This is a genomic window from Marinobacter sp. 1_MG-2023 (assembly GCF_030549045.1).
In the GTDB taxonomy this organism is placed as follows: Bacteria; Pseudomonadota; Gammaproteobacteria; order Pseudomonadales; family Oleiphilaceae; genus Marinobacter.
In genome coordinates, this window is the sequence record NZ_JAUOST010000005.1 from 114125 (window position 1) to 229467 (window position 115343).

92 protein-coding genes and 1 tRNA gene (2 of these 93 running past the window's edge) are annotated in these 115343 nt (G+C 55.3%); 47 read left to right on the forward strand and 46 right to left on the reverse strand.

Features of this window, described 5'->3' with window-relative positions:
* Positions 1 to 2021, forward strand: the 3' portion of a protein-coding gene (locus Q4606_RS13390; RefSeq protein WP_303607834.1) for a fatty acid cis/trans isomerase. 334 nt of this gene lie to the left of the window's left edge; 2021 of the gene's 2355 nt are visible here — the last part of the coding sequence; its start codon lies off the left edge, out of view; the stop codon is at positions 2019 to 2021.
* Positions 2022 to 2052: 31 nt separating this feature from the next.
* Here the strand turns inward: Q4606_RS13390 and Q4606_RS13395 are convergent, their stop codons facing one another.
* Positions 2053 to 2874, reverse strand: a complete 822-nt coding sequence (locus tag Q4606_RS13395) for a RimK family alpha-L-glutamate ligase (RefSeq protein WP_303607835.1) — start codon at positions 2872 to 2874, stop codon at positions 2053 to 2055.
* Between the two features lie 157 nt (positions 2875 to 3031).
* Between Q4606_RS13395 and Q4606_RS13400 the strand changes: the two genes are divergently transcribed.
* A complete protein-coding gene (locus tag Q4606_RS13400) occupies positions 3032 to 3400 on the forward strand; it encodes a DUF6746 family protein (protein WP_303607836.1) in 369 nt (122 codons plus the stop codon).
* On the opposite strand, the gene hrpB is transcribed toward Q4606_RS13400, so the two are convergent.
* The 7 genes from hrpB to Q4606_RS13435 form a co-directional block, all read right to left on the reverse strand.
* Positions 3401 to 5899, reverse strand: coding sequence for an ATP-dependent helicase HrpB (gene hrpB, locus Q4606_RS13405; protein ID WP_303607837.1), 2499 nt, complete (start codon positions 5897 to 5899; stop codon positions 3401 to 3403).
* A 145-nt stretch (positions 5900 to 6044) separates the two neighbouring features.
* Entirely contained in the window at positions 6045 to 7256 is a 1212-nt protein-coding gene (locus tag Q4606_RS13410) for a BamA/TamA family outer membrane protein (protein ID WP_303607838.1), read from the reverse strand.
* 73 nt (positions 7257 to 7329) lie between these two features.
* Positions 7330 to 7995: an SCO family protein gene (locus tag Q4606_RS13415; RefSeq protein WP_303595293.1), complete on the reverse strand. Its 666-nt coding sequence runs from the start codon at positions 7993 to 7995 to the stop codon at positions 7330 to 7332.
* A gap of 141 nt (positions 7996 to 8136) precedes the next feature.
* On the reverse strand, positions 8137 to 9057 hold the full coding sequence (gene cyoE, locus Q4606_RS13420; protein ID WP_303595291.1) for a heme o synthase: 921 nt from the start codon (positions 9055 to 9057) through the stop codon (positions 8137 to 8139).
* Positions 9054 to 10148, reverse strand: coding sequence for a heme A synthase (locus tag Q4606_RS13425; protein ID WP_303607918.1), 1095 nt, complete (start codon positions 10146 to 10148; stop codon positions 9054 to 9056). Before Q4606_RS13425 ends, cyoE begins: the two co-directional genes overlap by 4 nt.
* A 63-nt stretch (positions 10149 to 10211) precedes the next feature.
* Positions 10212 to 10856, reverse strand: coding sequence for a hypothetical protein (locus tag Q4606_RS13430; protein ID WP_303607919.1), 645 nt, complete (start codon positions 10854 to 10856; stop codon positions 10212 to 10214).
* Complete coding sequence (locus Q4606_RS13435) at positions 10843 to 11580, reverse strand: SURF1 family protein (RefSeq protein ID WP_303595289.1); 738 nt, start codon at positions 11578 to 11580, stop codon at positions 10843 to 10845. Before Q4606_RS13435 ends, Q4606_RS13430 begins: the two co-directional genes overlap by 14 nt.
* A 53-nt stretch (positions 11581 to 11633) precedes the next feature.
* On the opposite strand from Q4606_RS13435, the gene Q4606_RS13440 reads away from it, so the two are divergent.
* Positions 11634 to 11837 (forward strand): twin transmembrane helix small protein, encoded by a 204-nt coding sequence (locus tag Q4606_RS13440; protein ID WP_303595288.1) that lies wholly within the window; start codon positions 11634 to 11636, stop codon positions 11835 to 11837.
* An 18-nt stretch (positions 11838 to 11855) separates the two neighbouring features.
* Here Q4606_RS13440 and Q4606_RS13445 read toward each other — a convergent pair whose 3' ends face one another.
* From Q4606_RS13445 to coxB, 4 genes are read right to left on the reverse strand one after another with little or no spacing between them, the layout of a single operon-like run.
* Positions 11856 to 12743: a cytochrome c oxidase subunit 3 gene (locus tag Q4606_RS13445; RefSeq protein WP_303595286.1), complete on the reverse strand. Its 888-nt coding sequence runs from the start codon at positions 12741 to 12743 to the stop codon at positions 11856 to 11858.
* Positions 12744 to 12759: 16 nt separating this feature from the next.
* Positions 12760 to 13350: a cytochrome c oxidase assembly protein gene (locus Q4606_RS13450; protein ID WP_303595284.1), complete on the reverse strand. Its 591-nt coding sequence runs from the start codon at positions 13348 to 13350 to the stop codon at positions 12760 to 12762.
* A 12-nt stretch (positions 13351 to 13362) separates the two neighbouring features.
* A complete protein-coding gene (gene ctaD / locus Q4606_RS13455; protein ID WP_303595283.1) occupies positions 13363 to 14946 on the reverse strand; it encodes a cytochrome c oxidase subunit I in 1584 nt (527 codons plus the stop codon).
* Between the two features lie 57 nt (positions 14947 to 15003).
* Complete coding sequence (coxB, locus tag Q4606_RS13460) at positions 15004 to 16128, reverse strand: cytochrome c oxidase subunit II (protein ID WP_303607839.1); 1125 nt, start codon at positions 16126 to 16128, stop codon at positions 15004 to 15006.
* 206 nt (positions 16129 to 16334) lie between these two features.
* Between coxB and Q4606_RS13465 the strand changes: the two genes are divergently transcribed.
* The 8 genes from Q4606_RS13465 (at position 16335) to Q4606_RS13500 (ending at position 24666) form a co-directional block, all read left to right on the forward strand.
* The gene (locus Q4606_RS13465; RefSeq protein WP_303595279.1) at positions 16335 to 17663 is read left to right on the forward strand and encodes an MATE family efflux transporter; all 1329 of its coding nucleotides are present in this window, start codon (positions 16335 to 16337) and stop codon (positions 17661 to 17663) included.
* A gap of 190 nt (positions 17664 to 17853) precedes the next feature.
* Positions 17854 to 18504, forward strand: a complete 651-nt coding sequence (locus Q4606_RS13470; protein ID WP_303607920.1) for a hypothetical protein — start codon at positions 17854 to 17856, stop codon at positions 18502 to 18504.
* A gap of 50 nt (positions 18505 to 18554) precedes the next feature.
* Positions 18555 to 19220, forward strand: coding sequence for a methylamine utilization protein (locus Q4606_RS13475; RefSeq protein WP_303607840.1), 666 nt, complete (start codon positions 18555 to 18557; stop codon positions 19218 to 19220).
* On the forward strand, positions 19220 to 21580 hold the full coding sequence (locus Q4606_RS13480; protein WP_303607841.1) for a bifunctional diguanylate cyclase/phosphodiesterase: 2361 nt from the start codon (positions 19220 to 19222) through the stop codon (positions 21578 to 21580). The genes Q4606_RS13475 and Q4606_RS13480 overlap by 1 nt, the downstream gene beginning before the upstream one ends.
* Positions 21581 to 21627: 47 nt before the next feature.
* On the forward strand, positions 21628 to 22479 hold the full coding sequence (locus tag Q4606_RS13485; protein ID WP_303607921.1) for a DUF3034 family protein: 852 nt from the start codon (positions 21628 to 21630) through the stop codon (positions 22477 to 22479).
* Between the two features lie 2 nt (positions 22480 to 22481).
* Positions 22482 to 22931, forward strand: a complete 450-nt coding sequence (locus Q4606_RS13490) for a group 1 truncated hemoglobin (protein WP_303595274.1) — start codon at positions 22482 to 22484, stop codon at positions 22929 to 22931.
* Between the two features lie 67 nt (positions 22932 to 22998).
* Entirely contained in the window at positions 22999 to 23229 is a 231-nt protein-coding gene (locus Q4606_RS13495) for a DUF1653 domain-containing protein (RefSeq protein ID WP_303595272.1), read from the forward strand.
* A gap of 114 nt (positions 23230 to 23343) precedes the next feature.
* Positions 23344 to 24666 (forward strand): Na+/H+ antiporter family protein, encoded by a 1323-nt coding sequence (locus tag Q4606_RS13500; protein WP_303607842.1) that lies wholly within the window; start codon positions 23344 to 23346, stop codon positions 24664 to 24666.
* Between the two features lie 426 nt (positions 24667 to 25092).
* Here Q4606_RS13500 and Q4606_RS13505 read toward each other — a convergent pair whose 3' ends face one another.
* Positions 25093 to 25347, reverse strand: coding sequence for a YheV family putative zinc ribbon protein (locus Q4606_RS13505; protein WP_303607843.1), 255 nt, complete (start codon positions 25345 to 25347; stop codon positions 25093 to 25095).
* 57 nt (positions 25348 to 25404) lie between these two features.
* Entirely contained in the window at positions 25405 to 27450 is a 2046-nt protein-coding gene (gene prlC / locus Q4606_RS13510) for an oligopeptidase A (protein ID WP_303607844.1), read from the reverse strand.
* Positions 27451 to 27672: 222 nt separating this feature from the next.
* Between prlC and Q4606_RS13515 the strand changes: the two genes are divergently transcribed.
* Positions 27673 to 28209: a gamma carbonic anhydrase family protein gene (locus tag Q4606_RS13515; protein WP_303595496.1), complete on the forward strand. Its 537-nt coding sequence runs from the start codon at positions 27673 to 27675 to the stop codon at positions 28207 to 28209.
* Positions 28210 to 28294: 85 nt separating this feature from the next.
* Positions 28295 to 29842 (forward strand): sulfatase, encoded by a 1548-nt coding sequence (locus Q4606_RS13520; RefSeq protein ID WP_303607922.1) that lies wholly within the window; start codon positions 28295 to 28297, stop codon positions 29840 to 29842.
* Between the two features lie 8 nt (positions 29843 to 29850).
* Here Q4606_RS13520 and Q4606_RS13525 read toward each other — a convergent pair whose 3' ends face one another.
* From Q4606_RS13525 to Q4606_RS13560, 8 genes are all read right to left on the reverse strand, one after another.
* Positions 29851 to 30150 carry a PA4642 family protein gene (locus Q4606_RS13525; RefSeq protein ID WP_303595266.1) on the reverse strand — a complete coding sequence of 100 codons (300 nt, stop codon included), beginning with the start codon at positions 30148 to 30150 and terminating at the stop codon, positions 29851 to 29853.
* A 32-nt stretch (positions 30151 to 30182) separates the two neighbouring features.
* Positions 30183 to 31016 carry a flagellar motor protein MotB gene (locus Q4606_RS13530; protein WP_303595265.1) on the reverse strand — a complete coding sequence of 278 codons (834 nt, stop codon included), beginning with the start codon at positions 31014 to 31016 and terminating at the stop codon, positions 30183 to 30185.
* A gap of 4 nt (positions 31017 to 31020) precedes the next feature.
* Positions 31021 to 31794, reverse strand: a complete 774-nt coding sequence (locus Q4606_RS13535; RefSeq protein WP_303595264.1) for a MotA/TolQ/ExbB proton channel family protein — start codon at positions 31792 to 31794, stop codon at positions 31021 to 31023.
* Positions 31795 to 31849: 55 nt separating this feature from the next.
* Complete coding sequence (gene aroE / locus Q4606_RS13540; RefSeq protein WP_303607845.1) at positions 31850 to 32677, reverse strand: shikimate dehydrogenase; 828 nt, start codon at positions 32675 to 32677, stop codon at positions 31850 to 31852.
* Positions 32678 to 32680: 3 nt separating this feature from the next.
* Positions 32681 to 33616, reverse strand: a complete 936-nt coding sequence (gene hemF, locus Q4606_RS13545) for an oxygen-dependent coproporphyrinogen oxidase (RefSeq protein ID WP_303607846.1) — start codon at positions 33614 to 33616, stop codon at positions 32681 to 32683.
* Positions 33617 to 33624: 8 nt separating this feature from the next.
* Entirely contained in the window at positions 33625 to 34197 is a 573-nt protein-coding gene (locus Q4606_RS13550) for an L-threonylcarbamoyladenylate synthase (protein WP_303607847.1), read from the reverse strand.
* A gap of 44 nt (positions 34198 to 34241) precedes the next feature.
* Positions 34242 to 35396, reverse strand: coding sequence for a DNA-processing protein DprA (gene dprA / locus Q4606_RS13555; protein ID WP_303595257.1), 1155 nt, complete (start codon positions 35394 to 35396; stop codon positions 34242 to 34244).
* A gap of 67 nt (positions 35397 to 35463) precedes the next feature.
* Positions 35464 to 36483 carry a LysM peptidoglycan-binding domain-containing protein gene (locus Q4606_RS13560; protein ID WP_303607848.1) on the reverse strand — a complete coding sequence of 340 codons (1020 nt, stop codon included), beginning with the start codon at positions 36481 to 36483 and terminating at the stop codon, positions 35464 to 35466.
* A 408-nt stretch (positions 36484 to 36891) separates the two neighbouring features.
* Here Q4606_RS13560 and def point away from each other — a divergent pair, with 408 nt between their 5' ends.
* The 8 genes from def to Q4606_RS13600 all read left to right on the forward strand — a co-directional run bounded on the left by def (position 36892) and on the right by Q4606_RS13600 (position 45098).
* Positions 36892 to 37395 carry a peptide deformylase gene (def, locus tag Q4606_RS13565; protein ID WP_303595253.1) on the forward strand — a complete coding sequence of 168 codons (504 nt, stop codon included), beginning with the start codon at positions 36892 to 36894 and terminating at the stop codon, positions 37393 to 37395.
* Between the two features lie 95 nt (positions 37396 to 37490).
* Positions 37491 to 38426, forward strand: coding sequence for a methionyl-tRNA formyltransferase (gene fmt, locus Q4606_RS13570; protein WP_303595251.1), 936 nt, complete (start codon positions 37491 to 37493; stop codon positions 38424 to 38426).
* A 1-nt stretch (position 38427) separates the two neighbouring features.
* Complete coding sequence (gene rsmB, locus Q4606_RS13575) at positions 38428 to 39738, forward strand: 16S rRNA (cytosine(967)-C(5))-methyltransferase RsmB (RefSeq protein ID WP_303607849.1); 1311 nt, start codon at positions 38428 to 38430, stop codon at positions 39736 to 39738.
* Complete coding sequence (gene trkA / locus Q4606_RS13580) at positions 39735 to 41111, forward strand: Trk system potassium transporter TrkA (protein WP_303595247.1); 1377 nt, start codon at positions 39735 to 39737, stop codon at positions 41109 to 41111. The genes rsmB and trkA overlap by 4 nt, the downstream gene beginning before the upstream one ends.
* A gap of 224 nt (positions 41112 to 41335) precedes the next feature.
* A complete protein-coding gene (gene glyQ / locus Q4606_RS13585) occupies positions 41336 to 42340 on the forward strand; it encodes a glycine--tRNA ligase subunit alpha (RefSeq protein ID WP_303607923.1) in 1005 nt (334 codons plus the stop codon).
* Positions 42341 to 42342: 2 nt separating this feature from the next.
* On the forward strand, positions 42343 to 44424 hold the full coding sequence (glyS, locus tag Q4606_RS13590; RefSeq protein WP_303595246.1) for a glycine--tRNA ligase subunit beta: 2082 nt from the start codon (positions 42343 to 42345) through the stop codon (positions 44422 to 44424).
* 3 nt (positions 44425 to 44427) lie between these two features.
* The gene (gmhB, locus tag Q4606_RS13595; protein ID WP_303607850.1) at positions 44428 to 44997 is read left to right on the forward strand and encodes a D-glycero-beta-D-manno-heptose 1,7-bisphosphate 7-phosphatase; all 570 of its coding nucleotides are present in this window, start codon (positions 44428 to 44430) and stop codon (positions 44995 to 44997) included.
* Between the two features lie 24 nt (positions 44998 to 45021).
* A tRNA-Pro gene (locus tag Q4606_RS13600) sits at positions 45022 to 45098 on the forward strand.
* A gap of 38 nt (positions 45099 to 45136) precedes the next feature.
* Here Q4606_RS13600 and Q4606_RS13605 read toward each other — a convergent pair.
* Positions 45137 to 46501 (reverse strand): OmpP1/FadL family transporter, encoded by a 1365-nt coding sequence (locus Q4606_RS13605; RefSeq protein ID WP_303607851.1) that lies wholly within the window; start codon positions 46499 to 46501, stop codon positions 45137 to 45139.
* 127 nt (positions 46502 to 46628) lie between these two features.
* Between Q4606_RS13605 and Q4606_RS13610 the strand changes: the two genes are divergently transcribed.
* The gene (locus tag Q4606_RS13610; protein ID WP_303607852.1) at positions 46629 to 49010 is read left to right on the forward strand and encodes a 7TM diverse intracellular signaling domain-containing protein; all 2382 of its coding nucleotides are present in this window, start codon (positions 46629 to 46631) and stop codon (positions 49008 to 49010) included.
* 114 nt (positions 49011 to 49124) lie between these two features.
* Entirely contained in the window at positions 49125 to 49472 is a 348-nt protein-coding gene (locus tag Q4606_RS13615) for a RidA family protein (RefSeq protein WP_303595239.1), read from the forward strand.
* Here the strand turns inward: Q4606_RS13615 and Q4606_RS13620 are convergent.
* The 4 genes from Q4606_RS13620 to Q4606_RS13635 form a co-directional block, all read right to left on the reverse strand.
* On the reverse strand, positions 49469 to 50587 hold the full coding sequence (locus tag Q4606_RS13620; RefSeq protein ID WP_303607924.1) for an ABC transporter permease: 1119 nt from the start codon (positions 50585 to 50587) through the stop codon (positions 49469 to 49471). The genes Q4606_RS13615 and Q4606_RS13620 overlap by 4 nt on opposite strands.
* Before the next feature lie 2 nt (positions 50588 to 50589).
* Positions 50590 to 53331, reverse strand: a complete 2742-nt coding sequence (gene rbbA, locus Q4606_RS13625) for a ribosome-associated ATPase/putative transporter RbbA (RefSeq protein WP_303607925.1) — start codon at positions 53329 to 53331, stop codon at positions 50590 to 50592.
* Positions 53332 to 53347: 16 nt separating this feature from the next.
* On the reverse strand, positions 53348 to 54346 hold the full coding sequence (locus tag Q4606_RS13630) for an HlyD family secretion protein (RefSeq protein WP_303607853.1): 999 nt from the start codon (positions 54344 to 54346) through the stop codon (positions 53348 to 53350).
* Between the two features lie 109 nt (positions 54347 to 54455).
* A complete protein-coding gene (locus tag Q4606_RS13635) occupies positions 54456 to 55943 on the reverse strand; it encodes a phospholipase D family protein (protein WP_303607854.1) in 1488 nt (495 codons plus the stop codon).
* Positions 55944 to 56191: 248 nt separating this feature from the next.
* Between Q4606_RS13635 and Q4606_RS13640 the strand changes: the two genes are divergently transcribed.
* The 3 genes from Q4606_RS13640 (at position 56192) to Q4606_RS13650 (ending at position 59017) form a co-directional block, all read left to right on the forward strand.
* Complete coding sequence (locus tag Q4606_RS13640) at positions 56192 to 56737, forward strand: rhodanese-like domain-containing protein (protein WP_303595232.1); 546 nt, start codon at positions 56192 to 56194, stop codon at positions 56735 to 56737.
* 61 nt (positions 56738 to 56798) lie between these two features.
* Positions 56799 to 58409, forward strand: a complete 1611-nt coding sequence (locus Q4606_RS13645) for a tetrathionate reductase family octaheme c-type cytochrome (protein WP_303607855.1) — start codon at positions 56799 to 56801, stop codon at positions 58407 to 58409.
* Entirely contained in the window at positions 58406 to 59017 is a 612-nt protein-coding gene (locus tag Q4606_RS13650) for a cytochrome b/b6 domain-containing protein (protein ID WP_303595228.1), read from the forward strand. Before Q4606_RS13645 ends, Q4606_RS13650 begins: the two co-directional genes overlap by 4 nt.
* Before the next feature lie 84 nt (positions 59018 to 59101).
* Here the strand turns inward: Q4606_RS13650 and Q4606_RS13655 are convergent, their stop codons facing one another.
* The gene (locus tag Q4606_RS13655; protein WP_303607856.1) at positions 59102 to 59542 is read right to left on the reverse strand and encodes a hypothetical protein; all 441 of its coding nucleotides are present in this window, start codon (positions 59540 to 59542) and stop codon (positions 59102 to 59104) included.
* A gap of 249 nt (positions 59543 to 59791) precedes the next feature.
* Here Q4606_RS13655 and Q4606_RS13660 point away from each other — a divergent pair, with 249 nt between their 5' ends.
* The 3 genes from Q4606_RS13660 (at position 59792) to Q4606_RS13670 (ending at position 64052) form a co-directional block, all read left to right on the forward strand.
* Complete coding sequence (locus Q4606_RS13660) at positions 59792 to 61054, forward strand: FAD/NAD(P)-binding oxidoreductase (RefSeq protein WP_303607857.1); 1263 nt, start codon at positions 59792 to 59794, stop codon at positions 61052 to 61054.
* Positions 61055 to 61276: 222 nt separating this feature from the next.
* On the forward strand, positions 61277 to 63637 hold the full coding sequence (locus tag Q4606_RS13665) for a GGDEF and EAL domain-containing protein (protein ID WP_303607858.1): 2361 nt from the start codon (positions 61277 to 61279) through the stop codon (positions 63635 to 63637).
* Between the two features lie 43 nt (positions 63638 to 63680).
* Positions 63681 to 64052, forward strand: a complete 372-nt coding sequence (locus Q4606_RS13670; RefSeq protein WP_303607859.1) for a VOC family protein — start codon at positions 63681 to 63683, stop codon at positions 64050 to 64052.
* A gap of 28 nt (positions 64053 to 64080) precedes the next feature.
* Here the strand turns inward: Q4606_RS13670 and Q4606_RS13675 are convergent, their stop codons facing one another.
* The 8 genes from Q4606_RS13675 to Q4606_RS13710 all read right to left on the reverse strand — a co-directional run bounded on the left by Q4606_RS13675 (position 64081) and on the right by Q4606_RS13710 (position 74128).
* Positions 64081 to 66345 carry an ATP-dependent DNA helicase gene (locus Q4606_RS13675; protein ID WP_303607860.1) on the reverse strand — a complete coding sequence of 755 codons (2265 nt, stop codon included), beginning with the start codon at positions 66343 to 66345 and terminating at the stop codon, positions 64081 to 64083.
* The gene (locus tag Q4606_RS13680) at positions 66342 to 68054 is read right to left on the reverse strand and encodes a VRR-NUC domain-containing protein (protein ID WP_368502316.1); all 1713 of its coding nucleotides are present in this window, start codon (positions 68052 to 68054) and stop codon (positions 66342 to 66344) included. Before Q4606_RS13680 ends, Q4606_RS13675 begins: the two co-directional genes overlap by 4 nt.
* 66 nt (positions 68055 to 68120) lie before the next feature.
* Positions 68121 to 68852, reverse strand: a complete 732-nt coding sequence (locus tag Q4606_RS13685) for a sulfite exporter TauE/SafE family protein (protein WP_303607861.1) — start codon at positions 68850 to 68852, stop codon at positions 68121 to 68123.
* Positions 68845 to 69681, reverse strand: coding sequence for an SDR family oxidoreductase (locus tag Q4606_RS13690; RefSeq protein ID WP_303607862.1), 837 nt, complete (start codon positions 69679 to 69681; stop codon positions 68845 to 68847). The genes Q4606_RS13685 and Q4606_RS13690 overlap by 8 nt, the downstream gene beginning before the upstream one ends.
* Complete coding sequence (locus Q4606_RS13695; RefSeq protein ID WP_303607863.1) at positions 69678 to 70646, reverse strand: SDR family oxidoreductase; 969 nt, start codon at positions 70644 to 70646, stop codon at positions 69678 to 69680. The genes Q4606_RS13690 and Q4606_RS13695 overlap by 4 nt, the downstream gene beginning before the upstream one ends.
* The gene (locus Q4606_RS13700; protein ID WP_303595211.1) at positions 70624 to 71538 is read right to left on the reverse strand and encodes a bile acid:sodium symporter family protein; all 915 of its coding nucleotides are present in this window, start codon (positions 71536 to 71538) and stop codon (positions 70624 to 70626) included. The genes Q4606_RS13695 and Q4606_RS13700 overlap by 23 nt, the downstream gene beginning before the upstream one ends.
* Positions 71539 to 71544: 6 nt before the next feature.
* Positions 71545 to 72846: an NAD(P)/FAD-dependent oxidoreductase gene (locus Q4606_RS13705; RefSeq protein WP_303607864.1), complete on the reverse strand. Its 1302-nt coding sequence runs from the start codon at positions 72844 to 72846 to the stop codon at positions 71545 to 71547.
* A gap of 274 nt (positions 72847 to 73120) precedes the next feature.
* Positions 73121 to 74128: an AraC family transcriptional regulator gene (locus Q4606_RS13710; RefSeq protein WP_303607865.1), complete on the reverse strand. Its 1008-nt coding sequence runs from the start codon at positions 74126 to 74128 to the stop codon at positions 73121 to 73123.
* A 137-nt stretch (positions 74129 to 74265) separates the two neighbouring features.
* Here Q4606_RS13710 and Q4606_RS13715 point away from each other — a divergent pair, with 137 nt between their 5' ends.
* From Q4606_RS13715 to recD, 6 genes are all read left to right on the forward strand, one after another.
* Positions 74266 to 76014 (forward strand): thiamine pyrophosphate-binding protein, encoded by a 1749-nt coding sequence (locus Q4606_RS13715; RefSeq protein ID WP_303607866.1) that lies wholly within the window; start codon positions 74266 to 74268, stop codon positions 76012 to 76014.
* 84 nt (positions 76015 to 76098) lie between these two features.
* Positions 76099 to 77988: a DUF1302 domain-containing protein gene (locus tag Q4606_RS13720; RefSeq protein WP_303595205.1), complete on the forward strand. Its 1890-nt coding sequence runs from the start codon at positions 76099 to 76101 to the stop codon at positions 77986 to 77988.
* 34 nt (positions 77989 to 78022) lie between these two features.
* Entirely contained in the window at positions 78023 to 79384 is a 1362-nt protein-coding gene (locus tag Q4606_RS13725; RefSeq protein WP_303607867.1) for a DUF1329 domain-containing protein, read from the forward strand.
* Between the two features lie 277 nt (positions 79385 to 79661).
* Positions 79662 to 83222: an exodeoxyribonuclease V subunit gamma gene (gene recC / locus Q4606_RS13730; RefSeq protein ID WP_303607868.1), complete on the forward strand. Its 3561-nt coding sequence runs from the start codon at positions 79662 to 79664 to the stop codon at positions 83220 to 83222.
* Positions 83219 to 86947 (forward strand): exodeoxyribonuclease V subunit beta, encoded by a 3729-nt coding sequence (gene recB, locus Q4606_RS13735; RefSeq protein WP_303607869.1) that lies wholly within the window; start codon positions 83219 to 83221, stop codon positions 86945 to 86947. The genes recC and recB overlap by 4 nt, the downstream gene beginning before the upstream one ends.
* A complete protein-coding gene (recD, locus tag Q4606_RS13740; protein ID WP_303607870.1) occupies positions 86944 to 89280 on the forward strand; it encodes an exodeoxyribonuclease V subunit alpha in 2337 nt (778 codons plus the stop codon). Before recB ends, recD begins: the two co-directional genes overlap by 4 nt.
* Here the strand turns inward: recD and Q4606_RS13745 are convergent.
* Together Q4606_RS13745 and Q4606_RS13750 are read right to left on the reverse strand one after the other, a co-directional pair.
* Positions 89234 to 90391, reverse strand: a complete 1158-nt coding sequence (locus Q4606_RS13745) for a phage tail sheath subtilisin-like domain-containing protein (protein WP_303607871.1) — start codon at positions 90389 to 90391, stop codon at positions 89234 to 89236. The genes recD and Q4606_RS13745 overlap by 47 nt on opposite strands.
* A gap of 75 nt (positions 90392 to 90466) precedes the next feature.
* Positions 90467 to 92269, reverse strand: a complete 1803-nt coding sequence (locus Q4606_RS13750; RefSeq protein WP_303607872.1) for an ABC transporter ATP-binding protein/permease — start codon at positions 92267 to 92269, stop codon at positions 90467 to 90469.
* Between the two features lie 162 nt (positions 92270 to 92431).
* Here Q4606_RS13750 and Q4606_RS13755 point away from each other — a divergent pair, with 162 nt between their 5' ends.
* The gene (locus Q4606_RS13755) at positions 92432 to 94168 is read left to right on the forward strand and encodes an ABC transporter transmembrane domain-containing protein (protein WP_303607927.1); all 1737 of its coding nucleotides are present in this window, start codon (positions 92432 to 92434) and stop codon (positions 94166 to 94168) included.
* A 6-nt stretch (positions 94169 to 94174) separates the two neighbouring features.
* Here Q4606_RS13755 and Q4606_RS13760 read toward each other — a convergent pair whose 3' ends face one another.
* From Q4606_RS13760 to Q4606_RS13770, 3 genes are read right to left on the reverse strand one after another with little or no spacing between them, the layout of a single operon-like run.
* The gene (locus tag Q4606_RS13760) at positions 94175 to 95422 is read right to left on the reverse strand and encodes a hypothetical protein (protein WP_303607873.1); all 1248 of its coding nucleotides are present in this window, start codon (positions 95420 to 95422) and stop codon (positions 94175 to 94177) included.
* Positions 95419 to 96564 (reverse strand): methanobactin export MATE transporter MbnM, encoded by a 1146-nt coding sequence (locus Q4606_RS13765; RefSeq protein ID WP_303595190.1) that lies wholly within the window; start codon positions 96562 to 96564, stop codon positions 95419 to 95421. Before Q4606_RS13765 ends, Q4606_RS13760 begins: the two co-directional genes overlap by 4 nt.
* A 53-nt stretch (positions 96565 to 96617) precedes the next feature.
* Positions 96618 to 97592: an MbnP family copper-binding protein gene (locus tag Q4606_RS13770; RefSeq protein WP_303595189.1), complete on the reverse strand. Its 975-nt coding sequence runs from the start codon at positions 97590 to 97592 to the stop codon at positions 96618 to 96620.
* Between the two features lie 227 nt (positions 97593 to 97819).
* On the opposite strand from Q4606_RS13770, the gene gabT reads away from it, so the two are divergent.
* Positions 97820 to 99097, forward strand: a complete 1278-nt coding sequence (gabT, locus tag Q4606_RS13775; protein ID WP_303607874.1) for a 4-aminobutyrate--2-oxoglutarate transaminase — start codon at positions 97820 to 97822, stop codon at positions 99095 to 99097.
* 99 nt (positions 99098 to 99196) lie between these two features.
* On the forward strand, positions 99197 to 99934 hold the full coding sequence (locus Q4606_RS13780; protein ID WP_303595185.1) for a VC0807 family protein: 738 nt from the start codon (positions 99197 to 99199) through the stop codon (positions 99932 to 99934).
* 120 nt (positions 99935 to 100054) lie between these two features.
* Here Q4606_RS13780 and gyrB read toward each other — a convergent pair whose 3' ends face one another.
* From gyrB to dnaA, 5 genes are all read right to left on the reverse strand, one after another.
* On the reverse strand, positions 100055 to 102469 hold the full coding sequence (gene gyrB, locus Q4606_RS13785; RefSeq protein WP_303595183.1) for a DNA topoisomerase (ATP-hydrolyzing) subunit B: 2415 nt from the start codon (positions 102467 to 102469) through the stop codon (positions 100055 to 100057).
* A 48-nt stretch (positions 102470 to 102517) separates the two neighbouring features.
* Positions 102518 to 103651: a DNA replication/repair protein RecF gene (gene recF, locus Q4606_RS13790; RefSeq protein ID WP_303607875.1), complete on the reverse strand. Its 1134-nt coding sequence runs from the start codon at positions 103649 to 103651 to the stop codon at positions 102518 to 102520.
* A gap of 121 nt (positions 103652 to 103772) precedes the next feature.
* Positions 103773 to 105044, reverse strand: coding sequence for an AarF/ABC1/UbiB kinase family protein (locus tag Q4606_RS13795; protein ID WP_303607876.1), 1272 nt, complete (start codon positions 105042 to 105044; stop codon positions 103773 to 103775).
* Positions 105045 to 105054: 10 nt separating this feature from the next.
* Entirely contained in the window at positions 105055 to 106158 is a 1104-nt protein-coding gene (dnaN, locus tag Q4606_RS13800) for a DNA polymerase III subunit beta (RefSeq protein WP_303595177.1), read from the reverse strand.
* 40 nt (positions 106159 to 106198) lie between these two features.
* Positions 106199 to 107665 carry a chromosomal replication initiator protein DnaA gene (gene dnaA / locus Q4606_RS13805; protein WP_303595176.1) on the reverse strand — a complete coding sequence of 489 codons (1467 nt, stop codon included), beginning with the start codon at positions 107663 to 107665 and terminating at the stop codon, positions 106199 to 106201.
* A 677-nt stretch (positions 107666 to 108342) separates the two neighbouring features.
* On the opposite strand from dnaA, the gene rpmH reads away from it, so the two are divergent.
* The 9 genes from rpmH to sodC all read left to right on the forward strand — a co-directional run.
* Positions 108343 to 108477 carry a 50S ribosomal protein L34 gene (gene rpmH, locus Q4606_RS13810; RefSeq protein WP_008172542.1) on the forward strand — a complete coding sequence of 45 codons (135 nt, stop codon included), beginning with the start codon at positions 108343 to 108345 and terminating at the stop codon, positions 108475 to 108477.
* Between the two features lie 15 nt (positions 108478 to 108492).
* Complete coding sequence (gene rnpA / locus Q4606_RS13815; protein ID WP_303595174.1) at positions 108493 to 108900, forward strand: ribonuclease P protein component; 408 nt, start codon at positions 108493 to 108495, stop codon at positions 108898 to 108900.
* Positions 108900 to 109193, forward strand: coding sequence for a membrane protein insertion efficiency factor YidD (gene yidD / locus Q4606_RS13820; RefSeq protein ID WP_303595173.1), 294 nt, complete (start codon positions 108900 to 108902; stop codon positions 109191 to 109193). Before rnpA ends, yidD begins: the two co-directional genes overlap by 1 nt.
* A 4-nt stretch (positions 109194 to 109197) precedes the next feature.
* Positions 109198 to 110925, forward strand: coding sequence for a membrane protein insertase YidC (yidC, locus tag Q4606_RS13825; RefSeq protein ID WP_303607877.1), 1728 nt, complete (start codon positions 109198 to 109200; stop codon positions 110923 to 110925).
* A 119-nt stretch (positions 110926 to 111044) separates the two neighbouring features.
* Positions 111045 to 112415, forward strand: a complete 1371-nt coding sequence (mnmE, locus tag Q4606_RS13830) for a tRNA uridine-5-carboxymethylaminomethyl(34) synthesis GTPase MnmE (RefSeq protein WP_303607928.1) — start codon at positions 111045 to 111047, stop codon at positions 112413 to 112415.
* Positions 112416 to 112687: 272 nt separating this feature from the next.
* Positions 112688 to 113230, forward strand: a complete 543-nt coding sequence (locus tag Q4606_RS13835) for a type 1 glutamine amidotransferase domain-containing protein (protein WP_303607878.1) — start codon at positions 112688 to 112690, stop codon at positions 113228 to 113230.
* Between the two features lie 121 nt (positions 113231 to 113351).
* Positions 113352 to 114230, forward strand: coding sequence for an SDR family oxidoreductase (locus Q4606_RS13840; protein ID WP_303607879.1), 879 nt, complete (start codon positions 113352 to 113354; stop codon positions 114228 to 114230).
* Positions 114231 to 114298: 68 nt separating this feature from the next.
* Positions 114299 to 114724, forward strand: a complete 426-nt coding sequence (locus tag Q4606_RS13845) for an EF-hand domain-containing protein (RefSeq protein ID WP_303607880.1) — start codon at positions 114299 to 114301, stop codon at positions 114722 to 114724.
* A gap of 150 nt (positions 114725 to 114874) precedes the next feature.
* Positions 114875 to 115343: the 5' portion of a superoxide dismutase [Cu-Zn] SodC gene (gene sodC / locus Q4606_RS13850; RefSeq protein ID WP_303607929.1), read on the forward strand. It continues 32 nt past the right edge of the window; only the first 469 of its 501 coding nucleotides appear in the window; it begins with the start codon at positions 114875 to 114877; its stop codon lies beyond the right edge, outside the window.

Sequence of the window (115343 nt, forward strand, 5' to 3'; positions counted from 1 at the left end):
TCTACTCCGTACTCGCCCGTGGTGACCAGACCCGCAGCCTTTTCGAAAACATGATCCGCCTGGGCAAAGAATATGAATTTGCACCCAACAGCAAACTGCCCGAAGACATAGAGCTCGGGCTGTCACGCGCCAATCAATGTGTCAGCAATGCCGACTTCTCAGACTACGCCAGTGACCACCCCTATGAGGGTATGCCTTTAGCCGTTACCGGCCTGACTGACGACGAATATGCCACGCTAACTGGCTGGCTCAACCAGGGCGGCGCTATCAGCCCGTTAGTGACCCGGGTTAACGAAGCCGAGCGAAATCACATCCAGCGCTGGGAGACCTGGCTCAACGACGGCAGCCTACGACAGCAACTGGTCAGTCGCTGGGTCTATGAACACCTTTATCTTGCACACTTGTACTTCGAAGACGAGGGTGCAGAAACCCGTTTCTTTGAGGTTGTACGCTCCCGCACAGCGCCGGGCACACCCATCGACATGATTGCAACCCGCCGCCCCAACGATGACCCGAAATCTCAGGTGTATTACCGCCTGCGCCCGGTCGCCGGCAGCATCGTACACAAACGTCATATCACCTTTGCTTTTGGCGAAGAAAAGTTTGAGCGTACCCGGGAATTGTTCGAAGCAGGTGACTGGCAGGTGGAAACCGTGCCCGACTACAGCCGGGAAAGCCGCGCCAACCCCTTCGCCACGTTTGCCGATATTCCGGCAAAGGCCCGTTACCAGTTCATGCTGGATAACGCAGAGTACTTTACCCGCACATTCATTCGCGGGCCGGTTTGCCGTGGTCAGATTGCCACCGATGTGATCCGTGACCATTTCTGGGTGACTTACCATGACCCGGAGAATGATCTTTACATAACCAATGCGGAGTACCGCGACAAAGTAACACCACTACTGGCACTGCCCGGGCAAGACAACGCACTGCTGGATCTGGGCGAGAACTGGAGCGAATATAAAGGCAAGCGCAACCGCTACCATGAACTGCGAAACAGCGCCTACCGTGAGGCCTACCCTAAAGGAGCCTCACTCGACTACATCTGGGATGGCGACGGTGACAATACGAACGCCTTGCTGACTGTTTTCCGCCATCACGACAATGCCTCTGTCCAGCGTGGGCTGATCGGGCAGGTACCACTTACCAGCTGGTGGATGGATTACCCTCTGTTTGAGCGCACCTACTACGAACTCGTGGTGAATTTCGATGTATTTGGCAATGTGGCTCATCAGGCCCAGACGCGCCTCTATTTCGATCTGATCCGCAATGGTGGTGAGCAGGACTATTTGCGCCTTGTGCCACCTGGGGAGCGCAATCGGGTTTTGCGCAATTGGTACCAGGGTGCTGGTGAGCTGAAACTCGATTACAGCTATGCCAGCATGGACGAAACCGCCCCCTCCCAGGTGCGGTATGCAACGTCTGCTTTCAACGAAGAGCTGGGAGCGCGCCTGCTACTTAACTTCAGTGAATTGAACGCAGAGTCGGATGACCCGATAAACCGTTGCGGGGGCAGTGATTGTGGCCGTGAAGACGAACCGGAATGGGTCCGTAATGCAGATACGATGCTGTCAGAGCTGGCCGCAACCCGAGCCGAATTCCTGCCAGCTATCACCTATCTGCCCGACGTTACTTTCATTCGGGTCTATAACGAGGAAGGCGAGCGCACGGTGTACACCGTCATTCGCGACCGAGCCCACAGCAACGTCGCCTTTCTGCTGGGAGAGGACCTACGTTACCAGCCGGAGAACGATAAACTGACCATCTACCCGGGCATCATCGGCAGTTACCCGAACTTTATGTTCGACATTCCGGCATCACAACTGGGGCTGTTCAAAGACCGGATGAAAGGCCTGAAAGCCGAGGAGCCGAAAAGCTTCGAAGCCCTGGTTGGCGTCTGGGGTGTGCGCCGCACTCACAGACAGTTCTGGGAGATTCTTCACGATATCACTGCCTGGCAGTTAGAGCATCAGCCCTTGCAGGCGGGCATTTTCGATATCAACCGCTACAAGAATCTGTAGCCGGGGCGAAGCGACTGCAGTCCCCTGACACTCATACCGCTATTAGTGGTTGAAGTGGCTCGGGAGCATTGGAGCCACCTGGGTCCCGAGGTTCGCTCTGTTGCTGAAGATATGCCAGGATGGCGTCCTTAAGGTCGCTACCCTGGCCGAGGCCCTGGTTACCGAACAAGCGGTTGAACTCCAGTACGTACGGATGGCCCTCCACCAGCGCAATATCAAAACCGGCGTGATTCACTTCCAGATCACGTGCAAGCCGGAGCGCAAGATCAGTCATTACAGCAGGTACAGGGCTGTTGTCTATCCTGCCGCCCTTTGACACGTTGTTGTAAAAACCCTGATCAGCCTGAGTTCGCCAGTAGGCAGTTACGACTTTCTCGCCCACCACCACAACGCGCGCGTCGCGATCCAGCGGCAAATACTCCTGAACGTACAAAACCTCTGTGCGGTCGCAATATTCGCGCCAGTCAGCAAGGGTTTCAATCAACCAAACGCCTTCGCCCATGCTGGCCTTCGGCAACTTCGCCACAAAGGGCAGCGCCATAACACTCCAGATATGCTCGCGCTCCTGGGGGCCGTTGGCCTCGATGATTGTCCAGGGAATATGCTCCGGCGCGACCGCCTCAAAAGCCCGGGTCATTTCAACTTTGTCATGCCCGATACGATAGCTTGCAACGCTCGGAAAAACCCGACACTTCAAGCCATGAACCAGAGCATTGAGCTGCCAGTATTCGGGAAACAACACCCAATCAGCCTCCCGTAGTAGTTCCTTGTGGCGCAGGAAATGTTCTGGCTTGAGTATGGTCGTGTCAGGAAAGCCGAGGGTACGGAAAATGTTAAACGATACGGACTTCATGGGCGGTGTTCGCGCTGACCAAAGTGCGCAAATTTTATGCAGTTTCAGTTTGAGCGCAAGCATTATATCGGCAACTTGATAAGGGTCATGGTTATCACGAACTTAATTGATAACAATTCGCATTACATTAACGCTTAACTGATTCCGGAGACATTCCATGACAATCCTTCGAAACATTTCTGTAATCACCGCCTCGCTGCTGATTGCCTTACCCGCACTTGCAAGCGACACAGATCACTTCAAAGGCAAAGCTGCAAACACCCTTGAACAGGCAGTGAGCAACTTTTCAGAATACAATCAAAAGTTGGAAGAAGTTCTGGCTGGCGACCTCTCTCCGGAAGCCATGCACGAAGTGCATCAGCTTACCTATACTCTGGAAAACGCCCTGCAGAAACTCGATGACGAAATCGACGAGCTTGAGGAAACACTGGAGAAAGTCCACAAGGCCTCAGAACACGCCGATCCGGATACCGTGCGTTCCGCCGGCAAAGAGTACCTGGTCAATAGCCGGAAAATCGTAAAGTAATCAATCTGGCCGCTTTCTTTTGACGCCCTGCTGAGCCAGGGCGGTAAGCGGGTCTTCTGGCCAGGGGTGTTTGGGATAGCGACCCCGGGTGTCTTTTCGCACCTGTGGATAGACGTTTGACCAGAAACTGGCCAGATCCGCTGTTACCGCCAGCGGTCGTTGGGCCGGCGAAAGCAGGTGAACCAACACAGGCACTTTACCACCGGCCACTTCCGGCGTTTTTGTCCAGCCGAACAATGCCTGTAGTTTCGCTGCCAGAACCGGGCCGTTTTCAGCGGTGTAATCCAGGCTGACGGAGCTTCCGGTAGGAATAGTCAGTGCGGTTGGAGCAAGTTCTGCCAGTTGTTGCTGTTGCGGATATTCCAGCAAACTGTTCAGAGCGTGCTGCAGATTGAGCCGGGACAGTTCAGACCAACGGCGGAAGCCTGTCAGGAAAGGTGCAAGCCATTGTTCCATCGACTCTGTCAGCACCTGATCGCTGACGTCCGGCCATTGGCCGGGGAAGTGTTTGGCCAGCAAAGCAACTCGTGCCTGCCACTGCCTGGCTTCGGAAGTCCAGGGCAGGCTATCCAACCCTTTCCGCCGTATTGCATTGAGAATGCCCTGCTGAATCAGCTCGGGGGAGACTTTATCCAGGAGTTTCTCTGCAAGAAGCAATGAGCCCAGCCGACGGGTTCTGCGGGCAACCACCGTGCCGCGCTTATCATCCCATTCCGCCTCATCTTTTACTCGTATGTGAGCCGCCAGATCCTTTTCCAGAACCGGCAGATCTACCGGCGCCGCCAGGTAAATGGTTGCCTCTTTGGCTTTACCATCCAGGTCAGCTGCCACCAGCCACTCGTGTCGTGCCAGCCCATCGTCATCCCGCAACAGAGCGCCTTTGCCATTGCTGAGTTGATATCGTGGCGTACCACCCGGCCGCCGTTTGCCAACTCGATCAGGGTAAGCGAGCGCTAACAAGCGCCCGACATCTGTGGCCGCCGGAATCTCTTCCTCTGAATTTTTTCCACCAGTTTCCGGGACTGTCAGACGCTTTGCCTGTTGGTTCAGTGCCTGCAACCGACGCGTATCTATACGCTGGGAGCCACGTTCACCGCGAAGTACGCGAATGCGTTCATGCATATCGGCACCTGCACCCGGGCCCAACAGGTCCCGATCTTCCAGCAAAGCGGCCAACTCAGCCGCCAGCCTGCCCAACCCCAGCGATCGCCCCAGTATGACCATATGCGCCAGCCTGGGGTGAATGCTCAGGGCGCGAGCTACTTTACCGTGCTCGGTAATTGCGCCTTCCTCATCCAGCATATCCAGCCACTGCAACAATTCCACGGCCTGTTGCCAATGGGAGAGGGGTGGAGGGTCGATCCACTCCAGCTTGTCAGGTGTTCGGGCACCCCATTGAGCCAGGCCCAGTACCAGCGGGGCCAGATCTGCCTCACGAATCTCCGGGGGCGTAAACTCCGACAGCCCGAACTGCTCGGATTCGCTCCATAACCGGTAACACACCCCCGGTTCCACTCGCCCGGCGCGCCCTTTGCGCTGTTCTGCCGAAGCTTTTGAAACCCGGCCGGTGATCAGCCGGGTCATGCCGCTGTTGGGGTCAAACAATGCGCGGCGCTGCTGGCCACTGTCCACCACAACGCGCACGCCTTCAATGGTCAGGCTGGTTTCAGCAATAGCGGTGGCCAGCACCACTTTGCGAATGCCTTCGGCCGCCGGCGCAATGGCCAGATCCTGTTCAGCGGCTTTGAGGTTGCCATACAAGGGCGTAACCATTACGTTCGAGGCTAACTGCCCGGCCAGCGCCTGAGCCACCCGCTGAATCTCCCCTGCACCCGGAAGGAACACCAGCACCGAACCTGGTTGCTGTGTCAGGGCATCGGTAATCACCGCCACCACCTGATCCACCAGCCGTGGACTTCGACGTGTAGTGGGCGCGGGCCGATACAATACGTCAACCGGAAACGCCCGGCCCTCGCTGCTTAATATGGGCACATCTCCCAGCAGGCGGGCAATGGGCGCAGTGTCCAGTGTGGCGGACATGACCAGTACACGCAGATCGTCCCGCAAGGCTTCTTGTGTTTCCCGCACCAAGGCTAAACCAAGATCTGCCTGCAAGGAGCGCTCATGAAACTCGTCGAACAGCACAGCGGCGTATTGTTCCAGCATGGGATCGTTCTGGATCAGCCGGGTCAGGATCCCTTCGGTGACAACTTCTATACGCGTCGCGCCGGATACTTGGGTATCCAGCCGCGTCCGATAGCCAACGGTCTGTCCGGGCTTCTCGCCCAGTTGCGTCGCCATGAATCTGGCCGCTGAGCGAGCTGCCAGCCGCCTCGGCTCAAGCATCAGGATTTTACGGCCCTGCAGCCAGGGTGCATCCAGCAGTGCCAGGGGTACCCTGGTAGTCTTACCAGCACCCGGAGGCGCCTGCAGAAGGGCGGTGGTGGACTGCTCCAGAGCTTGCTTAAGCTCTGGGAGTATGTCGTTTATCGGGAGCATTTTTTAAGCAGTGTGGACCCATGCGGAAGCTATTTCAGACTGATTAGACTACAGCCATGGCCTATGGAAATCACCAAACACGACAAACAGATCATCAGTCTCACAGAGGAAGTGCTTGCAAGAGGGCTGCCATCCAGCGAACGGATTACCAGGATGCGCCGGCCTGAATATAGAAAGCCGTATCTTCCGGTCCCCTGGCAATATCTGCCCCCATACGTAGACCATACCTGCGGGCAATAAGGTAACGAAACCCAAGACCGACGCTGTTGGCCAGCTCCGCATCGTCATGCAGGTCGCCAAAACTGTCAGCTGCTCGTCCTCCTCCGGTGAACACGTTAGTGCTCCAGCGTGGGGTAAATCGCCAGGTCAGTTCAACTTCGGCTACGGCGACGGCTCGTCCCTGATAGCGATTCATCGGCACCCCACGCAAATCGATAGAAGGTGCCACATAGGACGGCAACACTTCGCCCTCATCCGCAGACACTCCGTCATATTGCAGGCGCACACCCAGATTAAACGTGTCTGACAGGCTCCAGTAATTCAGACCAACCCACTGATAACTATCGTAATCTACGTCACTACCGATAACGTAATCAAAGGTAATGTAGTGAAATTGGTGGTTGTAACCTGACCGGGGATCAAGCGGATTATCCCGGGAGTCATATTCAGCCAGCAGCCCCAGCCCGGAGGTTACGGACTCCCGGCCTAGCTGGTTCTGGAGGAAGGCGTTCACTCTGTCGCTGAACTCCTGATTCGGCAGCGTGATCTGACTTTCTAGAGTGGTTTCGACCTTACGGTAAACCTGCCGGCCACCCAAAAACCAGTCACTGCCCCAGAGCCGGGTTTTAAGCTCCTGAATCACTGCAGGGCCTTTGATGTTCAGCTCAACAGGGCGGTTGAGCTGCTGTTCCGCCAGCGAATAAAAATCCAGATTTGCATCGCCATATAACACGAAGCCCCGGTAACGCAGACTATCGTCGAACCAAAATCCCATATGGCCCAGCCCTGCACCCTTGGTCCCATTGCGGGTACCACCGACGCCCACAACTGAAATATTTTCGGGCAACACCGGGTGGCCTCCGCTCGCTTTGCTTGCAGATTGTTCACTCGATTCGTGGAAGAAAACTCCGGCTAACCCGAGGCCCATGCCAACAGCAGGTTCTGTAATCAAAACGGGCACTGGCAGGAACCCGCCAGGAACCTCTGAAAGATAGCGGCTGCCGTCCAGCATACCGTCCTGCGGGTCGATCATGTATTCCTCAAAGAACGAGGCTGAGGCCACGCCCGGGCTCATGACGCCAGCCACCAGACATAACAGACCTGCCCAGCGCCCCTTTGAACTCAATGCCCCGTCCATGATGCCCCCTTGAATTCACATCCTTGAAATAGATGAGCACCTATCTTCGTGTTAGCGGCTCTTGAGAGCCGCTTCAGGAGCGGGCGTCTTCACGATTGGCCTGAGCCCACTGATAGATGCGCTCGAAGGCTTCCGCCAGCTGTTCCGGCTGGTGAGGCGGCTGAATAAGGGCCGCCAGCTCACCATCCGGATTTATCAGGGCGAAATGCCCGCTGTGATCTACCAACAATTCACCATCAACCTGCCGGTGCACAAACACGGCGCTCAAGCTCGTGGCCAAAGCCCGCAACGTCTCCAGGTCACCGGTCAGACCATGGAAATTTTCACCAAAGAAACCCGTATAGGCTTTCAGCTGCTCAGGCGTATCGTGTTCCGGATCCGCGCTGACGAGGAGATAATCTGGCTGAGGCAACTCATCTGACAACAGTTTTTCGGTACGCCGCAGATTCGCCATGGCTGCCGGGCAGATATCAGGGCAGTTAGTGTAACCCACGAACGCAAACGTCCACCGCCCCCGCAGGCTCTCCCGGGTTACGGTTTCTCCGTTTTCATTGATGAGCGTGAACTCCGCCAGAGGCCGAGCTTGGTCATAAACGTAGGTGTTCATCTCGGCAAGATCTGGAGCCGGGGTTGGTTCTCCAGTATCTGCCAAAAACACCTGCCGCCCCACCACCAGGCCAAAAACCAGAACAACGATAAGCAGTAAAGCAAATAAGGTAAATTTCAGGGAACGACTCATTATTACTCCAGACAGCAGTCTCCGCTGTGACGCAGCGACAGTAGGAGGGGTGCCTTTTCCGCCGGGAAAAAATGTCTGAGCGCAGCGAGTTGTTTTTCCCAGAGGAAAAGGCACCCCTCCTGCTGGCGCGTATGCACCAAGTCAGAAAAACACAAAGTGATCTACAAGAAGTACCACAAACAGGGCCATCAGGTAAGTGATGGAGTACTTGAAAGTGTTGAGTGCAACCCGCCGATCATCACCTTTGAGCAAACGTACTGCGTAATGGAGGAAGCGCAGGCCAAGGGCCAGGGCGCCAGCCAGGTAAATCCAGCCAGACATGCCTGTGACAAAAGGTAGCAGGCTGACAGCCAGTAACATCAGGGTATAAAGCAAGATGTGCAGTTCAGTAAATTTATTTCCGTGGGTAACAGGCAGCATGGGGATGCCGGCTTTCGCATATTCTTCTTTACGGTGAATAGCCAACGCCCAGAAATGCGGTGGCGTCCAGGCGAAGATAATCAGAACCAGCAGGAGTGCATGGCCTTCTACCTGCCCGGTTACGGCGGTCCAGCCCAGCAACGGCGGCATGGCCCCGGCGAGACCACCAATAGTGATGTTCTGGGGTGTAGCCCGCTTGAGGAACAAGGTGTATACGCCGGCATAACCAACAAGCGAGGCCAGGGTGAGCCATGCGGTCAGGTGATTCACCTGCCACATCAGGACCACCATGCCAACACTGGCTAGCAGGGCTGCAAACACGACCGCTTCCACCGGGGAAATTTTTCCGGTCGCCACCGGGCGCTTGCGGGTACGAGCCATTACTGTGTCTATCTTCTGATCAACTATGTGGTTGACCACGGCGGCGGCACCGGCCAGGAAAGCGATACCGAGGTTACCCCAGATCAGCACGCTCAGGCCGGGTAAACCGGGTGTCGCCAGTAGCATGCCAATGGCCGATGTCAGGATCATCAAGGCCACGACGTTGGGTTTGGTCAGCTCCAGATAATCCCGCCAGGAAATAGTCCGTGCGGGCTGGATGGTCATGCTCTGGGCCGGCAGTACGTCCACTTGCTCACTCATGCCGTCATCTCCTGATGAATTATTGTTGTAGGTGTGGCTGTTTGTACCTGTGCCTGCAGCGGCAGTTGATAGTGTTTCCAGATCAGATAAATCACCGAGAGCAGAAGCCCGGCGCCCATGGCGTTGTGAGCAACTGCAATTGGCAGAGGGATGTAGAACAGAACGTTGGCAAGGCCGAGCGTAATCTGAGCCGTAAGCGCAGCGGCAACCAGTCCCACCGGGCCGTGAAGTTGTCGTTTATCGTCCCGCCGCCAGATGAGAGCCAGCATAACTGCAAAGTAACCCAGTACCACCAGAGCACCGGCCCGGTGGGTTACATGAATTGCCACTCGCCCGTCTGCCGTTAACTGCCCCCCCAGATAGTTAGGGCCAACGTGTTGGGTAATATCAAAGCCGTGCTGGAAATCCATGCCCTCTGGCCACCATTGGCCCTGGCAGGTTGGTAAGTCTGTGCAGGCAACAGCCGCGTAATTTGCAGCCGTCCAGGCGCCCAGTGCGATTTGCATGATGATCAGAAACAAGCCACCAAAGAGCCAGGGGCGAAAGCTGACCAGGTTACCAGCCGATACCGGAGCCTTAAGCGGTGCCAGGTGGTCTGTTTCCGGAGGCTCTGCCTGAGCGGCTGAAAATTTGCGCAGACGAAACACCAGCAGCGTGAGCAGGCTCAACGTGGTGAAGCCCCCGAGAAGGTGTAGAGCAACAACCTGAGGCCAGAGCTTCAGAGTGACCGTCCACATACCGAAGGCCCCCTGCAAAAGGATGAACGCCGCAATAAACAAGGGTAATTTGAAAGGCGCGCCACTCCGGCGCTGACGCACCGCGCTCACCGCCAGGCCAAATACCACCAACCCCAGCGTGCCGGCAGCGTAGCGGTGGATCATTTCCGGCCAGCCTTTGGCGACATCGACCGGCGTGTCGGGAAACCGGGCGTTGGCAATTGCGATGTGCGACTCGCTCTGGGGCACGGTCAGAAAGCCATAACAACCTGGCCAATCAGGGCACCCCAGCCCCGCATCAACCAGGCGTGTCCAGGCGCCCAGCATGATCACCACAACAGCGAGAAGCACTGAAAATGTAGCCCAGTTCACCATGGCTTTGGCTTTTGGCGGGCGGTCTGTGGATAACAAGCTCAAAACGACTCCTCCGGATCAGCCTCAGCCGACCTGTGACAGTTTGAGCAGGTGCTTCAGATCCTTGAGCATGTCCTTGCCAGAATTTTCCGGGCCATAGTGCATCATCACGTTCCCAAACGGATCAATCAGCATAATACGCGGCTCTGTTTCGGGGTTGATTCCTGCCGGCCAGGCCGGTGTTGTGCCGGGCACGGGTCTCAAACGTTCCATCAACCGGTATTCGGTAGGCCAGCGTGCTGCGAGATCCCCTGAAATACCGCCCAGTGCTGCTGCTCTGGAAACACGGTTGGCATTTTTACCCAACGCAATATTTGCTTGCCGGGCCAGGTAGAGTAACTCCTCACAGCGGCTGTCGCACTCGCCGGCGGCCACCACGAGCAACCATTGGGGCTCCGTCTGGCCTGCGCTGAATCGCTTGGCCAGCGGCTCACCCGAAAGTGTCTCAAGGTTGAGGTCCGCCACAGGTACAGTTGGGCTGATCAATGCGCCCTGATTGGTATGCCCGGCCGGGTTCAGCCAGCCGGTATAGAACATGACTGTGGCCAGAATCATCGGGCCGAAGCCAAGGGCAAATAGCAGAATCGCGGTGCGTCGCCCTCTGCGGACCTGCTCGGGCGTAGGACCTTCTGACTCTTGCTGTTGGGGAATCCGGTTAGCCATTGTCATTGTCATTATTGGCTCCTGTTTTTCGATAACTCGCTACTACACTCAATATAGCCAGCACGAGGGCGAGCGTAAACCACTGTGCTGCATATCCGTAATGAGTTTGGGGGCCCATCAGATCCGGTTCCCAGTCAGCACGGTATGCCCCGGGCTGCTCTTTGTCCTGCAACCGGATAATCGCCTCAGGCAGCTCCGCGATTTCAGCTATCGCAGCTGGCCGGGGAAGCGTTTGCACCCGGCGGGGCCAGCTTGCTGCCTGCACGGATTTGCTGGACAGAACCGGCGGCTCCGGGTATTGGCTGATCCGGCCGACCAGGCTGAATATGCCATCTGGGGGACTTACATCCGGTAATTCGTTTCGCGTTCTCGGGGCCGACACCCAACCTCTGTTTATGATAACGGGCGGCCCCTGAAGCGGGTAAAACGCCGTCAGTACCTCGTAACCGGCAATCCCATCGCGGGTACGGTTGTCCAGTAACCAGCTGCGCTCTCCAAACAACCCGGTAACCGTAACCGGCCGGCCGACCTCCAGCCCACTGATCACCAGCTCGGGCCAATCAAGGTTCTGAGCTTCCTGCTGCCACTGTTCAAGTAAGATCTGTTTTTCTTCCGCCCGGCTCAGTTGCCAGATACCCAGGCCGATCAGCAGCGGTAAAAATGCGCCCGTGAAGAGCATTAGCCGCCAATCCAGGTGCCACTGACGAGGATTATTCTTTGCCTCAGTCATGGTCTGCTATAGTGAATCTGCCAGTAAACAGAATAAAAATCAGAGATACGTTTATGCTCAAAGGCCTAATTATCTTTCTCATGCTCGCCGTCATGGTCAGCCTTTTCAGTGGACTGTTTTTTCTGATCAGGGATGGCGGCAAAACCAATCGGGTTGTTAACTCTCTCGCGGTGCGGGTCGGGCTGAGCGTGCTGCTGCTCGCCGTTATTCTTCTATCGCTATGGCAAGGGAGCCTGACTCTGCATCCGACTCCCTGAAAGCTGGCTCTTGTCACATCAGATGACATACACAAATACGAACAAGCCCAGCCACACCACATCCACAAAGTGCCAGTACCACGCAGTTGCTTCGAACCCGAAGTGGTTATCTGAAGTGAAATGCCCCTTATGAATACGAATCAGCATGATGATCAGCATCAGGGTGCCCAGCATCACGTGAAAGCCGTGAAAACCGGTGAGCATGAAGAAGGTGCTGCCGTATATACCGGACTGAAGCGTCAGATTGAGATCCTGATAGGCGTGCATGTACTCTTCGGCCTGCAGAACCAGGAAGACCAGCGCTAACACTATGGTCGCTGCCAGCCAGATTTTCAGCTTCTTGCGGTTGTCCTCTTTGAGGGCATGATGGGCAATCGTCACAGTAAAGGATGACGTGACAAGAAGAATGGTATTCAGCAGCGGCAGACCCCAGGCACCAATCACCGACTTAGGTGCAGGGAAGGCTTCGGGGTCCGGATTATTGATCAGCGGCCAGGTTGCCTGAAAACCCTCCCAGAGCATATTGGAACTGCCCCTGTCGCCTTCGCCACCAAGCCAGGGCACGGCAAACACGCGGGCATAAAAGAGAGCGCCAAAAAACGCCGCAAAAAACATGACTTCCGAGAAAATAAACCAGCTCATGCCCCAACGAAAGGAACGGTCCATTTGGGCGCTGTAGAGCCCACTTCGGCTTTCTTTAATTACGCTGCCAAACCAACCGAACAGCATGTAGATCATGATCAGTGTACCGACGGCGAATATCATCCAGTCGCCGCTCGTGCTTTGGCCCTGGTTGCTGCTGACCATAACCGAGGCCGCCCCGAAGAGCATTACCCCCATGCCCACCGTCGCGACAATGGGCCACTTGCTTTGTTCGGGAACGTAATAGGTCTGAAAGTCCGCCATAGCAGTCTCCGATGGCTTATCCGTTATTGATTGTTGTTGTTTTCAACACTGCCGCCTGTGATTCACCCTGGTCATACAGCGTATAAGACAGCGTCAATTTTGTGATATGGCTGGGCAAGTCCCGGTCCACAATAAAAACCAGAGGCATTTCTGTACTCTCGCCCGCCGACAGTGGTTGCTGGTTGAAACAGAAACACTCAGTTTTATGGAAATACAGCGTTCCTTCCGATGGCGACAGACTCGGAACCGCCTGCCCCACCATGTCCTTGTCAGTCGGGTTCTCAGCATAGAAGTTTACGGTGATAGCCTCACCGGGATGAACCTCGACACTGCGGGCAACCGGACGGAAAATCCAGGGCATATCCGGCCCGTTTTGTGCCAGAAACTGCACTTTGATTGTGCGGTTCATATCAGCCGTTGTGCTTTCGGTGGACTCATAGCGGCCGCTGGTCTTGCCGTTGATGCCCGTGATGTCACAGAAAACGTCGTACAAAGGGACCATGGCAAAGCCAAAGGCAAACATGCCGACCACGCTGGCGAGACACCAGCCTACAACCCGAGAATTGCTGGGTTTTGAGGTCGCGGTATTTGCCGGTTGCTCTGCCATGTCGCCAGTCTCCTATTTGACCTCAGGCGGAGTGGAAAATGTGTGGTAAGGCGCTGGCGAAGGCACCGTCCACTCAAGCCCCTCTGCGCCTTCCCACGCCTTGGCAGCAGCTTTTTCACCGCCCCTCACACACTTGACAACAATCAGCAGGAATAACAGCTGGGTCGAGCCGAACATGAACGCCCCAATGCTCGAAACCATATTGAAATCGGCAAACTGAAGAGCATAGTCCGGAATCCGGCGCGGCATCCCTGCAAGACCCAGGAAGTGCATGGGGAAGAAGGCCAGGTTCATCCCGACAAAGGACAACCAGAAATGGGTTTTCGCGAGGGTTTCGTCATACATATGGCCGGTCCACTTGGGCAACCAGAAGTATGCCGAAGCAAAGATGCCGAATATGGCACCCGGCACCAGGACGTAATGGAAGTGAGCAACCACAAAATAGGTGTCGTGATACTGGAAGTCTGCAGGGGCAATCGCCAGCATCAGACCTGAGAAGCCGCCGATCGTGAACAGAATCACGAAGGCAACGGCGAAGAGCATGGGGGCCTCAAATGTCAGCGAGCCCCGGAACATGGTGGCCACCCAGTTAAAAACCTTCACCCCGGTGGGCACAGCAATCAACAAGGTGGCATACATGAAGAACAACTGGCCGGCCACCGGCACGCCTACCGTAAACATATGGTGCGCCCACACGAGGAACGACAGCAAAGCGATTGCGCCCACCGCGTAGACCATAGAGGCATAACCAAACAGCCGCTTGCGCGAAAATGCCGGGATAATATGCGATATAGCACCAAACGCCGGCAGGATCATGATGTACACCTCCGGATGCCCGAAGAACCAGAACACGTGCTGGAACAGAACCGGATCACCACCTCCGGCCGCGTTGAAAAAGCTGGTGCCAAAGTTGATATCCATCAGCATCATGGTAACCACGCCCGCCAGCACCGGCATCACCGCAATCAGCAAAAATGCCGTGATCAGCCATGTCCATACGAACATGGGCATTTTCATCAGGGTCATCCCGGGCGCCCGCATGTTCAGTATCGTGGCGATTACGTTAATAGCTCCCATGATCGACGACACACCCATAATATGGATGGCGAAAATAAAGAAGGTCGTACTCGGCGGTCCATAAGTGGTGGACAGAGGGGCATAGAAGGTCCAGCCGAAGTTGGGTGCACCGCCCTCCATGAAGAGGGTTGATACAAGAATCAGGAAGGCACAAGGCAGCAACCAGAAACTCCAGTTATTCATCCTCGGCAGAGCCATATCCGGTGCGCCAATCATTAGCGGCACCATCCAGTTCGCCAGCCCCACAAACGCCGGCATCACCGCACCAAAGACCATGATCAGACCATGCATCGTGGTCATCTGGTTAAAAAATTCCGGCTGGACAATCTGCAAACCCGGCTGGAACAGCTCAGCCCGGATAACCATTGCCATGGTGCCCCCGAGCAGGAACATGGCAAAACTGAACATCAGGTACATGGACCCGATATCCTTGTGGTTGGTGGTCAGCAGCCAGCGGCTGATGCCACTGGCCGGGCCGTGATGATGATCCTGGGCGTGGGTATCTGCAACCGCACTCATTAAAACCCCCGTTACCGCCAATTATTGTGGCTGGTGATAGCTGTTATCTGGCGTTGATTACTGTTCGTTCTTGTAGTCGAAGATTTCTTTCGGCGCGACCATGTCACCAACGTTATTACCCCAGGCGTTCCGCTCGTAGGTAATGATGGCCGCAAGATCTGCTTCATTTAACTGACCGCCGAAGGCCTGCATTGCTGTGCCAGGCTTACCGTTCACCACAATATCTATGTGATCGGTTATATCCCCGACGGCGATAGCGCTACCCTTGAGCGCCGGGAAAGCCGGCGGCGCACCGCTACCATCCGCCTGGTGACAGGCAGCACAGGCTGTAGCATAGGCCTGCTCGCCTCGCTCCATCAGCTCTTCCATGGTCCAGTCTTTCTGGGTCAGCTCACGCTCTTTCTCAGCTGCGGCTCTTTGTTCGGCAACCCAGGAGTTGTACTCTTCTTCAGGCACTGCTTTGACAACCACTGGCATAAACCCGTGATCTTTGCCGCACAACTCAGTGCACTGACCACGATAGGTGCCGGGTTCATCCACGCGGGTCCAGGCTTCGTTGATAAATCCGGGAATAGCATCTTTTTTGACGCCGAAATCCGGAACCCACCAGGAGTGAATCACGTCGTTTGCCGTCAGCAGGAACCGAACCTTTTTACCGACTGGAATAACCATGGGGTTATCCACTTCCAGCAGGTAGTTTTCGCCCTTGGCCTGTCTGTTCCTGATCTGGTCGGAAGGGGTTGAGAGGTTGGAAAAGTAACCAAAATCTTCATTGATATATTCGTACTGCCACTTCCATTGGTAGCCGGTTACCTTGATGTCTATATCCGACTCGGTGGTGTCATACATGTCTATCAGAGTAGTCGTGGCGGGAATCGCCATGATGACAAGAATAACAAGCGGTATAGTCGTCCAGAGAACCTCGACGAGTGTATTTTCATGGAAGTTTGCTGGTTTGGCGCCCTGGGACTTGCGATGGGCGAAGATAGACCAGAACATTATTCCAAAAACCACGACACCAATGGCGACGCAGATCCAGAAAATGGTCATGTGAAGGTCAAAAATATCGTTACTGGTACCGGTCACCCCGGGGGTCATGTTTACCGTCCAGTCCGCTAAGGACAGGGCGGGGAACGACAGACCACCTAACAGGGCACCTGCCCGCTGAGCGTGCACGCGCATACTGTGTCTCCACAGAGTGTTATTCTTGTCGGATTTTGCGTTATCCCTCTGATTTTTGCCGGTGCTCTCGCATTCACCGGAATAAGTCAGAGTGAAAGCCTGCTTATAGATACCTCAAAAGGCAGTATAGACGCAGATCAAAAAAACACTAAAAATTGGATAAACCTAAATAAGCTAACTGCCGATTTTTAAGAAAAAAATAGAATATGACCTTCAAACTGTCACTGATAGATCGGCGTTTGTGGGCCCTGGCATGGCCTCTTATGCTCACCAACCTCACCGTTCCCTTATTGGGGCTGGTGGATACAGCCGTGCTTGGACACCTGGAAAGCCCCGAATACCTGGGCGCAGTGGCTGTCGGCGCCAATCTGTTCAGCATCCTTTACTGGACATTCGGTTTCATGCGCATGGGCACAACGGGGCTCGCAGCCCAGGCCTGGGGCAAGCGCGACAGCTTCAGCCAGGTTGCTCTGCTACTGCGCTCAGTGCTGCTGGCGGTCGGTATCGGCTTGCTACTCATCCTGTGTCATCAACCCCTGATCCGAACCGGTCTGGCACTGATGAACCCCAGCCCGGGAGTTACCGAACTGGCTGCCGAGTATGCCGCCATTCGAATCTGGAGCGCCCCGGCGGTGCTGTGCCAATACACGCTTGTGGGGTGGCTGATCGGCACTCAGTTCCCGCGCGGTCCCATGATTATGCTGATTGTTGCCAATGGGCTGAATATTGTTCTGGATGTGTTGTTCGTCACAGTGCTGGGCTGGAATAGCCGTGGTGTCGCCATTGCCACGGTGATTGCAGAGTACGGAGCGGCAATCATCGGGTTTGCCATAGTGCTGAGCCGTATGCCCGATGGACAAAAGCTCACCCGGGAATTGTTCGGCCAGCTTAAGGACTACCTCGCCATCCTTCAGGTAAACCGCTACATCATGGTACGCACAATCGCGCTGCTTCTGGTACTGGCGTTCTTTACCGCTCAGGGAGCTCGTCAGGGCGACACCATACTCGCAGCCAATGCCGTGCTGATCACTTTTCTGCTTCTGATTTCAAACGCTCTGGACGGCTTTGCCAATGCCGCCGAAGCTCTGATCGGGGAATCCGTGGGCCAGAACAGTCAACGGCGTTTCTTTGTGGTGTTTCGATGTGCGCTGCGCTGGTCTCTCTGGGGCTCACTGTTGCTGACCATTATTTTCGTTGTGGGTGGTCGCGGCCTGATCGCCCTGCTGACCGGCATTGAAGAAGTGCGCACCACAGCCTGGCAGTATCTGCCGTGGTTATGGCTACTGCCGTTCGCCTCAGTCTGGGGCTTTCTGTTCGATGGCGTATTCATCGGCGCGACCCGAACCCGCGACATGCAGAACACCATGCTGTTCTCGGCGCTCGGCGTTTTCGCACCTGTGTGGTGGCTGACGACAGGCTGGGGGAATCACGGGCTCTGGTTTTCTCTTATCTGCCTGATGCTCGCCCGCGCCGCAAGTATGGGCTGGCTGTGCTGGTCTCACACCCGGAATAACCGATGGTTCAGTAACCGGTAGCAGCGGGACAACCGTTAACAATATCTCACAGTCAGGAAATCGCAGCTCACTAAATCTCGTCTACACTTGTCAGAAATGACGGGCGCTTAGTGGTAATAAAGAACCGCACTATGGTTTGCCCGGTTATCCATGGCCCGTTACAGGAGGCCCCTTGCGACCTCAACTTGTCCAGACAACGGCATGCCCGCAAATGACTCCACAGGCAGTCCTAGAGATCATTGACCATGCACGGCGCAAGGAGGCCCGTTCAGGAACATTTCTTCGGCAACTGCATGAGAAGGCAGCGGCGCTGCCGTCGGCCGTCACAATTGAAGGGTACAAGCCGGCAAACAGCCTGTTCCAGTTTGCCATCGAGTACATCGAAATGGCCCCGAGGCTGATAGAGTGCGTAGACGCCTGCGCGCGCGAAGCGGGTACTGCGCAGCTGTTTGACCCGTTTGTTAAAGCGGCCATTGGTTACTTCACCGAACCATCCGTATTACTGGTTCGCTACGACGGGCTGGATGGGCTTCTGATCCGGGCATACCTTTGCCATCGCCTGATGGAGGAAATGCACGAAAATAATCACTCGATCAGAAACGGAGGACTTGTCGATATCGAAGCAACTCGTGCTAACCTGCTGGTTCACGAGCTTATTGGCGAACCTTTCGCAAACGAACTTGACGATTCAATCACCGTAACCGTCCTGCAGATCGCCGGCACACCCGACTATTACGAACTGAATCTCGACCCCTTTGTTGAACAGGTAAACAATGATGCCTGGAACTGGATGCGGCGCTACTGGGAAAACCTCCTGATCCGCAATCATATCCGCTTTTCTCTGGGCTCTGGCCGAGCCTGATTTCACTTTGCCCTGGAAGGCTCTGCATCATTGGAAGGTTCATAGCAATAATGAAGAAAAAAACGGTTTTGCTGCTGCTTTTTTGTCTGCTGCCAGCTTCTGTTCTGTCAGATGAGCTGACCGTCAGGGTTCAGCTTGCTGATGGCTCGGGCCCTGTGACCGGAGCCGTGGTGTATGTAAATGATGCGAGCCGACCACCCCCGGTGCGGGCAGAAGTGACTCAAAAGGACCGCATGTTCCACCCTCATATATCGATCCTGCCTACAGGCTCCAGCGTGGATTTCCCCAACCGGGACAATACCCAGCATCACGTTTATTCGTTCTCGCGCGCCAAAACCTTTGATCTTGAACTCTACGCTGGCCGGCCCGAAGCGCCTGTTGTGTTTGATCAGCCCGGCATTGTTGAGCTTGGCTGCAATATTCACGACCACATGCGGGCGTTCATTGTGGTAGCCGACACCCGCGCTATCGGACAAACCAACGAGCAGGGAGAGGTAAGGCTCGCGCTGGATTTCGGCGATTCCCCTGCACCCGGTTCGCTGAGCCTTAACATCTGGCACCCCCGCTTGCCAGATAACACCCGGCCATTGGTTCGGGAAATCGATGGCGCCAGCCTGGCAGGCGCGGCTACAGAAATCATCAGCATAGAACTGGAGCCCGAGCCACACCATGAAGGCCCTCTGGATCACCTCCAGAAGCGCTTCCGGGAGCTTTGATGGCAGGCTGGGCTAACCGCATAGGGTTCCGCGGCCGGCTGGTTACGGCAATGGTCGCTCTGGTTGCGCTGGTAAGCCTGCTGATTGGTGCGCTGTTGATGGTGTACCTGTTCGAGGATGAAAAGCTTCGGGCATTGGAACAACTCAGCATAGCCGAGCGCCTGACTAACGAAGTAATCGAGCGCCGCACCGACCTTGAGCTCTCGCGCCTGAGCGTTGTTATCCGTGATTTCGGCTTTCGCTCTGCCATCGCCAGCGGCGATCCCGCAACTCTCGGCAGTGCTCTGGAAAACCACAGCGGGCGCGTCGGGGCAGACTTTGCACTGCTGCTGGATAATCAGGGAGAACTTCTGGCGTCAACGCTGCCTCGTGCTCTTCTGCCCGGCGCTACCCCCGCGCAACTCACTAATGCCCGCAGAAACGGCGCTGACCGCTCACTACTTAGCATCGACCAACGCGGCTACGAGGTACTCGTTGTTCCCGTGGAAGCGCCCGGATTGAGGGCATGGTTAGTCGCCGGCTTCGAGATGGATCAGGAGCTGGCAAATGTCATCGCCAGGCTCAGCGGCAGCTCTGTCATGTTCCGCACAAACGCCAACAATCCAGACGGCTTCACCAGTTTTGCAGCGTCTTCCGATATTGCCAGCGCCGAAGAGCCGGCGCTTATCAAGTCGGCGGGGGGCCAGAACTTCATCGAAAGCGCCCGGTATTTCACACGCACACTGAATCTTGGCACTTCCGACCAGGGTATTTTCGAAGCGGTACTGATGATAAGTCGGGAAGCCAGCCTGCAAAACTACTACAGCCGGGTGCTGGAAATTGCCCTGCTGGTCACAGTCATCATGGTGCTCGCCATATTACTGGCACTCCTGACAGCAAGATATCTCGGCCGGCCCGTACTTCAGCTAGCCCATTATGCAAGGGCTGTTGGACGGGGAGATAACCCCCGAGCCCCCGAAATTCGAACCGGCGGTGAACTGCGCGAACTCCGCAACGCTCTGCGCGATACACTTGCGCGGCTTACTCGCCGCGAAGCGGAAATCCGTCATACCGCGACACACGACGAAGTTACAGGACTAAGCAACCGTAGCGCCCTCATGCATGCGGCGAAGGAAGGTTTCGATGCGGGAGTGTCCTGCAGCTTGATTGGCCTGCGCGTGAGCGACCTTTCCAACATCAACGATACCCTCGGCATCGAGTTCGGCGACAAAGTCCTGCTGGGAGTCTCACAACGGTTGCGTGAGGAACTGCCGGATGCCAGCCTGCTGGCACGCACCGGAGGTGGGGAGTTCCTCGCGCTGGTTCCGGAACAAAGCCCAGAAATGCTGGCGCAACGGGCCCTGACGCTACATAAGGCCGTGGAATTGCCCCTCGACGTCGACAATACTCCGTTTTCTCTGCGCGCTAACCTGATAACACTGCAACTTCCTGTCGATGCCAGTCAGACCAACGAACTGAGAAGGCGGATAAACCTTACCTTTGAACAGGCCTTGCAACAGGGTGCTGCGGTCACACCATACGAGCCCGGCCAAGATGAAAACCACCTGCGCGAACTCAAGCTGGTCTCCGATCTGCACAGTGCGATCCGCAACGACGGTCTGCATATGAACTATCAGCCCAAACTCGATAGTCGCACCGGGCAAGTACTTCAGGTGGAGGCCCTTGTACGCTGGATCCACCCCGAGCTTGGGTTCATATCACCGGAAGAGTTCATCTTCCTGGCAGAGCAGTCGGGGCAGATCAACGATCTCACCAATCATATCCTGCAACGGGTGGCCAATGATGCCAGAGCCTGGTTCAGCGCAGGCCTGGATATGGGCGTCGCAATCAACCTTTCCGCAATGGACCTGACCTGGCCGGCGCTCACCGAGCGCATAACGAGCATTTTTGCAGGCTGGCACCACAGCATGGAGCGCATCACCCTGGAAGTAACAGAAAGCGCGCTGATGGAAGACCCGGTAGAAGCTATGGCTACACTGAACCGCCTACGGGATCTGGGCGTCACCCTTTCTGTTGACGACTTTGGCACTGGTTATTCATCACTGTCGCAACTGCGAAAACTGCCCGTTCAGGAGCTTAAAATAGACAAATCCTTCGTGCTCAGCCTGAATGCCGAACCTCAGGACCAACTGATCGTAAAATCCACAATCGATATGGCCCATGGTCTTGGGCTCAAGGTGGTGGCAGAAGGTATAGAAAACCTGGAAACCTGGAAATTGCTGCAGACCTGGGGCTGCAACGTTGGCCAGGGTTTCTATCTGAGCCGTCCGGTTTCTGCAGATAACCTTGCGCAAACTACCGCGTCCCTTGCCGACCGCCGGCACGAGCTGGCTGAGATCACGCCGGAGCCTTCTTCATGATACGTTTTTCCCACCCACTGCTGTGTGCCGCCGGATTTGCATCCTTTATGGCTGCAGGGCTTTTTGTAACCCCCGCAGCCATGGCGGATGTTGGCAGTCGCATCTGGGCAACCGGCGGCGTTACCACCATAGAAGGCAGCGCCGGCGGCGGACTGGTGCCCTGGGCCCTTCTTGGCAGTTACGCCAGCGATGAAGAATGGGGCGGCACACTTGCCCTGAGCCGGGCTGAAGTAGACGACTACACGCTCTCAGTCACCGGCGCCGGCCTGAACTGGAACAACCGGATCGAAGTTACCGTCGCGCGCCAGACTCTGGACCTCGACAGCCTGGTTTTCACCCTTAAAGATGGTTTCGGACTGGAGCAGGATGAGCTCAACCAGGACATCTTCGGAGTGAAAGTGCGGTTGGCGGGTGACGCTCTCTACAGCCCCTGGGGGCAATGGTCTTTGGGCGCGCAGCATAAACGGCAACGGGAGTTCACTGTGCCGGAAGCCATAGGTGCGCAGGATGACAGTGGCACGGATTTCTATTTTTCCGGATCGAAAGTCTTCTTTGCTGCCTTATTCGGCCGCAACCTGCTGGTAAACGGGACCCTGCGGGGAACCCGCGCCAACCAGGGCGGGCTGCTGGGCTTTGGTGGCGACTTGAATAACGGCTATGAAATCATGGCCGAAGCCGGTGTTGGTGTGTTTATGAACCGGCAGTGGCTGCTGGGTGCCGAGTATCGGCAAAAACCGGATAATCTGAGTTTTGCCCGCGAGGAGGACTGGTGGGATGTGTTTGTTGCCTGGGTGCCGGATCGTCGGCTCGCGGTGACCGCTGCATTCGTCAACCTGGGTGATATTGCAACCCTGACGGACCAGCAAGGTGTGTATCTGTCTCTGCAGGGGAGTTTCTGACAATGCGCCCGAGCAAAACAAAGATGTATATGGCCGCACTCATGATTATGGCAAGCCTCCTTGCAGGCGGTTGCCAGAGCCTTCACAACGAGTCGGACAACAGCCTGTACCTGCAGCTGGGTGAACGCGCCGGTATCGCCGACGTGGTAGAAGACCTGCTTTACCTTATCGTGGACGACGAACGCATTAATGAGCAGTTCAAGGGTATGGACGTTGCGCAGTTTCATCGCAACCTTACCGATCAGCTGTGTGAGCTCAGTGGCGGCCCCTGTAAGTATACCGGGCGTGAAATGCGCGAGTTGCATGCAGCTATGGGGATTACAGATACCCAGTTTAACGCTCTGGCAGAAAACCTTATTCTGGCCATGGAAGACAACAATATACCAACAGCCGCACAGAATCGTCTGATCAAGCGACTATTACCTCTTTACCCGGATATTCGCCATCTATGACAATCGGAACGACCAAAAGTCAGAAACAACCAGAATCGGGAATGACATGACGAGGCACGATACCGGAATGACTGAAAAAAAGAACGAGATCCGCCCCGGCCGCTATCGGCACTATAAGGGCAAAGATTACGAAGTAATCGACATTGCCCGCCACAGCGAAACCGAAGAAAAACTGGTGGTCTATCGCTGTCTGTACGGCGACTACAGCCTCTGGGTCCGCCCCCTCAGCATGTTCCGCGAAACCGTAAACCTTGCAGGAGAGCAGGTCCCACGTTTCGCACGTATTGATAAAGCCTGACCATTACACAAGACCTTTGACTAAGCCTGCCAATTACTGCAAATTACCGCGCTTTCATGATTCCCGCCTTCGCAAGAGGGCGGGATAACCCACTACGCGTACCCGGAGTCTTCCATGAATGCCGTTGTTGCCGCGGTGCTGATCATGCTCGTATTGAGCCTGGCCCGCATCCACGTTGTTGTTGCCCTTATCGTAGGTGCCGTCTCTGGTGGCCTTATCGCCGGAATGTCGCTGGAAGCCACCATTGAAGCCTTTAACAACGGCCTCGGCGGCGGTGCTACCGTCGCGCTTTCCTATGCAACCCTCGGCGCCTTCGCGGTTGCTATCGGCAAATCCGGACTGGCCCACGCTCTGGCAGACAAAACCCTTGCCATGGTCGGCCAGCAGGAAAACAACGCGGCGGCCAAAAGCGTGCGCTTCATGATCATCGGCGTGCTGATCCTTATTGCTCTGTCGTCACAGAACATCCTGCCTATCCACATTGCATTCATCCCGCTGGTCGTTCCACCCATGCTCTACGTGATGGCCAAACTGAAAATGGATCGCCGGCTCGTTGCCTGTGCGCTCACCTTCGGTTTGATCACCCCTTACATGTTCCTGCCCATCGGCTTCGGCAGTATTTACCTGAACGACATCCTGATGGCCAAAATCAGCACCAACGGCGGCGAAACAGAAGGCCTGAGTGTTATGCACGCCATGGCGCTGCCAGCTCTGGGTATGCTCTGTGGCCTTCTGGTTGCAGTGTTCTTTACCTACCGCGGCGAACGTGAATACGATCTGGAAGCCATTACCCGCACTGAGCGCGTAAACGTGTCTTACAGCTCTGGCACGCTGATCATGGCCGTTATTGCCATTGTGGTTGCCTTCGTGGTTCAGCTCTGGCTCGGCTCAATGATTCTGGGGGCGCTGGCAGGCTTCCTGCTATTCAACCTTTCTGGCGTAGTGAAGTGGAAAGAAGCTGACGATCTGTTTACGGAAGGCATGAAGATGTTGGCCATGATCGGCTTCATAATGATCGCTGCTTCGGGTTTTGCTGAAGTAATGCGCGAAACCGGTGAGATCGCAACTCTGGTGCAAAGTTCGGTAGACGTGATTGGCAGCAACAAACCCATGGCCGCGCTACTGATGCTGGTTGTTGGCCTGATGATCACAATGGGGATTGGCTCATCCTTCTCCACCATCCCTATCATTGCAGCCCTTTACGTGCCCCTGGCACTGGAAATGGGCTTCAGCTCCCTGGCTATCGTTGCCCTCGTCGGCACCGCCGGCGCACTGGGCGATGCTGGCTCCCCGGCCTCCGACTCCACCCTAGGCCCCACCGCCGGCCTGAACGTAGACGGCCAGCACAACCACATCTGGGATTCTGTGGTGCCCACGTTCCTGCACTACAATCTGCCGTTGCTGGGCTTTGGGTGGTTGGCGGCTATGGTTCTTTAAGTTTGGAGTTTGCCTTCGTTTCGTAGCCTGCAGGTTTGGAGGATGCGAAGCCACGGGGGTACTTTCTTCTGGAAAAAAGCAACTCGCTGCGCTCAAACATTTTTTTTCCGCCAGAAAGTACCCCCGCACCCTCGCGTTAAACAATACAGATATCGTAGGGGAAAGACGGGGAGGACGAGTGTTCTCTGAATCACTGTATTGGCGGTCAGCAGCTGACACTGAAAACTTGGAACCAAGCCGTACTGAACCGAACTTCCTGATCTTTTAAACGAGTTACCCATGCAGTGAGAACAAGAGGGTGTGGGGAGATGTTTTTCTGCCGGGAAAAAAATGTCTGAGCGCAGCGAGTTGTTTTTTCCCAGAAGAAAAATATATCGCCGCGACCTCGTACTCCCCTCAAATCACAGGCTTCAGTCTTAAAAGTTACTAGTCCTCAGAAGACCCAGCCTTAAAAAAAACAACCTGCTTAACCGTATGATCATCCTCATTGCCGCGCTTGTTAACCCGGGTCTCCAACTCAGGCTCTGCAGGCTTTTCGGCATCCGATACCGCATCGGTAAAACCGCAAGCCACACACTCACGAATCTGCTCACCGTCATCGTCGGTAAACATCTTGATCTTGTCCATCTCCGCACAGCGGGGACAAACCGCACCGGCTATAAAACGTTTCGGGCTTGCCATAATGTATCTCCACAATGGAATCTCCGGTGGCTTTAACGACCACCGGAGAGGATTGGATCAGGCCGCTTCGTTTGTGATGCCGGTTTGCTTCAACAGAGCATCCACCTGAGGCTCACGGCCGCGGAACGCCTTGAACAGCTCCATCGGCTCCTGTGATCCGCCTTTTTCCAGAATGTTCTGCAGGAACGCACGCCCGGTTTCCGAGTCGAAGATGCCCTTTTCCTCGAACAGCGAGAAGGCATCTGCAGCCAGCACTTCCGCCCACTTGTAGCTGTAATAGCCTGCCGCGTAACCGCCGGCGAAGATGTGCGAGAAAGCGTTCGGGAAGCGGTTGAATTCCGGAGCTTCCACCACGGCGATGGTTTCGCGCACTTTGCGGTGCATGTGCAGCGGATTGGTCGGGACTTCTTCCGTGAATTCCGCATGCAGGCGGAAATCGAACAGGGAGAATTCCAGCTGTCGCACCATGGCCATGCCTGACTGGAAGTTCTTGGCCGCCAATAGTTTCTGCAGCAAATCTTCCGGTAAAGGCTCTCCCGTTTCGTAATGGCTGGCAATCAATGCCAAAGAATCCGGATTCCAGCACCAGTTTTCCAGGAACTGACTGGGCAGCTCCACCGCATCCCAGGCCACGCCGTTGATGCCGGACACATCCATGACTTCCACCTGGGTCAGCATGTGATGCAATCCGTGGCCAAACTCGTGGAACAGGGTAGTTACTTCGTCGTGGGTGAGCAGCGACGGTTTGCCGTTCACCGGCGGCGTGAAGTTACAGGTCAGGAAAGCCACCGGCAATTGCAAGGTGCCGCGCTGATTGCGCCAGCGCACCCGACAGTCTGCCATCCATGCTCCACCGCGCTTGCCTTGGCGGGCAAACAGGTCGAAGTAAAACCAGGCAATCGGCTCGCCGTTACGGCTGATGCAGTAGGCGGTGGCGTCTTCGTGCCAGGTTTCTACCTCAGGCTTCGCTTCAATCTGTATGTCGAACAGCTTTTCCGCCACCTTGAACAGACCCGGCACAACCTTGTCCGCCGGGAACCAGGGACGAAGGGTTTCAGGCGAGATATCGTAGCGTTGCTGGCGGAGTTTCTCGCTGTAGTAGCCGACATCCCAGGCATTCAGGTCGTCAAGGCCGTGTTCGTCTTTGGCAAACGCCTTGAGCTCGGCAAAATCCTTCTCAGCAACGGGTTTGGATTTTGCTGCCAGCTCCGTAAGAAAGTTCAGCACCTCATCGGAGTCCCTGGCCATTTTGGTGGCCAATGAGCGCTCCGCATAATTGTTGAAGCCAAGTAGTTTGGCCAGGGCATGGCGGCGCTTGAGAATTTCGGCCATCACCTGGGTGTTATCCCAGGTTCCGGCATCTGGCCCTACGTCGGATGCCCGGGTGACAAAAGCTTCGTATACTTCGCGGCGCAGCTCACGGTTGTCGCCGTAGGTCATAACCGGAAAGAAGCTGGGGAAGTCCAGGGTGATCACGTAGCCATCGAGTTCTTTCTGGCTAGCGGCCTGTTTGGCACCGTCGATGGCAGATTCCGGTAGGCCGGCGAGTTCTACTATATCCGTGATGTGTTTAAACCAGTGCTGAGTGGCATCCAGTACATTGTCGCTGAACCGGTTGGTCAATTCTGCCAGCTCCCGGGACAGGGCCGCATACTGCTTTTTCTGCTCGTCCGGCAGGTCTACGCCACCAAGATGAAAGTCTCTCAAGGTGTTATCAACTGCTTTTCGCTGGGCTTCGCTCAACTCGCTGAAATCATCCCTTGCTGCAAGCTTTTTGTAGGCCTCACACAGGGCGGCATTCTGGCTGACTTCCGTACCGTACTCGGTAAGCTTTTCCAGGCAGTTTTTGTAGACTTTGCGCAGGTCGTCGTTGTTCATGACGCCGTTCAGGTGCGAGATCACCGACCATGCATTGCTGAGCCGGTTATCAAGAGCCTGCATAGGCTGCGCCAGAGTGTCCCAATCAGGATCTTCGTTCTGGGCCAGGCTCGCAATTTTCATTCGGTTTTCGCTGAGAATCTGGTCAATGGCCGTTTCCATATGCTCTGTGCGGATATGGTCAAACTTTGGCAGCAAATCATCTGTCAGCAACGGGTTATTCATGGATCCCCTTCTCAGCAATGAGTTGGTAAAGTAGCGTGACACGAGTAACGCTTAGCTATTGGGCCCGGAAATGGAGTCCGGATGGAAGCCCTTTCCAAAACACGCCGTGAATACCTCCCTGTAGGCTCGGCTCCGCCATCCATGGCTCCGCACGGTTTTGGAAAGGGCTTCCATCCGGACTCCCCGATCTCGGGGAGTAATCTCATCTATCGAGTATATGTAATGACGAATGTACGTTCTCACAAGGGTACCACGCCAAATTTCGGAGCACGCACTCTGGTGGATCCCAGTGCCGTGGTTATCGGCGATGTCAAAACCGGTGATGATTGCTCCATCTGGCCGATGACTGTGGTGCGCGGGGATATGCACAAGATTCGCATTGGCGACCGCTGCAGTATTCAGGACGGCTCTGTGCTTCATATTACCCACGCCAGTGATTATAACCCGGGTGGTTATCCGCTAATTCTGGGCGACGACGTTACCGTGGGGCATAAGGCGTTATTGCACGGCTGCACGATTGGCAGCAGGGTGCTGGTAGGTATGGGGTGCATTATCATGGATGGCGCAACCGTAGAAGATGAGGTGATTGTTGCCGCTGGCTGCCTGGTGCCTCCAGGGAAAACGCTCGAGTCCGGCCACCTTTACGTGGGTTCTCCCTGTAAAAAGGCGAGAGCACTCTCGGAGAATGAACGTAGTTTCTTTGCATATACCGCTGCAAATTATGTACGTCTCAAAGATGAGTATCTTTCCGAGGCCTGAGCGCACGACCCGAACTGTGGTCTGAACAGCAGTCCCACGCCGTATACCTTCTATCCGCGAACCCTGGTGGAGAACGTGCGTTGTGATGCTGTTCTGGTTGTTGCTTCTTAACAGTCTGCTTCTGATCCCGGCTATCGCCTTGCCGGGATCCATGCCTTGGCTTTCGATTGAAGCAATCGCTCTCTGGGCGCTGCTTTGCCTGTTGCCGCGCCGCTACCGCCAGAATCGATTTACGATAACCCTGGCGGTCATCTACAGCTCTCTGGCTTTCCTGGTTTTGGTGGATGCGCTGGTTCGCGAGAGTCTGGGTCGGGGGCTGAATCTGTATCTGGAAGCAGGGTTGCTGGGCGCTGCCTGGAATCTTCTGGAGACCAATCTGGGTTCAGTGATAGCGGCTCTGGCTCTACTGCTTCTCGTGGGCTTTCTGGCAAGTCTGGGGTGGCTGTTCCATGTATGCCTGAAACGTATTCAGTATCACTCATCGGCGGGCTTCGGCAAGCCACTGTTGTTTGTGAGCGGCCTGGTCATAGCTGGCGCGATAACGCCCTTTATCGGTAGTCCGGCGTTGGCATTCATGGCCAACCAGGCATCCCTGATGACCCATACCCACCAGACGACTGAAGCTTTTGTCGAGCAACTTCGGAATCAGCCGGAGACGAGCCGAACCGCCCAACCACTCACACAGCTGGCCGGCAGGGATGTCATCCTCGGCTTTATCGAGTCCTATGGTATATCTACCCTGACGGATGATCGCTATCGCATGCTGATCGACCAGCGCCTGGAGTTAATGGAGCAGGAACTGGATTCCGCAGGCCTGACCATTGTGACCGGGCGGCTGCAATCTCCTGTACAAGGTGGGCAGTCATGGCTTGGACATCTCTCGGTGCTCAGCGGGCAATGGATTGAAAATCAGCTCGCCTACGAGACCCTCCTCAGCAGCAACTACCCCACGCTGGTCGACGACTTTCGCGGCACCGGCCATAAAACTGTGGCAGTGATGCCGGCCATTACTCGAGCCTGGCCCGAGGGCCGGCTTCTCCGGTACGAATATATCTATGATCATGACAATATGGGTTATCGGGGGCCTGCCTTCAACTGGGTGACCATGCCGGATCAATACACCTGGCGCTGGCTGCAGCAACTGCGCGAGCGCACGCCCGAGCCCTTGCTTGTCGAACTTGCGCTGATCAGCAGCCATGCTCCCTGGGTTCCTGTTCTGCCGGTTCTCGCTGATTGGGAGGCTATTGGCGACGGAGAAGTTTTCGAGCGCTGGAGAGGTGCGGGAGAAGCACCCGCGTCGCTTTGGCGTGATACCGAACGCGTCCGCGACCACTATGGCAAGGCAATAGACTATGCCCTGAACGTTGCCAGTAATTTCGCAACCAGGTATGTAGAAGAGAACACACTGATGATCATTCTTGGCGACCACCAACCCGCCCCACTGATAACCGGCGAGAACGCCAGCCGGGATGTCATCGTTCACATCATCAGCGGAGATCCCGGGCTGGTTACACCCTTTCTTTCCGGAGAGCTGCCGGGATTCCAGCCCGGCACCAGGCCAGACCTTCAGGCTACCGGTGCACCCATGAACCAATTACGGCCATTTCTGCACAAGCACTTTGGCAACCCCTGAAATCGACCTCAAGAACTTTTTGTGGCTCCCGCGTTTTTCAGGACGCGGGCATAATCCTGGCTTTTATGATGCTCGCTGACTCTGTCCAGTATGGTTTCGCCGGTTTCATTCACCGCGTTGAGATCCCGACCCGCGTCCACGAAGAAGCCCACAAACCGTTCGAAATCGCCGGCTACCATAGCCTGGTAAGCTTTTAGCAACGTATTGTAATCTGAGCCCTCACCTTCGGGTGGAGCCACCAGAAAGCTTTTTACGCGCTCGTCACTCCACTCTTCACCGATGACTTTGGGCTTATCCGGACCGCTCATATTCACACTCTCCTTATTCAGGAATTTTCTATTCAGGGCAGAATCTCCACCGGCAGGTCTCCGGTGGAGATGGATTCGTCGCACTCGGGGTCGCGAATGGCTATTTCCACCCGACGGTTCAGCGCTCGGTTTTCCGCCGTATCGTTTGCTGCAAGGGGGTTTGTTTCCGCACGGCCAGCTGCGACGACGCGCTCAGCGGGCACCTGTTGACTCATGACAAGCTCGTGCACAACAGATACCGCACGTGCCGCGGAAAGGTCCCAGTTGGAGCGATAACGGCTACTGGAAATGGGCCTGTCATCTGTATAACCGGAAACCAGAACATCACCGGTACAGCCCGCCAGCACACCAACTACCCGCTCAATAATAGGAATCATCTCCGGTTTAATGGCAGCCTCCCCGGAGCGGAAGGTTGCTTCTTCCGAGAAGCGGATCACCACTTTATCTTTATCGTAGTTTACGCTCAAAGCTCCGGAGGCCACTTCACTCTCCAGTTCACCGATCATTCTGCTGGCCAGATCTATGACGCCACTGGAGATAACCGTATCAGCGGAGTCCGGCGCACGCTCATCGATAAATTCAGGTTCCCGCACCTGCGTTTCTGTGGGTTCTGGCAGGGATACGGTGTCTGATTCCACCAAAGTAATTGGCGAACCGCCAATGTTGTCAGACAGCACATTGGCAGAACCAAAAGCCACGGACATGGAGTTCGCCATAGCTTTGTATTTTTCGATGTCCATTTCCGCGAATGATAACAACAGAATAAAAAACGTCAGCAACAGCGTTGCAAGATCGGCAAAGGTAACGATCCACGCAGGCGTCTGGTTTTTTTGCCGCGGCTTGCTGGCTTTCCGGAGCGTTTGCAAAGCTTCAGACCTCCCGCTCCGGCACCAGAGCTCTGCGCTGATCTGGCGTTACAAACGAGGAAAGCATTTCTGTCATCACCCTCGGATTTTCCCCGCGCATGATGTTGCGCATGGAGGTGATAATCAGAACCTGATTGCGGCTTTCATCTTCGGCCTTGAGCTGAAGCTTGTCTGCCAGAGGAAGCGCTATCAACTGGGCGATGAAAGCGCCGTAGAGTGTTGTCAGCAAGGCAATCGCCATAGCCGGGCCGATAGAGGAGGGGTCATCCAGCGAGTTAAGCATCTGCACCAGACCCACCAGGGTGCCCAGCATGCCAATAGCCGGCGCAGACTCGCCAATGCCCCGGAAGACCCGCTCAGCGACTTCGTAGCGCTCTGCCATCTGCTGGGATTCCTGAGCCAGCGCCTCCTCAACCAGTTCCGGTGGATGGCCATCCACACACAGATTGATGGCTTTTTGCAGGAACTCATTGCCGGTCCGATGATTTTCCAGGCCCAGAACACCCTCTTTCCGAACGACCAGAGCCAGCGCCCCCGCTTCGCGGATCAGCTCCGTAGGTCGTTCGACCCTGTCAGTAAACGCAGCGCTCATAGCCAGACGGAAGGCGCTCATCACGGAGGATAGCCGGAACTTTATGAGCGTTACCGCAAAGGTGCCGCCAATAACAATGGCCAGGCCCGGCAGATTGAGAAAGGTCAGAATTGAAGCGTTTGCCAGCATCGCCAGAATAACAATCAGAATACCGGCGACAAGCCCTACGAGGGTAAGAATGTCCATATATAGCCCTTATGGATTATGGTCTCTGTGACTGGTCTGGCTGCGAAGTACGATTTTAGTCATTCCGCAATGTATCAATAACCGGCGCTGTTTCCGGGTACACGCCCCGCCAGACCCGGAACGACTCGGCTGCCTGTTCAACCAGCATTCCCAAACCATCAAATACCTCGACAGCACCGTTATCCAGAGCCCACTGGTTAAACGTGGTTGTCTGCAAAGAATACATCATGTCATAGACGACTGTGCCAGCCGCGATCACATTTGCACGAAGGGGTGGCAAGTCACCCTGCAGGCTCGCACTGGTGCCATTAACAATGACGTCGAATGGCTGATCCGGCTCATCGAATCCGCAGGCACTCAGATCGGCAGCGCCGGCCTCATCGGCAAACAGGGCGACCAGTGCGTCGGCTTTAGCCACAGTACGATTAGCAATCTTCAGGCTGGCGGGTTTTTGTGCCAGCAGTGGGCCCAAAACGCCACGCACGGCACCACCTGCGCCCAGAACCAGTATCCGGGCACCTTCGAGCTTAACGCCATGGTTGCTCATCAGATCCCGAACCAGCCCACAGCCATCGGTATTGTCGGCTACCAGTTGCCCTTCACTGTTGTGATACAAGGTGTTGGCTGCGCCCGCCTTTTCAGCTCTGGTAGTACGGCTTTCCGCCAGTCGCCAGGCCTGCTCCTTGAAGGGAACCGTGACATTAAGACCCTTGCCGCCACCCTCAAAGAATTGGCGAACCGTTGTCGTGAAATCATCAAGGGGCGCCTGAATTGCGGTGTATTCCACCGGCTCACCGGTTTGCGAGGCAAACAAACTGTGAATTCTCGGTGATTTGCTGTGGCCAATCGGGTGCCCGACCACCGCATAAAGATCATTACTCATAATCTACCCCTCTTGCGATGTGTTATCTGCCAACCAGTCCCGCCCGGTGAGAAAATGGTCCGTCAGACGCGCCTCTTCACTGCCCGCTTCCGGTACCCGACTGTAATCCCAACGCACCAGGGGTGGCAGCGACATCAGAATGGACTCTGTGCGCCCACCAGACTGCAGTCCGAACAGGGTGCCACGGTCATAAACCAGGTTGAACTCAACGTAGCGACCGCGCCGGTATAGCTGAAAATCACGCTCGCGCTCACCATATGCCTGGTCCATCCGGCGCCTTACAATGGGTTCGTATGCTTCAATATAACTATTGCCCACAGATTTCATCAGCCCGAAATCCTTTTCGAAATCGCCGGTGTTGTGATCGTCGAAGAAAAGCCCGCCGACGCCTCTTGGCTCGTCTCTGTGGCGCAAATAGAAATAATCATCGCACCAGTCTTTGTAACGACGGTAAGTGTCCTCGCCAAACGGCGCACACGCAGCTTCAGCAGTCTTATGCCAGTGCACACAGTCTTCATCAAAACCGTAATAGGGTGTGAGGTCGTAGCCACCACCAAACCAGTAAACCGGTTCGCTATTCTTCGGAGTCGCGATAAAGAACCTCACATTGGCGTGAGATGTAGGCACGTATGGGTTATTCGGGTGAATCACCAGAGAGACGCCCATGGCCTGCCAGGGCGCACCAGCCAGATGAGGCCGGTGCGCCGTGGCCGATGCAGGCATGGTGTCGCCCATCACATGGGAGAAGTTGACCCCACCTTTTTCAAAGGCTCTGCCATCGCTGATAACACGACTTACACCGCCGCCGCCCTCGGGGCGATCCCAGGCGTCGCGAACGAACTCTGCACCACCCTCCAGCGCCTCCAGGCGCTGGCATATGCTGTCCTGCAAGCCAAGCAGATACTGTTTAACCGCATGAATATCCGGTTGCTGTGGCATGGATTCTCCTAACGAAGCTGTTCGCCGCTGACAATATCAATAATGCGGCTGGGTTTCCGGTTACCGCCAAGTGCGCCCGGCACAATCTGGTCGAGCCGGTCATCAAAGTAATCGCGAACCTGCTGGGCGTCACGGGCAGGGTCTTGCCCTGCGGGATTGCACGATGTGGAGACCAGAGGCATGCCGGCGCCTTCGCAAAGGGCTTTAACCACGGGGTGTTCACTGACTCTGACAGCAATAGAGCTATGACTGCCACGTACCCACTCAGGAATCTGCTTGTTCACATCCGGCAACAAACAGGTAACAGGGCCGGGCCACTGGCTCAGCGCCGCCTGCTGAAGCTCTTCAGGCAAAGGGTCGAGCAGAAAGCGGACCTGTTCCACAGACGCCGCTACCAGAATCAGGCCCTTTTCCACCGGGCGGTTCTTGAGTTCAAGAATGCGTGTTACTGCCTGAAGGTTCCAGGGGTCACATCCAAGACCCCAGACAGCCTCGGTCGGATAGGCGATAACACCGCCTTGCAGAATTGTACTGCGGGCAAGCTGTAACTGCTGATCATTTAAAGGATTTTGCACAGCCATGTTGATTTAGTCAGACCAAAACGAAATAAATCATCACACCAGGCTCAGGCGATTTTCTGGAAACCTCCGGGTGCAGAACTCACCAAGCCTTCAAGCTCCAGTAGCAGCAGAGACTGAACGAGTTGATCGGCCGGAAGACCGGTTGCCGAACACAGTGCATCAGTTGATTGGGGATCATACCCTAATGCCTCAAACACCGCGATTTCCCGGTTGTCCAGTGCAGCCAAAGGGCCAGCATCCCGGCTTTCAGCCCCAGGCTGAATGCCAGACTGCTCTGGCAATTCGCGAACGGCAGGCAGTGACCAACAGGCGCCAAGTTCTTCCAGGATATCGTCAACCGTATCGACCAGCCGTGCGCCCTGCTTTATGAGATGGTGACAGCCACGGGCTACCGGGCTGTGAATGGACCCCGGAATGGCAAACACTTCGCGCCCCTGCTCCAGGGCCATTCTCGCGGTAATCAGAGAACCGCTTTTCAAACCAGCTTCAACCACCAGAATGCCACGACTCAGGCCGCTGATAATACGGTTACGCTGGGGAAAGTGAGCAGCTCTGGCGGGCGTACCGGGCGGATATTCGGATACCATCAGGCCATGTTCGATAACCCGATCACCAAGCCGACGATGCTGGTTCGGGTAAATTCGGTCAAGGCCACACCCGATAACGGCGATTGTCGCGTATCCCGCATCCAGGGCCCCAGCGTGGGCCGCGCCGTCAACACCCAGCGCCAGGCCACTGGTTACCAGCAGGTTCCGGTTGCTCAGTTCTGCAGCAAAGCGTCGGGCGTGATCCAACCCCGCAGGGGTGGCGTTGCGACTGCCAATAATGCCAATCTGCTCATAGCACAACAGCCTCGGATCACCTCGGGTATACAACACCAGTGGCGCATCATGAATGTGCCTCAGTACATCCGGATAATCAGGGTGTTGCCAGTTCACGGTACCTATGCCATGCCGCTCACAAGCCACCAGGATCTGCTGGACGGTTTTTACAGAGCTATCGGCTTCATTTTGCTGTTGCCACGCCAGAATTGCCGCAACCGTTTCAGCATGCAGGCCCTGAGCCCGGAGCGTTGCAGGATTTCTCGTGAGAAGGTCAGTGAGATCGGGGGTTGTCGCAAGCATCGCCCGCCGACGGGCACGCCCGAATTTGGGCAAACAGGTAAGAAATAACCACTGCGCAGAAGGAGAGGAAAACACGGCATCATCCTTGGAAATAACAAAACCGGGCCTTCCTGGCCCGGCTTTCGGTTAACCGCCTAAGGGATCAGGGATTGGTGACTTTGTCGCCAACCGATAGTGCCCTTGTCGCCTGCAATACCAGGCCGTAGCTCATTTTTTCGTATACCTGGAATACCATCAGCAAGCCAGCTCTCTCGGAAGGCAGTTCGACGGTTTCGTTGGTAACCGGGTCACGCACCAGGTTGCCGCTTTTCAGAATGGCCATCACATTGCCAGCTTCCAGCCCTTCACGGCTGCCCCGGTTGATCGCAACCACATTGTATTGACCAATTTGAGTAACACCTCCATCCACGGAGATCATTTTGCCTTCGATCTTCTCGCTGGGGGAGCTAGGCGTAAAACTGGTGGTCAGGCGGCGATCTTCATTGACCAGCAGGCGATCACCGACACGCACCTCTTCACTGGAGCTTGTCAGATCTACAGTCAGAACATCACCGTTTTCTGCAGCCACATCGCCACGGGCTATGCTGCGCGCCTCCAGACCCAGAAACTCTCCGGTATCCGGATCAACAAATTCTGTGCTGCGACGGAATACACCCACTTTATCCGCAGGCTTTTCGCCTCGGGCATACACCCGGTCACCAGCGCCATTAACAATGCGACCGTCTACGCCTTCAAGAACATAAGGCGCTTCATTGATCAGCTCAGGGCTGACAATGCGAGTATCGGTCAGGAAACTGCTGATAGCATCGAGAGGGATTGCGGGAATGGGTGTATCGATCCGCTCCGAGCGAATCTCCGGTGACAACTTCACAAAACCGTTGTTGGACGCCACCTTCGTGAGCCGGGGCTTGCCGTCGATGTAAACGAGAGCGAGACGATCACCCGGGTAAATCAGGTGAGGGTTGGCTACCTGCGGGTTAACGTGCCAGATTTCAGGCCAGTACCACGGGTTGCTCAGAAATCGCCCTGAAATGTCCCAGAGAGTATCACCCTTTACAACAGTGTAACGCTCAGGGTGGTCAGGCCGCAGTTCTGGTGCAGCTTGAGCCCAGGAGGTTGCTAGCAGCATAGTGGCCGCCAGAGCGTACAGCAGTTTCCTCATTGTCTAAGTCCTTGATCGCGTGCCTTGAATCTGTGAGTTCTGGTAAGGATGCAGCCAGTTGTCTGCAGCTTATTACGTTGTTATGCAAGTTACTATAGAAGAAGTCTCGCAAATTGTGATGTTATCTTTTGTTCTTCCAGTAAATTCTATGCCATTTCCAAAAGATTTTAACTATTGCCTGATCAGTTTGTACTCAATCGGCGAATTGTTGGATAATGTACCGAAAGAGGCGTCACGCCGCCCATATTAATGTGAAAGGAACAATTTGCGCAGTACGCTGTCGCATTTCAGAGATCGCTTTCACACGGTTACAAAAGACAACGTTAAAAGTTCGGCACAACCATTAGTCATAAAAGGGTGCCAGCCCGAAACACTGGCATTCGTCATACAGGCCAAAGTACGAGCACTATGATACTAGATATTCTCGAATACCCGGATCCCCGTCTTCGCACCATCGCCAAGCCGGTTGATGAACTGACAGACGCCGACCGCAAGCTGATCGACGACATGTTCGAGACCATGTACGATGCGCCCGGCATTGGTCTGGCGGCCACACAGGTGGACGTTCACAAACAGATCATCGTTATGGATCTGTCTGAAGACAAGAGTGAACCCCTGGTGTTCGTCAATCCGCAGGTTGAAGTGCTCGATGGCGAACGTGAACCCATGCAGGAAGGCTGCCTTTCTGTGCCTGGCTTTTATGAAGACGTTGAACGGATTGAGCACTGCATGATCCGTGCACTGGACCGGGACGGAAAGCCGTTTGAAATTGAAGCCCGAGGCCTTCTTGCTGTCTGCATTCAGCACGAAATGGATCACCTGAACGGCAAGCTGTTTGTCGACTACCTCAGCAACCTCAAGCGCAACCGCATACGCAAGAAGCTGGAAAAGCTTCACAAGCAAAGTGCGTGATCAATGCCTGAACGGCGTTTGATGATTGTATAGAAAGTATCGGACCGGGCCTTGGCCCGGTCTTTTCGTATTCAACGAATCAGAGACCCAACACCGTGCGACTCGTTTTTGCCGGCACTCCGGATTTCGCAGCAAGCGCCCTGAAAGCGCTACTGGGCACCCATCACACCATCGTGGGCGTATACTCCCAGCCTGACCGACCCGCCGGCCGTGGCCGCAAACTCCAGCCCAGCCCGGTCAAACAGGTTGCTCTGGACAACAGCATCCCGGTATTCCAGCCAGAAACCCTGAGAACCCCGGAAGCACAGCAGGAACTGGCAAACCTACAGCCGGATGTGATGATCGTTGCGGCCTACGGGCTGATTTTGCCCCAGGCAGTGCTGGAAATCCCCGCCCATGGTTGCCTTAACATTCACGCCTCGCTGTTGCCCCGATGGCGCGGCGCGGCGCCCATTCAACGCGCTATTGCCGCCGGCGATAAAGAAACCGGCATTACCATCATGCAAATGGACAAAGGCCTGGATACCGGCGCCATGTTGCTGAAATCCCGAACCGCGATTGAAGCCTCCGATACCGGCGGCAGCCTTCACGACCGCCTTGCTGAATTGGGTGGCGACGCCATTATTGAAGCCTTGACCCAGCTCGAGAGCAGCAAGCTAATTGGTGAAACCCAGAATGACGGGGATGCCTGCTACGCCCACAAACTTTCAAAAGAAGAAGGTCACATTGATTGGTCGCAAGACGCTCCGGCCATCGAGCGATTGATTCGTGCCTTCAACCCCTGGCCGGGCACTTATACCGATCTGGAGCAGCAACGCCTGCGGATCCACGAAGCCACGGCCATCGACGAGCAGAGCCAGAAGCCGCCAGGAACCGTGTTAAAGCGGGAGCGGGAAGGTATTGATGTTGCCTGTGGCACCGGCACTTTGCGCATCAACCGACTACAATTGCCGGGGTCCCGCGCCCAAAGCGTCAACGACCTGATTAATGGCGGCAAACAATTGCTGTTGCCCGGACAGGAGCTGCGCTGACATGGACCGCTATGATCAACTTGATCAACCGATGCGCGCCGTTGCGGCCAATGTGCTGATGGCGGTGGAAAACGGTGAGTCTTTGTCCCAGTGCCTGCCGCCGGCTCTGCAGCAACTTGCGCCAAATGAGCGCCCGGCACTGCAAGCACTCTGCTACGGCACTTGTCGTTGGTTTCACCGCCTCGACAATGAGCTGAACAGCCGACTGAAAAGCCCTGTGAAGAAGCAGGATCGCGTTGTTCATCATCTGATGCTGGTCGCTCTGTTCCAGTTGCGCTTCAGTCAGCAGGCCACCTACGCCATCCTGAACGAATCCGTAGAAGCCTGTCGCGCCCTCGACAAGCCACATCTCACCGGTCTGGTGAATGGTGTTTTGCGTTCTGCCGAGCGCGAAGGTGCGCCCGAGCCGGCAAATGATGCCAGCCGCTTCAGCCATCCCGCCTGGATGGTGGAAAAGTTACGCCATAACTGGCCAGACCATTGGCAGCAGATTCTTGAAGCCAATAACGCCCAGGCGCCCATGACATTGAGGGTGAACGCGCTTCGTTTTACCCGCGATGAATATCTCGCGCTGTTAAACGACGCAGGTATTGAAGCGACCGCGACCGCCTTTGCACCTCAGGGTATTCAGCTTGCCCGGCCGGTTCAGGTTGACCAGCTACCCTGGTTTGCCGACGGCGCGGTCAGCGTTCAGGACGAAGCCGCACAGCTCTGCACGACGCTGCTGGACCTTGCGCCGGGCCAAAGGGTTCTGGACGCCTGCGCAGCGCCAGGCGGGAAGACCTGCGCCATTCTTGAAAGCCAGGCAGAGCTTGCCGAAGTCGTAGCGATCGACGAGTCGGCGGCGCGGCTGCCCCGGGTTCAGGAAAACCTCGACCGGTTGGATTTGCACGCAAGCCTGCTGCAAGCGGACGCTGCGGACACCGAACAGTGGTGGGACGGCCAGGCCTTCGACCGCATTCTGCTGGATGTTCCCTGCAGCGCCAGCGGCGTTATCCGCCGCCACCCTGACATCAAACTCCTGCGCCGGGAAACCGATGTTGTGCCCCTGGCGGCTATACAACTCGGACTGCTGGAAGCTATGTGGTCTGTACTCAAGCCGGGCGGCCGCCTGGTCTACGCGACCTGTTCCGTGTTCCCCCAGGAAAACCACCGTATAATCCAGCGGTTCCTTAAACAGCAAACCACCGCCGTTCTTATTGAGCCAGAGGTTCAATGGGGTCGAAACATGGGCGCGGGGCGACAGCTTCTCCCCGATCCAACCAGCCATGACGGCTTTTTCTATGCCGTACTGGAGAAACCTGAATCATGAAGATCCTGATCCTCGGCGCCGGCCAGGTCGGCGGCACACTGGCAGAAAATCTGGCCAATGAAGCCAATGATATAACGGTCATCGACACTGACGCGGTGCGGCTACGCGAACTGCAGGATCGGCTCGACATTCGCACGGTTCAGGGCATGGCCTCTTATCCAACGGTATTAAGCCAGGCTAATGCCGAAGACGCCGACATGCTGATTGCTGTTACTAACAGCGATGAAACCAATATGGTTGCTTGTCAGATTGCGAGCATTCTGTACAACACACCCACGAAAATCAGCCGCGTGCGAGCCAGCGCCTACATATCCAATAACAAGCTTTTCCAGAAAGAAGGCGGCTTTCCGATTGACGTCATGATCAGCCCGGAGCATCTGGTTACCCGGCACATCACGCGGCTGATTGAATATCCGGGCGCCTTGCAGGTACTGGAATTCTCCAAGGGCCTGGTCCGGCTGGTGGCCATTCGCGCCACAGAGGGCGGCCCACTGGTCGGGCGCGAGCTGTCTTATTTTCGTATGCACATGCCCAAAATTGATACCCGGGTGGCAGCTATTTTCCGCAAAGATCACGCCATCATGCCAAAGGGCGATACGGTGATTGAGGATGGCGATGAAGTGTTTTTCATCGCCGGTGCCGACCACATTCGCTCGGTAATGAGTGAACTGCAACCCCTGGTTAAAAACTACAAACGCATTTTTATATGCGGCGGCGGCAACATAGGTCAGCGCCTGGCCCACACTCTCGAAAACCGCTATCAGGTCAAGCTGTTGGAGCGCGACCGTGAACGCTGTGTTCTGCTTTCTGAAAGCCTGCGCAAAACGGTTGTGCTTGAAGGTAATGCTGCGGACAAAGACATACTGCTGGAAGAAAACATCGAAAACACCGATGTGTTCTGCGCCGTTACCAACGATGATGAAGCCAATATCATGGCATCCTTGCTGGCCAAGCGTCTGGGTGCCCGCAAGGTGTTCACGCTGATCAACAACCCGGACTATGTGGATCTGATCCAGGGCGGCGAGATTGATGTCGCTATTTCCCCTCAGCAAACCACCATCGGCAGCTTGCTCACCCATGTACGGCGAGGCGACGTTGTGAACGTTCACTCTCTCCGCAGGGGCGCTGCCGAAGCCATCGAGGCAATTGCCCATGGCGATCACAAATCTTCCAAGGTAATCGGCAGGCGGCTGGATGAAATCAACCTGCCCCAGGGTGCGACCATAGGTGCGATCGTCCGCCATAACGAAGTACTGATCGCTCACGACCACCTCCGGGTGCAACCGGATGATCATGTCATCCTGTTCCTGGTAGACAAATCCCGGGTGCGGGAAGTTGAAAAGCTCTTCTCCGTGGGGCTTACGTTCTTCTAGTTCAAAATCAAGAGCATAAAGACTACTTAGAAATACCGGTTTGGCGCGCGTATAATGCGCCTTTTTTCAGAATGACCCTCTTGCGAGCAAATTGAATATTGGCTCGATACTAACTCGAGATTGAGTCGAGATTGTGCCGAAGAGTGGCTACACACAGACCGAATCAGCAGGCAAACGTTGTGACAGAAAGAGTGACAGAAAGAGCGACAGACAAGGCAAAGAACATCAGCACTCCGGACATCAGGACTTTTCAGGGCCTGATTCTGGCTCTGCAGAACTTCTGGGCACAGCACGGTTGCGTGGTGCTTCAGCCACTGGACATGGAAGTAGGGGCTGGTACCTTTCATCCCGCCACCTTCCTGCGGGCCATCGGGCCAGAAACCTGGAATGCCGCGTACGTGCAACCAAGCCGCCGCCCCACCGACGGCCGTTACGGCGAGAACCCGAATCGCCTGCAGCATTATTACCAGTTCCAGGTAGTACTCAAGCCATCACCAGACAACATTCAGGAGCTCTATCTCGATTCACTGAGAGCCCTGGGGCTTGATCCGCTGGTGCACGATATCCGCTTTGTTGAAGACAACTGGGAATCACCCACGCTGGGCGCCTGGGGTCTGGGCTGGGAAATCTGGCTGAACGGCATGGAAGTCACCCAGTTTACTTACTTCCAGCAAGTGGGCGGCCTTGAATGCTACCCGGTTACCGGCGAGCTCACTTATGGTCTTGAGCGCATCGCCATGTATCTGCAGGGTGTCGACAGTGTTTACGACCTGGTCTGGACAGAAGGTCCGGATGGTGTAGTCACCTACGGCGACGTGTTTCATCAGCAGGAAGTGGAAATGTCCACTTACAACTTTGAACACGCAGACGTCGAGTTCCTGTTCCAGAGCTTTGATGTCCACGAGCGTGAAAGTGCCCGGCTGATCGAAGCCGGCCTGGCGCTGCCTGCCTACGAGCAGGTTCTGAAAGCGTCTCATACGTTCAACCTGCTGGATGCCCGCCACGCCATCTCGGTCACCGAACGCCAGCGCTTTATCCTGCGGGTACGTACTCTGGCCAGAGCCGTTGCCCAGGCCTACTTCGACAGCCGGCGCAAGCTCGGCTTCCCGTTGGCCCCGGAGGCCCTGCGCCAGGAAGTGATGGCCATAGCCGAAGCAGCCGAGAACAAGGCCAACGGTAAGAAAGGTAAAAAAGCGAAGCAGGAAAAACAGGCAGAGGGTAAGGCATAATCATGGCAAAGCAGGATTTTCTGGTCGAACTGGGCGTCGAAGAGCTGCCCTCGAAAGCACTCAAGCCGCTGTCTGAAGCATTCACTCAGGGTATTACCAAAGGCCTGGAAGACGCGGGCATTGCATTTGGCAAGGTAGAAGCCTTTGCGGCACCGCGCCGCCTGGCGGTTCGCATACGCGACCTGGCCGACGCCCAGCCGGACAAGCCCGTTGAAAAGCGAGGCCCGGCAGTCAAAGCCGCTTTCGATGATTCTGGCAACCCGACTCGGGCCCTTACCGGTTTCGCCACATCACTGGGTGTAACCCCGGATCAGCTCGACACCCTCGAAACCGATAAAGGTGCCTGGCTGGTCTATCGCACGGTAGAGCAGGGCAAGCCCACCGTAGATCTTATGTCCGGGCTGGTTGAACAGTCGCTGGCGTCATTGCCAATTCCCAAGCGTATGCGCTGGGGTGCGCACCGCACGGAATTTGTCCGCCCGGTACACTGGCTGGTAATGCTGTTTGGTAACAAGGTTATTGATGCGCCCATCATGGGTCTGACTCCAGGCAACAAAACCCGGGGCCATCGTTTCCATTGCCCGAAAGCACTGATCATTCCAACGCCTGCGGATTATGAAATTGTCCTTGAGCAAGAAGGGTATGTGATTGCCGATTTCGCCAAACGCCGTGAACAGATCCGTTCCGGTGTCAGCGCCCTTGCTGAGACCGAAGCCGGCGCGAAAGCAATCATTGATGAAGACCTGTTGGACGAGGTCACTGGCCTGAACGAATGGCCAGTGCCACTGATGGGGCGCTTCGACAAACGGTTCCTCGAAGTGCCTGCAGAGGCCCTGATTTCCTCTATGGCGGAGCACCAGAAGTACTTCCACGTGGTAGGTACCGATGGCGCAATGCTGCCATTGTTCATCACCGTCGCCAACATTGAGAGCAAAGATCCTTCGCAGGTAATCTCAGGCAATGAAAAGGTGATCCGACCGCGCCTTTCGGATGCTGCGTTCTTCTATGAAACCGACCGCAAGATCCGCCTGGAAGACCGCATCGAAAGGCTCAAGCCGATTGTTTTCCAGGAAAAACTTGGCAGCGTTTACGACAAAGCCGTTCGCGTAGCAGCGCTGGCCAAGAAAATCGCCGCAGCGATTGGCAGTGATCCTGCCCTGGCCGAGCGCGCCGCCATGCTGGCGAAGACCGACCTTGTCACTGAGATGGTACTGGAGTTCAGCGATCTTCAGGGCATCATGGGCCAGTATTATGCAGCCAACGACGGCGAGCCAGCCGACGTGGCAAAGGCCATGAATGAGCAGTACATGCCGCGCTTTGCAAAAGACGGCCTGCCCACCACGCTCACAAGTTGTGCACTGGCCATCGCAGACCGTCTGGATTCGCTGGTCGGGTTGTTCGGCATTGGCCAGCCGCCATCTGGAACCCGGGACCCCTTCGCTCTGCGCCGGGCCTCTCTGGGTGTGCTCCGCATCATTATTGAAAGGGAGCTGCCACTGGATCTGCAAACCTGTTGTGAATGGGCAGAAGAAAACTTCACCGGACTCACCGAAGACAATACAGCATCCAGTGTTGTTGATTACATGCTGGACCGGTTCCGCGCTTACTACGAGGAGCGTGGCATTAGTGCTGAAGTGTACCTGGCTGTTCACGCCCGGCGACCAACCCGTCCGCTGGATTTCGACCGCCGGGTGAAGGCCGTGGAAGCCTTCCGCCAGCTGCCGGAGGCTCTAGCTCTGGCCGGCGCCAACAAGCGAGTTTCCAATATCCTGTCCAAGCAGGGCGGAGAAAGCCTGGGCGAAACCGTCAACAAAGACCTGCTGCAGGATGCGGCCGAGAAAGCTCTGGCCGAGAAGGTAGACCAGCAAGCCGAGAAGGTGCTCCCGTTGTTCGAGCAAGGCGATTACGCCAGCGCGCTGCAGTCACTGGCGAGCCTGCAGGAGCCGGTAGACAACTTCTTCAACGAGGTTATGGTTATGGCCGAAGATGAAGCCGTGCGGAACAACCGTCTCGCGCTGCTGAATCGTCTGCACAACCTGTTCTTGCGCGTCGCAGATATCTCACTGCTGCCTACTGCTGGCTGACCGATGCTGATCATCCTCGACCGGGACGGGGTCATCAACAAGTATGATGGCAGTTACATCTGCTCTGTAGATGAATGGCAACCCATTCCCGGAAGTATCGAGGCGGTGGCACGGCTTTGCAAAGCCGGCCACCGTATCGCCGTTGCCACCAACCAGTCCGGGATTGCGAGGGGGTTTTACGGCACCGACGTGCTGGACGCCATGCATGCAAAGCTGGAAAAGTTGCTGGAGGTTCATGGCGGCAGCATCGGTTTCATCGCCTACTGCCCGCACCATCCAGACGATGGCTGCCAATGCCGCAAGCCGCTCACCGGCCTGCTCAAACAGATCCGTGATCATTTCAAACTGGACGACCTCAAAGGTGCAGTAATGGTCGGAGACAGCCGCATGGATCTGGAAGCAGGTGTTGCAGAAGGCTGCCAACCCGTTCTGGTCCGCACCGGCAACGGTAAAGATACCGAACGCCACCTGAAATCCCGCTCAATACCCGGCGCCAGCGTGGCAATCCACGACAACCTCAGTGCATTTGCGGATGCCTTTTTATCAGGCCCGGGGCTGGTAAAAAACGGATGAATCCGTATAATACCGGCCGTTAATCGGCGTGTGGCGCAGCTTGGTAGCGCACTTCGTTCGGGACGAAGGGGTCGCAGGTTCGAATCCTGCCACGCCGACCATTTCCCGCTTTTATCTTCCTGTATTACCTCTTCGATTCTTAGAAACTCTGACTCAACTGAAGCCCCAGATTCCAGGGGATAATGTCGTATTCGCTCTGAAACCCGGTTTGTCCCTGGGCAGGGTCTGTCGCTTTGTAGTCAATAGATATATCGCCCTCATAAAACACCCGCGCGACAAACATATCCACCGTCCAGCCATTCCCGGGGTTCTGAAACTGAGCGCCGACAGATACCTGGTGATAGTCCTCAAAAGGTGTCGCTGGTGATCGGGTTGCAAGCGTAACGGGCGATTCATCAAACAGATACCCCGCTTTCAGGGCCCACCGAGGTGTCGCTTGCCATATCGCACCCAGACGCCACTGCCAGGTATCTTTCCAGCTCTGGGGCTCCTCAGTCACATCATCTGCGGCTGGAAAAGCCACCGGGGTACTCTCCCGGGAAACCACCGAGAGCGCGGCGGCACGGCTCCACTTTGCCCAGGTCGCACCGGCCAGCAACTGCCAGTCAGGGTTTAACTGGTGGGCAATATCGATACTCAGGCTTTCCGGTACCTGAATCGGGACCTGTACGCGTTCGGTTACATCGGTCTGAACCAGCCCGCTGGCGGAGAGCTGAGGCGCATTGCTCAGAGTGCCTTTTCCCTGCAGTTCGAACTCCGTACCCGTTCGCCCTGAAAAGCCCAGCGTGGTGTCGGGGGTAAGGTCAAACATCATGCCGAACGTAAACTCCAAGGCAACATCATCGCCCTCAAGAGAAACCTTGCCGTCTTCAAGCGTTCCGGCAGGAAGACCAAACCGGGCCTCCAGACCGCTGTAATCCACTGAGTTTTCCTGCTCGGCGCTGGCATAAAGTACGTTGACACCAAAGCCGATGGAAAAGCCATTGCCATCGTTAAAGGCAATCGACGGGCTGAGGCCAACGGAAACCAGATCAATGCGATCTACCAGATAGCGGCCGGCAAAGCCGTCCTCATAGTCCAGGCCCAAGCCGTAGGGCACGAATAGTCCCATGCCGATATCTACCCAATCGTTAACCTCATGAGTCACATAGGCATTCGGAACCACAATCGTACCAACATGGTCTCCGCCACCGTCGCCCGGCACCGGACGGCCGTCAGCCCGGGTTGCGCGTGTAGCATCGTCGCGGCCAAGCGCATCAATGTCCATCAGGAGCAGGCCCGCTGAAACGTTGGTTCCAGATAATCGGCTCATGCCGGCCGGATTGAAGTAAACCGTCGTCGCATCTTGAGGGTTTGCCGCTGCCCCGGCATTACTGGTGCCGGAAGCGCCGGCGCTCTGGTCTGCAAGCGTAAGCCCACCTGCCCATGACAGCGAAGGGGCTGCAAACAGGGCGAGTAAAAGAGAGTAAATTTCCTTTCGGAATCCGTAGGTTGGGCTATACATAGAGCATCCTTTTTATTAGGCTCCAAAGTATAAAGTCTCACTACATGTCACTCAAATAGCGGGCACCAGGGTTTGCAAAACTTTACAGTTTTGAACAGTTCCAGGTTTCGCAGGCAGGGAAGAACCAATGCGTGGAGTCGATCGGAAAACGGGGCTGTTTCAGGTCGTAATCGCCTGTTTGGTGCTTCTTGTTTCGGGCCTTGCCGCGGCCGCCAGCCCGGAGGCTGCCATCAGAGACCTCGGCTCAAAGATGGAGCTTTATCAGGGCAGTTGGAACAAACCGGAGCCGCCACCGGACGACGAGACTGGCTGGGTATCGGTTGCCAACCCCGCCTTTTCAACCTCCGACATCGACAAGCCCATCTGGCTGCGGGCCAATCTTGAAGACCTCGATCTCTCCAGGCAGCACTGGCTGATTCTCCACCCCTATGCACAGCGTGTGAACGTCTATGTCGACGGCAAACCGACGACTCCGGAGCCGCTCCATTTCTTCGCCCCGATGGACGAGCGCCCGGTTCCCCATCACTTTCTCGTTTCTCCAATTCCAACTTTTTCTGAAGGCGAGTCACAAAACCATCGCCTCCATCTCCGGTTGGAACCCTTTTTCCCGGTAAACACTTTTTTTCGTCTTGCTGACGACCAGGGGCTGGTCAAGGAGCTGACGCTGCATACTGCTCTCGGGTTCAGCCTGATGGCCGTTATCGTCATTATGGCCATCTATAACCTGTTTCTGTACTTCAGCACCCGTGATACGGTATATCTCTGGTACGTGGCCGCCTCCTGCGCCTCGCTGGCTTATTCCGCGATGCTCACCAATATCTCTGCCTATGTCATCGCTGACTGGGGGATGCCGCCTAAATACGGTTTCCTGGCCGGCTCAAGCGCACTCCTTCTGCAATTTTTACTGTTCCAGCGGCTTCTGGAAACCAAGACCGCCTTTCCCAAAGTTCACCTGGCGGTCAACGCAGTTCTGGCTATCGGGGCCGTTCTTCTGATCGCTTCACCCTGGATTTCCCAGGACCAACTGGTGGGGGGCATGCTTGTTCTGGGGCACCCGACCTATATCCTGGTTCTGGGTGTCGCGAGTGCCCGGGCTCTCAATGGGTATCATCCGGCAAGATACTTCCTTTTGGGCTGGGTCCCGTTTGTGGCCAGCCTGTTCATGACCACCTTTGAATATATGGGTCTTACCGAGCCAACGTCCTGGGTCTCCTACTACCTGCCCGTCGGTTTGTCCTGGGAAATGGCCCTGTTTTCACTCGCACTGGCCTCCCGCATAAAAATCCTTCGGGACGATCGCAACGCCCTTCAGGCCCGGCAAATCGAAGTCAGCGAAAAAGCCCGGAAAGCCCTTGAACGCAGCAACCAGATAAAGGACGAGTTCCTCAACGCCGTCAGCCACGAGCTGCGCACACCCTTGCATACCATCCAGGGCCAACTGGACCTCATGCGGGAGGCACCGCTTAACAGCGAACAGGACCAGGCTTTCCGCACCCTTGAGTCCGCCAATCTGAGGATGACCCGACAGGTGGGTGGCATTCTGGATTTCGTCGATGCCCAGAGCGATAACCTCGTGGGTTCGCCCCAGGTGTTTGAACCCCGGTCGCTGGCAGACCTGCTCAGTTATGAACTTGCCGAAGCCGCCCGTGCAAAACCCCTGTCGTTGTCGGTTGGCGTGGCAGCGAATGTGCCGCAAAAAGTCTTTATGGACGGACTGATGCTGGAAAAAACCCTGTTTCAGCTCATCGACAATGCGGTCAAGTTCACTCCCGCGAAAGGCCAGGTAGTCGTCTGGTGCGAGAAAGAACAAGGCCAACCCGCTCTTACCATATCGATTACCGACACCGGGCCCGGCATTCCCGCGGAAAAGCGCGACAAAGTATTTCAGGCGTTTGAACAGGGCGAAACCGGCCTGACCCGCCGCTATGCTGGCATGGGGCTGGGCTTGCCATTGGCCAATTCTCTGGCGCTTGCACTTGGGGGGGCGATACGGGTAATCAGTTCAACAGAAAATGGCACGACCATGGAACTCCGCGTACCCTTTGGTGAAATCCATCTATCACCGCCCGATACGAATGAACCCTTTCCCAATGATCGCGATACCCATTCGCCCCGGGTTCTGGTCGTAGAGGATGACGGCAGCAACCGGATGATTCTCCGAAAGCAGCTGAAAGCGATGGGAGTAACGTCCGAAGGGGTTCAGAACGGTCTTGAAGCTCTGAACTCTGCCATGAAAGAGCCATGGGCTCTGATCATTATGGACTGCCAGATGCCAGTCATGGATGGCATAGAAGCTACCCGGAGAATCCGCCAGGAGGCGATCAGGAACCTGGGCACGCCCATTATCGCACTCACCGCCAATGCCAGCGCCAGCTACCGCAAGCAATGCCTGGATGCGGGCATGAACGAATACTGCACAAAGCCACTCAGTATGGAGAAGCTGGAAATGCTTGTGCACTCCTACACCGAGCATCGCACGAAAAGACAGTATGAACCTGGGCAAGCTTAATAATAACCGGGGGCCGCGGAGGAGGGGTACGTTTAGTACACAAACCCGGTATTCTTGAGCTCGGTGAGCTGCTACTAACGACAAATTCATTCCACTTTCTTCGAGGCAACACCCATGGCTATAGAACGCATTTCAACCAACAACCGCATGAGCAAAATCGTAAAGCATAATGGCACGGCTTATCTGTGCGGGCAGGTTGCCAAGGACAGGAACGGCGACATTCACACTCAGGTAACCGGAATGCTGGAAAAAGTGGATGAGCTTCTGGAGAGTATTGGTTCCAGCCGAAGCGAGATTCTGTCCGCGACGATTTATCTGGCAGATATGGCCGACTTCAAAGCTCTGAATGAGGTGTGGGATAACTGGGTACCCGAAGGCACTGCTCCAGCACGAGCCTGTGTGCAGGCCCAGATGGCGTCCCCGGAGTTGCTGGTCGAAATCTCGGTAATTGCGGCCTGTTAAACGGCCAGGTGCCGCCGGAACAAGGCCAGTGAGGCGCTGAACACCACTGTCCCTATGGCAGCCAGCGCCAGCATTTGCGGCCACACCACGTCCAGCCCAGCCCCCCGATACAGAATAGCCTGTGCCATGCTTACGAAGTGGGTCGTGGGGGCGACCAGCATAATGTTCTGCACCAGTTCCGGCATGCTTTCCCTTGGTGTAATGCCACCGGAGAGCAGTTGCAAGGGCAGGATGGTCAGAATCAGCAGTAAACCAAACTGCGGCATGGTACGGGCCACCGTGCCAATCAGGATGCCAATCGCGGTGGTGGAAAACAGATGAATCAAGGCGCCGAGCAGGAACAATAGAACCGAACCCTGCACGGGCACTGCAAGCACGTCCTGGATCACAACAGTGATGGCCAGAGTAGCCGCCAGCATAACCACTAGGCCATTCGCCCAGACTTTGGCAGCCATAATCTCGAAGGGTCTCACGGGCATCACCATAAGGTGCTCAACCGTGCCATGTTCGCGCTCACGGATCAGCGCAGCGCCGGTCAGGATAATACTGATCAGGGTTATCTGGGTGATCAGCTCCATCACGCCGCCAAACCAGGTGCCATCCAGGTTTGGATTAAAGCTGACCCGGGTAACCAGTTCTACCGGAAGCGAGCTTGCGGAGCTTCCGGTCTCCAGGTATTCCGCCACCTCCGTGGTAATGATCTGCTCAATGTAGCTGGAGCCGATGAACGCCTGGGTCATCCGTGTAGCATCAATATCCAGTTGCAGGCTGGAGACTTTGCCACTGCGTACGTCCCGCTCAAAACCCTCCGGAATGATCAGGGCGAAGGTATGGGTGCCCTGGTCCAGCAGTTCGTCAATCTGATCAAAGCGAATCAGGTCCGGTTTCAGGAACCACGGCTGTTGCAGTGAGTTGATAACCTGGCCGGAAAGCGCTGTCTGATCTTCATCCACGACCGCCACAGGCGCATTGTGCAGTTCCATCGAGCCGGCTGAGCCGGCGGTATAGATAAGTAAAGTGAAAGCCAATAACACAAAGATCAGCAGAACCTTGTCATGCCATACGCTGCGCAGCTCTTTAACACCGAGGTTCCATATAGTTCCGAGAGATTCCATCATCAGCGCCCCTGTTTCCGGAGTAAGGCCACGGACAAAAACGTGAGTACAGGAATAAACGCCGCCAGTATCAGGAAGGCATGTTGCAGATCACCAAAGGTCAGCCCCTTGGTAAACACACCCCGGGAGATCTCCAAAAACCAGGTGGCAGGCCAGAACTGGCCAATAAGCGCCGCAACGCCTTCCAGAGCTGAGACGGGTTCGGTGACACCCGAGAACTGTACCGTCGGCAGGATGGTAATAATGGCAGTCGCCGCCAGCGCAGCAATCTGTGTTGACGCGAAAGCCGAGATTACCTGGCCCAGGCCAGTCGTCGCCGTAACAAAGAGCAGGGCACCGAGGGTCAAGGTCAGCACACCGCCCTTGATGGGCACATCAAACAGGAATATGGCCAGCAAAACGAGGCTCCCATAGCTCACCATACTGAACCCGATATAGGGCAGTTGCTTGCCCAGCAGAAATTCCAGCCGGGTTACCGGGGTTACATACAGGTTGGTGATGGAGCCCAGCTCTTTCTCCCGCACAATGCCCAGAGCCATCAGGATCGCCGGAATAAAGATCAGAAGAATGGGGATAACCGCGGGCACCATGGCATCCAGACTTCGGAACTCCTGGTTATACCGGTAGCGGGTTTTTATGGAGACCAGGCTTAACGTTGGCGCAGTGCCATAAGTGCGCAGTATCAGGTCTTCAAAGTAGCTCAGGTGCAATCCCTGGATGTACCCAAGAATAGTCTCTCCACGAAAAGGCATGGCTCCATCTATCCAGACAGCGATCTCTGTAGGCCGGCCACTTTTAAGATCCTTGCCAAACCCCGGAGGGAATGAGAGCGCGAGGCTGAGTTCACCAGATACCATGCGCTGTTCCAGCTCAACCATGGTCGAAATCGGCGGTTGCTCAACAAAATACCGGGAACCCGAAACCGCCGTGATGTAATCCTGGCTCTCAGGACTCTGATCCTGATCCAGCACGGCAAAAGAGAGGTCTTCCACATCCAGGGTAATGCCATAGCCAAGAATCATCATCAGCAATGCTGAGCCAATAAAGGCAAACGCCATGCGGATAGGATCGCGCAGCAGCTCCCGGGATTCACGCCGAGCATAGGCCAGGAGTCGCCTGGCGCTGAAGGCCCTGTCAGGTTGCGGCGAAGCACCATCCCCACTGATAACCTTGCCATCACCACGGCTCTGCGGCTCCTTATCGACAGCCTCAAGGGTTTTCATGAATGCCGCTTCAAGGCTGTCGGCCTCTGCATCACGGACCAGTGCCGCTGGCGTATCGCAGGCCAGGACTTCACCAGCATGCATCAGGGAAATCCGGTCGCAACGCTCACCTTCGTTCATGAAGTGTGTGGAGATAAAAATGGTCACGCCATCTTCTCTGGACAATTTCAACAGCAGCGTCCAGAAGCGGTTGCGAGCGCCTGGGTCCACGCCAGAGGTGGGCTCATCAAGAATCAGCACCTCCGGTGAATGCACCACCGCCACGGCCAGGGATAGACGCTGGCGTACCCCAAGCGGTAAGTCGCCGGCGAACTGCTCCATCACCTCGGCAAGACCAAACTGCTCAGTGAGCTCGGACACCCTGGCTTCAATCGCTTCTGCCGGCAGGTGAAACAGACGGGCGTGTAACTTCAGGTTCTGGCGTACGGTCAACTCGCTATAGAGCGAGAACGACTGGGACATATAACCAACGCGCTGGCGGGTAGCCAGATCTCTGGCGTCCAGTGGTGAACCGAACAGGGAAACCTCGCCCTCAGAGGGCGTGAGCAAGCCGGTGAGCATTTTCATGGTTGTGGTCTTGCCACAACCATTGGAGCCCAGAAAACCGAATATCTCACCTTTCGGGATGGTAAAGCTGACGTTCTTCACCGCCGTAAAGTCACCAAAACGCAGGGTAAGATTGTGAGCCTCTATGGCCGGTGCATCGTCCCAAGAGGCATCACCTTTTATCGAAGAGGTGACCTCTCCGCCTCCAGATACAAATTCCTGGCGATCCTCTGGCAACAGGGCAATAAATGCATCATCCAGGGTTTCTGTACCCGTTTTCTGTTTCAACTCCGCAGGGGAACCCGTCGCCAGAATGGAGCCTGCATCCATCGCAACCAGCCAGTCGTAGCGCTCGGCTTCTTCCATATAGGCCGTAGCCACCAGCACGCTCATCGATGGCTGCTGCCGGCGAATCGTATCAATCAGGTCCCAGAAGCGCTGGCGTGAAAGCGGGTCCACCCCGGTGGTGGGCTCATCAAGAATCAACAGCTCCGGGTTGTGGATAAGCGCACAACACAAGCCCAGCTTCTGCTTCATGCCTCCGGAAAGCTTACCCGCAGGCCGGTCGCGGAAATCCAGCAGCCCTGTGGCATCCAGCAAGCGGTCAACCTGCTCGGTTCGGGCCTTACCGGTCAGACCAAACAGATCGGCAAAAAAACCAATGTTCTCGTCGACGGTGAGCGTATGGTACAGATTGCCGCCGAGGCCTTGGGGCATATAGGCAATGCGCGGTGAAACCTCTTTTCGAAACCGGGAACTGGCCATATCGCCACCCAGCACCTGTAACTTACCCTGCTGCAGTTTGCGGGCGCCAGCCACCAGCCCCAACAGTGTGGACTTACCCACGCCATCCGGGCCAATCAATCCGACCATGCAACCCGCTGGAACCTTCAGGTTGATGTCTTGTAACGCCACGCGAGTGCCATAAAAGTGGCTGAGGGCCTCAAGCCGAGCTACGCCCGCCTCAGCCTCCATACCCGTATTCTGCATCTCAGCCATTGGGCAAAGTCACCTGCAGATTTTCTGGCCAGGGCTTGCTTTCATCAAGGCGCACATAGGCGTCACCCGGAACACCGGTTTTTACCCTGTCGCGATAGGCTTTCAACAGTTCCGCATCTATGCGAATGCGCACTCTGAACATGAGCTTTTCCCGCTCGCTTCGGGTTTCCACAGCCTTGGGCGTGAACTGGGCTTCGGCAGCAACAAAGCTCACTTCCGCCGGCACTACGAAATCGGGCAGAGCATCCAGAATAATGCGTGCTTCAGATCCAACCCTGACTTTACCTGCCTGAACCGTGGGCAAGAACACGGTCATATAGACGTCGGTAACATCCAGTATGGTGGCAACTTTACCACCGGCAGCCAGTACTTCACCGGGTTCTGCAAGCCTGTAAAGCACTCGCCCGCCAATCGGGCTATCGAGATGGCTGTCATCAATGGTGCTTTCTATCTTGCGAATGCTGGCCTGCGCGGCTTCAATACCGGCTTGTGCCGAAGCAATCTGCACCCGCGCAGCCTGTAACGCAGCGTCGGCTGTGTCTGCGGCCGTGCTTGCTTGATCAAGCTGCTCCCGGGACACATGGCCTTTTTCTACCAGGGCTTCGAACCGGCCCAGTTCGGCGCGGGCCAGGCGTTTTTCACTCTCCCGTTGTTTCACAACGGCTTCTGCCAGGCGCTTGCCTTCGATTGCCTGGCTCAGGTTGGCCTCGGCAGCCGCCAGACTCGCATCCAGTTCATCCGTGTCCATCGCGGCAACCGGCGTGCCCGCCTCAATCAGATCCCCTTCGGCGACAAAAAGACTGTCCAGCCGTCCTGCAATTCGGGTGGCAATGTCTACCTGAGTCGCCTCAATGCGGCCATTGCCAGAGGCAATGTGCTCCGGCAGCTCGTCGCTATCGGGGAGGAACTGCCAGGCCAGGATCGCAAGCAGTGCAATCATGGCCAGCGCGATCAGGAGTTTCAGATAGGATCTTGGGTTTGAACTGGACATGCATATTCCCCGATACGGTTGTGGGCTTGCGTACCTATATTGAAGTGGACATCAGTATATCACCGGGCACTTTCTGGTGACTGACACGTATCAAAGGCGTACAAGATATTCAGAGCAAGGATTCAATAGGCAAAAACGAGAAAAAGGAAACCATCATACGCTTGATCAACCCGGTTCCCGGGTCCTGGCTATGCGTGATCACTTGCTCACCATTACGCTCCAGCCATTGCAAATCGCCAGCTTCGTCCAGAACCAATTCGTAGGCGGTCACACGTACCTGCTCCTCAAACCGCGCCTCCATCATCCGGGTCAGCTCCGGGCTCTCAATAACAAAACCCAGCTCGGTATTGATATGAACAGATCGAGGATCGAAATTGAATGACCCGACAAAGAGGCGTTTGCCATCCACAGCGAAGGTTTTAGCGTGAAGGCTCGAAGACGAACTGCCCGTCAGGGATTTTTGTAACCGGTCCTCCTGTGGTTCCCCTCCAGGCAGTTTGCGCAGCTCAAATAACTCAACTCCCGCCTCCAGCAGCGGCTTGCGATATTTGGCGTAGCCAGAATGCACCATGGCTACGTCATTGGCTTCCAGAGAGTTGGTCAGCACACGTACCTGAACACCATTACTCTCCATCTCCCTGAACATTTCTACACCGGTTTCGGTGGGGATGAAGTAAGGCGATACCAGTGTTACTGAGCGTTCAGGCCTACCAATGGCTTCTGCCAGTTGCCGGCTCACTGGACCATTCTTGGATTTTTCCCCCCATACCTTGGCGGGGTCGTCACTAACCATCGAAACAGGAGCCCAGGTATATTCCAGATCACCGGCCAGCAGGTTTTTCAGGAATCCGGATTCGGCCACCGCACAGACATACCTGCTCGCCTCGGTGCTGGCGCTGCATTCTCTGGTTGTCTCAACACCCCGCTCCAGATCTACTTCTGCAGGCTCAGGCAGAATGATCGCAGCAGGATAGGACGAAGCACTTGACCAGTAACGATCAAAGTCATCAGAAAGCTCGCTCACAACCGGCCCGATGGCCAGTACATCAAGGTCGGCAAACATCGCACCCTGTCCTGCTCCAAAGTATTGATCAGCAACGTTGCGCCCACCAATAATGGTCGCCTGGTTATCGGCGGTGAAGGATTTGTTGTGCATACGGTGGTTCAACCGCTGAAAGCTGGTTACATATCCAATCCACTTCGGGCTACGCACAACAAAGGGATTAAACAGGCGAACCTGTATATTCGGGTGAGTATCCAGCGCTGCCAGGGGCTTATCGAGCCCGGAAATACCATTGTCATCCAGCAGGAGCCGAACGCGGACGCCTCTCTCGGCTGCCCGGTAAAGCACATCAAGCAGCAGGGTGCCGGTGATGTCGGATTGCCAGATGTAATACTGAACATCCAGCGTCGCATCAGCACCTTCGGCCAGAAGCGCACGGGCAGCAAACGCATCATGGGCATTTTCCAGCAGAACAACTCCGCTTTCACTCGGGTGTGCAAGCGTCAGAGGTTCAATCGCAGCTCCCAGCCGGGTATTTGCAGTTTGTTCTGCGGGCACAGACCGGCTTTCAACGCGATCATTCAGGGACGGCAAGGCGCATCCGCTTATGGTCAGTACCAAGGCAAGAAAGGGTAAAAAAATGCCAGGAAGATGCCATCCAGGCCGGTTCAACAATTGCAGCACTCCTTCTGACCAGAGAGATAAGTTTAGCAGCTCCATGGACTATTTGATCTTGGTCAATCAAACGATTATAAGCTTATAACTTAGGTTGAGACTTCCAACCCATTGGGAGTATGGTAAAAGCTGAACTCCATTCTATTCCGACTTCGGGAGAAAAAGCGATGAGGCTGTTACTGGCTGCACTTCTCATTACCTTCGGGCTGAGTTTTCAAGCTTCTGCAAAAGACGCGTTGTCTCTGACTCCACAAGAGACCTACGATCTGGTTCAGAAACAGGGCGATCAGGTTCTGTTCGTTGACGTACGGGATCCGGTAGAAATCATGTTTATCGGTTACACCGATGTCGTGGATATAAACATTCCTTTCATGCTCGCCGATCGCAGCACTTTTCTCGCGGACAAAGGCCGGTTTGCCATGGAAACCAATCCGAACTTTGCGGCCAGCGTTGAGCAGGCTCTGAAAGACAAAGGGCTCGGCAAAGATGCACTGATTATTACCATGTGCCGCTCCGGTTCCAGCCGTGGTAAGCCTAGCGCCGACTATTTGCTGGAGCATGGTTTCACTAACGTGAAATACATTGATCACGGCTTTCAGGGCAGTGGCGCCAAAGAAGGGAAAAAAGCCGGAATGAGAATTGTAAACGGCTGGCAGAACGAAGGCCTGCCCTGGTCCATGAAGCTTAATCCGGAAAAAATATTCCAGCCCTGATAACTGCTTTACTGGTGGAGCACGGGGGATTCCTTAATCTGACAATAGTACGGAGAACGTCATGGCCAACCTGATAAAGGCTCTCTCTGCCAGACACCTGGTGGCGAGCATGGTGACAGCCCTGCTAGTGTTGACTGGTATCCCTGCCATGGCGGCGGTTGAGCGTGCTCCCGCCACCGCCGACCACAGCAAATTCAAAGCATTAAAAGGCCCGTTTGAATCCGCCAGCGAGGTGACCGAGGCCTGTCTCAAGTGCCACACCGAGGCCGCCGGGCAAATCAAGGCTACTACACACTGGACCTGGCTCTATGAGCATCAGGAAACCGGGCAGACGCTGGGGAAAAGCAAGGTTATCAACAGCTTTTGCGGGATGGCTGTTACCAATGAACCCCGGTGTACTTCCTGCCACGTAGGTTATGGCTGGGAGGACATGAATCAGCCGCCGCCAGAAGCCGACTCTGCCGTCGATTGTCTGGTGTGCCACGACACAACCGGCGATTACTGGAAATTCCCGACCCTCGCAGGCGACCCGACCTATGTGCCCCGGGAATGGCCGAAAGGCAGCGGGAACATGGTCCAGCCGCCGGATCTGCCCAAAATTGCGCAAAATGTGGGCGCCAGTGGCCGCGCCAATTGCGGTAGTTGCCACTTCTACGGCGGCGGTGGCGACGGTATTAAACACGGCGATATCGATTCTTCACTGGTATCACCCGACCGTTCCCTCGACGTACATATGTCGCCCGATGGCGGCAACTTCAGTTGCTCCGACTGCCATTCAACCTGGGGCCACAGTGTTTCCGGCAGCCGCTATCAGGTGAATGCGAAAGACACTCTGGGCATTGATATCCCTGGCCACACCGATCTCAGTCGCGCGAGCTGTGAGTCCTGCCATGGCGGCGAGCCCCATGAAAAAGAAAAGCTGAACGATCATGTCGACAAACTGGCGTGCCAGACATGCCACGTACCCGCGTTTGCTCGGGGTGGCGTACCAACCAAGATGTGGTGGGACTGGTCTACCGCCGGCAAGCTGGATGAAAACGGCAAGCCGATCACCACATACGACGAAGCCGGCCATGTAAGCTATCTGAGCGAGAAGGGTGATTTTCGCCACGGTGAAAATGTGGTGCCTTATTACGCCTGGTTTGATGGTACGGTTGAGTACACGATGGTCGATGAGCAGTTTGACATCGACAACCCGCCCCTGGAAATCAATCGACTGGATGGCGGTCCGGACGACCCTGCCTCACGCATCTGGCCATTCAAGTTGATGCGCGGCAAGCAACCCTTCGATACCGAACGCAAAACACTGCTGGCCACTCACGTATTTGGCGCCGATGATTCGTCGCTCTGGAGCAACTACGACTGGCCCAAAGCCCTGAAATCCGCCAGTGAGATGTCAGGCATGCCATTCAGTGGCAACTTCGACTTCATAGAAACCAAAATGTACTGGCCGATTACGCACATGGTGCCACCTGCCGATCAGGCCCTGCGTTGCGGCTCCTGCCATTCCGGAGAAAGTCGCCTGGCGGGTATTGGTGGCATTTATATGCCGGGGCATAGCGCCAACCCATGGCTGGATCGTATTGGCTGGTTGGTTGTGGCGCTCACCCTGGCAGGCGTCATCATCCACGGCCTTCTGCGTGTGGTCTTCAGAAAGAGGAAGCAATCATGAGCCGGGTAATGGTCTACAAACGCTTTGAGCGCTTCTGGCACTGGTTTCAGGCCTTGTTGATTTTCAGCCTGCTGATCACCGGTTTTGAAATACACGGCAGTTATTCATTGCTGGGTTTTGGTGACGCTACACGGCTGCATACCATCGCGGCCTGGTCACTGATCGTACTCTGGCTGTTTGCGATTTTCTGGCACATCACCACCGGCGAATGGCGCCAGTATGTGCCCACCCGTGACGGTCTGTTTGCGGTGATGCATTACTATCTGATTGGCACCTTTACCGGTGCCGAACACCCCTACCGCAAAACCACCAAAGCCAAGCATAATCCGTTGCAGCGCCTGGCGTACCTGTTTTTCAAACTGGGGATCTCACCTGCGATCTGGGTGAGTGGGCTGTTGTACCTGTTCTACAACGACTGGCCGGCCACATTGGCGGGAGTTCTCAGCCTTGAAGCAGTGGCATTTGTTCATACTGCAGCTGCCTTCGCCATGCTGGTTTTTATTATCGCTCATGTATATATGGCTACGATGGGCCACACCCTGACCAGCCTCATCAAACCGATGGTGACCGGCTACGAAGACCTGGACGAGCCTGCCGGCAAACCCTGATAACCTGTGTGCTGCGACCTACAAAAAAGCCGGCCCCGTTAAAGGGGCCGGCTTTTTCACATCCCGGGACTCTGTCAGAAAATCTCAGAAAGTGAAGGTACGCATTGCCGGATTCAGCATCTGATCCGCCATCTCCGGAGGAGTAGCAACGCCCACACCATCAATCAGGTCATCCTTGCTGTGGTCGCCGTTAGGAAGGTAAAGAGCGCAGACGTTGGCAACGCCACCCTGCTTCATCAACCCACGCAGCATCTGTCCAGGAGTTACGTCCTTTGGCTTCAATGCCGGGGCTTCGTAGCTCTTCAGAGCCAGATCGCCAGCTTTGTCACACAGCAGTACATTTACCTTGGCACCCTTCTGGGCCATGGTATTGGAAAGAACCATCGCCATACCCTGGGTTTGCAGGGAGTCGCTTGAAAGAATTACCAGTACTTCCTCAACCATTTTCTGATCTCCTGCCTGAGCGCTGATGGGGGCAACAGCAACCACGGCCGCTGCAACAAGTGCCTTGAGTGATTTGATCATTGTGATGTGCTCCTTGTGTCGGTTTAACGTTGGTCTATTCCCAGACTAGACCAGGCATCCGCATGGTTCAGTGACAAAGTCACCTTCAGTCAGGCCCCGAAAGGGTGAAACCGTCTTCAGATTCACCATAGAGTGAATAGCCATCTTTTATATTACTATTTTATATAACGATAGAACCCATTGTTTGATACGATTTGATGTATCTCAAGAGAAGACCACGCTTTCAAATAATGACAAGAGGTTCCAGGTATGAGCAGCAACCCAACAGAGCAGGATAAAAACAAACACCACACAGTGGTTATTGTCGGGGGCGGGGCCGCAGGCATTTCCGTTGCCTCCAGCCTCCATAAAAGAGACAGCTCGCTGGACATCGCAATTATCGAACCAGCACAAAAACACCATTACCAGCCTGGCTGGACAATGGTCGGCGGTGGCATTTTCAATCCCGAAGTAACCTCAAAGCCCATGTCTTCGGTTATGCCCGGCTTCGTCTCCTGGTACAAACAATCTGCGTCGTCTGTTGATGAGGAGAATAACCGTATCACTCTGGCCGACGGCTCCCGCATTGGTTACCAGGCGTTGGTGCTGGCACCCGGTCTGGAACTGAACTGGGGCGGTATTGATGGCTTGAAAGAAGCATTGGGCTCAAACGGCGTTACGTCCAACTACCAGGAAGGTATGGCCAGATACACCTGGGAAACAGTACAGAACCTTAAGAGCGGACGGGCGCTGTTCAGCCAGCCACCCATGCCCATCAAATGCGCCGGTGCACCTCAAAAGGCTATGTATCTGTCTTCGGATTACTGGCTCAGGAACAAGGTTCTGAACAACCTGGACATCGCGTTCCATAACGCCGGCGCCGTGCTTTTTGGCGTCCCCGATTACGTTCCGGCGCTGGAAAGCTATATTGAGAAGTACGGTATCGATCTTAACTTCCAGAGCAATCTGGTCTCAGTGAACGGCCCCTGCCGTAAAGCCGTATTTCGTCGAACAGATGCCGACGGCAACACGGAAGACCGGGAGATCGGTTTTGATATGCTGCATGCCGTTCCACCCCAGCGCGCCCCTGAGTTCATCCGGGAATCCCGGCTAGCCAATGAAGGTGGCTGGCTGGATCTTGAAGACGACACCCTCTGCCACAAGCGCCACACCAACATTTTCGGTTTGGGAGATGTGAGTGGCACAGGCAATGCAAAAACCGCTGCCGCCGTGCGTAAGCAGGCACCGGTTGTTGCCGAAAACCTGATCGCATGCCTGCGCAGCCAGCCGATGAAAGCGGCTTATCTTGGCTACGGCTCCTGCCCGCTGACCGTGGAAAACGGTCGTATAGTATTGGCAGAATTTGGTTACGGTGGCGTGTTGCAGCCCAGCTTTCCAACTTGGGTAAACGATGGCACCAAAGCGACGAGAGCCGCCTGGTTTCTGAAGGCCAAACAGCTTCCCGCCCTGTACTGGCATGTTATGCTCAAAGGCCACGAGTGGCTGGCGAAACCGGCACGCCGCTCCGCCTGACAATCTGACCCCAATTCACCTCGATAAACAACTTTTCTACGATTAACAGCCATAGCGCTTTGGCGCTATGGCCACCTGCTGCTATTATCTTATAACAAGTTTCACGCATTCGATGGTTCTAGTCGCCTTATCGTTATATACGTTTTCGGTTCGCCCAATGTCACAATCTGAAAAATTTCGGTGTGCAAACATTTCGGTTGCTGGTTCTATTAAGGATCCCGAATGAATACTGCTGAAACCGAAAAAAAACGGCTCGCGGCGTTGACCCGGCTTGGGCTGCTAGACACACCTCCTGAAGAACGTTTTGAACGGCTTACACGCATAGCCCGCCAGCACTATAACGTCAAAATAGCTTTGTTCTCGGTACTGGATCATGACCGCCAATGGTTCAAATCCCGGCAAGGCCTTGATGTCACAGAAACTCCCCGCTCTGTTGCATTCTGTGCGCATGCCATACGGCAAGATCAGATTTTTGTGGTGGAAGATGCTTCTCATGACCCCCGCTTCCGCAATAATCCCCTGGTGCTGGATAGCCCGGATATTCGTTTCTACGCAGGCATGCCCATACGTGAACCTGGCGGCTTCAAAATTGGCACATTGTGCATCATTGATGACAAGCCCCGACGGTTCACCGAAAAAGATCTGGAAGTACTCCGCACCCTGGCCACCATAGTGGAAGACGAACTCGAACGTTCGTACATTGAGTCTGACAAGAGTGAGTATGTACCGGTTTCTCACCTAAACCGAGCTATCCACCATGCCCAGAACGTGTTTCTCACTAGCGACAACGAACGTTCCGCATTTAGCCAAATGCTCAGCGACCTGCTCGCCCTAACCGGAAGTCAGTTCGGGTTCATCGGAGAAGTGTTGCATGAAAGCAACGGCACTCCTTATCTGAAGGTCGGCGCCATTACCAATATCGCATGGAACCCGGAAACCCAGGCGCTGTACCAGGATGTTGAACGCCAGGGCATGATTTTCGACCGACTGGACAATATCCTCGGGCAACCCATGGTGACCGGCGAAATCATCATCTCCAATAATTTACCCGAAGATCCCCGGCGCGGTGGCTTGCCCCCGGGGCACCCGCCGATTCATACCTACATAGGTATTCCTGTATTCACCGGCCGCAAACATCTGGGGTTAATTGGCCTGGCAAACCGGGCTGAAGGCTACACCCGCAAGCTAGCTGACGAACTGGCACCACTATCACAAACTCTCGCCAACCTGATCGAGCGCAAACGGTTGTATGAAGAGCAAAGATCCCATAAACAGGACCTTGAGCTGGCCACCAATTTCGATACGCTGACGGGCCTGCCCAATCGCCGCCGGCTGACGGAACTGTTCGAACAGGAGCTTTATGAAGCCGACCAGAGAAAAGGCCTGGTTTCTGTCTGTTTCATTGATCTGGATGGTTTCAAGACAATCAACGACAAGCATGGGCACTCGGTAGGTGATGCCGTTCTCAGGTCCGTAGCCGCAAAACTCCTGGCAACCGTGCGCACCCACGACATCGTAGCCCGTCTGGGCGGTGACGAGTTCGTAGCCATACTTAGGGACGCAGACGATGAACGGGTTTATGCGCGATTGCTGGACGCTATCCAACAACCCATTAATTTTCGGCATCACGTGCTTCAGGTTTCTGGCAGCATGGGCATCACTGTATACCCGGACGATGACTCGGATACGGACTTGCTGCTTCGCCATGCAGATCAAGCCATGTATGCCGCCAAGGAAACCGGCAAGAACTGCTTCAAGGTATTTGACCTGGCGTCACATTCCTCCCGCAAAGAGCGGATAAGAGTACTGGATCAGATCGACAACGCTCTTCGCCACGAGGAGCTCGAATTATTCTATCAACCCAAAATCTGCTTTCGTAACGGCTCAGTGAACGGATTCGAGGCCCTGATACGGTGGCACCACCCTGAAGAGGGCCTTCTCGGGCCCGCCCATTTCCTCGAGCATATTGAATACACTGAGTATGCACGCACCCTTGGGAACTATGTGATCCGGGAAGCCGTAAAGCAGCTGGCGGGATTTGCGCAACAGGGCCTGCCGTATACGTTGAGTGTCAACCTGAGCCCTTCACACTTCCTGAGCCAAGAGTTTGGAGACGATTTAGCCGCGGCGCTGGAAGGCTGCCCGAAGGAATTGCGCGCACGCCTCATCCTGGAAATTCTCGAAACCACTGCGATGGACGATACTGAAACCGTTCTGAAAAATCTCACGGCCTGTCGCGAGCTGGGGGTGGATGTTTCACTGGACGACTTCGGGACCGGGTATTCGTCTCTGGACTACTTTCGCCGATTGCCCGCCCAGGAAATCAAAATTGACCGCTCGTTCGTAATGGATATGCTGAACGATGCAGACGACAGCATGATTGTCAGTGCCATCGTCAGTCTCTCAAAGAGTTTCGAACGACGGCTGGTTGCCGAAGGCATAGAAAGTGCAGACGTTGAACGAAAACTGATAGAGCTCGGCTGCGATATCGGCCAGGGTTTTTTCTACAGCAAGCCAGTGCCACTCCCGGAAGCCCTGCACTGGGCCGCGAATTTTCGGTGGGATAATAGAGTAACGCCTTAAGATGCACCGCGCAGACACAAAGCGCGAAACAGGAGAATTGAGCATGATCGGATACGTCACCATTGGTGTCAGCGATATGGAAAGAGCCAAGAAGTTCTACACAGAGCTTCTGGGCGGTATGGGCGCAAAGCTTCTGCTGGACATGGGCCGCATTGCATTTATTGGCGAAAGCATGAAGGGCCCGATGCTGGCTGTTTGCACACCCTTCGACGGCGAGCCTAACCATCCCGGTAACGGCAATATGCTGGCGTTCTGGCCAGGCTCGAAAGAAGCGGTTGATACCTACTACCAGAAAGCCATAGAGTTGGGTGCGTCCTGCGATGGCGAGCCAGGGCAGCGCATCCCTGACAAGTTTTACGGTGCCTACGTAAAAGACAAGGATGACAACAAAGTGGCGTTTTATCACTTCGGCTGATTGAAGCCCGCCTGCAACCGGGGCTGTATTAGTCAGCGGCCCCGGTTCCGAACCACCAGCCCGGTAACAACCCCCGAATCTGCGGCTGTAAAAAGCGGTCGTCTATCAGCCAGATCACACCCTGATCCTCCGGTGTGCGAATCACCCTTCCCGCAGCCTGAGCTACTTTCTGCAAGCCCGGAATAAGATAGGTGTACTCATAGCCAGCGCCAAAACGCTGCTGCAGCCGATGTTTGAGAATCTCATGCCAGGCATCAAACGGCGGTAAACCCAGGGTTGCCACAAAGGCGCCAATCAACTGATCCCCCGGCAGATCAATGCCTTCACTGAACACACCCCCCAAAACGGCAAAGGCCACGCTGCCGCTCTCTTCCCGGAACCCCGCCAGAAACTCCCGGCGCTGTTGCTGGCTCATGCCTGAATGCTGAGAGCGCTGAGGTACCTCCGGGGCGCTCGCGCCCAAGGCTTCACTCACTTCGTTCAGGTATTTGAAGCTGCTGAAGAACGCCAGATAGTGCCCCGAGCGCGCCTTATATTGCTCCGCAATCAGCGCAGCTATGGGCGCTACCGATGCCTCCCTGTGGGCCTGACGTGTACTGATCTTCGGTGTGAACTTTACCCTTAGCTGGTCAGCGCTGAAGGGGCTGGGCAATGAGGTAAACCGGCTGTCTTCCGGCAGGCCCAGAAGGTCCCGGTAATAAACGCCTGGGCTGAGGGTGGCAGAAAACAGTAATACAGAGGCCGCGGCCTGAAAACGGTCGCGCAAAAAATCTGCCGGCACCAGGTTCTGAATCGCCAGGCTGGCACGGCCCCGGCCTTCGCGGCGGAATTCACACAGGGAATGGTCGCCGAAGGAATCCGCCAGTTTCATGAAAGACACAGACTCAAACAACAGCTCCTGAAGGGCCAGATCCGGCGGGTTATCCGCCAGATAATCCGTAAGGCCGGATACCAGCCCTTGCAGGCTACCGGTGAGAGCCGGAGGCAGGTTATCGAGAAACACCGGAGCGGAACTTACGGCTGAGTGATCACGCACAATACCCTGCCAGGCCCGCGCTGTTCGATCCAGATGGGATTTCAGCGCTTTGGGTGCAGATGTACGCACCTTTAACAGCCGTTGCTGGTCCAGCTGAACCGAGTACATACCCCGACCACGATCCACAAGGTTGTGGGCTTCATCCACCAGAATGGCGGTTTTCCAGTTGTTCTGCCGGGTCAGGCCGTGGAGCAGGGCGGACTGATCAAACATCCGGTTTACATCGCCAATCACCAGATCACACCAGCGCGCCATTTCCTGAGCCAGAAAGTAGGGGCAGATATTATGGCCGCTGGCAATCTTCGCCAACACCTCCTGAGTGAGGGTCGCGCCGGCCTGAACCGCTTCGGCGCGAGCATCCGGCAAGCGGTCAAAAAACCCTTTGGCCAGCGGGCAGGAATCCCCGTGGCAGGCTTTATCCGGGTGTTCACAGGCATCGGCCTTGGCCACCAGTTCCAGAGTGCGTAAAGGCCAGATCTGCGGCGTATCCTGTGCCGCCCGCAGACGCTCGACGGCATCCACCGCCAGTTGCCGTGCGGTGTTGCGGCAGGTGAGATAATTCAATCGGTCGTGCTGCGCAGCCGGCATTGCCATCAAGGCCGGGAACAGAGTCCCCAGGGTTTTGCCCAGCCCCGTGGGCGCTTCCAGCAGCAAGGTACCGCCTTTAACCGTATTCTTGTAAACCGTTTCCGCAAGTTGACGCTGGCGGGGGCGAAAGTCCGCAAAGGGAAATCGCAGGCCGGCGAGACGAATATCCCGCTGTTCCCGGTGGTGGGCTTCCTGCTCCGCCCAGAGCCGGTAGCGGTCGCACAAGGCTTCCAGTTCCTGCCAAAGCTCATCGGCCGTGGCGATTTCAGTAACCGGCGTTTCACGGTTCTTGCCAATATCGAAATAGACCAGGGACAGCTTCAGTTTTTTGCGCTTTTCCTGACGACAGAGCAGGGCACCATAGGCCCGCAGCTGGGCGCGGTGCAAAGCTCGCTGATGGGGCCGGATACGGGATAGATCCCCCCGGTGGGTTTTAATCTCTTCCAGCAGCCCCGAATGCGGGTTATAAACGTCCGCGCGGCCATAAAGCTCTAAACCAAGGCATTCACCGGTAAGTGAATACTCGCTTTTATAACCGTAGCCACGTTTCCCCTGAATAGCCTGATGCCCCGCAATACCCTCTTCGGCGCTGGGTGCCGGCGTATAACGAAAGTCCAGGTCGCCTTCGCGAGCGGCAAACTCGCAGAGGGTTCTGACCGCAACCCTCACAGTGTCGCTCCGCTATCCTGCCAACGCAGATAGCACACGCTGGCGGCGATGCCCTGACGGGCGAAGAAGTGCAGCCAGCGGATCTGGTGATCCTGCAACCGGTCGCCCGGGCCTTTCACTTCGATCATTTCATAACGGGGCTTATCCTCCGGGTTCTCCGGATAAAAACGTACAAGATCGGGGAAACCACTGCGATGTTCGCGGATATTCAGCAAAAGGCGCTCAAAAAGAACCTGCAGATCTGTTGCAGGAATGCAATCCAGTGCCAGACCCAGCAATTCCTCATTCAGCGCCGGCCAGATCACAAACGGGTTGGAGATGCCCTGTTTGGCAGCGTAGGTGGCCAGAATCCTCTCCCGGTATTCGCCATTCTGAAGCGCGGTAAAACACTCTTCAAACCCGGCTTGCCGGCGGCTGACAAAGTCCTCCCGCACCAGATCCGCCGGCCCGGTGTGAAACGGGTGAAAAAATGCACCGGGTATGGCTTTAAAAATAATGTGCCAGCACAGCAAGCCGAACAGACCATTGATCAGGGTGTTTTCCACATAGAATACTGGAGCTTCAGGTGTGGACAGGTTATCCCGAACCACCGCCTCCACAGAGCCAACGGTTTGCGGCAGGGTCAGTACGAATTCACGGATATCCGGGGCCTGGGGCACCGGTGGCGCCGGCTGGCCCACTTTTACCGCCAGCCGCTTGAGTATACGTGCCAGGCCCTGAAATTCAGCGTCGCTCAGTTCATCACTTCGCCATTCAGTGGCGATGGCCCAGGCTTCTTTAAAGCGCTTCATCCGCTCCAGCAGCCGCAGCTGTTTTAATCGGGCCTCCCGATGGCCACTGGCCGCCAGCGCCTGCAACGCAATCTCTCGCTCACTCTGGCGTTCCGCCTGACGCCCCAGCTCCAGCAGCAGACGATCACGGCGGCTACTCAGCCAGGCGTTATCCGAAGCAGGCGGAACCTCAGCCCAAACCTCTGCCGCTGGCATTCCCGCATCCAGGTTTTCACGGCAGTGGTGCATTGCCAGGTAGGTATCCACCTCGCTGCGATGCGAGAAGGCTCGTGCTTCCGGGGTAAACTCCACCGGCTCATAACGGTGATGGCCCAGTTCCACCAATACAAAATCAGACCAGCTCTGGCGCAGATTGCCGAAAAACATCAGGCGGATACGATCAAACAGCTCCATATGCCTGACCCGTACAACAGGCGCAACGCCTTGACCGAGCCAACCTGTCAGTGTGAGAGGGCCTTCGAAGGTGTCCTGCACAACTTCTCGCATACGGGCTTTCGGAAGATTTTTGCCATGCCCGGCCTGTGCCAGAACCGGCGCAAAAGCCGGGCGAAGTTCCGCCAGAGTGAACAGACGAAAAAGTTCGTCCAGCGTCAGCAGCGGATCTGTATCCAGCCAGCCACCGGTAACCAGCTTATCCATTGCTTCAGCTTCCGGGCTTCCCAGCTCCGGGTAATTCAGCTTGTCAGCGCGAAACAGATCGCCACTGCGCATCACCATGCGGGTCAGCAGCGCCCGTGAGGGGCGAGGCAGTTCAAAGAAATCCCGCAGGCAGCCCCGCTCGGGCTCCAGCAGCAGATCCACGTGATGAGTGGCCACCCAGGCCACTACCGTTTCCATGTTTTTCAGGTAATACAGAGGGTTTTCGAGAGGTGCTGCTTTAGGCCTTAAATCAACCCAAGCTCTTTCAGAATCAGGCACAGATCATCACCATTCTTTACTCAAACCCTGGCTCCCAGAGCCGACTGGCAGATAGTATAACTGTGCCTAAGCCCTCACAATCAACAGCAATCCAGTGACTAGCAACACACAATACACGGCCTGCCGGAACCTGGTCTCGTCGAGGCGTTGGTGGAAAAACTCTCCTACCAGAACGCCAACCACCAGCAAGGGCAAGTACCACACTAGCCGACCGGCACTATTGAGCAGGCTGCCATCAAACAGGTAGAGCACACTCAGAGTCAGGTTCAGAGTGAACCAGACCGCCAGGAGGGTTGCGCGGGTGCGGCTTTTGTCTTGCTGGATACCGGCCAGAGCATAGACAAGCAGTGGGCCGCCGGAGGCAAACAGACCGTGGGTAATGCCTGCGCCGAAGGTGAGAATGCGGCTGGTCATCAGGCCGTGGGGCCTGGCCACATGGCCACCGAACAGTCGCCAGAGTTCCTTGCCGGCAAACCACACTACCAGAGCGCCAAATAGCGCCTTGAGAAGACTGGTCCCCAGCCAGGGCGTGAGCACATAGCCGGTAAAGGTACCAGCTACCATCAAGGGAAGAATCAGGGCGGTGAGTAGGCGCCAGTCGATGTGCTGGCGGTGTTTCCAGGTCAGATAGCCGCTCATGAACACGTTCAGGGGCACGAGTACTGGCAGCATCTCCGGAATAGGCAGGAATATGGCGCCCAGGGACAGGGCGATAACAATAGAACCGAAGCCTGTGATGGCTTCAATGGTGTAGGCAAGTAATATGGCCAGGCCAAGCCAGAGCCAGGGGTCAATCATGTGGCGGGTTCCCGTGTGAAGTCGCGATTTCTGGTTCTGCACCGCCCGCAATATCACCTGCGAATTTTCGGCGCACGACTCTAAGATACAGCAGCGGGGCAATGCGCCACAAAAGGCTGCCGAAGCGGGATATTCGATCTGGCAACAACCAGGGCTTGCGCTTGATGAGAGCCTTGGCGATCAGCTGCGCAATATCATCCGCGCTGGCCATACTGCCAACGGTGGAACGGGCGTGGGTCGCCCTGTTGCCATCGGCCCCCAGGGCACTCTGCTCTATGGGCGTGTCCAGAAAGCTGGGGTAGACCATGAGCAGATGAATACCCCTGGGCTCCAGCTCCAGCCGCAACACCTCAAAAAACTGGGTCAGAGCACTCTTGGCGGCACAATATCCTGCCCGCCCTGGCACCGGCATCCAGCCAGCCATCGAGCCTATGCAGATAATCTGACCTTTGCTGCGCTCCAGTAGGGGCAAGGCCAGCTGCGTCAGCTCCACCGGCCCCTGCCAATCAACGGCCATAACCTTGCGAAATACGTCCGGCTTTGTGCTGGCAGCCAGGGAGCGGTGAGTAATGCCCGCGTTATTCACCAGCAGATCCAGACGACCGTATGCAGCCTCGGTTTCTCGTACCAATCGCTCAAGATCCGGTGTGTGGGTGACATCCACGGTAACGATATGCACCCGGGTGTCATCGCCCAGCTCCTTTTGCCGTCGCAACAAGGCATCCGCATCTATATCCGCCAGCACAAGATTGTGGCCGGCCTGGTACCAGTGTTGGGCCATGGCCCAGCCCAGGCCACTGGCAGCGCCGGTGATCAGGGTAACGCTCATAGGTCGCCCGCCTTTTTCGCCTGCTCGATGAAGAACTCGAAGGTCTCTGCCGAGGTTTTTTGAAGTCGGTAGCCGAATTGCTCCTTTAACCGGCGGTTGCTCAACACGGGTCGATAACGGAGGAAGTTGACCTGCTCCGGGGCTACCGGTTTCCCCAGCCACCTGGCCACTTGCAATGCGCCTTTCGCCACACTCGCGGGTATGGTCAGCAGGGACTTGTCCAACCGGCTGGCGATCTCCCGAATGGTAAGGGCTCCGTCACCTGCCATGTTGTACCGGCCAACCTTGTCCTCTCGGATGCCCTGCTCCATGGCTCCAATAACATCCTGGTCCCAGATAAACACGAACGGTGAGTCACTGCCCCGGATGGCTAACAGGCGCGGCGCCAAAAACAGGCCGGTGATCTGGTTGCGGGTTTCAGCCCCCAGTACCGTGCCAGGTCGGAACACCAGCTGTTGCAATTCCGGGTGCTCATCGAGGTATTTCCGCAGTAGCTCCTCCACCTGGCGTTTGTGGTCCGAATAGGCAAACTCCGGGTTGCCCCGCAGAGGGTCGTCCTCATCGATCCAGGCCGGGTTATCCGGATGGTAACCGTATGCGGCACCGGAGCTGGTGACGGTGATATGTTTCACCTTCGCCGCGACACACGCCTCCAGTAGGTTTCGGGTGCCGTTTACGTCGATGTCGTAATCACGTTGTCGGTCGGGTGAAGCCTGGAGTATCGAAGCCAGGTGAATCACATGGGTAATCCGGTATTCCGCCAGGGTCAGTACGAGCTTGTTGTCCCGCACATCCAGCACTTCCAGCGGAAAATCCAGGCCATCCCTTGTTCTTATGTCGGTGCCAAGGACAAAATAATCCTTTGCGAGCCGGTTGCCCAACTGGTGGCCGATGTAGCCAGCAGCGCCGGTAATGAGTATCCGTTTTTCTATGGTCATGGGATCAGGAGTATTGCTCTGTTGCATGAGGAAGAGGTCGCCGGGCCCAGATCTGCGACAGGGTCAGGCCGGACACCAGGTGCCAGACGCCCCAGAAGGCAGTAATCAGCATCATGCCGCCGGCATCAGGGAAGAAGGTGAACAGGATAACCAGCCCAAGGCCTGAGTTCTGGATGCCCACCTCCATGGTAACCGCACGCTGATCCGGCACTGACAGCTTCATCAGCCGGGCCATGGCGTAACCAAGCCCCAGAGCTAACAGGTTGTGCCCTACGACCAGCCAGAAGAAGCTATGGAAGCGCTCCAGAAACAGCTCCATATTGTTCAGGAAGGCAATCGCCACGAACACCATGAAAATCATTAGCGAGATAAAGCGCAGAGGCTTCTCGCTACGTACCGCCAGCTGCGGAAACCGCCCGCCAGTGATCATGCCCAGTAGCAACGGCAAGGCCAGTACCAGTAACACCAGCAGCAGAATATTGCCGGGCTCCAGGGTAATTTCCTGTAGGTAGGCCCGGGTATGGGGGTTAAGCCAGCCGTAGAGGGCAAAGTTGAAGGGAGTCATCACCGTAGCCGCCAGGCTGGAGACGGCCGACATGCTCACTGACACCGCCACATTGCCTTTACCCAGCCAGGTCATGATATTCGAGAAGCTGCCACCGGGGCAGGAAGCCACCAGTATCATACCCAGCGCCAGGTCCGGATCGACGCGGAAGAACCAGGTGAACAGGCAAGTAGCCAGGGGTAGCAGCAGGAACTGGGCGAACAGCCCGGCCAATGGCGCACGGGGTATGGTGAGTACCCGCCGGAAGTCTGCCGGCTTCAAGGTCATGGACACCCCGAACATCATCAGTGCAAGAATGAGGTTCAGGATAATCAGGCTGGCGGGGTCAAACTGCACCGTCATGGACGACTGCATACGCCATTACCCCTTGCTGTCAGTTTCGAGGTCTGCGATGTGCCTGGCCAGGCTGTCCAAGTAGGCGTCTTTGTTCACATAGTAGGCCATGCGGGCCAGTTTGATGTAATTATAGCCCCCGTCCAGCCGCTCCCCGGCACGGGTTTTCTTTTTCTGGCACAGGTCGGTGGCGGCAGCAGAGCCCCGCTGCTTTTCCCGGATGAACAGGGAAGCCAGCCGGGCCTGCTGGTTGCGACCCTCCCATCCCAGGCCCGTGGCCTCGATCATCCCCATAACGAACAGGTTGTCGTAATCCGGGTGCATCATGTTCTGGTACAACCGAGGGGCGTCTTCGTGCTCGGGCCAATTCAGGTGTTTCTTGTTAATGAAGGGGTAGTCCAGCAGATATCCGGTAGCCATCAGAATCAGGTCATAGTCACCGGACTCGCCGTCGCTGAAGTGCACGGTATGGCCTTCAACCCGGTCGATGGCCCTGCGAGGCTTGATGTCACCATGCCCCAGGTGGTGAAGAATCAGGGAGTTGATCACCGGGTGAGACTCGTACATCCGATATTCCGGGTCCGGTAAGCCATAGTCTGAAGGCTTGCCTATCACCATGCGCATCAGCCGGGCATCGAGCCTTTGTTTAATGGGGCGGGGCAGCTTCAACTTGCCACCGAGGGTATCGACCGGTCGACCGTTAATGAATTTGGGCAGAAAATAGTAGCCCCGGCGCAGACTCATATCCACAGAGTGAGCATGGTGCACGGCGTCAACTGCAATATCCGCCCCGGAATTGCCACAACCGATAATAAGCACGCGTTTGTTCTTGAAGACCTCCGGGGTTCGGTAGTCGGCGGAATGCATCACCTCGCCCGCAAAGTCACCAGGAAGTGCCGGCATGTTAGGTGTGTGGAGGGTGCCGTTGGCAATCATCACACCATCGAAGATACGGGTCTGTGTTTGCCCCTCGTGCTCGGTAGTGATGGCCCACTGGTCTCCGTCCGGCTCAACGCTGACCACCCGGGTACTGAACTCGTAGTGTTCCCGCAGGCCAAAATGGTCCACGAAGTCCCGGAAATAGGATTTCAGCTCATGATGGCTGGGGTACTGGGCTACGGAGTCCTTCATGGGGAATTCTGCGAATTCCGTCATCCGTTTTGAAGAGATCAGATGGGCCGTGTCGTACATGGTGCTGTGGGGGTTGTCGATGTCCCACAGGCCGCCCACGTCGCTGTGGAGTTCAAATCCGGTAAAAGGAATATTCTGCTTCTGAAGGTTGCGGGCACAGGCCAGGCCCATGGGACCGGCGCCGATTACTGCGTACATAATGGTATTCCTGCTTTTATTATTAAGTGCCTGCATCTTACGGTTTCAGGCACTGGTTTTCCCGACCAGACGGGACACAAACCATGACAATTCGAGCCATGATATGACTCTGTCGGAGCTTATTGCCTACGAAACGGTAGCGGGCCAGCGGGAATTGCCCGCTTTGCAGGACAGGTTTATCGGGTTCGTGTCCGCAGTTTGTATACAGGGTACGTGGAGACGACCGAGGAGCGAGGGTTGATGAGATAGCACCGAGGGGGCACCCCTCATTTTATCAATTTGCGCCTTCATCCAGCGCCGATGGTGAATGATTGTCTTCGTCGGAGAGCCGCCGGCGCAGCTTGGCCGGAGAGGTGCCAGTCCAGCGCCTGAATGCCTTGGCGAACGCGCTTTCGTCCGAGAAGCCCAGCGCGTCGGCAATATCAACAAGCTTATCCTGCCCCTGAAGACGCTCAAGAGCCAGCCGGTGCAGCGTGCTGTCACGCAAGGATTTGAACGAATACCCCTCCTCCGCCAGCTTGCGGTTGAGGTGTCGGCCACTCAAGCTCATCTCCACCGCAATACGGTCTTTACCCCAACGCGGATACCGTTCAATGAGTCGCTGGGTCTCGGCGCTTAAGCTCTGGCACCCCAATTCGGCGAGGGTACGGTCAGTGAGGTGCCGGAGGTATGTGTGCAGGCTATTGTTGGCCTGAACCAGAGGTAGGGCAAGCTGCTCTTCAGAAAAAACCAGCGCGTTGCTTTCTGACTGGAAGCAGGCCTTCACGCCCAGCAGCCTGCTGTAGTTCTCTCTGGACGCCAGTGGCTCGTGCATGAAGCGAAATTCGCTCGCCGTAAAGCTGTCACCACTGGCCCAGCGGCCCAGATTAAGAATCGCCGCCAGCGCCGCCTCAACGCGCTCTGCCTGGCGCTTGGCAAGACGAGGCTGATAATGAACCGCAGCCTTGCCAGCCTTTTGGCGCACAAGTGTAAAGTCACCCCCTCCACCAACGATTGGAGCAACCTCTGTCAGTTGCTCCAGCGCCTCACCCAGTGTGGTGCAGGTCATCAGCAAAAGCCCCGCACTGTCGAGATGACCAGGTTGCAGCTCAAGCCCGATACGAAGCCCGACCAATGGATCCTTGCTGGTTTGGCAGCAGGCATCCCAAAGCTGATCCAGTAACGCCAACGGAAGGCGACTTTGCTGATCAACCATTTTCAGGAGTGTTGGGGAGATTGCCAGGCCGGCACGTTCTGCATATTGCGACAGTGCTTTGGCGTAAAGCTTGTTGACTGTATTCATGTTGCCATTCTTGGCTCGAATTACCGCCTTACTGTCCTGTTTAAACCGTCTTTGGGTAGACCCGTTATATATACTGACCGATGTCAATTGAACATAACAACAAGCCGGACCCATGTCCACAATGACAGGAGAGTGTGATGACAACAGCCAGTGGTGGCGCACTGCTAGCGCAGATGTTGCATCAAGAGGGGGTAGAGAAGGTATTCGGCATTATCGATGGCACTTATTTCGGTTTTTATTCGGAACTGCATCGGCTGGGTATCGAAATTGTTACTCCCAGACACGAATCCTGTGCGGCTCACATGGCGGGTGCCTATGCACGCCTGACCGGAAAGCTGGGGGTCTGTATGGCAAGCAACGGCCCCGGTGTCGCAAATATTCTGCCGGGGCTGGTGGTGGAGCAGGCAGAAGGTAACCGTGTACTGGTCATCACCAGTGCACGACGCCCCGGAATCATGTATCCGGACCGTGGCGGCGCTTACCAGTGCTTCAACCAGGTTGGCGTTATCGGGCAAATCGGCAAATGGAGCCATAGCGCTTCCGCCTTCGAGCGGGTTCCGGAACTGGCCCACAAAGCTCTGCGCGCTTGCTGGGAAGGGCGACCGGGTGTTGTACATCTGGATATTCCAGAGAACTTCATGAATGGCAAACAAAAGAATGTGCCAGCGTTAATACCACCCTCCCGGTATCGTAATCAGGCCAGCCTCCCGCCAGACCCTGAGCAAGTTCGACAGGCAGCTGACTGGTTAACCAGCGCCACCGCACCCATGATTCATGCGGGTAGTGGCGTGATCCACGCCGGTGCCTTTGAGGCGTTGGCACGCGTCGCCGGGATTCTGCAGGCTCCTGTCACAACCAGTTGGGCCGCCCGTGGCGTTTTGCCGGAAACGGTTTCGCTGGCCATCCCGATGCCTCATGTAAACGTTAACCACAAGGTGCGCAACGAGGCTGATACGGTTCTTGTACTTGGTTCACGCATCGGTGAAACCGATTGGTGGGGAAAACCACCCTACTGGCGTTCGCCTTCTGAGCAAAAAACCATACAGGTGGATATCGATGCCAGCATTCTGGGGCTGAACAAGCCTGTAGACCTCGCCATTCAGGCTGATGCAGGGAGGTTTCTGGCTGCATTGGCTACTGAGCTTGAGCAACGGCAACAGACAGGGCTGGAGCAGCGCAAACAGCGCGTGGCTGACTATCAACAGCTGATGACCAAAGAGCGGTCAGGTTGGAACAAGGCGCTGGCAGATTCGTCCGAGCCGATCCACCCTGCACACATCGCCACCGTGTGCGACGAACTCTTCCCGGACGACAGCGTGCTGGTAGCTGATGGCGGTAATGCAGCGATCTGGGCGATGTTCTATCACAAGGTTCGAACCCCAAACCGTATTCTGTCGACTTTCAAATTTGGCATGCTGGGCGCTGGCATGGCGCAAGCGGTGGGAGCGGCAGTGGCGCTCCCAGACACACCTGTGTGTTGCATTATCGGTGACGGTGCTTTCGGTTTTCACCCCCAGGAAGTTGAAACCGCAGTAAGAAACAAGGCCAGGGTGATCTGGATTGTTCTGTGTGATAAACAGTGGGGTATGGTCAAAATGAGTCAACAGTTTATGTTGCGACCACTCAAGACCATGCTGTTCAAGAAGTTGGATGAACATGAAACCATCAAGGCAGACTTGGGCGAAATCCAGTTTGATCAACTGGCCCGTTCGATGGGGGCGTTCGGTGCACGTGTTTCGTCAGTGGAGCAACTACGAGAGGCAATAGGCCTCGCACTCGAAAATGGAGGCTGTGGTGTCATTCACGTGGATGTTGATCCAGTGAAGCATATGTGGGCACCAGGGCTGGTTCATTTCAAAAAAATGCATGAGGAACCGCAAGGCTGATCAAAGCGCTCAATGGCGCCGCTAGACATCGTGTATACCAATAATTAGAAAAGCGACTTATAACAACAATGGAGAATCCCACCAATGACAATAAAAACCCACCAATGGCAGCAGTGGATCAAACTTCCGCTGGCTGTAGCTGTTGCAGCGGGAATGTCCGGACAGGCAACTGCTTATTCCTTTTATATCGGGGGCGTGGACGCCGCTTTTGACACCACACTGTCGGCCGGCGCTGGCTGGCGTACCGAATCTCAGGACAAAAGGTTGATCTCACAGGGCAACCTTGGGCCACAGTATGCCAACTCATCTGTCGGTGCGTCCTCCAACAACTTTGATGACGGTAACCTCAATTTCAACAAAGGGGACACTTACTCCAAGATCATCAAAGGTAACAGCGACCTCTTCCTCAGCTACAACGTGGACAGCGACACCCTGACTCGCGTCGGCGGTTTTGTTCGCGGCCGATACTGGTATGACTTTGAGTTGAAAGACGAGAACAGGGCTGTGGACCCTGTTGGTCAAAGGCGCGAGTTGAACAGCGCGGTAAAAGACAACGCCTCTGGCGGTGAAATCCTCGACGCGTACGTGTTTTCAGACTGGTATTTTGGCGATGTGCCGGTCAGCCTTCGCTATGGCAAGCAGGTCGTGAGCTGGGGTGAGAGCACGTTCATTCAGGGCGGCATCAACACCATCAACCCGGTTGATGTTCCAGCCTTCCGTGCACCTGGTTCTGAACTGAAAGACGCTCTGCTTCCCGTAGAGATGTTCTACGCATCAGCCGGTATTACCGAAAACATCACCGTGGAAGGCTTCATTCAGACAGGTTGGGAACCCGTGCGCCCGGACGACTGTGGCACCTTCTTTTCGACCAACGATTTCGCTGCCGAAGGTTGTGGCCCTGTACTCCTTGCAGGCCAGTTACCAGACTCGCAAGCATATGCTCAAGGCTTTATCACCCCTCGCCTGGGGGACCAGGAAGCGGATTCCAAGGATCAGTTTGGTGTGGCCCTGCGCTGGTACGTCCCTGAGCTGAATGATGCTGAAATCGGCTTCTACTACATCAAATACAATAGTCGCCTGCCATATATCAGTGGTGTGTCGAACAACCCGTCGTCCCCGCTTCCGACCCAGCAGAACGACCCAAGTAAGGATTTCACGCAGTTCCCGAGTTACTTCGTAGAGTATCCAGAGAATATCAACCTCTATGGCATCAGTATCAACACCACGATACCGGGCGGCTGGTCTCTGGGTGCTGAATACAGCTTCCGGGATAACCTGCCGTTGCAGTGGAGTGCTTTCGAAATGATCTTCGGTGGCTTGCAGCAGCGCGGGCCGAATGGCGAAGTACTCAGTAAGCTGGAACAGCAACGCCTGGATGAATCGAACAACGCTAACCTGGCAGGCAAGTCAGTAGACGCCTACGACCGTTTCAACGTTTCTCAGGCACAGTTCACTCTGGTGAAGTTCTTCGATCAGGTTATGGGTGCCAGCCGCCTGTCATTGATCACTGAATTCGGGGCCACCTACGTTCATGATCTCCCGGGCAAGGATGAAGCGCGTTATGGTCGCTCAGGTACCTTCGGCATCGGCACCTTGCCGCTGGAGGGGCCAAACTTCACCGGAGACTTCTGTACCGCCGGCGCTAACATCAATTCCACCTACTGTAACAACGATGGTTTTACCACATCCTTCTCCTGGGGCTACAGGACCCGCCTGATCTGGAATTATCCGAACGCCATTGCTGGCATCAACCTTTCTCCGCAACTGGCCTGGAGCCACGATGTTGAAGGTTATGCGCCGCAACCTGGCGGCAACTTCAAAGAAGGCAGCAAGGCCATTGGCCTGTCCCTACAGGGTGTGTACCAGAACCGCATAACAGGCTCCATCGGCTATACAAACTTCTTTGGTGGCAAACCGTTTAACGAATTAACAGACCGTGATTTCGTGAATGCGAGCATTTCCTACTCATTCTGACTCAGACTGAATTCGTTGAACGAGGACATTTGAAATGAAATTGAACAAGCATTTGTTGGCCACCGGCATTATGGTCGCAAACCTGTTTGCTGGTAACGCTTTTGGCGCCGTTTCTGAAGAAGAAGCGGCCAAACTCGGTGACTCGCTCACCCCAATGGGCGCCGAGAAAGCGGGCAACGGAAATGAAATTCCAGCCTGGGACGGCGGCCTGGCAACGCCACCTGCTGGCTATAAAGACGACGGTGTCTACGTGAATCCGTTCCTGGACGAGAAACGGCTCTTTACCATTGATCAGAGCAACGTGGAGGAGTACGCAGACAAGCTGTCTCCCGGCCAGATTGCCATGATCAATCGCTACAGCGATTACGTCATTCCAGTGTATAAAACGCATCGTTCCGCCGTGTACCCGGAAAAGGTCATGAGCGATACCGTTGCGAACGCCACCACCACAGAGCTGATCAAAGACGGAAATGGCCTGGGTAACTATGAGACGGCGACGCCTTTCCCCATTCCTCAGAATGGCCTTGAAGCCATATGGAACCACATCACCCGTTACCGCGGTGGTTCCATTCAGCGTAACTCCGGGCAGGTGGCTCCGACGGAAAATGGCGCCTATAGCGTGGTGAAGTTCCAGGACGAACTGACGTGGAAAACCTATCTGAAGGATTACGAGCCCGGGCAGGCTGAAAACGTGCTGTTCTATTTCAAACAGGCTATTACCGCACCGGCGCGTCTGGCCGGTAACGTCCTGCTGGTCCACGAGACCATTGATCAGGTTAAAGAGCCGCGTAGTGCATGGATCTACAACGCCGGCCAGCGCCGGGTTCGTCGTGCACCGCAGGTAGCCTATGATGGCCCGGGTACTGCGTCAGACGGCCTGCGCACCTCAGACAACTTCGACATGTTCAACGGCGCACCTGACCGCTACAACTGGGAGTTGGTTGGCAAGAAGGAAATGTACATCCCATACAACTCCTACCAGTTGGTCGATCAGGACCTGAATTATGACGACATCGTCAGGGCTGGCCACATCAACCAGGAACTGACTCGCTATGAGCTGCATCGGGTATGGCATGTGCGCGCAACCTTGAAGGACGGCGAGCGCCATGTCTATGCCAAGCGAGATCTATACATAGATGAAGACTCCTGGCAGGCATCGATCATTGATCACTACGACGGGCGAGGAGAGCTCTGGCGCGTTGCTGAAGCACACAGCATGCAGTTTTACGATCAGGCGATCCCCTGGTATGCGATCGAAACCCTCTACGATCTGCTGTCTGGTCGCTACCTGGTGCTGGGCTTGACGAACGAGGAAGCCAACCCATTCACTTTTGATGTTGAGCGTATGTCCCGTGACTTCACACCTGCTGCTTTGCGTCGCGCGGGTACTCGTTAAGTCGTGAATTCCGGGTTCTCCCCCGTTACAGCGGAAAATTCTACTTTTGATCACCGCTGTTTTCGGGGGGATTACAGCAGTGCCTGGAACTTTTTATCGCCCTAGCCAAGGCGTCTGGCGTTGTACTTTTCATAGCTATACCTTTTAGCAGATCGGCCGAAGAAACTTAGCTTTAATTGAATTTCATATGCCCAGTACGATTTGTGCTGTCCGCTTCTTCAATCACATGCGGTAACCTGTAGCATTAGAGTCACGGCGGACACCAATCAGGAAACCCATGCCCGAACACGCAACCATCACCCCCGGCTTTCACGCCGTTCACGCCAACCATCTGGAAGACCTGCGCCGGGCCGTGGTGTTTATCTGCCAGCAGAGCCCGCTGCCGCCGCTGCAGAGCGAGACCTTTCTGGTGCAGAGCAACGGTATAGCCCAGTGGCTGAAGCTGGCGTTGGCGGAAAAGCCTTCAGACGATGGCAGTGAAGGCGGGCTGGGTATTGCCGCAAGTATGGATTTTCTGTTCCCGGCAAGGTTTATCTGGCAGGCCTACCGGGCCGTGTTACCGGATGGCGAGGTGCCGGAACAGTCTCCTTTCGATAAGCGCCGGCTGGTGTGGCGGCTTTACCGGCTGCTGCCGGAGCTGGTTCATACCGGTGAAGTGTTCAACCCGCTGGCGCGTTTTCTGGAAGGCAGCGATACGGATCTGCGGGCGTTCCAGTTGGCTGAGAAAGTAGCGGATCTGTTCGACCAGTATCAGGTGTTCCGCGCCGACTGGCTGGCAGCCTGGGAGCAGGGCCGGGATGTGGTAATCACTGCCCGTGGTGAAGAAAAACCCATTGAGGAAGACACCCGCTGGCAGCCAACGCTGTGGCGCGAACTGGTAGAAGACACAGGCGCGGAATCCCACACCAGCCGGTCGCAGATTCATACCCGGTTTATGGCCGAAGGCCAGCGCATCTCGGCACCCGCGCACCCCGGCCGCCTGCCCAGGCGCATAGTGGTCTTCGGCGTATCCTCGCTGCCAAAGCAGGCGCTGGAAGCACTATACGTGCTCAGCCGCTTCAGCCAGGTGGTGCTCTGCGTTCACAACCCGTCGCAGTTTTACTGGGCGGACATTGTCAGTGACCGCGAGCTGTTGAAAGCCGAGCGCAAGCGCGGGGCCAGTCATCCAACCCTGTCAAAGATCGAGGATGCCGATCAGTTGCACCAGCATGCGAATCCACTGCTGGCAGCCTGGGGCAAACAGGGCCGGGACTACATTCGCCTGCTGGACGAATTCGACAATCCGGATGAATACCGCAGCAGTTTCCAGACGCCGGATCAGAAAATCGATATTTTTTCGGAGCATGGCACAGGGCAGGCCAGGTGTTTGCTGCACCAGCTGCAGAACGACATTTACAACCTGACCCCATTGCAGGAAATCCGCGATGAACAGCGAGAGCTGGATCTTCACGGGGATCATTCCGTCGTCTTTCACGATGCCCACAGCCCCCAGCGGGAGGTGGAGATTCTGCACGATCAGCTGCTGGCAGCGTTTAACGCAGATGCCTCTCTGAGGCCCAGGGATGTGATGGTAATGGTGCCGGATATCAACGTTTACGCACCCCATATCCAGGCTGTGTTCGGGCGCTACCCTGCAGGGCAGAAACGCCATATTCCCTTTACCATTTCCGACCAGGGTCAGCGCAATCACGAGCCAGTGCTGATTGCGCTGGAAACACTCATGTCGTTACCCCGCAGCCGCTTCGGGGTGAGTGAAATCATCAGTCTGCTGGAAGTGCCCGGCATTCGTGACCGGTTCGAAATTACCGAGGAAGAAATCCCTCTGGCCCGGCGCTGGGTTGAAGGCGCCAACATACGCTGGGGGCTGCACGGTGCCCACCGGGAAAGCCTGGAGTTGCCGGCTCATCTGGAGCGAAATACCTGGCAATCGGGCCTGCGTTCCATGCTGCTCGGGTACGGCATGGGCGACGACGAGCCCTGGGCAGGTGTTCAGCCCTACGGTGAAATCGGGGGGCTGCAAGCCAGCCTGGCAGGGCGGCTTGGTGAGTTTGTGTTTCGCCTGGAAACCCTGTGGCAAGAGCTACAGGCGAGCCGACCACCTCAGCAATGGGAAGCATTGTTCTCTGCCATGCTGGAGCGGTTTTTCCACAAGGTAGAGGGCCACGATCTGTTGCTGCTGAACCGCTTCCGCAGGCAGCTGGAACAGTGGCTCGATGACACCCTTGCCGCAGGGCTGGATCAGCAACCCCTGCCTTTGAACATTGTGAAAGACGTATTGTTAGAGGGCCTCGATGAAGGCGGCCTTAACCAGCGTTTCCTTGCGGGCAAGGTCAACTTCGCCACCCTGATGCCCATGCGTGCGATTCCTTTCCGCAAGGTGTGCCTGTTGGGCATGAACGACGGCGACTACCCGCGCTCACGACCACCGGTTGATTTCGACCTGATGGCTCAGGATTACCGCCCGGGCGACCGCTCCCGCAGAGAAGACGACCGTTACCTGTATCTGGAGGCCATGCTCTCCGCCCGCGAACAGTTTTACATCAGCTGGGTAGGGCGCAGCATCCGCGATGATTCGCCACGACCACCCTCCGTTCTGGTGGGCCAGTTGCAGGATCATCTGGATAGCCTCTGGCACCTGGAAGCACAGCCAGGCGCTGCTGTAACTGCAGCCCTCACCACCTGCCATCCGCTGCAACCGTTCAGCCGTGACTATTTCCCCCAGGTTCAGCAGGCTCGCAGCCTGTTCACCTACGAACATGAATGGCGCAGCGCTCACAGAGACGAGAGTGCGGAGCAGGAAGGGCAGCAAGGAAATCAACAAACAGCCCTGCCATACCAGCAGCCCGAAGAGCCCATCACCCTAAACGACCTGGCCAGCTTCCTGAAAAAGCCGGTGGATACCTTCTACCAGCGCCGCCTGCAAGTGCGCTTCGATGATGTAGAAGACGAGGATACAGATAACGAAAACTTTGATCTGAATGGTCTTGATCGCTGGCGCCTGGATACCGAACTGATTGAACAGGGCCTGCTGAAAGCCGGTGATGAAGAAGACCTGCACGAGCGTCTGCAAACTACGCTGGATCGTATGGCTCGGCGCGGCGACCTGGGTATGGGCGTGACAGAACACAGGCTGCGCAACGAGCTGTCCGGCCGTCTGCCGGATCTGTTTGGGCGTTATCAGAGCGCGCTAGCCGAATGGCCTGAAGCGATCAGTGAACCCCTGCCGTTTGAATACCGTTTCGCTGACACAACCGGCTCCGTGGAAGTGCTGGATCTGATTGGTGACCTGCGCCGCAACCACGAAGGCAAAACCTGCCGGCTGGTGATCGCAGGTTCCAGCCTGCTCAGTGGCAGCGGCAACAGCAAAAAGCTGCGCTACGCCAACCTGATGCGGGACTGGGTGATTCATCTGGCCGGACAACTGACGGAGCAGCCGTTTGAAACCCTGATTCTGGGCAAGGAAGAAGGCCGTAAGGTACGCTTTTCGCCTCTGCCAAAGGAAACGGCAACCCGGCATCTGGACGCCATACTGGCCCACTGGATAGAAGCCAGCACCCGGGCCCTGCCGCTGCATGTGGAGGCGGGTTTTGCCTGGATTTACAGCTTCTACCAAAGCAAGAAATTTCTCGGCGACCACGAGCGCGCCATCAGTGACGCTCAGCAGGCATACGCCACTGCGTTGGAACGGGATACCGGCTACCTGCGCGGCGCCTTCGACAGTGCTGAAGCCCTGATGCAAAGCGGTGAGTTCGAGGCACTGCTGCACACACTTTACGTGCCTTTATGGGAGGCCGAACAGGACAAGTCAGCCGCCGGCCAGATCGAGGGCAAGCTATGACAACTGTGAAAAATCTGAACCCTAATCTTGATCCGCTGGCACTGCCCCTGAACGGCAGTAGCCTGATTGAGGCCAGCGCAGGTACAGGTAAAACCTTTACCATTGCGATTCTGTATGTGCGTTTGGTGCTCGGCCACGGCCAACCGGAAGGCAGTGCTCTGGCTGCCGGCATGCTGCCGCCAAACCTGCTGGTGGTCACCTTTACCGACGCCGCTACCAAAGAACTTCGGGATCGCATCCGCACCCGGCTGACCCAGGCTGCCGAGGTATTTTCCAGTAACGCGGAAAGCCTTCAGCCCACGCCGGAAACAGCGCTGATTCACCAGCTCAGAGACCAAAGCTACCCGGACCCGGCTACCTGGCCGGACTGCCGCAAAAAACTGCTTCTGGCTGCCGAGTGGATGGACGAAGCCGCGGTATCCACCATCCATGCCTGGTGTAACCGCATGCTCACCGAGCATGCTTTCGACAGTGGCAGCCTGTTCCGGCTGACACTGGAAACCGACCAGAGCGATCTGCTGGATGAAGTGGCTCGGGATTACTGGCGCACGTTTATCTATCCGCTGTCGCCGGTACTGATGGATGAAGTACTTGGCCACTGGAAAACGCCGGATAACCTTCGGGCCTCCGTACACAACCTGCTTGGCGATGCCGATTCTCTGGAGCTTGCCACCGATGATGTAAAAGGGGCCATCGAAGCCACTGTGCAGAGGCGCATAGAGCAGGCACAAGTACTGAAAGCCCACCCCTGGGCGGACTGGAAACCCGAAGTAACCGACATGCTGATGGCGCTCAACAAGAGCAAGCGCCTGCACGGCGGCAGCATGAAGCCGATGATTGCCGCCTGGGACACATTGCAGGACTGGGCCGCATCCGATGCGCTCTACCCGGAAGGGCTTGAGAAAGCGGGTTTCCAGAACCAGACACCGGACATACTGGCCAGCAAACTGAAAGGCGAGGGCGATGTGCCCCACCATCCCGCCTTTGATGCTATCGAAGAGCTGATCGCCTTCGCAGAAAACCTGCCCAGCGCTGAGGCCGACATTCTCCGGCACGCCACCCGCTGGATTGCAGAACGGCTGGAATCGGAAAAACAGAAACGCTCGGAAATGGGTTTTGACGATCTGCTCACCCGGCTGGACGATGCTCTTCATGGCCCCCGGGGCGATCAGCTGGCCGCGACCATTCGCCGGCAATTCCCGGTAGCCTTGATTGACGAATTTCAGGATACGGATCCGGTTCAGTACCGCATCTTCAACCGCATTTACCGGGTCGCGGAGAATCACCCGGATACCTGCCTGCTTATGATAGGCGATCCCAAACAGGCCATTTACGGCTTTCGTGGCGCCGACATTTACACCTACCTGGACGCCCGCACAGGCGCCCGCGATCGTACCTGGACCCTGGGCCGCAACTTCCGTTCGTCCAGACCCATGGTGGCCGCGGTCAACCGGGTATTTGAGCATGGTGACCTGAACAGCCCGGAAGGCGCCTTTCTGTTCGGCAAGGGCGAAGCCTCTCCGTTGCCATTTCAGGGGGTAGAAGCCAATGGCACCAAACGCCTGTGGACAGTGAACGGCGAGATACAGCCCAGCCTCACCCTGTGGTCGCTGGAAGGTGATCAGGAAGACAGAAACGGCAACCGTAAAAGCCTGGCAAAAGGCACAGCGACCACGGAAGTGGCTGAAACCTGCGCCAGCGAAATCGCGCGCCTGCTGACGCTTGGCCAGCAAGGGAAGGCAGGATTTGCTCTGGAAGACGCTGCAGATGATCTGGAGCCGATTGAGCCCAAAGATATTGCCATTCTGGTGAACAACCGCAACGAAGCTGCTGCGGTGCGGGACGCTCTGAGCCAGAGGCGCATAAAAAGTGTATACCTGTCTGACCGGGATTCCGTACTTACCTCCCAGGAGGCAAAGGAAGTACTGTGCTGGCTCAAGGCCTTTGCCGAACCCCGGCAGCTGGCCTATGCCCGTGCTGCTCTGGCCACACCTACACTGGGCCTGCCCTGGCGCTATCTGGATCAGCTACTGACCGATGAAATAGCGCTGGAGCGTGAAATTGAACGCTTTATGGGCTATCAGAAACAGTGGCAGACCCGGGGCGTTCTGCCCATGCTGCGCAGCTTTCTGATGGACTTTGAAGTGCCCGGACAGCTACTGCAGCGCCCGGATGGTGAGCGCCGGCTCACCGACATTCTTCACATTGCGGAATTGCTGCAGCAGGACAGCCTGCAACTGGATGGTGAACACGCGCTGGTGCACCACTACACCCAGATACTGCGGGCAGCGGACGAAGAGGACGAGCACCGCACCCTGCGTCTGGAAAGCGATGCTGGTCTGGTAAAAGTCATCACCGTGCACAAGTCCAAAGGCCTGGAATATCCTCTGGTGTTTTTGCCTTTTGGTACCGCCTTCCGCGCCCAGAGTGAAAAGCAGTCGTTTGTGCGTTATCACGACGACAACTCACAATTGATCACTGTGTTCGACCCCACGCCAGAAGATGTTGCCCGGGCCGACCGGGAACGCCTCGGCGAAGATATCCGTAAACTCTACGTGGCCCTGACCCGCGCCCGCTTTGCTACCTGGGTAGGCGTGGCCGATATTGAAAACTGGCACCTGAGCGGCCTGGGGTATCTGCTGGGGGGTGAACCTGCAGCGCAGCACCCCTTGAGTGATGTGCTGAATCATCTGGTGAACGGCTATCCGGAGCTTTATACCGAGCCGCTGCCGGGCGCCAGCGGCCTGGGTTACACAGAAGAAACACCGGCCGCCCTGGGGCCAGCGCGGGTATCGACCCGAGAAGCCAGGGAAGACTGGTGGATTGCCAGCTACTCGTCGCTGGAATACATCGGTCTATCCGGTACCGGCATCGTCTTCGTCGGCGAAGTGGAAGACGCAGAAGCCCAGAACCTGCTGGAAGAGGGCACCCATAATCCAGAGGACGAAGACGCAACCAGTCCGCTCAGCCACAGCCTGCATCATTTCCCAAAAGGCGCCGGGCCGGGTACCTTCCTGCACGATTTACTGGAGTGGTGCGTACAACAGGGCCTGCAACACATTGTCGATAACCCGCTGGAACTGCGCGAACAGCTAACCCGCCGCTGCAGTACCCGAGGCTGGAGCGACTGGGTGGATACTCTGGAACAGTGGATACTTGCGCTCATCCGCCAGCCGCTACCGTTAAGTCGCAACGGCAGTGAAAGCGCCAGTCTGGCCAGCCTTGGCACTCTGCGCCCCGAGCTGGAGTTCTGGTTTGAAAGCCGCAACGTCAGTACCCGCGCCTTGGACAGCTTGGTTACTCAGCACACCCTCAACGCCGCGGACCGCCCGCGGGTGGATGACGGGCGCTTCAACGGCATGCTGAAAGGTTTCATAGACCTTGTATTTGAACACAAGGGCCAGTATTACGTACTGGACTATAAATCCAATTATCTCGGTGACAATGACAGCGCCTACACAGATCAGGCCATGGGTGAAGCCATACTGGAGAAACGCTATGACCTGCAATACGTTCTCTATCTCCTCGCTCTGCACCGACTGCTGAAAGCACGACTGCCGGATTATGACTATGACCAGCACCTGGGTGGCGCCGTCTATCTGTTTTTAAGAGGCATTAACGCACCGGGCGCCGGGGCGTTTACCGACAAGCCGCCCAGAGTATTGATTGAACAGCTGGATGCGATGTTTGACGGCAAGGCAGCCTCCGGGGAGGTAGCAGCATGAGCAAAACCCGGAATACCGACAACCAGTTTGCCTTTGATCTGGAGCCACCAGGAGATGTGGACACGGCGCCCCCTGTTTCCGTCGCCCAGGATAGCGGCACCGGAATTAATCGAGTGAACACCAGACTGGCACTGAGCCAGACAGACACCTTACTGGAGCTATTGGGTAAGTGGCAGCAGGCCGGCTGGATCCGGCCGCTGGATGTGCGTTTTGCACGGCTGATACAAGACCTGTCAGAAGAGCAGGGTGAGGCGCCACAACCGCTGGTTCTGCTCCTCGCCGCAATGACGTCCCATCAGGTGGGTCGGGGCCATGTGTGTGTGGATCTGGCAACCCTGCTGGCCGATGCAGACAGCACGCTTGCACTGCCTCCTGAGGACCCGAAAGGAGCCTCTGTTTTCAACGATCCGGAAAGCACTGAGATGAACCGGACCAGACCGGGCGAGCTTCTTGCCGAAACATCCACACAAGAGTGCCTATCCGCTCTTGGCAATGCTTTTGCAGTAAGTGATGGCTCACATACAACGCCATTTGTGTTGAACGGCACCCGCCTTTATCTGCGCCGCTTCTGGCGTTATGAACAGCAGATTGCTGCTGGTATTCTTCAGCGCCTTGCCCAGCCATCCGCCGTCGCCGACCCGGCTGTCCCAGCCGCCATCACCCTGAGCCAGGCACTGGATACACTCTTTAAACCACAGGGTTCTGCCGGTTCACCTGTGGACTACCAAAAGCTTGCCTGCGCCCTCGCAGCCCGCAACCGTTTTGCCGTCATTACCGGTGGTCCGGGCACAGGCAAAACCACCACCGTGGTGAATTTGCTGGCAGCCCTGCAGTCCGTCGCCGGTGAATCCACAGAACGAAACGGCCGCAAATACCGTATCCGCCTTGCTGCACCCACCGGCAAAGCGGCAGCGCGACTGAACGAATCCATCGGCGGCGCCGTCAGCCGTTTACCTCTGGACAAGCTGCCAGGGAAGGTGTCGCAGGCGGACATTCCCACCCGGGTAACCACGCTGCACCGTCTGCTGGGCAGCCGCCCGGATACCCGCAAATTCCGCCACAACCGCGACAACCCTCTGCTGGTGGACATACTGGTGATTGATGAAGCGTCCATGGTGGACCTGGACCTTATGGCGTCGGTATTTGATGCCCTGCCCGCCAACGCCCAGTTAATTTTGTTGGGTGACAAAGATCAGCTGGCCTCGGTAGACGCCGGCGCGGTGCTGGGCGAACTTTGCCAGCGCGCAGCAGACGGACATTATCAGCCAGCAACGGTACAATGGTTGCAGGCCATCACCGGCACCGACATACCGCCAGATTTACAGGACAACGAAGGCCAGCCACTGGATCAGGCTGTCGCCATGCTCCGCAAGAGCTACCGCTTTGCAGAAGGCAGCGGTATCCGCCAGCTTGCCGAGGTGGTCAACACCAACACCTTGAGCGCCAGCACCCTTGAACAGGCCCGCAACGCAGCGTTCGAAGATGTGGTGTGGCTCAATGGCCACACCGGAAAGCCCTCACTGGAAACTACTCAGGCGCTGATATGCGGCCATGCGGTTACTGGCAGCCCTCAGGCCTTCCGTAATCAGGGAGAAGGGCGCATTGAAGGTAATGGTCAGCCACTACCTCCACCAGTGGGTTACCGACATTATTTAACGCTGATGCAGAATCACAACCTGAACAGCAACAGCTCCAGGGAACAATGGGACCAGTTGGCGAAGACGGTATTGCTGGCCTTCAGCGACTTCCAGATACTCTGCGCCCTGCGCCGGGGCCCCTGGGGTGTGGAAGGGCTGAATGAGCTGATTGCCCATCACTTGCTGGCGCAACGGCTGATTCCACGCGCTGAAGGCTGGTATGCCGGGCGCCCGGTGCTGATTACCGGCAACGATTACAACCTGGGGCTGATGAATGGCGACGTAGGCATTACCTTCAGCCTGCCAGTCCATGGGGACCCACGGAGCACCGACAACAAGCAGACAGCGTTGCGTGTAGCCTTTCCTGCCAGCGATGGCAGCGGAACCATCCGCTGGATATCACCCAGCCGGCTGCAGCAACTGGAAACTGTGTACGCCATGACTGTGCATAAGTCCCAGGGCTCTGAATTCAATCACACCTGTCTGGTACTGCCTGACCGCCTGAGCCCCGTACTCACACGGGAACTGGTCTATACCGGCATCACCCGCGCCAGGAACTGGTTCAGCATGATAACCGGCGATGCCAGCGTGTTCAGCGACAGCGTTGGTCAGAGGGTGGTCCGCGCCTCCGGGTTGGCGTCGGTGCTGATTAATGGCCTGGCTGAGAGCCCAGGCTCTGCTGAACCCTCAGAATGACGAATTCCGCCGGACGCATCGGAGCGAAACCTACCATCAGGTTAACTCGGCCCAGGTCAATATCGCTCTGCGTCGTGGTGCTGGAATCGCAGCGCACAAACCAGGCATCGGACGCCTTGGCCCCCTGGAATGCGCCCTGTTGAAACAGGTTCTGCATGAAAGCGCCGGCGACTGACCGTATCTGCGCCCACAAATGCTCGCCATTAGACTCGAACCGGGCAAACTCCAACCCTCGGGTCAGGCTTTCTTCGATAGCCAGCGCGGCACGGCGGACGGGGATATATTTATATTCGTTCTCGCCCGAGTTCTCAAAACCGGCCATGGTACGAGCCCCCCAGATCATCACACCGCCCGGGAGTTGCCGCAGCGTGTTGACCCCCTGAGGATTCGTTATGCTGATATCGGAGTTCGAAATGAAATACTCTAACCCTGTCACACCCAGAACAGATGCGCTCTTACCCGCCGGCGCCTTCCAGACGCCGCGCTGCGCATCGATCCGCGACATAATGCCCGCGACAGTTCCAGCCGGATCAATAGGTAACGCCGAATAGGCCGACAGAATTCGAGGCCAGTAGATGCCTGCATGGTCGGTAACAGCCCCCGTTCGCAGTGCAGCTACTCCAGCAGCGGCATCAGCGGCTGTTTGCCAATCACTCCGGGGATCAACTATCAAGAAGGCCCGCTGGCGCTGACAAAATACGCTGGCGCTTGCCCATAATGGCTGCCGCTGGTCATCTGTCTGCCCAAATCCACGAGGCAGTACCAGCAAGTTGAAGAGTTCGACTTCCGATGCGACCACACGGAATGCAGTTTCGTAGTCTGCCAGTTCAGGAATGCCGCCGGCCTCACTCCCAACACGCACGATGATCGCCTCATCCCCCCCATTGAGAAAAAACTGTTTTACCTGCAGCGCCATCTCGCCATAGGAAAGATCACCACCGAAGATCCGTTCAAATTGGTCAAGCCTGTGGATAGTGGTCGGGTGGTTCAGATTCCCTTCAAGGGCCATACCGATAAAGAGCGTGATCGAAGTCGGCACACCTGCTATGGCTCTCAATCCTGAGGATGTTTCCTGGACATAAACACCCGGGTATCTTGGGCGTGGTGGCATAATCTCGCTCCCTGCAATCAATCCATCGAACAGCTTGAATACACCATAGACCAGAATTCTGCACCAGACATACCACTAAACGCTCTCCTCGCCATCGCTATACTGCTGCTGCAGCCACAATCTGGCGTAATAGCCATTTTGCGCCAGTAACTCGCTATGGCCGCCGCTTTCCACGATCCGGCCGTGATCCATGACAAGAATCGTATCGGCGTCGCGCACGGTGGACAGGCGATGGGCGATAACCAGGGTAGTGCGCTGCCGGCTAACTTCGTTGAGCGCCTCCAGAATCGCCTGTTCAGAAATGGAGTCGAGTGATGAGGTGGCCTCATCCAGAATCAGCAACGGCGGGTTTTTCAACAGTACTCGGGCAATGGCTACCCGTTGTTTTTCCCCGCCGGAGAGTTTCAAACCACGCTCGCCTACTTTGGTGTCGTAACCTTCTGGCAAGCTACGGATGAACTCGTCCAGGCGTGCTTGTTTAGCGGCGAAGTGTACTTCTGCCTCGGTGGCATCTGGCCGACCATAAGCCAGATTTCGATACAGGGTGTCGTTAAACAGCACCGTGTCTTGGGGCACCACGCCAATAGCCGAGCGCAGGCTGTCCTGGCTCACCCCACGAATATCCTGGCCATCAATGGTAATGCTGCCCTTATCCACATCGAAGAAACGGAACAGCAAACGCGCCAAAGTGGATTTACCAGCACCGCTGGCCCCCACAACCGCCAGTGTGTGTCCTGCCGGTATCGAAAAGTCCACATCCTGCAGAATCGGTCGATCTGAACGATAAGCAAAATGCACGAGATGAAAGCCAACCTCTCCTTTTTCCACAATCAGTGCCGGCGCCCCGGGGGCGTCTTCAATTGCCGGTGCTTCTCCAAGCAAACCGAACAAACGCTCCACGTTCACCAACGCCTGGCGGATCTCGCGGTACACAAAGCCCAGGGCATTCAGGGGAATAAACAACTGCAGCAGGTAAGCGTTGATCATGGTGAAGTCGCCCAAGGTAATAGCGCCACTGGCGACTTCCCTTACGGCCATTACCATCATGGTTATCATGGCCAAACCTATGATGAGAGCCTGACCGGAATTAAGTGCTGCCAGGGACAGGCGGTTTTTCAGACGGGCTTGCTCCCAGCCTTCCAGGTTCTCATCGTAAAGATCGGCTTCAAATTTTTCGTTATTGAAGTACTTCACGGTTTCGTAGTTCAGCAGGCTATCGATGGCGCGGGAGTTGGATTGGTTGTCGCGGGCATTGGCCTCGCGCACAAACTTGGTTCGCCATTCCGTAACCTTGATGGAAAATACGATATACACCACCACAGCAATGAGAATGGCCAACACATAGCTGGCGTTAAACGCCACCAGTAAAATGCCCGCCACCATCAGTATTTCCAGCAGGGTGGGGACAATATTGAACAGGGTAAAGCGCAGCAGAAAGCTGATACCTGTGGTTCCCCGCTCGATATCCCGGGCTAGGCCTCCGGTTTTGCGATCCAGATGGAAGGCCAGTTCGCGGTCATGGAGATGGCGGAACACCCGCAGTGATACCCGCCGCATGGCGCGCTCGGCAACCCTTGCAAATACGGCGTCCCGAAGCTCACTGAACAGGGTGCTGCCAAACCTCAGGGTGCCATAGGCAACCACCAGCACAATGGGAATCCACAACAACAGCTCGCCTTCACGGCCCTGGTCGAGATAGTCGACAATGTATTTCAGAGCCACAGGCGTTGCGACGGTGGCCAGCTTTGCCAGTATCAGGAAGGCAACAGACAGAGCAACCCGACCACGGAACTCGGCGAGATAGGGCCAGAGGCCGGCGATCACCTTCCAATCGGGTTTATGGTGTTGCGGGTAATCACTGTCGGCATAAGCTCGCACAGGGGAATCCTTTTGCATGACGAAGTTATTGGATACGCGGGGGCAGGCTTTTTAGTCTGGCTGTATGATTAGTCCTTACTTCAAGCGTGACCGTATAGCAGACCAAGTCTACAGCAGCTGATCCCCAGGAGGCACACCATCAACACTCGTCACCGGCAAGCCCTGAAACTCGTTATAGGGTTTATACGCCCCTATCGCAAAGCCGTTGCCGGTGCACTTGTCGCCCTGGTTATCACGGCAGGTATTACTCTTGGGCTGGGTCAGGGCCTTCGAATTCTGGTCGATCAGGGTCTGGCAACAGAATCTGCCGGCAATCTGGCCCGCGCCATGGGGTTGTTTTTTATTCTGGTACTGGGGCTGGCGTTCGGCTCCTTTGCACGCTTTTATCTGGTGTCCTGGATTGGCGAAAGGGTGGTAGCGGACATCCGCAAACAGGTCTTCAATCATCTGATTGACCTGCACCCGGGGTTCTTCGAGCAGAATAGGGCACTGGAAATACAGTCGCGCTTCACCGCCGATACCACGGTGCTGCAGTCTGTGATCGGTTCAACGGTTTCCATCGCCTTGCGAAATGCACTGATGCTGGTGGGTGGGCTGCTATTGCTGTTCATTACCAACGCCAAGTTGGCCGGAATTATTCTGCTCGGCTTCCCCTTGGTGATTGTGCCCATTCTGTTTTTCGGTCGGCGAGTACGGCAGCTTTCAAGGCTGAGCCAGGACAGGGTGGCCGATGTAGGCAGCTACGTGGGGGAAAATCTCACCCAGATTAAAACTGTGCAGGCTTTTAACCATCAGCCTCACGACCGGCGCTTCTTTGCGGAGGTGTCCGAGCGGGCCTTCGACATCGCCCGTGCCCGCATAAAACAACGTGCCTGGCTGACGACTCTGGCTATTTCCCTGGTGATGGGGGCAGTCGGTGTTGTGATCTGGATTGGTGGCCTGGACGTTATCCAGGGCCGCATTAGCCCGGGAGAGCTGGCAGCCTTTGTTTTTTACAGCCTGCTGGTAGGTGTAGCCGCGGGCGCCATCAGTGAGGTGATAGGGGAACTGCAAAGAGCAGCCGGCTCCGCCGCTCGGCTTTTTGAACTACTACAGACGGAACCTGCATTTAATCGACCCGCAGGAGTGGCAAACGGATTTCCAAAGCCCATTACCGGGGATATTGCCATCAAAGGCCTGAATTTCAGCTACGCCGGTCGCAGCGAACACCCGGCACTGGCCGATCTCTGCTTACATGTCCGTGCCGGGGAAACCCTGGCGTTGGTCGGTCCATCCGGGGCAGGAAAATCCACGCTGTTTGATTTGCTGCTGCATTTCTATCAGCCCGACAGCGGCACGATTTATATTGACGGTACAGATACCGCCACGGTTTCGCTGGAAGCTCTACGCAGCTGCTTCTCACTGGTGCCCCAGAACCCGACGCTGTTCCATGGCACTGTGGCAGACAACATCCGCTACGCCCGCCCGGATGCCAGCCAGGCCGATGTTGAAAATGCGGCCCGAATCGCTCACGCGCACGAATTTATCAAGAAACTGCCTGAGGGCTATCTGACCCGGCTGGGCGATGCCGGGCTAGGTCTCTCCGGCGGTCAGAAACAACGTCTGGCCATTGCCCGCGCCCTGCTCGCCGACGCGCCCATATTGCTTCTCGACGAAGCCACCAGCGCCCTGGATGCGGAAAGCGAAAGCTTGATTCAGCAAGCCATGCCAGCGCTTACCACGGGCAGAACCACCCTGGTGATTGCTCACAGGCTTGCCACCGTGCGAGATGCCGACCGCATCGCCGTTCTGGATCAAGGCTGCTTGCTAGCGGTTGGCACGCATGAACAACTAATGCAGGAAAATCAATTGTATCGGCGCTTGGCGCAGCTACAGTTCCGCAGCGAAACGGGTGAATAGTCTGTTTCAGTGCTGGTGCCCGGCACTGGAGCCCGAGGTTGCAGGCCAAAGCCGGCCGCTCCAAACCACGCCCACCGACCAGCGCAGATCGCTTTCTGGCAAGGTCCGATCCTCGGTTACCTCGGTTCGTAGCGCCAGATCGTCTCGCCACTGCCAGTGCCAAAATGCGGTGTAACGCTCTGGATCGTGATCCTCGGGATTCGCAAGACCGGAATCAGTGGCCAGAACCGGCGCAGCAGCGCCCACCAGATGATTGTCGGTTGTAAGCCATTCTCCTCTCAGACCCACAATATGACGGCGCCACTGCACATATGGCTGCACCCAGCCACCGAACTGATCACTATCCACACTGGCCTCGCGTCCAGTAGAGTCATGCAGAATTCCGTCCATATTCATTTGCATCAGCTCTGCTTCTACGCCCCATTGCCAATGCGGTTGGGGGTTGTAACGAAGGGCTCCGTGGAGGCCGGCGATGTCTGTATCTCCGGTAAAGCGGGTATCAGGGAACGGAGTCGCTGTTACGCCAGGCGGAGCCACCGGGGTATGCGTATGAGTGCCACCGTAGCGGTGGTCCGCCCTCGAACTGGCAGACGCCCGGTAAAACCAGCCACCCCCGGAAAGGCTAAGTCGCTCTCCCTGCCACCGATAACTGGCAAATATGTCCCAGTTGGTGTCTCCGGTATCGGTGGCTGGAAAGGCCTTACCGCGCCAGAGCTCGACACCCGCCGACAGGCCTGCCGTTTCATGCCACCAGAAACGCACACCTTCATCATGGAAGTCGCGGCCAAAAAACACGTCATTGACCAGGGGCGTATCGCTGATCCAGCGATCAGCTGCGTGGCTGGACAGGCTCGGAGAAAAAACTGCCGACATTTTGCCCGCTTCCAGAACCCAGGGGCCGGTGGCATCGCAACAGACATAGCCCAAGTAGGCGTGTTGCAGTTCCACCTCGTCGCTATGGTCATCTCCACCGCCATGACTGCCGATTTCGATGACCCCGAACACCCGCTCATTGATACGGGAACCCAGCGACACCATCGCTTCATCAACACTGACACCTTTCTCCTGGGGCCAGGCATGTCCACCCATCATGGTTCCGGGGATTTGCCAGAATTCGTATTCATCAACAAGACTGGAAGAGCGCCAGGTTGCCACCACACTGGCGCTCACTTCCAACTGAGCGTCTTCGGGAATGTAGTGCGCGTAGCCCGTAACCGGCAACAGCAGCGCCAGCAAGAGACAGAAACGAATCATGGAATCAGATCCTTATTGGAATTATCGGTCCAGGGGTTTGCAAATCGGGGATTGGTAACAAAGGCTTGGTCCGTCAGGGACTCCAGAAAGGCCACCACATCCTGAATTTCGTCCTCCGTAATCGGAAACGAAGCGATGAAACCGTCTTTTAAGGGATTCATACGACCATCGCCCGCATTGGGCGGGGATACTCTAAGGCGGCCACCGGCGGCGTAGTTACGGATCACATCCTCTAAAGTGTCGACCGAGCCATCGTGGTTGTATGGTGCGGTCAGCGCCACGTTTCTCAGACTGGGAGCACGGAACTGTCCCATATGATCCGCCCTCCCGGTTACCTCATGGCGGCCGGTATTCGGTTCCGGGTAAGCACCAAGACCGTCAATATTGTAGAGCCCGGTATTGTGGAAAAGCAGAGTGTTATAGGTAGTCAGGCGGTCTGTAGTGGCGTCGGTAAAGTTATACCCGGCATGGCAGTGGAAACACTCAAGCCTTTCGCTGTTGAATAACCGTTCCCCTCGCAGCGCCGCAGCAGACATAGCTCCGCGATCGAAATCACTGTCGAAAGAGCTCAATCCACGTACAAAAGAGGCAAGCGCCTTAACCACATTGTCCCAGGCCAGATCATCGAATAAGGGATCAGCCTGATCCGGGAATGCTGCGGCAAACAGACTTGCGTACTCAGGTTCCGCCTGCAAGCTACGGAGCACCTGCTCATGATTGCCCTCGTTCAGCCCGTGCTCGATGGGGTCATCGCCAAACAGAGGGATCATGATCTGTTTTTCAATGGTGCCAAGACTGGGGTTGGCCCAGGTCAGGGTATTGTTCCAGGCAACATTCACCAGAGCCTGACTGTTCCTCGGGTGACGTTCCCCTGTCGCGCCGGAAGCCTGAGCCAGACCATCACTGAACGCCTTGTCCTGATGATGACAGCTGGAACAGCTGATCGTGCCATTGGATGACAAGCGGGTGTCATAGAACAGATGCCGCCCAAGCTGGAATTTTTCTTCCGTCATGGGGTTATCTTCAGGTTCCCGGGGCAGGGGGATGTGCTCGGGAAGCCCCCAATCAAAACTGGAAATCCGGGCACCCTGATCGTCCACCGTGGTTTGGCTCTGTTCCAGGCAGCCACTCAACAGTATCAACAGGACAACACCGAAAGCGGGCCGGCAAAGGCCGGCCCACAGTTGGCATTTTCTCATGGTGCCGAAAGCTCGACTATCTTGAACACCTCAATGTTCGGATTACCATCGGCGTTATCTTCTTCGCCGAATGGCAGAGCGAGGTTTTTGAACACAGCCGGACACTCTGGGTCGCCTGCGAAGGACATACAGCCCGGTGCACCACCCTCATTCTCATTTAAGTTGGAAGCAGATACCAAGGCAGCATAGTCGATTGCGACTGCGTAATCCCCTAACTCGTATCCTCCCAGAGCCAAAGACACGTCTACACGGTTATCAGCTAAACACGGGGTGGGAGCATCACCGTTTTGCAGTTCAGAGGTCCCGACGTCACAACCTGTGCTGCCTAGGTGGAAATTCCAACGGCTTCCACCTTCATAGGTTGGTACTACGTCCGCTCCGATAAATTTGTAACCATTCTGCCAGCTCCAGGCCATACCGGTCGCAAGACCAGGGTTTCTCAACGGTTCTTCTGCGCCGGCTTGATCGACATGATTCAGTTCGAATGGTACACCTATGGTAAATTCGAAGTGGCTGATGGTTTTCGCCGGGTCAATATCGGCTGTACCCACCAGAGAGTCCTTGAAGCCCGGATTTTCATCTGTACCTGAGACGCATACGTCCGTCGCATCTCCGGCGTCGTTTACTGTTGCTGTATCGCGGAAGTCCAGCAATGCCACCTGTGCGTTCTGACCGGGCGCATCTACGTCCAGATTGAATGGAATTTCTTCGCCCTGGTCTGTAACAAGGCGTATATTGCTGATAAACACCCTGAAGTCGACAAACGTAACGTCTGTTGAATTCAAGCCCAGGCCAGTGAAGGTCTGACCGCATGTCATCGGATCAGTGCCCACCAATGCCTTGAAGGGTATTGTCAGTTCGGTTACCCCGGTGACGTCTTCTGTTTCCGTAGAAGACGAAGACGAGCTTCCGCCACAACCACTCAGCAATAAGCCACCGGCGATCAAACAATAGATTCCATATTTTTCCACGTCACACTCCAGTCGTTGTTAATAATTGTTAGCGTTAGTCATCTTATTAAAACTCACTCATTATCTTTGGCTTAAGCACAAATATGGATGTGACATGTTGTCGCGGCAGCCTGGCTTTCACGGGCCCCATCCGGGCACTACTTTCATTCATCGGTTTGTGTCAGGCCCCCGTACTCCCTACACTGTTATTGAACCAGTTAAATCCGATACACAGGGAGAATGGCAAAGTGAGCAATAAAGAATTGCAAGCACTGAAAGAACGCTATGTTGCAGCCGGTGTGGCAAGCCCAAATGAGCAATTTGCCGACCACGCAACCAACGCAGAACTGTGGGACGCAGACGGCAAGCGCATGATCGACTTCGCTGGCGGTATCGGTGTGCTCAACATCGGCCACAGGCATCCGAAAGTCGTTGAGGCGGTAAAAGCCCAGCTGGATAAGTTGATGCATACCTGTCAGACGGTTATGCCCTATGAGGGCTATGTGCGGCTGGCTCAAAAATTGAGTGAGGTTGCCCCGGTAAAAGGCCATGCCAAGGTTATGCTGGCTAACTCCGGTGCCGAAGCTCTTGAAAATGCGATCAAAATCGCCCGCGCCGCGACTGGCCGTAACAACATTATCTGCTTCGACGGTGGGTATCATGGTCGTACGTTTATGACCATGGCGATGAATGGTAAGGCGGCACCCTATCAGACAGATTTTGGCGTAATGCCGGGCACTGTTTACCGCGCACCCTATCCTGTGCCTTATCACGGCGTCAGCGAGGAAGAGGCCCTGCGTGGTCTGCGCATGACCATGAAAGCCGATTCTCCGGCTAACCAGACGGCTGCTATTGTGCTGGAGCCGGTACTGGGTGAGGGCGGCTTCTATGCGGCGCCGACCAGCTTCCTGGAGGAGATCCGCAAGATCTGTGACGAAAACGGCATCATGATGATTGTCGACGAAGTCCAGAGTGGTTTTGGTCGTACCGGCAAAATGTTCGCCATTGAACACAGCGGTGTTAAGCCGGACATTATGACCATGGCCAAGAGTATGGCGGACGGCATGCCGATTTCAGCTATTGTTGGTACAGATAAGTACATGGACTCGTCAGGCCCCAACTCTCTGGGCGGCACCTACACCGGTAGCCCGACAGCCTGCGCAGCCGCACTGGCGGTGTTCGATGTATTTGAAGAGGAAGACATTCTGGCCAAAAGCCAGAGCCTGGGTGAGAAGTTGAACAAACGCTTTACCCAGTGGCAGGAACAGTTCACCCATGTGGACAACGTTCGAGGCCTTGGCCCCATGGCCGCGTTTGAACTGGTTGAGAGCGCTGACAACCGCAAGCCCATGCCGGAACTGGCCGCGGCCATTACCCAAAAGGCCAAAGAAAAAGGCCTGATTCTGCTGAGCTGTGGATTGTACGGAAACACGCTTCGTTTCCTGATGCCGGTCACCATCGAGGATAATATCCTTGAGGAAGGCCTGGCAATTGTTGAAGAAAGCCTTAAAGAAGCAGGCGCATGATATAAGTGTTGTCCGTCGAAAATCCGAGCCTCCGGGTTCGGTTTTTTTATAGCGTTCGTCGTATACTGCCCCTAGCCGTTTCACCAACCAGGCAGAACTATGAACTCATCGAATACCCACTCTGCACCTGACCACAAACCCAGACCCTGGGTCGATCTTCTGGTCAGTATCATTATTCCATCCGTTATTCTGATGAAATTCAGCGGCGACGAGTATCTTGGCAGTGTTAACGCCTTGATACTGGGCTTGGCCTTCCCCTTGGGCTGGGGGCTGTTCGAGTTGGTCCGTTACCATAAGAAGAACTTTATCGCGCTACTGGGCCTCATCAGTGTCGGGCTAACGGGCGGTATTGGTTTACTTGAACTGGATGCCGGTTGGCTGGCCGTAAAAGAGGCAGCCATTCCCGCAATTATCGGTCTGGCGGTACTGGTGTCTACCCGCACCAAATACCCTCTGGTCCGTACGCTTCTCTATAACCCGAATGTACTCGATGTGGAAAAAATCCACCGCTCTCTGGAAGAGAAAAACTGTGTCGGGCAGTTTGAAGCACGTTTACTGAAAGCCAGCTACTTTTTTGCCGGTACCTTTCTGTTCTCCTCCATCATGAACTACGTTCTCGCACGTTGGATCGTGGTCAGCCCTTCCGGCACCCAAGCGTTTAATGAAGAACTCGGCAGAATGACGCTCGTGAGTTATCCCATGATTGCGATCCCCTCCATGGTGATGATGATGCTTATCTTCTATTACCTGTGGAGAACCATACGCCGTCTGACGGGGTACACTCTGGAGGAAGTAATGGCACCGCATCTTGCGGAGAAAGAGAAGGCAAGATCTTAAATAACACGCCTTGATTCAAATAACGTACATACAGAAACGCTAACCTACTGATTTTCTGATGCAAAAAAGGCGGCCAAAGTAATTTGGCCGCCTTTTTTAATCGTCAAATACCAAGACTTATCAGATATCCAGGTTGTGCACTTCCAGTGCGTTGGTCTGGATAAAGTCTCGACGAGGTTCAACGTCGTCACCCATCAGTGTCGTAAAGATCTGGTCAGCCGCTATAGCGTCATCAATCTTCACTTTCATCATCCGGCGGGTTTCAGGGTCCATGGTGGTTTCCCACAACTGGTCCGGATTCATTTCACCAAGACCTTTGTAACGCTGAATATTCAAACCCCGCTGGGCTTCCTTCATCAACCAACTCAGTGCCCCTTCAAACGACAATACGGCCTGCTTGCGTTCACCGCGTTGTACGTAGGCTCCTTCCTCAATAAGCCCGTTCAGCGTCTCACCCAGGCGAGCAATGGCGCCGTAAGATGGCGACTCGAAAAAGTCGTGGCTGAAAACGTGTTCATGGGGAATACCGTGTACGTAGATGGTGACCTTGGGCAGGTACAGGCCACGCTCGGAATCTTTTGAAACCGAGAAGGTGTACTTGGTGCCGGTACGTGTATCCACGTTCAAGCCTTCGCCGAGGCGGGATGACCATGCAGAAACTGTTTGCTCGTCCTTCAGAGACTCAGGCTTCAGAGTTTCGTTTTGAAGCATCCGTTCGAGCACTTTAGCTGGGTAAGCGCGGGACAGCCGGTCAATCATTGCCATTACGGCCTGATAATCCTTCACCATCGTCTCAAGGGCAGAGTCCTTGAGCGGAGGAGCTTCCGGATTAACGTATAGCTGCGCGCCTTCCAGTGAAGTCTGGGTCAGGAAGGCTTCTTTTGCCTTCTCATCCTTCAGGTACTGCTCCTGCTTGCCACGCTTGACCTTATAGAGGGGTGGCATGGCGATAAATACGTGGCCACGCTCAATAATTTCCCGCATCTGGCGGAACAGGAACGTCAGCAACAAGGTGCGGATGTGAGAACCATCCACGTCAGCATCCGTCATGATAATGATGGAGTGATACCTGAGCTTATCCGGATTGAATTCTTCCCGGCCAATACCACAGCCCAGAGCTGTAATCAGAGTGCCAACTTCGGCAGAGGAAAGCATTTTGTCAAAGCGTGCTTTCTCTACGTTCAGGATCTTACCTTTCAGCGGCAGAATAGCCTGAGTCTTGCGATCCCGGCCTTGTTTTGCGCTACCACCGGCCGAATCACCCTCCACTATGAACAGTTCGGAAAGCGCGGGATCTTTTTCCTGACAGTCCGCGAGCTTGCCTGGCAAGCCTGCAATGTCCAGTGCGCCTTTACGACGGGTCATATCCCGCGCTTTACGGGCGGCTTCACGAGCTCGCGCTGCTTCAATCATTTTATTGACGATCAGTTTGGCTTCGTTTGGCTGCTCTTGAAGATACTCAGCAAAGCTCTGATAAAGCTCCTGCTCGACCGCTGTTTTCACTTCCGAAGACACCAGTTTGTCTTTGGTCTGTGAAGAAAACTTGGGGTCTGGCACTTTAACGCTGATGATCGCTGTCAGTCCCTCACGGGCGTCGTCACCCGAGGTGCTTACTTTGGACTTTTTCCCCAGCCCCTCAAGCTCAATGTAATTGTTCAGGGAGCGGGTGAGGGCGGCTCGGAAGCCTGCCAGATGAGTACCGCCATCGCGCTGCGGTATGTTGTTGGTGAAGCAGTAGATATTTTCCTGGAAGGCATCGTTCCACTGCATGGAAACTTCTACAGAAATCCCGTCTTCACGCTCGCGAACGAAGTGGAAAACACGATTTATTGGTGTTTTATTGGCATTGAGATGCTCAACAAACGCCTTCAAGCCTCCTTCGTACTGGAAGACTTCCTCTTTACCACTACGCTCGTCCGTCAGTCGAATACGGACACCACTGTTCAGGAACGCAAGTTCCCTTATACGTTTGGCGAGGATATCGTAATGGAATTCGATGTGGCTGAAGGTTTCTGGTGACGGGATAAAGTGAACCCTGGTTCCTGAAGCGTCTGTGTCACCTACCGGGCTCAAAGGCGCATTGGGTACACCATGGGTGTAAACCTGCTCATACACCTTGCCATCACGGCGGATGGTCAAGGTGAGAGTTGAGGAGAGGGCGTTTACAACGGAAACCCCCACACCGTGGAGACCACCGGAAACCTTATAGGAGTTGTCATCAAACTTACCCCCGGCGTGAAGTACTGTCATGATGACTTCAGCCGCAGAGACGCCTTCTTCTTCATGGATATCGACAGGGATTCCACGGCCATTATCCTGAACACTCACCGACTCATCCGGGTGTATGATAATGCCGATTTCGGAACAGTGCCCTGCGAGAGCTTCATCGATGGAGTTATCCACCAACTCAAAGACCATGTGGTGCAGACCTGTGCCGTCGTCTGTATCACCAATGTACATCCCAGGCCGTTTGCGCACCGCGTCCAGACCTTTCAGGACTTTGATACTGGCGGAATTGTAGCTCGATTCACTCATTAAAAAACTCCTGAAGCGTAAGGGCCGGCACTGTCTTTCTAGCCGGTTTTATTCTTCCTTCAATTTGCCATGTTCCACGTGGAACATTCGATAATCAGGTATCTGGTTACCCTGCCACAGCACCTCCGGATCCGGACGTTCAATGGCTGTAATGAATACCTGGCAACGTAAATCCTGTAACTTTCGAGCCAACATTATTCTATGGCCCCCATCCAGCTCGGCATTAATATCATCTAACAGGAAACTGACCTGTTTCCCGAGATCGTTCAACACCATGCACTGGGCAATCTTCATCAGGATAACGAGGGTTTTCTGTTGGCCGCGTGAAAACGTTTCGGCAACAGGTCGACCCTGAAATCTTATCCGGATATCCGCACGGTTGGGCCCATAAAGAGTGTGCCCCATACGAATTTCCTGTTCCCTGTGGGATACAAGCACATCTACCAAAGATTGACTCGTATCCCACCCGGGATAAAACTCGAGTTTCAGACCCTTTGTCCAACTCACATCTACTTCGTGAACCAGATCATCGAACGCACTTTTAAATTGATCAAAAGTAGCTTTTCGGACCTCACTTATTCTTTCACTCAGCGCCGCGTACTGGGCATCCCAGACACGCAACATGGCTTCGTCCAGTCTACCATTTCTCAGCGTTTTATTCCGCTGTGATGTGACTCTCTGGCACTGCTGCCAGCTGGATGCAAAAGAAGGTTCCACGTGGAACACCGCCCAATCAAGAAACTGCCGACGCTTTCCCGGACCACCGGCAACGATATCAAAAACACCCGGATCGATGACGGAAACCGGTAAATGCTTTGCTAGCGAAGACAGACTGCGCACGCCTTCGCCATCTACGCGGAGCGTTGTTTCCTTTTGGGCAACATCACGAGATATGCCTAAACGATGAGCCAGCACACCCGACGATTCTTCATTCCGCTTATCGTCAAATCCATAGTCCAGACCACCAAAGACTGTGAACCTGCTTTGACCGTGTTGAACAACAGCCTGATGGCGATTTACACGAAAGGAGCGCCCAAGGCCAAGGTACCCGATAGCCTCAAGTACACTGGTCTTCCCGCTGCCGTTGGCTCCATAAAGCAGATTGAACGAAGGTGAGAACGAAACAGGTTCAGCCGGAGAAAGGTTGCGAAAAAACTCGGTATGAAGCTTTATCAGCGCCATAGAAAGGACAGCTCATCACGGCAACAAGGGGAATGGACGTATCCACGAAAAAAGCAGCATATCACCGTCTCGTGAAATGCTGCCCCAGTGTACAAAACACAGCTAATGAAGGCGACCCGCCTCAGTGAAGCATGTTAAGACGCTCGTCCATGAACACATCCATCTCCGGCGCAAGGATGTGTACGTAGCGATCGAAATACAGAAACTGTTTCAGCAACAAGGCGAACTCCCGGGGAAAGTGCAGACCGTGACTTTCGCCAACTTTCACCATGTCCATTAAAATGCTGTTTACATCGTCTTCCGCCTGGTCCGCCTGATAGGGTACGTGATCAGGAACCATTTTATCCATCTGCTGATATAGCTTGCGCAGATCCGCTGCAAGATCCGAGGCCTTAACAGTCTGATTGGTAATCCCGATACGGATCATGGCCTCTGCCATACCATCGAAGTTACCTACCATCACCGACGAAATGAAATCACTGACTGCCTGCCAGGTGTCTGGCCGAATCCGTCCGACGATCCCGAAGTCAATAAAGCCTACACGGCCATCCTCTAATACCATCAGGTTGCCCGCATGCACATCCGCATGGAAAAACTCGCACTGCGTAAGACTAGCGAACCAGGTATTCATAGCAGTAATCAATGTCCGCTCTGGATCCTTTGCATAACCCCGGATACTTTCGAGATCTGTCAAAGGCACGCCGTGGAAACGTTCCATGGTGAGAATCCTACGGGTACTGCAGCGTTCGTAGACCAAGGGAACCGTTGCATCTTCATTGTGCGTATCTTGGAGAAATTTGCGAAACACCTTGAGGTTATTGGCCTCCTTGATGAAATCGCATTCCTCCATCATGGTGCGCTGAATTTCTTCAACGATACCGGAGAGCGATGTCCAGGAGAGTTTCGGCGCCAGGGTTTCCAGGATCCGTGCTGAGAGGTACAGAAAGTTAAGATCCGTCAGCAGGATATTTTCTACACCGGGCTTTTGAACTTTGATCACAACATCTTCCCCGGTTACCAGCCGGGCTGCGTGCACCTGCGCGATTGAGGCAGAAGCCAGAGCCACCGGGTCGATTTCCGCGAACACCTGATCAATTGGCAGATCGAGTTCATCGCGGATGATGCGTTTGATTACACCAAAAGGGAGATTGGGCGTTCGGTCCAGACAATACTGAAACTCTTCAACGTATTCTTTCGGGAAGAAAGTTGGTGAGCTTGCGATGAACTGTCCCAACTTGATATAGGTTGCACCCAGGGACTCAAATGTCTGGCGCAGCAATCGTGGAGCAGGGGGACGCTCGCCCCCGACCCATTTGACACCTGTCCGGCCTAATACAGAAAGGGTTTGCCCGATCCTGAAGGCGCCTTTGATTCCGTTGACTAGGGTGCCCATCAATCTTCTCCTAAAGCCTCATTGGCATAACAACATACAGGCAGCGATTATCGTTCTGGGATTCGATCAGTGCGCTACTATTCGGATTAGAAAGCGTCAACTTCACCTGGTCTTCATCCAACGCATTCATGACATCCACCAGATAGCCGACGTTAAAACCGATCTGCAAGGATTCACCCTGATAGTCGACCGACAGTGCATCTTCGGCCTGTTCCTGATCGGGGTTGTTGGCAAACACCTGGAGTTCGTTCGTCGCGAGATTCAGGCGAACACCGCGGATGTTTTCATGGGAGAGGATGCCGGCGCGCTGAAGCGTATTCTTCAGAGTGGCGCGGTCCGCCAGAACTATCTTGTCGCCGCCCCGGGGAATGACCCGGTTGTAGTCCGGAAACTTACCTTCAATCAGCTTGGACGTGAAGGTGTAGGAACCAACGGTTGCGCGCAGATGGTTATCACCGATTACCAATGTTACCGGTGTTTCCACATCATCAAGCAGCCGTGAAAGTTCCAGTACGCCTTTACGGGGAACAATCACCTGGCGGGGTTCAGCACAACCCGTGTCCAGCTCAACATGCGCCATTGCAAGGCGGTGACCATCGGTTGCCACTGTACGTATGTGGCTACTATCCACCTCCAGCAGCAACCCGTTAAGATAATAACGGACATCCTGCTGTGCCATGGCGAAGGCTGTGGCATCGAACATGCGCCTGAGTTCTTTTTGGGGCAGTTCAAGCCGGAAGCTTTCGGGTTCATCTTCTACGTTCGGAAAATGCTCCGCAGGTAGAGTGGAAAGCGTGAAATGGCTTGCGCCACACCGCACATGCAGCCGATCACCTTCAAGCACCAGTTCTATCGGTGCTTCGTCACCCAGGGCCCGGCAAATGTCTGAAAGTTTACGGGCCGGGACAGTAATTCGCCCGGGCTGGTCAACATGAACGGGTGTAACCCGCCCCACCAGCTCCACTTCCATGTTCGTCCCGGTCAGGATCAGTGAATTATCTTCGGCTACCAGCAGCACATTGGACAGCACCGGCATGGTCTGCTTTTTTTCAACGACACCGGCAATGCTTTGCAACGGTGTGAGCAGGGATTCACGGCTGATCGTCAGTTTCATGTCACTCAGCTTTCTGTTGTTGGAAGGATGAATGTGGTCTTCATGTGGTCAGCAATCTCATAAAGTTCTGATAGTCTTCGCGGATGCCCGGGTCTGTTTCCTGCAATTCCACAATCTTTTTGCAGGCATGCAAGACCGTTGTGTGGTCGCGCCCACCGAACGCATCTCCGATTTCCGGCAAGCTGTGATTGGTCAGCTCTTTGGAAAGCGCCATGGCCACTTGTCGGGGCCTGGTCACTACGCGGGTCCGTCTCTTCGAATGAAGATCCGCAACCTTTATTTTATAGTACTCAGCTACCGTTCGCTGGATGTTATCAATACTCACCTGCTTTTCGTGCAAGGCAAGCAAATCCTTCAGACTCTCCCGGATAAACGGCGGCGTAATTTCAGACCCTGTGAAGTGAGCATTCGCTATCACCAAACGAAGCGCACCTTCTAGCTCCCTTACGTTCGAGCGAATCTTTTGGGCAATAAAAAATGCAGCCTCGCTACTGAGTTTTACGTTAACCTGGTCTGCCTTTTTCATCAGGATCGCAACGCGTGTTTCCAGCTCAGGCGGCTCTACCATAACGGTCAGCCCCCAACCAAAACGCGATTTAAGGCGCTCCTCCATATCCACAATTTCTTTGGGGAACCTGTCACAGGTTACAATCACCTGTTGCCCGCCTTCCAACAACGCATTGAAGGTGTGAAAAAACTCTTCCTGTGAACGCTCTTTACGAGCGAAAAACTGAATATCATCGATCAGCAACGCATCGACAGATCGATAGTAGCGTTTGAATTCATTGATCGCATTCAGTTGCAGCGCCTTGACCATATCAGCAACGAACCGCTCCGAGCGCAGGTAAGCTACCTTGGCGTTGGGATTACGGCGGACAATATCATTCCCGATAGCATGCATCAGGTGGGTTTTACCCAGACCAACCCCTCCATATAAAAACAACGGGTTGTAGGCTCCGCCCGGGTTTTCCGCTACCTGCATCGATGCTGCCCGGGCCAGCTGGTTAGACTTGCCCTCGACAAAGGTATCGAACGTAAAGCCTTCATTCAGAAAGCTCTGATGTTTGATATCACCCTCTACCTGGACAGGCCGACGCCCGCCATTTGATCTGTATTCATTAAGATGTGCCTGGGGCTGGCCGCCTGAGGTTGCCGCGACACCTTTTTCTTCCTCGGTAACCCTGCCACCTGCCTCATCCTGTGCTTTGGCAGGTGAGGTTTTTTTAGCCAGTTCCGAGCGCATAACCGGTTCGCTTTCCCGGGGAGCCGATCCGACTTTCATACCGACTCTCGGGGCCTGACCATTATTCAATTCTTTGAGCACTTCCTCTATACGCCGGAGATACTTCTCATTCACCCAGTCCATAACAAAACGATTAGGTGCAAACAGCATCAGCTGCCCCTCTCGATGATCGGACTGGAGGGGCCTGAGCCAGGTATTGAACTGTTGTGCGGGAAACTCATCCCGGAGTACTTCAAGACATTGATGCCACATGCTGTTAGGCACGACCGTCTGCTCCCGAAAACGCATAGATTTCTGAAACCGGACAAGGGTCGTCCGATTCCGAAAGATGACCAAGGATTCTAACCTGCCGGCTCCCTCAGTGAAAGAGTAAACACCTCGCTATAAACAGCCTGTGGAAATATATATTCTTTGTTATCAATTTGTTAAGAGTTTACACACAACCTTGTGTACAGAAAATTCTTTAATACGGAGTTACCCACACACCTTTGTGCACAACAGGCCGCCAACTCTGTGAACAATCATGGAGGTTCCGGTGGATAACTGGAGAAATTCGTGCAGGCGCTACTTGTCCACAATCCGTTATGCTCTTATGCACAAGGCTCAAGCGCACTTCTACTCAGCTTTGTCAATGATCCAAGTTATTGATCTTTCTTTAATAAATACGCTTTTCCACAGAAATGGAGCTGCGTAATAACAGTAATAATAGAATCTTTAAAAGAATTATAAAAAAGCCTATAACTACTGTTATTCATGGAACTAGCGGATATTCCTCTGCCATTTTGGAACCCTCTGGATGAGCCCCTCGCACATCGGCACAAGCGCGTACCAATAAACATTGAACCCAGGATAAAATTTGCATAGAATGCCGCTCCTGTTTTGGTTATTAATTTTTCAACCAACTCTTCAATGTTCAACACACGAATTGTGAGATAGTCACCATGAAAAGAACGTTTCAACCAAGCGTCCTGAAGCGTAAGCGCGTTCACGGTTTCCGTGCCCGTATGGCAACTGCCAACGGCCGCAAGGTAATTTCCCGTCGTCGTGCCAAAGGCCGTGCCCGTCTGTCTGCGTAACCTGTCGCTCGCCTTATGAAGGCTTTGAATTTCCCGAAATCGCATCGTCTTTTACGACCCGCCGATTACGGCAAAGTCTTCAACGACGTGCAGTTGAAGGTTCCGCATAGGAATTTTCTGATCCTGGCAACTCCGAATAACCTCGGACATGCCAGGGTCGGTCTTGTTTTTGCAAAAAAGAATCTGAAGTTATCGGTACAGCGAAACCGGATTAAACGCCAGGTGCGGGAAACCTTTCGTCACCAGCCTGAACTCCCCGGAATGGATATTATTGTACTTGGTCGTCAGGGGCTTGCGTCTCTCGATAACCAGACAGTTAGCAAATCCCTTAACGGTCTCTGGCAACGGTTAACGAAAAAGTATCATCAGCTCCCCACATCACAGCCTGCAGGATCTTCATCCTCCGGTGAGGGAAAGGATTAATGCGTAACTTGCTGCTTCTTCCTATCCGTTTCTATCAGTACGCTGTCAGCCCTTTGATGGCAAGCCACTGCCGCCATTACCCCACTTGCTCGCAATACGCTGTAGAAGCTATTTCTCATCACGGTTCACTAAAAGGTTTATATCTTTCCGTAAAACGCCTTTTGAGATGCCATCCATGGGCCGAAGGTGGATATGATCCGGTTCCTGGAACTTTGCAATCCGGGCCAGAAGACGTGATCAAGTGCTGCTCGCAGGCTGACCATTCCTCAATAACAACCCAGACCAGACAGTAACTCTATGGATATTCAACGCATCGTATTATTCGCCGGCCTGGCAGTTGTCAGTTATCTGATGGTGCTGGCATGGAATGAGGATTATCACCAGCCAGTGCCCACTGAGCAGGTGGCAGAATCATCGCGTATACAGACAGATAACAGTTCTGTTGGGTCTGATTCCATGGTGCTTCCAGGCGAGACAGCCCAGCAAACAACGGCTACGAATCGCGCAGATGAAGAGTTCGCAACACCTGAGGGTCAACAATCGGTTGCCAGTATGGCAAGCAACAAAGCCAATGTGACCGACCAGTACATCACCATCAAAACCGATGTATTTGATCTCGTTATCGATCGTGTAAGCGGTAATCTTGTCAAAAGCTCTCTGCTTGACTACGACAAGACACTAAACGGTGATGAGTCATTAACTCTCTTGAACAACACAGAAAACCGCTTTTACGTGTTGGAAAGTGGCCTTATCGGCCAAAATGGCCCAGACAGTGCAAAAAATGGTCAAGCGCCTGTCTACGATACCGATGCGACCAACTATGAACTTGCCGAAGGCGAAAATGAGCTAACCGTTAATCTTGTTCACACCATGGACAACGGCGTTAGCATCACTAAACGTTATAAGTTCGAACGTGACAGCTATGAAATTGATGTTCGTTATCTGATTGACAACCGTTCCAGCGAGAACTGGCAGGCTAACTTTACCGGTAAGATTGTTCGCGATCAGGCGCCTGATCCCACATCTGGGCCAAGCATGGGAATCAAGGCCTTTCTTGGCCTGGTAACCAGCTCTCCGGAAGATCCTTATGAAAAGTATGATTTTGACGATCTGGAAGAGAACCGTATCAATCAAACCGTCACTAACGGCTGGATGGCGTTCTTACAACATTATTTTCTTGCTGCCTGGGTACCGGAAAGAGATCAGCCGGCTCAGTTTCAGACGACTCGTCGCGGTCCTTTGCATGTAATGGGCTTTGTTTACCCCGCTACAACCGTTGCGCCGGGTGAAACAACAGAAATCGGTGCCCGTGCCTATGTCGGCCCTAAGATTATCGATCGTCTGGAGGCCGTTGCACCAAGTCTCGATCGTACGGTGGATTTCGGTTGGCTGTTCTTCATATCGCTTCCCCTGTTTATCATCATGGAATGGTTTCACAGCATTGTCGGCAACTGGGGCGTAGCGATTATCCTTCTGACAGTGTTGGTTAAAGGCGTGTTCTTCAAGTTGTCCGCCACCAGCTATCGTTCCATGGGTCGTATGCGTGCAGTTGCCCCGCAACTCACCCGTCTGAAAGAACTGTATGGCGATGATCGCCAGCGCATGTCCCAGGAAATGATGGCGCTGTACAAGAAGGAGAAAATCAATCCTCTGGGTGGCTGTCTTCCGATTCTGGTGCAGATGCCTGTGTTCATTTCCCTGTACTGGGTGCTGTTCGAAAGTGTGCAGTTACGTCATGCACCATTCATGCTCTGGATTCACGATCTTTCAGTGATGGACCCTTACTTCATCCTGCCAATCCTTATGGGTGCCAGCATGATGTTGCAAATGAGTCTGAACCCGACTCCGCCAGACCCGATGCAGGCCAAGATCATGAAGCTGATGCCAGTGGTCTTTACCGTCTTCTTCCTCTGGTTCCCGGCTGGTCTGGTACTTTACTGGTTGGTGAACAACATTCTGTCGATCAGTCAGCAGTGGTACATTACTCGCAAGATCGAAGCAGAAATGGCCGAGAAGAAACACTGATCAATTGGCTTATTGATCGCTCAGTAAAGGCTCCGTAAGGGGCCTTTACTGTTTCAGGAACGGGTAAAACTCTTGTGTAAGAGGCAGGTATCATGAACGTCAGCTCAACAACACCGGATATTTCCTATGGCAGCGACACCATTGTGGCCATAGCTACAGCTCCTGGTCAGGCCGGGGTTGGTATAGTTCGCGTGTCCGGGCCGCAGGCAAAGACTATCGCTGCCACTATGTTGGGCTACACACCTAAACCCAGATACGCTCATTATGGGCCTTTTTTTGATCAAAACCGTGAACTGATTGATGAAGGAATCGGCCTGTTTTTCCCTAACCCGAACTCGTTCACCGGTGAAGATGTTTTCGAGTTACAGGGCCATGGTGGCACCGTTATTCTGGACTTGTTGCTGCGCGAGGTGCGTAGTCTTGGCGCACGTCTGGCGCGCCCTGGAGAGTTTTCTGAGCGGGCATTTCTTAATGACAAGCTGGATCTGGCCCAGGCTGAAGCCATTGCAGATCTGATCGAGAGCAGCTCAGAACAGGCAGCTCGCTGCGCTGTGCGCTCCATGCAAGGTGTGTTTTCACGGCGTATTGAAACTCTGGTGGAGTCGGTAACTCATCTGCGTATCTATGTGGAAGCGGCTATCGACTTTCCGGAAGAGGAAATCGACTTCCTGGCGGACGGTAAGGTTGCTTTGGACCTGCAAGCCTTGTTGGAACAGCTTCAGGGCATTATGAGCGAAGCCGAGCAGGGAACAATCCTGCGCGATGGTATGAAAGTGGTGATAGCCGGCAGACCCAATGCAGGCAAATCCAGTCTGCTTAATGCCCTCGCAGGCAGAGAAGCGGCGATCGTTACGGCTTTAGAAGGTACAACACGGGATGTTTTGCGGGAACATATCCATATCGATGGCATGCCACTGCATATTATTGATACCGCAGGTTTGCGAGACAGCCCGGATGAAGTGGAACAGATCGGCATTGCCCGGGCCTGGGACGAAATTCGCCAGGCCGACCGCATTCTGCTCATGGTGGATGCCACCACTACGGATAAAACCACTCCCCACGAAATATGGCCGGATTTTATTGATCAGTTACCTGCTTCAGCTCCGGTCACGGTGATCCGCAACAAGGTGGATTTGAGTGGAGAGAGCGTGGGTATCTCAGAGTTACCTGGAGACCAGGCACCGGTAATTCGTCTTGCGGCGAAATCCACCGATGGCCTGGAAGTACTGCGTGATCACCTCAAACAATGCATGGGCTTTGCCAGTACTACGGAAGGCGGCTTTCTGGCCAGGCGCAGACATCTGGATGCTTTGCAGCGGGCGTTGGATGCTCTGGTCCAGGGTCAGGCGCAGCTGGAAGGCTATGGCGCTGGCGAGTTGCTCGCTGAGGATCTGCGAGCTGCTCAGGATGCCTTGGGAGAAATCACCGGTCAGATTACGCCCGATGAGCTTTTGGGGAAGATTTTCGGTTCCTTCTGCATCGGGAAGTAAAACAGCCATGGTCCTTTCGCTTTGCAACAAGCCGGTTAAAACCCGGTAACCTCTCCCGACAATTACAGAATTATATCTTCTTGGAATTCAATGAATTTCGGATTCTTCACGCGCCGGGCACGACAGCTGTCTGTATGAAAACTCTGTAGGGTAGCGCGCCAGAGTTCGAATAGTAGCCGGCTTTTGGATAGGCTGGCCCGGACAGATATCCGAAATCCAATACAATTGGTAATTCAGAATCCTGGTATTTCAAAGTCAGAGGAGCAATTGTTATGAACGCACCACTGAACGAAAAAACCATCGCATTTCTGGCCACAGACGGTGTCGAACAAATCGAACTTACCCGTCCCTGGAAAGATCTTCAGGGAGCAGGAGCAAACCTTCACCTTGTTACTCTGGAAAAGGGTGAAATTACTGCCTATCACCATCTCGATGAAGCACACAGTTTCGGATCAGACAAGGTTGTTAACGAGGTAACCGCAAATGACTATGACGCCCTCGTTTTACCAGGCGGTGTTGCCAACCCAGATGCCTTGAGGATGAATGAAGATGCCGTTTCGTTTGTGAAGCACTTTTTCAACAGCCAAAAACCGGTGGCCGCTATCTGCCACGCGCCCTGGTTGCTTATAGAAGCAGGTGTATTGAAAGGTAAAACGCTCACTTCGTTTCCCAGCTTGCAAACCGATATACGTAATGCAGGAGGTACCTGGGCAGATAAGGCAGTTTCCGACGATGATGGTTTGATTACCAGCCGCAGCCCCGATGATCTGGATGCATTTTGCGCGCGCATTATTGAGGTGTTGTCGCCGGTTTAGTGCTGGACGTTCGCTGCAGGCACAAGCAACTGCGAGATTACCCGGTACTTGGAAGCTATAGAGGTCCGATCGCCCCAAGACAGTTTTTGCTGTCTGGAGCAATTTATAAAGGAGACCTACGATGAGCCAGTTACAGGATCCGCGATACAGATACCCGACCCCGGATTTTCCGGAACAGCAACAAAGCATCCCCGGTCGCGAAGGGCAAATGCGCCCCCGCGCCGATCATGGCGAAACCAACTATCAGGGTAGCGATAAACTCAAGGGGCGTGTCGCACTTATTACAGGTGCAGATAGTGGCATCGGCCGCGCCGTAGCGCTCGCCTACGCGAGAGAGGGCGCCGATGTTGCGTTTAGCTACCTTGAAGAAGAGGCTGATGCCGAAGAAACCGCCGAGCTGATTCGTAAGGCGGGCAGGAAAGTACTGGCAGTAAAAATGGATCAGACCCGGAGTTCGGAATGTGACGAACTGGTAGAACGAGTGCTCCGTGATTTCGGCCAACTCGATATTCTGATCAACAACGCCGGGTTCCAGCAAACGTACAGCAGCCTGGAGGAAGTACCTGACTCCGAACTCCGCCATACCATCAGCACCAATATTGAAGGCATGATCTATCTATGCCGGGCGGCGCTCCGGAAGCTCCCGCCGGGTGGATGCATTATTAATACAACGTCAATTCAGGCATTCAAGCCGAGCAACAATCTTGCTCCCTATGCGGCCACCAAAGCAGCGATTGCCAACTTCACACTTTCCCTTGCAGCGGAAGCCATCAATCACGGTGTAAGAGTGAATGGCGTGGCGCCTGGCCCTGTATGGACACCCTTGATACCCACCACTTTCCCGCCTGATAAAGTCCCCGAGTTCGGCGCCAACAGCTTACTTGGCCGGCCGGCGCAACCCGCTGAACTTGCGCCTGTGTATGTGTTTCTGGCCTCCCCGGAATCCAGTTATATAACTGGAGAAATATACGGCGTAACCGGTGGCAGCAAGCAGCTTTAGTCATTCGAGAAGAGAGAAGGCAGCCTGCGAAAAACACAGTAACCACGAACATGAAATGGAGAATAGCCATGTTTGGAAAACTGATACTTTCGATTATATCCCTGACCCTTTTGGTTCCGGGTCTTGCTTTTGCCCAGGAGACACGTACCACCAGCCCTGATACTCCGAATGCGACCGCCCAACAGATGGGCGGGCCCAATGATGCAGGCGGGCATGCCAGTTCGCATGAAGCTGGCGACGATTCTGAAAAACCGGGAAAAGACCAGGACGGTAACAGCTCAACAAGCCTGAGGTTTGATGAGCTGGATGCTAATAAGGATGGCAAGCTGGAGGCGAAAGAACTGAATAAGTATCGGAAAGCATCCCAGGCAGGGGAGAGCGAAAACCCAAAGAAGCAAGGTGAGCGATTGATTGAGCTTTACGATCATGACGGCGATGGCACTATCTCTCGCAAGGAACTGAACAGAGGCATGATTGAATCCGAACGGAACTAAGCTTTATCGCAATCCTGCGGACCCTCTGTTTCCCATTAGCGATTGACTTAATTTTATACACCCGGTTTTCCAGAGACCGGGTGTAGTGACGCGGAGTTGGAGGAAATCATGATCAAACGGATGCTCTTGATATTAGGGCTTGCGAGCTTAATGAGCGTGCCTGTCTGGGCGGTAACCGCCAAAGCAAACCAGATTGAGGCAAAGGTACACCGGGTTACCACGGACGGCATCGGTGAACCGATCGGAACCATTCAGATCCGGAGCAATGAACATGGTGTTCTTTTCGAGCCCGATCTGAGCGGGCTGGAGCCGGGTCGCCACGGTTTTCATTTACATGAAAATGGCTCCTGCGAGCTCGCTGAAAAAAAGGGCGAAAAAATTCCGGCCGGGGCAGCAGGCGGCCATTATAACCCTGGCTCGGGGGAGCACCGAGGCCCATTTGAAGAGGGGCATAAAGGCGATCTTCCAGCTTTGTATGTTAATGACGACGGTAAAGCGACCGTGCCTGTGCTTGCCCCAGCGTTAAAGTTCGCGGATCTGCTTGATCGCTCCTTGGTTATCCACTCAGGTGGAGATAACTATGACAACTCCCCGGATCCACTGGGAGGTGGCGGCGATC

What these genes read in the sequence shown, in the direction of transcription:
- gmhB (WP_303607850.1), top strand. Translation starts at nt 44,428, where the DNA reads ATGCTGATCATCCTCGACCGGGACGGGGTCATCAACAAGTATGATGGC.
- Q4606_RS13700 (WP_303595211.1), bottom strand. Translation starts at nt 71,538, where the DNA reads ATGCAGTCGTCCATGACGGTGCAGTTTGACCCCGCCAGCCTGATTATC.
- Q4606_RS13490 (WP_303595274.1), top strand. Translation starts at nt 22,482, where the DNA reads ATGCGCCCGAGCAAAACAAAGATGTATATGGCCGCACTCATGATTATG.
- Q4606_RS13475 (WP_303607840.1), top strand. Translation starts at nt 18,555, where the DNA reads ATGAAGAAAAAAACGGTTTTGCTGCTGCTTTTTTGTCTGCTGCCAGCT.
- Q4606_RS13515 (WP_303595496.1), top strand. Translation starts at nt 27,673, where the DNA reads ATGACGAATGTACGTTCTCACAAGGGTACCACGCCAAATTTCGGAGCA.
- Q4606_RS13535 (WP_303595264.1), bottom strand. Translation starts at nt 31,794, where the DNA reads ATGGACATTCTTACCCTCGTAGGGCTTGTCGCCGGTATTCTGATTGTT.
- recF (WP_303607875.1), bottom strand. Translation starts at nt 103,651, where the DNA reads ATGGCGCTGATAAAGCTTCATACCGAGTTTTTTCGCAACCTTTCTCCG.
- prlC (WP_303607844.1), bottom strand. Translation starts at nt 27,450, where the DNA reads ATGAATAACCCGTTGCTGACAGATGATTTGCTGCCAAAGTTTGACCAT.
- Q4606_RS13550 (WP_303607847.1), bottom strand. Translation starts at nt 34,197, where the DNA reads ATGGCTGTGCAAAATCCTTTAAATGATCAGCAGTTACAGCTTGCCCGC.
- def (WP_303595253.1), top strand. Translation starts at nt 36,892, where the DNA reads ATGATACTAGATATTCTCGAATACCCGGATCCCCGTCTTCGCACCATC.
- Q4606_RS13760 (WP_303607873.1), bottom strand. Translation starts at nt 95,422, where the DNA reads ATGATTCGTTTCTGTCTCTTGCTGGCGCTGCTGTTGCCGGTTACGGGC.
- hrpB (WP_303607837.1), bottom strand. Translation starts at nt 5,899, where the DNA reads ATGCTCCCGATAAACGACATACTCCCAGAGCTTAAGCAAGCTCTGGAG.
- gyrB (WP_303595183.1), bottom strand. Translation starts at nt 102,469, where the DNA reads ATGAGTGAATCGAGCTACAATTCCGCCAGTATCAAAGTCCTGAAAGGT.
- Q4606_RS13690 (WP_303607862.1), bottom strand. Translation starts at nt 69,681, where the DNA reads ATGAGCGTTACCCTGATCACCGGCGCTGCCAGTGGCCTGGGCTGGGCC.
- Q4606_RS13655 (WP_303607856.1), bottom strand. Translation starts at nt 59,542, where the DNA reads ATGATCAAATCACTCAAGGCACTTGTTGCAGCGGCCGTGGTTGCTGTT.
- Q4606_RS13670 (WP_303607859.1), top strand. Translation starts at nt 63,681, where the DNA reads ATGATCGGATACGTCACCATTGGTGTCAGCGATATGGAAAGAGCCAAG.
- Q4606_RS13835 (WP_303607878.1), top strand. Translation starts at nt 112,688, where the DNA reads ATGAACGCACCACTGAACGAAAAAACCATCGCATTTCTGGCCACAGAC.
- Q4606_RS13640 (WP_303595232.1), top strand. Translation starts at nt 56,192, where the DNA reads ATGAGGCTGTTACTGGCTGCACTTCTCATTACCTTCGGGCTGAGTTTT.
- Q4606_RS13660 (WP_303607857.1), top strand. Translation starts at nt 59,792, where the DNA reads ATGAGCAGCAACCCAACAGAGCAGGATAAAAACAAACACCACACAGTG.
- Q4606_RS13665 (WP_303607858.1), top strand. Translation starts at nt 61,277, where the DNA reads ATGAATACTGCTGAAACCGAAAAAAAACGGCTCGCGGCGTTGACCCGG.
- Q4606_RS13610 (WP_303607852.1), top strand. Translation starts at nt 46,629, where the DNA reads ATGCGTGGAGTCGATCGGAAAACGGGGCTGTTTCAGGTCGTAATCGCC.
- rbbA (WP_303607925.1), bottom strand. Translation starts at nt 53,331, where the DNA reads ATGGAGGCTGAGGCGGGCGTAGCTCGGCTTGAGGCCCTCAGCCACTTT.
- Q4606_RS13715 (WP_303607866.1), top strand. Translation starts at nt 74,266, where the DNA reads ATGACAACAGCCAGTGGTGGCGCACTGCTAGCGCAGATGTTGCATCAA.
- Q4606_RS13410 (WP_303607838.1), bottom strand. Translation starts at nt 7,256, where the DNA reads ATGGACGGGGCATTGAGTTCAAAGGGGCGCTGGGCAGGTCTGTTATGT.
- Q4606_RS13780 (WP_303595185.1), top strand. Translation starts at nt 99,197, where the DNA reads ATGAACTCATCGAATACCCACTCTGCACCTGACCACAAACCCAGACCC.
- glyS (WP_303595246.1), top strand. Translation starts at nt 42,343, where the DNA reads ATGGCAAAGCAGGATTTTCTGGTCGAACTGGGCGTCGAAGAGCTGCCC.
- Q4606_RS13650 (WP_303595228.1), top strand. Translation starts at nt 58,406, where the DNA reads ATGAGCCGGGTAATGGTCTACAAACGCTTTGAGCGCTTCTGGCACTGG.
- Q4606_RS13620 (WP_303607924.1), bottom strand. Translation starts at nt 50,587, where the DNA reads ATGGAATCTCTCGGAACTATATGGAACCTCGGTGTTAAAGAGCTGCGC.
- Q4606_RS13435 (WP_303595289.1), bottom strand. Translation starts at nt 11,580, where the DNA reads ATGACTGAGGCAAAGAATAATCCTCGTCAGTGGCACCTGGATTGGCGG.
- Q4606_RS13520 (WP_303607922.1), top strand. Translation starts at nt 28,295, where the DNA reads ATGCTGTTCTGGTTGTTGCTTCTTAACAGTCTGCTTCTGATCCCGGCT.
- Q4606_RS13720 (WP_303595205.1), top strand. Translation starts at nt 76,099, where the DNA reads ATGACAATAAAAACCCACCAATGGCAGCAGTGGATCAAACTTCCGCTG.
- Q4606_RS13415 (WP_303595293.1), bottom strand. Translation starts at nt 7,995, where the DNA reads ATGAGTCGTTCCCTGAAATTTACCTTATTTGCTTTACTGCTTATCGTT.
- ctaD (WP_303595283.1), bottom strand. Translation starts at nt 14,946, where the DNA reads ATGAGTGCGGTTGCAGATACCCACGCCCAGGATCATCATCACGGCCCG.
- Q4606_RS13395 (WP_303607835.1), bottom strand. Translation starts at nt 2,874, where the DNA reads ATGAAGTCCGTATCGTTTAACATTTTCCGTACCCTCGGCTTTCCTGAC.
- Q4606_RS13525 (WP_303595266.1), bottom strand. Translation starts at nt 30,150, where the DNA reads ATGAGCGGTCCGGATAAGCCCAAAGTCATCGGTGAAGAGTGGAGTGAC.
- Q4606_RS13695 (WP_303607863.1), bottom strand. Translation starts at nt 70,646, where the DNA reads ATGCAACAGAGCAATACTCCTGATCCCATGACCATAGAAAAACGGATA.
- recB (WP_303607869.1), top strand. Translation starts at nt 83,219, where the DNA reads ATGACAACTGTGAAAAATCTGAACCCTAATCTTGATCCGCTGGCACTG.
- recC (WP_303607868.1), top strand. Translation starts at nt 79,662, where the DNA reads ATGCCCGAACACGCAACCATCACCCCCGGCTTTCACGCCGTTCACGCC.
- Q4606_RS13685 (WP_303607861.1), bottom strand. Translation starts at nt 68,852, where the DNA reads ATGATTGACCCCTGGCTCTGGCTTGGCCTGGCCATATTACTTGCCTAC.
- Q4606_RS13440 (WP_303595288.1), top strand. Translation starts at nt 11,634, where the DNA reads ATGCTCAAAGGCCTAATTATCTTTCTCATGCTCGCCGTCATGGTCAGC.
- Q4606_RS13450 (WP_303595284.1), bottom strand. Translation starts at nt 13,350, where the DNA reads ATGGCAGAGCAACCGGCAAATACCGCGACCTCAAAACCCAGCAATTCT.
- Q4606_RS13505 (WP_303607843.1), bottom strand. Translation starts at nt 25,347, where the DNA reads ATGGCAAGCCCGAAACGTTTTATAGCCGGTGCGGTTTGTCCCCGCTGT.
- recD (WP_303607870.1), top strand. Translation starts at nt 86,944, where the DNA reads ATGAGCAAAACCCGGAATACCGACAACCAGTTTGCCTTTGATCTGGAG.
- Q4606_RS13400 (WP_303607836.1), top strand. Translation starts at nt 3,032, where the DNA reads ATGACAATCCTTCGAAACATTTCTGTAATCACCGCCTCGCTGCTGATT.
- Q4606_RS13485 (WP_303607921.1), top strand. Translation starts at nt 21,628, where the DNA reads ATGGCTGCAGGGCTTTTTGTAACCCCCGCAGCCATGGCGGATGTTGGC.
- Q4606_RS13630 (WP_303607853.1), bottom strand. Translation starts at nt 54,346, where the DNA reads ATGTCCAGTTCAAACCCAAGATCCTATCTGAAACTCCTGATCGCGCTG.
- rsmB (WP_303607849.1), top strand. Translation starts at nt 38,428, where the DNA reads ATGGACCGCTATGATCAACTTGATCAACCGATGCGCGCCGTTGCGGCC.
- Q4606_RS13615 (WP_303595239.1), top strand. Translation starts at nt 49,125, where the DNA reads ATGGCTATAGAACGCATTTCAACCAACAACCGCATGAGCAAAATCGTA.
- Q4606_RS13840 (WP_303607879.1), top strand. Translation starts at nt 113,352, where the DNA reads ATGAGCCAGTTACAGGATCCGCGATACAGATACCCGACCCCGGATTTT.
- Q4606_RS13605 (WP_303607851.1), bottom strand. Translation starts at nt 46,501, where the DNA reads ATGTATAGCCCAACCTACGGATTCCGAAAGGAAATTTACTCTCTTTTA.
- aroE (WP_303607845.1), bottom strand. Translation starts at nt 32,677, where the DNA reads ATGAGTAATGATCTTTATGCGGTGGTCGGGCACCCGATTGGCCACAGC.
- Q4606_RS13500 (WP_303607842.1), top strand. Translation starts at nt 23,344, where the DNA reads ATGAATGCCGTTGTTGCCGCGGTGCTGATCATGCTCGTATTGAGCCTG.
- Q4606_RS13725 (WP_303607867.1), top strand. Translation starts at nt 78,023, where the DNA reads ATGAAATTGAACAAGCATTTGTTGGCCACCGGCATTATGGTCGCAAAC.
- Q4606_RS13445 (WP_303595286.1), bottom strand. Translation starts at nt 12,743, where the DNA reads ATGGCGGACTTTCAGACCTATTACGTTCCCGAACAAAGCAAGTGGCCC.
- rnpA (WP_303595174.1), top strand. Translation starts at nt 108,493, where the DNA reads ATGAAGGCTTTGAATTTCCCGAAATCGCATCGTCTTTTACGACCCGCC.
- Q4606_RS13795 (WP_303607876.1), bottom strand. Translation starts at nt 105,044, where the DNA reads ATGGGCACCCTAGTCAACGGAATCAAAGGCGCCTTCAGGATCGGGCAA.
- Q4606_RS13710 (WP_303607865.1), bottom strand. Translation starts at nt 74,128, where the DNA reads ATGAATACAGTCAACAAGCTTTACGCCAAAGCACTGTCGCAATATGCA.
- Q4606_RS13480 (WP_303607841.1), top strand. Translation starts at nt 19,220, where the DNA reads ATGGCAGGCTGGGCTAACCGCATAGGGTTCCGCGGCCGGCTGGTTACG.
- coxB (WP_303607839.1), bottom strand. Translation starts at nt 16,128, where the DNA reads ATGCGCGTGCACGCTCAGCGGGCAGGTGCCCTGTTAGGTGGTCTGTCG.
- Q4606_RS13705 (WP_303607864.1), bottom strand. Translation starts at nt 72,846, where the DNA reads ATGTACGCAGTAATCGGCGCCGGTCCCATGGGCCTGGCCTGTGCCCGC.
- Q4606_RS13645 (WP_303607855.1), top strand. Translation starts at nt 56,799, where the DNA reads ATGGCCAACCTGATAAAGGCTCTCTCTGCCAGACACCTGGTGGCGAGC.
- Q4606_RS13425 (WP_303607918.1), bottom strand. Translation starts at nt 10,148, where the DNA reads ATGGTGAACTGGGCTACATTTTCAGTGCTTCTCGCTGTTGTGGTGATC.
- dnaN (WP_303595177.1), bottom strand. Translation starts at nt 106,158, where the DNA reads ATGAAACTGACGATCAGCCGTGAATCCCTGCTCACACCGTTGCAAAGC.
- Q4606_RS13470 (WP_303607920.1), top strand. Translation starts at nt 17,854, where the DNA reads ATGACTCCACAGGCAGTCCTAGAGATCATTGACCATGCACGGCGCAAG.
- Q4606_RS13560 (WP_303607848.1), bottom strand. Translation starts at nt 36,483, where the DNA reads ATGAGGAAACTGCTGTACGCTCTGGCGGCCACTATGCTGCTAGCAACC.
- yidC (WP_303607877.1), top strand. Translation starts at nt 109,198, where the DNA reads ATGGATATTCAACGCATCGTATTATTCGCCGGCCTGGCAGTTGTCAGT.
- yidD (WP_303595173.1), top strand. Translation starts at nt 108,900, where the DNA reads ATGCGTAACTTGCTGCTTCTTCCTATCCGTTTCTATCAGTACGCTGTC.
- Q4606_RS13845 (WP_303607880.1), top strand. Translation starts at nt 114,299, where the DNA reads ATGTTTGGAAAACTGATACTTTCGATTATATCCCTGACCCTTTTGGTT.
- Q4606_RS13430 (WP_303607919.1), bottom strand. Translation starts at nt 10,856, where the DNA reads ATGACAATGGCTAACCGGATTCCCCAACAGCAAGAGTCAGAAGGTCCT.
- Q4606_RS13745 (WP_303607871.1), bottom strand. Translation starts at nt 90,391, where the DNA reads ATGCCACCACGCCCAAGATACCCGGGTGTTTATGTCCAGGAAACATCC.
- cyoE (WP_303595291.1), bottom strand. Translation starts at nt 9,057, where the DNA reads ATGAGTGAGCAAGTGGACGTACTGCCGGCCCAGAGCATGACCATCCAG.
- rpmH (WP_008172542.1), top strand. Translation starts at nt 108,343, where the DNA reads ATGAAAAGAACGTTTCAACCAAGCGTCCTGAAGCGTAAGCGCGTTCAC.
- Q4606_RS13495 (WP_303595272.1), top strand. Translation starts at nt 22,999, where the DNA reads ATGACTGAAAAAAAGAACGAGATCCGCCCCGGCCGCTATCGGCACTAT.
- hemF (WP_303607846.1), bottom strand. Translation starts at nt 33,616, where the DNA reads ATGCCACAGCAACCGGATATTCATGCGGTTAAACAGTATCTGCTTGGC.
- Q4606_RS13465 (WP_303595279.1), top strand. Translation starts at nt 16,335, where the DNA reads ATGACCTTCAAACTGTCACTGATAGATCGGCGTTTGTGGGCCCTGGCA.
- trkA (WP_303595247.1), top strand. Translation starts at nt 39,735, where the DNA reads ATGAAGATCCTGATCCTCGGCGCCGGCCAGGTCGGCGGCACACTGGCA.